This window comes from Desulfatiglans anilini DSM 4660 (assembly GCF_000422285.1).
GTDB classification, from domain to species: domain Bacteria; phylum Desulfobacterota; class DSM-4660; order Desulfatiglandales; family Desulfatiglandaceae; genus Desulfatiglans; species Desulfatiglans anilini.
Genome location: NZ_KE383814.1, coordinates 1 through 115343 on the forward strand (window position 1 = coordinate 1; position 115343 = coordinate 115343).

Annotated in this window: 90 protein-coding genes and 1 riboswitch (1 of these 91 running past the window's edge); of the genes, 35 read left to right on the plus strand and 55 right to left on the minus strand. The window is 61.6% G+C overall.

Translation table 11 applies throughout. The annotated features are described in order from the left end of the window. The first annotated feature begins 561 nt into the window (after positions 1-561). Complete coding sequence (locus H567_RS0121345) at positions 562-2751, plus strand: hypothetical protein (protein WP_028322934.1); 2190 nt, start codon at positions 562-564, stop codon at positions 2749-2751. 243 nt (positions 2752-2994) lie between these two features. Here H567_RS0121345 and H567_RS28915 read toward each other — a convergent pair whose 3' ends face one another. Next, the gene (locus H567_RS28915) at positions 2995-3171 is read right to left on the minus strand and encodes a hypothetical protein (RefSeq protein WP_153306328.1); all 177 of its coding nucleotides are present in this window, start codon (positions 3169-3171) and stop codon (positions 2995-2997) included. An 83-nt stretch (positions 3172-3254) separates the two neighbouring features. Between H567_RS28915 and H567_RS0121355 the strand changes: the two genes are divergently transcribed. From H567_RS0121355 to H567_RS0121365, 3 genes are all read left to right on the plus strand, one after another. After that, entirely contained in the window at positions 3255-5630 is a 2376-nt protein-coding gene (locus H567_RS0121355) for a sensor histidine kinase (protein ID WP_051185193.1), read from the plus strand. A 233-nt stretch (positions 5631-5863) separates the two neighbouring features. Next, positions 5864-7030, plus strand: coding sequence for an iron-containing alcohol dehydrogenase (locus H567_RS0121360; protein ID WP_051185194.1), 1167 nt, complete (start codon positions 5864-5866; stop codon positions 7028-7030). Between the two features lie 155 nt (positions 7031-7185). Beyond that, positions 7186-8388 carry a DegT/DnrJ/EryC1/StrS family aminotransferase gene (locus tag H567_RS0121365; RefSeq protein ID WP_028322938.1) on the plus strand — a complete coding sequence of 401 codons (1203 nt, stop codon included), beginning with the start codon at positions 7186-7188 and terminating at the stop codon, positions 8386-8388. A gap of 118 nt (positions 8389-8506) precedes the next feature. On the opposite strand, the gene glnD (H567_RS0121370) is transcribed toward H567_RS0121365, so the two are convergent. Continuing rightward, positions 8507-11116, minus strand: a complete 2610-nt coding sequence (gene glnD / locus H567_RS0121370; RefSeq protein ID WP_028322939.1) for a [protein-PII] uridylyltransferase — start codon at positions 11114-11116, stop codon at positions 8507-8509. Between the two features lie 152 nt (positions 11117-11268). Next, entirely contained in the window at positions 11269-11607 is a 339-nt protein-coding gene (locus H567_RS0121375; RefSeq protein WP_028322940.1) for a P-II family nitrogen regulator, read from the minus strand. Positions 11608-11971: 364 nt separating this feature from the next. Here H567_RS0121375 and H567_RS0121380 point away from each other — a divergent pair, with 364 nt between their 5' ends. The 4 genes from H567_RS0121380 (at position 11972) to H567_RS26590 (ending at position 17832) form a co-directional block, all read left to right on the plus strand. Beyond that, on the plus strand, positions 11972-13192 hold the full coding sequence (locus tag H567_RS0121380) for an ammonium transporter (RefSeq protein ID WP_028322941.1): 1221 nt from the start codon (positions 11972-11974) through the stop codon (positions 13190-13192). Positions 13193-13221: 29 nt separating this feature from the next. Then, positions 13222-13560, plus strand: coding sequence for a P-II family nitrogen regulator (locus H567_RS0121385; RefSeq protein WP_028322942.1), 339 nt, complete (start codon positions 13222-13224; stop codon positions 13558-13560). Positions 13561-13800: 240 nt separating this feature from the next. Then, positions 13801-16398, plus strand: a complete 2598-nt coding sequence (gene glnD, locus H567_RS26585; protein WP_153306329.1) for a [protein-PII] uridylyltransferase — start codon at positions 13801-13803, stop codon at positions 16396-16398. A gap of 426 nt (positions 16399-16824) precedes the next feature. Continuing rightward, a complete protein-coding gene (locus H567_RS26590) occupies positions 16825-17832 on the plus strand; it encodes an MBL fold metallo-hydrolase (protein WP_153306330.1) in 1008 nt (335 codons plus the stop codon). Positions 17833-18066: 234 nt separating this feature from the next. Here H567_RS26590 and H567_RS0121400 read toward each other — a convergent pair whose 3' ends face one another. From H567_RS0121400 to H567_RS28920, 14 genes are all read right to left on the minus strand, one after another. After that, positions 18067-20307 (minus strand): APC family permease, encoded by a 2241-nt coding sequence (locus H567_RS0121400; RefSeq protein WP_051185196.1) that lies wholly within the window; start codon positions 20305-20307, stop codon positions 18067-18069. A gap of 412 nt (positions 20308-20719) precedes the next feature. Continuing rightward, positions 20720-21466 (minus strand): adenosylcobinamide-GDP ribazoletransferase, encoded by a 747-nt coding sequence (locus H567_RS0121405; RefSeq protein WP_028322944.1) that lies wholly within the window; start codon positions 21464-21466, stop codon positions 20720-20722. Between the two features lies 1 nt (position 21467). Further along, complete coding sequence (gene cobT, locus H567_RS0121410; protein WP_028322945.1) at positions 21468-22520, minus strand: nicotinate-nucleotide--dimethylbenzimidazole phosphoribosyltransferase; 1053 nt, start codon at positions 22518-22520, stop codon at positions 21468-21470. Positions 22521-22702: 182 nt separating this feature from the next. Further along, positions 22703-23497 carry an energy transducer TonB gene (locus tag H567_RS27630; protein WP_028322946.1) on the minus strand — a complete coding sequence of 265 codons (795 nt, stop codon included), beginning with the start codon at positions 23495-23497 and terminating at the stop codon, positions 22703-22705. Continuing rightward, entirely contained in the window at positions 23494-23904 is a 411-nt protein-coding gene (locus H567_RS0121420) for an ExbD/TolR family protein (RefSeq protein ID WP_028322947.1), read from the minus strand. Before H567_RS0121420 ends, H567_RS27630 begins: the two co-directional genes overlap by 4 nt. Positions 23905-23907: 3 nt before the next feature. Beyond that, positions 23908-24573 (minus strand): MotA/TolQ/ExbB proton channel family protein, encoded by a 666-nt coding sequence (locus H567_RS26600; RefSeq protein WP_084517732.1) that lies wholly within the window; start codon positions 24571-24573, stop codon positions 23908-23910. A gap of 204 nt (positions 24574-24777) precedes the next feature. Beyond that, the gene (locus tag H567_RS26605; RefSeq protein WP_051185197.1) at positions 24778-25614 is read right to left on the minus strand and encodes an ABC transporter ATP-binding protein; all 837 of its coding nucleotides are present in this window, start codon (positions 25612-25614) and stop codon (positions 24778-24780) included. Continuing rightward, entirely contained in the window at positions 25599-26621 is a 1023-nt protein-coding gene (locus H567_RS0121435) for a FecCD family ABC transporter permease (protein ID WP_035255729.1), read from the minus strand. The genes H567_RS26605 and H567_RS0121435 overlap by 16 nt, the downstream gene beginning before the upstream one ends. Further along, entirely contained in the window at positions 26618-27517 is a 900-nt protein-coding gene (locus H567_RS26610) for a cobalamin-binding protein (RefSeq protein ID WP_035255732.1), read from the minus strand. The genes H567_RS0121435 and H567_RS26610 overlap by 4 nt, the downstream gene beginning before the upstream one ends. 94 nt (positions 27518-27611) lie before the next feature. Next, positions 27612-27816: riboswitch (cobalamin riboswitch) on the minus strand. Positions 27817-28210: 394 nt separating this feature from the next. Next, positions 28211-29566 carry a C1 family peptidase gene (locus H567_RS0121445; protein WP_028322949.1) on the minus strand — a complete coding sequence of 452 codons (1356 nt, stop codon included), beginning with the start codon at positions 29564-29566 and terminating at the stop codon, positions 28211-28213. Positions 29567-29961: 395 nt separating this feature from the next. Continuing rightward, positions 29962-30414: a hypothetical protein gene (locus H567_RS26615; protein ID WP_153306331.1), complete on the minus strand. Its 453-nt coding sequence runs from the start codon at positions 30412-30414 to the stop codon at positions 29962-29964. Between the two features lie 428 nt (positions 30415-30842). Then, the gene (locus H567_RS0121455) at positions 30843-31268 is read right to left on the minus strand and encodes a CBS domain-containing protein (RefSeq protein ID WP_028322950.1); all 426 of its coding nucleotides are present in this window, start codon (positions 31266-31268) and stop codon (positions 30843-30845) included. Next, positions 31265-32503, minus strand: a complete 1239-nt coding sequence (locus H567_RS0121460) for a cation:proton antiporter (protein WP_035255737.1) — start codon at positions 32501-32503, stop codon at positions 31265-31267. Before H567_RS0121460 ends, H567_RS0121455 begins: the two co-directional genes overlap by 4 nt. Positions 32504-32786: 283 nt before the next feature. After that, positions 32787-32924 (minus strand): hypothetical protein, encoded by a 138-nt coding sequence (locus H567_RS28920; protein WP_153306333.1) that lies wholly within the window; start codon positions 32922-32924, stop codon positions 32787-32789. Positions 32925-33163: 239 nt separating this feature from the next. Here H567_RS28920 and H567_RS27635 point away from each other — a divergent pair, with 239 nt between their 5' ends. Continuing rightward, on the plus strand, positions 33164-35851 hold the full coding sequence (locus tag H567_RS27635) for a PAS domain S-box protein (RefSeq protein ID WP_051185198.1): 2688 nt from the start codon (positions 33164-33166) through the stop codon (positions 35849-35851). A 126-nt stretch (positions 35852-35977) separates the two neighbouring features. Here H567_RS27635 and H567_RS0121475 read toward each other — a convergent pair whose 3' ends face one another. The 4 genes from H567_RS0121475 to H567_RS26630 form a co-directional block, all read right to left on the minus strand. Next, the gene (locus tag H567_RS0121475) at positions 35978-36457 is read right to left on the minus strand and encodes a cache domain-containing protein (RefSeq protein ID WP_028322953.1); all 480 of its coding nucleotides are present in this window, start codon (positions 36455-36457) and stop codon (positions 35978-35980) included. A gap of 147 nt (positions 36458-36604) precedes the next feature. Then, positions 36605-37174, minus strand: coding sequence for an acetate uptake transporter (locus tag H567_RS0121480; RefSeq protein WP_028322954.1), 570 nt, complete (start codon positions 37172-37174; stop codon positions 36605-36607). A gap of 532 nt (positions 37175-37706) precedes the next feature. Beyond that, positions 37707-38420 (minus strand): transcriptional repressor, encoded by a 714-nt coding sequence (locus tag H567_RS27640; RefSeq protein WP_051185199.1) that lies wholly within the window; start codon positions 38418-38420, stop codon positions 37707-37709. Between the two features lie 76 nt (positions 38421-38496). After that, complete coding sequence (locus H567_RS26630; RefSeq protein WP_051185200.1) at positions 38497-39390, minus strand: MBL fold metallo-hydrolase; 894 nt, start codon at positions 39388-39390, stop codon at positions 38497-38499. A gap of 521 nt (positions 39391-39911) precedes the next feature. On the opposite strand from H567_RS26630, the gene H567_RS0121500 reads away from it, so the two are divergent. Beyond that, entirely contained in the window at positions 39912-40892 is a 981-nt protein-coding gene (locus tag H567_RS0121500; RefSeq protein WP_051185201.1) for a diguanylate cyclase, read from the plus strand. 80 nt (positions 40893-40972) lie between these two features. On the opposite strand, the gene H567_RS0121505 is transcribed toward H567_RS0121500, so the two are convergent. Beyond that, entirely contained in the window at positions 40973-42193 is a 1221-nt protein-coding gene (locus tag H567_RS0121505; RefSeq protein ID WP_028322957.1) for an amidohydrolase family protein, read from the minus strand. A 503-nt stretch (positions 42194-42696) separates the two neighbouring features. Between H567_RS0121505 and lysS the strand changes: the two genes are divergently transcribed. From lysS to H567_RS0121565, 12 genes are all read left to right on the plus strand, one after another. Then, on the plus strand, positions 42697-44187 hold the full coding sequence (gene lysS, locus H567_RS0121510) for a lysine--tRNA ligase (protein WP_435051128.1): 1491 nt from the start codon (positions 42697-42699) through the stop codon (positions 44185-44187). Positions 44188-44190: 3 nt separating this feature from the next. Then, entirely contained in the window at positions 44191-45417 is a 1227-nt protein-coding gene (locus H567_RS0121515; protein ID WP_028322959.1) for a lipoprotein-releasing ABC transporter permease subunit, read from the plus strand. A 32-nt stretch (positions 45418-45449) separates the two neighbouring features. Further along, positions 45450-46112, plus strand: coding sequence for an ABC transporter ATP-binding protein (locus H567_RS0121520; RefSeq protein WP_035255740.1), 663 nt, complete (start codon positions 45450-45452; stop codon positions 46110-46112). After that, complete coding sequence (gene bamA / locus H567_RS0121525) at positions 46096-48831, plus strand: outer membrane protein assembly factor BamA (RefSeq protein ID WP_051185202.1); 2736 nt, start codon at positions 46096-46098, stop codon at positions 48829-48831. Before H567_RS0121520 ends, bamA begins: the two co-directional genes overlap by 17 nt. Before the next feature lie 53 nt (positions 48832-48884). Next, on the plus strand, positions 48885-49418 hold the full coding sequence (locus H567_RS0121530; protein WP_084517739.1) for an OmpH/Skp family outer membrane protein: 534 nt from the start codon (positions 48885-48887) through the stop codon (positions 49416-49418). A 142-nt stretch (positions 49419-49560) separates the two neighbouring features. Next, positions 49561-50598, plus strand: a complete 1038-nt coding sequence (lpxD, locus tag H567_RS0121535; RefSeq protein WP_028322963.1) for a UDP-3-O-(3-hydroxymyristoyl)glucosamine N-acyltransferase — start codon at positions 49561-49563, stop codon at positions 50596-50598. Between the two features lie 3 nt (positions 50599-50601). After that, positions 50602-51048: a 3-hydroxyacyl-ACP dehydratase FabZ gene (gene fabZ, locus H567_RS0121540; protein ID WP_028322964.1), complete on the plus strand. Its 447-nt coding sequence runs from the start codon at positions 50602-50604 to the stop codon at positions 51046-51048. A 67-nt stretch (positions 51049-51115) separates the two neighbouring features. Continuing rightward, positions 51116-51889 (plus strand): acyl-ACP--UDP-N-acetylglucosamine O-acyltransferase, encoded by a 774-nt coding sequence (lpxA, locus tag H567_RS0121545; protein WP_028322965.1) that lies wholly within the window; start codon positions 51116-51118, stop codon positions 51887-51889. A 97-nt stretch (positions 51890-51986) separates the two neighbouring features. After that, positions 51987-52826: an LpxI family protein gene (locus tag H567_RS0121550; RefSeq protein WP_028322966.1), complete on the plus strand. Its 840-nt coding sequence runs from the start codon at positions 51987-51989 to the stop codon at positions 52824-52826. An 82-nt stretch (positions 52827-52908) separates the two neighbouring features. Further along, a complete protein-coding gene (locus tag H567_RS26635; RefSeq protein ID WP_035255743.1) occupies positions 52909-53877 on the plus strand; it encodes a Gfo/Idh/MocA family protein in 969 nt (322 codons plus the stop codon). Then, on the plus strand, positions 53852-55036 hold the full coding sequence (gene lpxB / locus H567_RS0121560) for a lipid-A-disaccharide synthase (RefSeq protein ID WP_208598458.1): 1185 nt from the start codon (positions 53852-53854) through the stop codon (positions 55034-55036). Before H567_RS26635 ends, lpxB begins: the two co-directional genes overlap by 26 nt. Positions 55037-55039: 3 nt before the next feature. Then, positions 55040-56419 (plus strand): sigma-54-dependent transcriptional regulator, encoded by a 1380-nt coding sequence (locus H567_RS0121565; protein ID WP_028322968.1) that lies wholly within the window; start codon positions 55040-55042, stop codon positions 56417-56419. On the opposite strand, the gene yihA is transcribed toward H567_RS0121565, so the two are convergent. From yihA to H567_RS0121660, 18 genes are all read right to left on the minus strand, one after another. Further along, positions 56383-57003, minus strand: coding sequence for a ribosome biogenesis GTP-binding protein YihA/YsxC (gene yihA, locus H567_RS0121570; protein WP_028322969.1), 621 nt, complete (start codon positions 57001-57003; stop codon positions 56383-56385). The genes H567_RS0121565 and yihA overlap by 37 nt on opposite strands. A 1-nt stretch (position 57004) precedes the next feature. Beyond that, positions 57005-58150: a pyridoxal phosphate-dependent aminotransferase gene (locus tag H567_RS0121575; RefSeq protein ID WP_028322970.1), complete on the minus strand. Its 1146-nt coding sequence runs from the start codon at positions 58148-58150 to the stop codon at positions 57005-57007. A gap of 192 nt (positions 58151-58342) precedes the next feature. Continuing rightward, positions 58343-59215, minus strand: coding sequence for an ATP phosphoribosyltransferase (gene hisG, locus H567_RS0121580; protein WP_028322971.1), 873 nt, complete (start codon positions 59213-59215; stop codon positions 58343-58345). Continuing rightward, positions 59212-59595: a phosphoribosyl-AMP cyclohydrolase gene (hisI, locus tag H567_RS0121585; protein ID WP_051185203.1), complete on the minus strand. Its 384-nt coding sequence runs from the start codon at positions 59593-59595 to the stop codon at positions 59212-59214. The genes hisG and hisI overlap by 4 nt, the downstream gene beginning before the upstream one ends. A 566-nt stretch (positions 59596-60161) precedes the next feature. Further along, positions 60162-61232: a dual-specificity RNA methyltransferase RlmN gene (gene rlmN / locus H567_RS0121595; RefSeq protein WP_028322974.1), complete on the minus strand. Its 1071-nt coding sequence runs from the start codon at positions 61230-61232 to the stop codon at positions 60162-60164. Beyond that, on the minus strand, positions 61225-61920 hold the full coding sequence (locus H567_RS26640; protein WP_051185204.1) for a thymidylate synthase: 696 nt from the start codon (positions 61918-61920) through the stop codon (positions 61225-61227). Before H567_RS26640 ends, rlmN begins: the two co-directional genes overlap by 8 nt. An 86-nt stretch (positions 61921-62006) precedes the next feature. After that, positions 62007-62930 carry a bile acid:sodium symporter family protein gene (locus tag H567_RS0121605; protein ID WP_028322975.1) on the minus strand — a complete coding sequence of 308 codons (924 nt, stop codon included), beginning with the start codon at positions 62928-62930 and terminating at the stop codon, positions 62007-62009. Positions 62931-62995: 65 nt separating this feature from the next. Continuing rightward, the gene (locus H567_RS0121610) at positions 62996-63826 is read right to left on the minus strand and encodes a hypothetical protein (RefSeq protein WP_028322976.1); all 831 of its coding nucleotides are present in this window, start codon (positions 63824-63826) and stop codon (positions 62996-62998) included. A 739-nt stretch (positions 63827-64565) separates the two neighbouring features. Continuing rightward, positions 64566-65933, minus strand: coding sequence for a magnesium transporter (gene mgtE / locus H567_RS0121615; RefSeq protein ID WP_051185205.1), 1368 nt, complete (start codon positions 65931-65933; stop codon positions 64566-64568). 24 nt (positions 65934-65957) lie between these two features. Further along, positions 65958-66926, minus strand: a complete 969-nt coding sequence (locus H567_RS26645; RefSeq protein WP_035255788.1) for a DHH family phosphoesterase — start codon at positions 66924-66926, stop codon at positions 65958-65960. A 376-nt stretch (positions 66927-67302) separates the two neighbouring features. Next, positions 67303-68166: a sugar phosphate isomerase/epimerase family protein gene (locus H567_RS0121625; protein WP_028322978.1), complete on the minus strand. Its 864-nt coding sequence runs from the start codon at positions 68164-68166 to the stop codon at positions 67303-67305. 77 nt (positions 68167-68243) lie between these two features. Continuing rightward, positions 68244-70709 carry a CoB-CoM heterodisulfide reductase HdrA2 gene (gene hdrA2 / locus H567_RS26650; protein ID WP_084517749.1) on the minus strand — a complete coding sequence of 822 codons (2466 nt, stop codon included), beginning with the start codon at positions 70707-70709 and terminating at the stop codon, positions 68244-68246. 83 nt (positions 70710-70792) lie between these two features. Next, positions 70793-72421 (minus strand): hydrogenase iron-sulfur subunit, encoded by a 1629-nt coding sequence (locus tag H567_RS0121635; protein WP_051185207.1) that lies wholly within the window; start codon positions 72419-72421, stop codon positions 70793-70795. Positions 72422-72461: 40 nt separating this feature from the next. Further along, positions 72462-75863 carry an FAD-dependent oxidoreductase gene (locus H567_RS0121640; protein ID WP_028322980.1) on the minus strand — a complete coding sequence of 1134 codons (3402 nt, stop codon included), beginning with the start codon at positions 75861-75863 and terminating at the stop codon, positions 72462-72464. 7 nt (positions 75864-75870) lie between these two features. Continuing rightward, a complete protein-coding gene (locus H567_RS0121645) occupies positions 75871-76467 on the minus strand; it encodes a 2-oxoacid:acceptor oxidoreductase family protein (protein WP_028322981.1) in 597 nt (198 codons plus the stop codon). Positions 76468-76539: 72 nt separating this feature from the next. Next, positions 76540-77400, minus strand: coding sequence for a 2-oxoacid:ferredoxin oxidoreductase subunit beta (locus H567_RS0121650; RefSeq protein ID WP_028322982.1), 861 nt, complete (start codon positions 77398-77400; stop codon positions 76540-76542). Continuing rightward, on the minus strand, positions 77397-78560 hold the full coding sequence (locus tag H567_RS0121655; RefSeq protein ID WP_028322983.1) for a 2-oxoacid:acceptor oxidoreductase subunit alpha: 1164 nt from the start codon (positions 78558-78560) through the stop codon (positions 77397-77399). Before H567_RS0121655 ends, H567_RS0121650 begins: the two co-directional genes overlap by 4 nt. Before the next feature lie 60 nt (positions 78561-78620). Continuing rightward, positions 78621-78881, minus strand: coding sequence for a 4Fe-4S dicluster domain-containing protein (locus H567_RS0121660; RefSeq protein ID WP_028322984.1), 261 nt, complete (start codon positions 78879-78881; stop codon positions 78621-78623). A 456-nt stretch (positions 78882-79337) separates the two neighbouring features. Here H567_RS0121660 and H567_RS0121665 point away from each other — a divergent pair, with 456 nt between their 5' ends. Both H567_RS0121665 and mnmG read left to right on the plus strand, forming a co-directional pair. After that, complete coding sequence (locus H567_RS0121665) at positions 79338-80627, plus strand: adenylosuccinate synthase (protein WP_028322985.1); 1290 nt, start codon at positions 79338-79340, stop codon at positions 80625-80627. 118 nt (positions 80628-80745) lie between these two features. Then, positions 80746-82626 (plus strand): tRNA uridine-5-carboxymethylaminomethyl(34) synthesis enzyme MnmG, encoded by a 1881-nt coding sequence (gene mnmG, locus H567_RS0121670; protein ID WP_028322986.1) that lies wholly within the window; start codon positions 80746-80748, stop codon positions 82624-82626. On the opposite strand, the gene icd is transcribed toward mnmG, so the two are convergent. Next, on the minus strand, positions 82623-83888 hold the full coding sequence (gene icd / locus H567_RS0121675) for an isocitrate dehydrogenase (NADP(+)) (protein WP_084517751.1): 1266 nt from the start codon (positions 83886-83888) through the stop codon (positions 82623-82625). The genes mnmG and icd overlap by 4 nt on opposite strands. Before the next feature lie 42 nt (positions 83889-83930). After that, positions 83931-84326, minus strand: a complete 396-nt coding sequence (locus H567_RS0121680) for a phage holin family protein (protein WP_028322988.1) — start codon at positions 84324-84326, stop codon at positions 83931-83933. 1037 nt (positions 84327-85363) lie between these two features. Between H567_RS0121680 and H567_RS0121690 the strand changes: the two genes are divergently transcribed. The 3 genes from H567_RS0121690 (at position 85364) to H567_RS0121705 (ending at position 87165) form a co-directional block, all read left to right on the plus strand. Next, on the plus strand, positions 85364-85813 hold the full coding sequence (locus tag H567_RS0121690; protein WP_028322990.1) for a Ros/MucR family transcriptional regulator: 450 nt from the start codon (positions 85364-85366) through the stop codon (positions 85811-85813). Between the two features lie 248 nt (positions 85814-86061). Further along, positions 86062-86376 (plus strand): hypothetical protein, encoded by a 315-nt coding sequence (locus H567_RS0121695; protein WP_028322991.1) that lies wholly within the window; start codon positions 86062-86064, stop codon positions 86374-86376. Positions 86377-86562: 186 nt separating this feature from the next. After that, complete coding sequence (locus tag H567_RS0121705; RefSeq protein ID WP_028322992.1) at positions 86563-87165, plus strand: MarC family protein; 603 nt, start codon at positions 86563-86565, stop codon at positions 87163-87165. Here H567_RS0121705 and rlmKL read toward each other — a convergent pair whose 3' ends face one another. The 3 genes from rlmKL to H567_RS0121720 all read right to left on the minus strand — a co-directional run bounded on the left by rlmKL (position 87166) and on the right by H567_RS0121720 (position 92597). Further along, complete coding sequence (rlmKL, locus tag H567_RS29510; RefSeq protein ID WP_084517753.1) at positions 87166-90522, minus strand: bifunctional 23S rRNA (guanine(2069)-N(7))-methyltransferase RlmK/23S rRNA (guanine(2445)-N(2))-methyltransferase RlmL; 3357 nt, start codon at positions 90520-90522, stop codon at positions 87166-87168. A 408-nt stretch (positions 90523-90930) separates the two neighbouring features. After that, complete coding sequence (locus H567_RS0121715) at positions 90931-91263, minus strand: Hsp20/alpha crystallin family protein (protein ID WP_161626679.1); 333 nt, start codon at positions 91261-91263, stop codon at positions 90931-90933. 572 nt (positions 91264-91835) lie between these two features. Next, positions 91836-92597, minus strand: a complete 762-nt coding sequence (locus H567_RS0121720; RefSeq protein ID WP_028322994.1) for an SIR2 family NAD-dependent protein deacylase — start codon at positions 92595-92597, stop codon at positions 91836-91838. A gap of 283 nt (positions 92598-92880) precedes the next feature. Between H567_RS0121720 and H567_RS0121725 the strand changes: the two genes are divergently transcribed. The 4 genes from H567_RS0121725 to H567_RS27645 all read left to right on the plus strand — a co-directional run bounded on the left by H567_RS0121725 (position 92881) and on the right by H567_RS27645 (position 98715). Further along, a complete protein-coding gene (locus H567_RS0121725; protein WP_028322995.1) occupies positions 92881-93348 on the plus strand; it encodes a hypothetical protein in 468 nt (155 codons plus the stop codon). A 396-nt stretch (positions 93349-93744) separates the two neighbouring features. Then, positions 93745-94179, plus strand: a complete 435-nt coding sequence (locus H567_RS0121730) for a PPC domain-containing DNA-binding protein (RefSeq protein WP_028322996.1) — start codon at positions 93745-93747, stop codon at positions 94177-94179. A 161-nt stretch (positions 94180-94340) separates the two neighbouring features. Continuing rightward, entirely contained in the window at positions 94341-95963 is a 1623-nt protein-coding gene (locus H567_RS0121735; RefSeq protein WP_028322997.1) for an acyl-CoA dehydrogenase family protein, read from the plus strand. A gap of 160 nt (positions 95964-96123) precedes the next feature. After that, positions 96124-98715: a DEAD/DEAH box helicase gene (locus H567_RS27645; protein ID WP_161626680.1), complete on the plus strand. Its 2592-nt coding sequence runs from the start codon at positions 96124-96126 to the stop codon at positions 98713-98715. Between the two features lie 24 nt (positions 98716-98739). On the opposite strand, the gene H567_RS0121745 is transcribed toward H567_RS27645, so the two are convergent. Further along, on the minus strand, positions 98740-100686 hold the full coding sequence (locus H567_RS0121745; protein WP_028322998.1) for a SpoIIE family protein phosphatase: 1947 nt from the start codon (positions 100684-100686) through the stop codon (positions 98740-98742). Beyond that, complete coding sequence (locus H567_RS0121750; protein ID WP_244155542.1) at positions 100673-101668, minus strand: ABC transporter substrate-binding protein; 996 nt, start codon at positions 101666-101668, stop codon at positions 100673-100675. The genes H567_RS0121745 and H567_RS0121750 overlap by 14 nt, the downstream gene beginning before the upstream one ends. Before the next feature lie 470 nt (positions 101669-102138). Here H567_RS0121750 and H567_RS0121755 point away from each other — a divergent pair, with 470 nt between their 5' ends. The 3 genes from H567_RS0121755 to H567_RS0121765 all read left to right on the plus strand — a co-directional run bounded on the left by H567_RS0121755 (position 102139) and on the right by H567_RS0121765 (position 105554). Beyond that, positions 102139-102936 carry a dihydroorotate dehydrogenase electron transfer subunit gene (locus tag H567_RS0121755; protein ID WP_161626681.1) on the plus strand — a complete coding sequence of 266 codons (798 nt, stop codon included), beginning with the start codon at positions 102139-102141 and terminating at the stop codon, positions 102934-102936. After that, on the plus strand, positions 102926-103849 hold the full coding sequence (locus tag H567_RS0121760) for a dihydroorotate dehydrogenase (RefSeq protein WP_028323001.1): 924 nt from the start codon (positions 102926-102928) through the stop codon (positions 103847-103849). The genes H567_RS0121755 and H567_RS0121760 overlap by 11 nt, the downstream gene beginning before the upstream one ends. Before the next feature lie 268 nt (positions 103850-104117). Beyond that, the gene (locus H567_RS0121765) at positions 104118-105554 is read left to right on the plus strand and encodes an aminopeptidase (RefSeq protein WP_028323002.1); all 1437 of its coding nucleotides are present in this window, start codon (positions 104118-104120) and stop codon (positions 105552-105554) included. 134 nt (positions 105555-105688) lie between these two features. On the opposite strand, the gene H567_RS26675 is transcribed toward H567_RS0121765, so the two are convergent. Continuing rightward, positions 105689-106045 (minus strand): hypothetical protein, encoded by a 357-nt coding sequence (locus H567_RS26675; protein WP_051185210.1) that lies wholly within the window; start codon positions 106043-106045, stop codon positions 105689-105691. A 33-nt stretch (positions 106046-106078) separates the two neighbouring features. Then, positions 106079-106654, minus strand: coding sequence for a hypothetical protein (locus tag H567_RS0121775; RefSeq protein ID WP_028323003.1), 576 nt, complete (start codon positions 106652-106654; stop codon positions 106079-106081). A gap of 527 nt (positions 106655-107181) precedes the next feature. Here H567_RS0121775 and H567_RS26680 point away from each other — a divergent pair. Then, positions 107182-108948, plus strand: a complete 1767-nt coding sequence (locus H567_RS26680; RefSeq protein WP_084517759.1) for a DEAD/DEAH box helicase — start codon at positions 107182-107184, stop codon at positions 108946-108948. Positions 108949-109229: 281 nt separating this feature from the next. On the opposite strand, the gene H567_RS0121785 is transcribed toward H567_RS26680, so the two are convergent. The 6 genes from H567_RS0121785 to H567_RS26690 form a co-directional block, all read right to left on the minus strand. Beyond that, positions 109230-109706 (minus strand): (2Fe-2S)-binding protein, encoded by a 477-nt coding sequence (locus H567_RS0121785; protein WP_028323004.1) that lies wholly within the window; start codon positions 109704-109706, stop codon positions 109230-109232. Beyond that, positions 109706-110644, minus strand: coding sequence for an FAD binding domain-containing protein (locus tag H567_RS0121790; RefSeq protein WP_161626682.1), 939 nt, complete (start codon positions 110642-110644; stop codon positions 109706-109708). Before H567_RS0121790 ends, H567_RS0121785 begins: the two co-directional genes overlap by 1 nt. A 2-nt stretch (positions 110645-110646) precedes the next feature. Continuing rightward, entirely contained in the window at positions 110647-112926 is a 2280-nt protein-coding gene (locus H567_RS0121795; RefSeq protein WP_028323006.1) for a xanthine dehydrogenase family protein molybdopterin-binding subunit, read from the minus strand. Positions 112927-113104: 178 nt separating this feature from the next. Further along, positions 113105-113530, minus strand: coding sequence for a VOC family protein (locus H567_RS0121800; RefSeq protein WP_028323007.1), 426 nt, complete (start codon positions 113528-113530; stop codon positions 113105-113107). Positions 113531-114235: 705 nt separating this feature from the next. Beyond that, positions 114236-114955 carry a cytochrome c3 family protein gene (locus tag H567_RS29735; RefSeq protein WP_051185211.1) on the minus strand — a complete coding sequence of 240 codons (720 nt, stop codon included), beginning with the start codon at positions 114953-114955 and terminating at the stop codon, positions 114236-114238. Positions 114956-115144: 189 nt separating this feature from the next. Further along, a protein-coding gene (locus tag H567_RS26690; RefSeq protein ID WP_153306335.1) for a bifunctional acetate--CoA ligase family protein/GNAT family N-acetyltransferase crosses the window boundary here: on the minus strand, positions 115145-115343 show its final stretch. It continues 2552 nt past the right edge of the window; only the last 199 of its 2751 coding nucleotides appear in the window; the start codon falls outside the window, past its right edge — the gene reads right to left on this strand; the stop codon is at positions 115145-115147.

A 115343-nucleotide genomic window follows, 5' to 3' on the forward strand; every position in this document is an offset into this window, starting at 1 on the left:
CAAATAGTAGCCACCTTCAGGTGGCCCCCGATTTTATTTACCGCTTTGAGCGGTTCACAAATTCAAGCCTCCGGCTTTGCCGGAGGTCATGACTGGCGAGGATGTATGTTCGGGGAGGATCGTATTGCATTGAGGAAAATGAGGCGAGCGCGAAGTGCCGGGCACGGGCGGAGGGTTTTAGCGGCAAGGCCTGCGCGCGTTCGGGCGGCCAAACGCGAATCTCTTCAGACTGCATTGCACAGAAGGCGGTACGGAGCGCTGAGAGGTGGACCTGTTCATTGGAATGATGGATGGGGTGTAGAACTCGCACCGGTGCAGAATTTCGATTCGCACATCACCGAACTTGGTGGAGCAGGAGATGCACGGATCGCAGCGGGGGATACGCCTCATTCAGGATCTCAGCGAGGTCGCTCGGAAGACAGGCGACGCCGAGATGGACAAAAAACCGGTTCCGGATCACACGTTTTGTAAAGGCGATTTCGAGGGGATCAGAAAGAGAGAAATGGATCGATCCCCGGGGAAAGGCGAAGAGCCTCGGAGCGAGGCAGGCGGAGGAGTCCGATGGTTGCATGGAAAGCAGCGCTGGGTGTTGTCGACCGTCTGCGGGAGGCTGCAGGCAGGAGCTGGTGGGGCGAGATCGGCCTGGAGGGAAGAGGACAGGAGCGTTGGTTGGGCGTCCATTACAGGGATCTCTTCGGGAGCGGTCGAAAGTGGCGTGCGCGGGCGATACGGAAGAATCGTCCTGATCTCAAGGGGGCCCCGCAGACGGTCGATGTGACGCTGAGGAGCGAAGACATCTACCTGAGGGACAGGCTGCTCCATTCCATCGAGGTCCTCTATGGATCGGATAGCCGCACCATGGCCGAACAAGAACTCGGCGAGAGGCCGCTTACCTGCCGCCGTGTGCGGAGGGTGGTGGATCGCATCCGCTGCAGGAAGGAGGCCTTCCAGCGGAGGTTTTTCCTCTCCGGGAAGCCGGATGACGTGGATCCGCTTCCGGGGACGTTCGACGCCCTTGTGCAGGATCTCAAGCAGGAGACGAATATCCTGCCGGAATTCTGGCAACAGGGTGGCGAGAAGACCCTCAGGTGCCTGGCGCAGAGGATCATCGAGCAGTCCGCTGAAGGCCTTTCCGAGTCCAGGCGCATCGGGGAGATCCGGGACAATATCATGGCGTTTTTCACGCAGCGGCAGATGCTCTGGGATGCAGCGGCACCGCTGCGGGAAGTCGACGACCCGATTATTCGGCAGGACCTCGACACCCTCTTCAATCAATTTTTACTCCATCCGTCTGTCTTGTTGTTGCGCCCCCAAGGTGCGCGGGGACAGGTGATGGAGACGATATGGAGAAGATACCGGCGGTTTCTGGAGTCAAACCCGATGGACGGCGGGGAACAGGTGCAGCAGGCCGGAGAATCAACATACGAAGCGAGGCGGCAATCCCTGACGCAGTTCATCTTCGGGATGCCGGAGATGCCGATGAGCTTCGAAGTGACCGGCAGCGTCAGGCACCGGAGCGAAATGGACTCCTACCGCTATCTGGACGGGGGCGTTCATTACACGATTGTTGCGCACGGGCGGACTTCCCCAGCGCCGCTCTCCCAGCCTGACTCTTCCCTGCGGGTTCTTGAGAAGCCAAGCGTTGGGACCGTGCCCCGGCAAGATTCCTCGATCACTCTGGATCAGCAGCCAGAATTGGTAAATCCTGAAGAGGAAAAAGAGCGTAAATTTCTGGAAAGCAAGGGTTTAGACAATCAGATCCCGATCCCGCAAGATCCTCTGACCGACCCGGAGCTACAGCAAAAAAAGGAACTTCCGCCGAAAGTGGATGAATCGAAATCTCTGGAACAGGCCAGACAGGAGGCCTTGAGCGAGGCCAGAGAAAAATTCCGGGAGAAATATTTCAGCCGGCAGAAGCCGCCGCTCGACGGTGACTACGGCCTGATAAGGATGACCGGGAGATACGTTGGTAATAAACGTGATTCCGGACTTTTCGGCGTGCAGGACAATGAAAGGGGTCGGGTCTGGCCTGCTGAATCCTTCAATGAGACCCTGAGAAATGTCATCGATACAATCATCGATAATACGGATGTTGATGCGCTCTATGATATGGGAAAAGACGGCGTGATAGAAAAATTGTCCAATTTTATGGAAGACTTGAAATGGGGAATGGATTTTTTCGAGGAAAAGCATAAATCAGAGGTAAGCAATGCGTATAGTCATATCCCGTATAACAAACCAGAAGCAGAATATGATATGTACACATATGAAATGACTAGCGATGTATATTCTCATCTTGAGACTATATGCCAAAGGTGGCTGGTGATGCCTGCGTTGGTACGGCACCGTTACATTAGTATCGGTGAACGTAGGCATATTATGAAACATATAATTGAATCATGTTATAAATATATTCGTTCATTGCGTGGTCTTCAAAGGTCGGAAGGGCTGGTTGCCGAGGAGAGAATGTGTCAATATGTCTTCGGAAAAGAGACATTGCCCCAAAAATTCCTGTTTGATGAATCTAGACAGTTGATCGGTTATGATTGGGGATCAGAACAAAAAGGAAAGCCAATCTACAATGAAGATGAGTCGTTGAAAGACAGTGATGCTAATAGAAGAATAATCTTTAAAAAACAGGATTCTAACGAAATTGATATTGTTAGGGAAATAATTTCGGAAGATTCTGATGATGAGATTTCCGATGATGGTCTTGTGCCAGAATTGGACATTGAACAGCAAGATATATAAGTCGAGACGGGGCGAGAATACGGATCATCCAACGGAAGGAAACTTTTTATGTCCAGTTTTTGCTGACAGGAGATCGATGCGCCCCTCCCGCCAAGCAGGTGTCATGATGGCGCAACGTGCTGTTGCGCCATCATGATTTCCTGTATTCGCCTTTTCCCCGCCTTGCTTTGACACGCTCGCCTGGGTTCCGCAGGCAAAACGCGTTTTCCGAACCGGGGATCCCCGTTGAAAGCCCTTGATTGACTAGCGCATATGTTGTACCTCATAATCAGTTTCTATCCGAACATGGTCTTTTTGGCCAATCTCGGCGTCAATCTGCACGTTTGCTTGTGCGGCGACCTGCAGGTCGCCTCCGCGCAATTGCTGCATTTCCTGGATATTGGAAGAACCGGGACCCGCCGCGAAGCGATCGATCAGCATGCCACCCTTGTTCATCGCTGCGCCGTGGATAAGGATCTCGTCGGTTCTGAAGCCCTTACGAGCCTATTTGGAAGATTTTTGACATGCCCCCAGATGCAGACACTATCCAACCGCCCACGGGATCCGAGGGATCCGAAGAGAAGGTACAGCACTGTCAGCATCACCATGCCGAGACCGGACAGCGTGAGCTTATCCTTTCTCTTGCGATAGAACGTCTTGACGTGCCGCTTCTAGTGATCGACGCCGAGCATCTTATCACCCACTGCAGCAAGGCGTATGAAAGGCTTGCCGGAATTCCGGCTGAAGGCATGATCGGGACGAAGGGCCAATGGCGGACCTTTTTCCTGGAGCCCGGGCCGGTGCTGCTGGACCTCGTTGTCGACCGGGCACCGGAGGCGGAGATCATGGCGCGCTTCGGCCCGGGGTGCCGCAAGTCGCCCTTGGCGGAGGATGCCTGGGAGGCGGAGCGTTTTTTGCCGGCCCCCGACGGGGGCGGCAAATGGTTCCTGTTTACGGCGGTGCCCCTGAAGGATGAAAACGGCCGGGTCACCGGGGCCGTGGAGACCTTCAGGGAGGTGACCAAAGGCCACCGGATGCAGGACGCCCTGCGCCGGACCTCGGTCCGCCTCCAGACGCTGGTCGATTTCATCCCCTACCCGATCGGCGTGTTCACCATGGACGGGCACCCGACCTATCTCAACCCCTATTTCACGAAGGTCTTCGGGTGGACCCTCGAAGACTTCCAGGCGGGGAGGGTCCCCTTCGTCCCGTTCGATCAGGTCCAGAGCACCCTGGAAGAGTTGAAGCGCCTTCGCCAGGACAAGATCCTGGTGCACCACGAATCCAAGCGGTTGACTAGGGACGGGCGCCTGCTGGACGTCTCCATCCGCGCGGCGGTCTATGCCGAAAGCCTGGATGATCTGGCCGGCGTCATCGCCATCTACCGTGACATCACCAAGGACAAGCGCATGGCCCGGATCCAGGAGGCCATGCTCCAGATCAGCCTCGCCCTTCCGAAGTATCCGGAGCTCCACGAGCTGCTCCATTTCATCAACACGGAGGTGAAGGACCTCGTCGAATCGGAGGGGTGCGTGGTGATTCTTCCGGACGAGGAAAAGCAAGAGCTCTACATCACGGGGGCGGCCTACGATCAGGACGAGGCCATCCGGCGGGCCGCGGAGGTCAGGTTCCGCTACGACCAGCTCATGGCCGGGGAGGTCATCCGGACCGGCAAGCCGATGATCGTTTCGGATACTTCCCGGAACCGGGAACTCCATGAGGAGCGGGATCGCAAGCTGGGGTACAGCACCCGGAATCTGGCGCTCGTGCCCCTGGTGGGGAGAAACCGGATCAAGGGCGCCATCTGCGCCATCAACAAGCGGGACGGGGATTTCAAGCCGTCGGACATCGAACTGCTGGAGATGGTGGCCGGGACCGTCGCCGTGGTCATCGCCTACGCCCAGGTCTCTGAAAAGCTCAAGTCGGCCTACAATGAGCTCTTGAGCATGAACAAGGCGAAGGACAAGATGATCAACCACCTCTCGCACGAACTGAGGACGCCGCTTGCGGTTCTCATGTCCACGATGACGATCGTCTCCCGGAAGCTGAAGCACCTGCCCGAGGCGGAGTGGGCGCCGACCCTGGAAAGGGCCCGCAGGAACCTCAACCGCCTGGTGGAGATCCAGCGCCAGGCGGAGGATATTCTGATGGGCGGTTCACTCCAGACCCAGGATGTCATGATGCTCCTGCTCGAAGAGTGCACCGACGAACTCGAGGCCCTGACGGCGGAGGAACTGGGGGAGGGGGTGGCCGTCCAGAAGATCCGAAGGCGCATTGACGATCTTTTCGGCCCGAAAACGAGCGAGTCCGAGAAGATCCTGCTGGATGGGTTCGTCGGGGAGCGGATCTCGTTTCTGAAGCCCCTGTTCGCCCACCGGCATGTCGACGTGAGCTTGGCGGCCGAGCCGGGGCCGGCCGTTTGGATCCCCCGGGATGTGCTCGAGAAGCTGGTCGACGGGCTTGTCCGCAACGCCGTGGAGAACACCCCCGACGAAGGGCGGATCGACGTCCTCGTCCACCCGCGGGGAAGCGGAATGGAGCTGGTCGTCCACGACTATGGGGTCGGAATCCCGGAGGAGGCGAAGAAACGCATATTCGAAGGGTTTTTTACGACAGGCGACACCCTTTCCTACTCCTCCAAGAGACCCTACGACTTCAACGCGGGCGGCAAGGGGGCGGATCTCCTCAGGATGAAGATGTTCTCCCAACGCTATGGGTTCGAGATCCGGATGACGTCGACCCGGTGCCGTCATCTTCTCGACGGCGCCAGCGTCTGTCCGGGAGGGATATCCCTCTGTCCGTTCTGCGCCGGCCCTGAAGACTGTTACGGGTCCGGGGAGACCACCTTTTCCCTGTATTTCCCTTCCAAGGGTGACGAACAGGACATCCGGAACCTGTGAGAGACCAGGACCACGATGCGCTCCCCCGGCCCGCTCCGCCGGCGGAGCGGGCCGGGGGAGCGCTTGAACGCTGAGGGGCTCAGGCCTGGTGCCTGCCCGAACGCCTTTCCTCCGAAGATCTTTCCTTGATAAATCCATCGCGTTGGTTTATCTCTGGATGCTGCCGGTGTCTGGACGAAGCCGGACGGGCGCCCCAGGGGCGCCGGGCATCCCTGTACCTCGAGGAGACCGTCATGAAACGTTTGATTACCATCGAAGGGGTCAAAAAGACCCTGTTCGGCAGCGGGGCGGTAGGCAGCCTGCCGGCCGAACTGGAGGCATTGGGGGCCGCCCGCGCCATGCTGGTCATGGACCGGGCCCTCTCCGAAATGGAGCTCGGCAGACGTGTGCAGGAGATCCTGGCGCAAGGGCCGGTCGAGGCGTTGCCCTTCTTCCGGGTCAGCCCGGAGCCCGCCCCCGAACTGGCGGACGAGGGCGCGGAACTGGCCCGGCAGGAACAGGTGGATTGCGTCATCGGCGTGGGCGGCGGGAGCACGCTCGATGTGGCCAAGGCCATCGGGGTCCTGGCGAAGAACGAGGGGAAGGCCCTCGACTACGTGGGGCTCAACCTGGTGAAGGCCCCCGGCCTGCCGACCGTCATGGTTCCGACAACGGCCGGGACCGGCAGCGAGACGACGTTCACGGCGGTTTTCACCATGCGCGGGACCAAGACCAAAGGGGGGATCAACAGCCCCTTCCTGTATCCCGTTCTGGCGATCCTCGATCCGGAATTGACCCTCGGGCTTCCGCCCTATCCGACCGCCTACACGGGGATGGACGCCCTGACCCATGCGATCGAATCCTACACGTCGCTCCAGTCGCATTTCGTCACGGATGCCCTCTCCCTCGAGGCGGTCAAGATGATCGCCGGGAGCCTGCGGGGGGCCGTCTTTCAGGGGGGCAATCTTCATTATCGCATCCGGATGCTGCAGGCGAGCTATCTGGCGGGTCTCGGGTTGGCGATGAGCGGCGTGGGGGCGGTGCACGCATTGGCCTATCCGCTCGGGGCCTTTTTCGATATCCCGCACGGGATCGCCAACGCGCTGATGCTTCCTTATGTGCTCGATTTCAACTTCCCCGGCAGCACGGAAAAGTTCGCCGCGGTGGCCGTCGCCATGGGGGCCCCGGCCAAGGGCAGGAGCGAAAGGGCCCTCGCCGCCGAGGCCGCCGAACGGGTGTGGGAGCTTTCCCAGGACATCGGCGCGCCGCTCAGGCTGCGGGACCTGGGGGTCCCGGAGGACGCCATTCCCCGGATGGCCGAGGCGGCTATGAACGTTACGCGGCCCATCCTGAACAACCCCCGGCCGATGAGTGCCGCCGCGGCTGAAAAGATCTACCGGCGCGCGTTTGAAGGCCGTTAGTCCGAAGGACGGCCGGTTTCGGCCGCAGGGAAAAGCGGCTGTGAAACCGGAAACGAGGCGCCTTCCGAAAAGGCGCAGATATGAGGATGACCCTATGCGGGAGGCCGGAGCCTTCGCGGCCTCGGGGCTGCAAACAGGGAAAAGAGGAGGGCGCCATGCCGGGTTTTGAAGTGCTGGGGGAAGAAGAGCGGAAAGAGGTCCTGGATGTCTTGTCGCGCAAGGTCCTGTTCCGCTACGAGTTCGACAAGGAGCGGCAGGGGATCTACAAGGTGGCGGAGTTCGAGAAGGCCTTCGCGGACTATTGCGGCGCCGGATGGGCCCTGGCGGTCTCCTCCGGGACGGCGGCGCTGCGGGTGGCCCTGGCGGCCCTCGGGATCGGGCCGGGGGACGAGGTGATCACCCAGGGATTCACCTTCGTGGCGACCTGGGAGGCGATCCTGGACATCGGGGCGGTCCCGGTGTTTGCCGAGATCGACGACACCTTCTGCCTCGATCCTGGGGATGTGGCGCGCAGGATCACCCCGCGGACCAGGGCGATCGTCCCGGTGCACATGTGCGGAGGCCAGGCGCGGATCGAGGAGATCATCGCGGAGGCATGCCGCTTCGATCTGCCCGTGATCGAAGACACCGCGCAGTCCTGCGGCGGGCGGATCCGGGGAAAACACGTGGGGACTTACGGCCGCATGGGGACGTTTTCCTTCGATTCGGTCAAGACCATGACGACCGGGGAAGGCGGCATGGTGCTTTTCCAGGACGAGGAGGCCTACATCCGGGCGAGTGAATACCACGACCACGGGCATGATCACGATCCCGCCGTGGGCCGTGGACTCGAGAAACGGAATTTCATCGGGTTCAATTTCCGCATGATGGAACTGCAGGGGGCGCTCGGCCTGGCGCAGCTTCGGAAGCTCGACCGCGCGATCCTGGCCCCTCAGCGCGAGAACAAGCGGCGCATCCAGGTGGCCCTGTCCGAGATCCCGCAGGTGCAGCTGCGCTCATCCCCCGACCCCGATGGGGATATCGGTTCCTTCCTGATGTTTTCGCTTCCGACGGCCGGGCAGGCCCGATCCTTTGCCCAAGTGATGAAGGAGGCCGGGTGTCCGCCCGTCTACTGGTACGACAACACCTGGCATTATTACGGACACTGGGAGCATCTCCTGGGGGGAAAAACGCCCTTCCGGTCGGGGTATCCCTTCAGGACGCCCGAGGGCGCGACGCGCTGCACCTATGACCCCGATGCCCTGCCGCGCACCGCGGAGCGGCTTTCGCGCTGCCTGACCATCCCGATTCAGATCCGGATGGACGACCAGATCCCGAAGATCATCGCGGCTATTGAGAAGGCCGCCAGGGTTCTTTAGTATCGGTCCGGAAATGGTGGTCCGGCACGACCTGTTTCCGGATGGAAGCACGTTAAAAAATCAGGACGATATCTGAGACGGCTTACGGCCCCGGTCCCGCCTGCGTCTGCGGGCGGCGTTACTGGGTGACCTCCCGGATCGCCCTGCGGATCTCTTCGATCGGCAGGGGGTCGAAGAGTTTTTCTCCCTCCGGGGTCTGCACATAGAACACGCCCAGCAGCTTTTCCTGGTCCCGGTTGACGGTGGCGAAGCGGATGTCGAGCCCGTGCGCCGTCAGGACCTTGGCGAGGCGGTACAGAAGCCCCATCCGGGCGTCCGCTGCGACCTCCACGATCGTGAAAAAATCGGAGGCCTCGTTGTCGATTTGGACCGACCTGGGCCAGGTGATCCATGAGACGGTCTGGGAAAGCTGCCCTTCCTCTTTCTTCGCAATCCGCTCATCCAGTGAGAACTCGCCTCGCAGCACCTGTGTGATCTGCTCCCTGACACGCCCCCAGGTCTCGTCCTCCCGCAGGGGATCGAGGGGATTGGTCACCTCGTAAATGTCGAAGGCCAGTCCGTTCTTGAGGGTGAAGATCTGGGCCGAAAGGACCCCGATATTGTTGAGCGTGAAAACCCCGGCCATGTCGCTGAAAAGCCCCCTCCGATCCCGGATGCACTGGAGGATGCGTGTCACCGGCGCATCCGCTCTCTTGCGCACGGACCAGGCGAAGGGGGCTTCACCGAGATCGAGGGCGAGGGCCACTTGCGCCACCACGTCCTCGATGGGCGTGCCGATGAAATAGCGCGAGGAGATCTGTTCGAGGAGCCTTCTCACGTCCCGGGCCGGGAAGCGCCCTTTGAGGGATTTGAGGACCTGTTTTTTCTGTTCGGTGAATCGGCGGGTGGCGTGGGGGGTTGCGAGGGTGTCCTTCTCGAGGATCCGCCGAGTCTTCGCATAGAGCTCCGTGATGAGGTGGAGCTTCCACTCCGTGCGCGCCATCGGGCCCGTGGCGAAGCTGTCCGCCGCGGTGAGGAGGAAGAGCATGTCGAGGAGTTCGGTGGACTGCACGGTCTGTGCCGTCTGAACGGAGGTCTTCTCGTCGCTCAGATCGCGGCGCTGCGAGACGCGGGCAAGCAGGAGGTGGTGCCTGACCAGGGCGGCGACGGCCTCTGCAGACGCGCGATCGATGCCGAAGCGCCGGAGGATCGGCCGAACCAGCGCCGCCCCTTTCACGCTGTGATCGTCCGGATACCCTTTCCCGACATCGTGAAGCACCCCGGACAGAAACAGACGTTCCGGATGGGGGAGGTTCTCGAAGACCGCACGGAAGATGGGCCACCGTTCGTCGTATGCCCCTTCGGACATCTGTTCCAGCACCTCCGCCGTGCGGAGCGAATGGATATCCACCGTGTCGACGTGGTAGAAGCCGAGTTCGGGCAGGTTGCGGATCCGCTTGAACTCGGGGATGAACAGCTCCAGGAGCCCGATTTCGAGCGCGAGACGGATGATTTTCGGGTTGCGCGGGCGGCTGAGGACGCGCAGGAGCGCCGGGCGGGCGTCCTGGAGGCCCAGGAGACGGCGCTTCGATCGGGCGATCATCCGCCGAGCCTCCCAGATCAGGCCGGACCCCCAGAAGAGGCCCTGTTCGTTCGCTTGTTCGAGGGCCTTCAGGATGAGACTGGGGTCGGTCTTGAGCGACACGTCCTGGCGGAGGACGAGATTCCCCTTGGTCACCTGGAAAAACGGGCCGATGGATGGGTTCTCCTCGGCCGGGGATGGGTGGATGATGTCGAGGGCCTTGACCTGGAAGGCTTCGTATCCGTATCGGATGCGGTTCAGGTGCCGATAGAGGTCCTTCATGAACTTGAGCGGTGCGCTCAGGTGCGGATCGTCCGTGTAGCCCAGGCGGTCGGCCAGATCCTTCTGATAGGCGAGCAGGAGGCGGTCCTCCTTGCGTTGCGCGAGGAAGTGCAGCTGGTTGCGGACCTTGAGAAGAAAGCTCTTCGAGTGGGCGAGTGTATAGAGATCGAAGTGCGAGAAGACGGCAAAGCGACGGATCTGGCTGAACCGGACGCAGGAAAAATAGATCCTTGCCATCCAGTTCATGAAATGCAGGTCCCTGAGCCCCCCCGGGCCTTCCTTGATGTCCGGCTCGACGAAAAAGGCCTCGGTGCGAAACTGCTCCTCCTGTTTTCGGCGTGCGGCCATGAAGTGCTTGAGGATCTTTTCGCGTTCACGAAAGAGACGTGAGAGGAACGCATGCTCGAAAAGATCGTAAAAGGGGCGCGACCCGAGGATCGGCCGGGCGTCCAAAAGGGCCGTAAGGACCGTGAAATCCTCCATGGCCAGGCGGATGCAGGCGGGGATCGTCAACGTCGCGTGCCCCACCTCGAGGTGGGCGTCCCAGAGCGGGTAAAGGGCGCGGGGTATGATCTCGTTCAGTTCAGGGTCTTCACGGCCCTCGTGGATGACCATGAAGTCGATGTCCGAGCCGAAACAGAGTTCCCTCCGGCCATAGCTGCCGAGGGCGAGGATGATGAAGGGCTTGTTCCGCGGTTCGCGCGCGCGCTTCTTCAGGCCGGCCTCGAAGAAGAGGCGGCGGGTGAACCGATCCACGAGCTCCGTGTAGGCCTGGCAGAAACGGAATCCGCTCTTCAATGGAATGAATTTACGGACCAGATCCGTCCGGTCGGAGACGAACCGCGAAACGATGCCGGTTTGGGTGCTTAAATCTTTGGAGGTCATGGTCGATCAGGGCAGCGCGGCCTTGGATCTGCAGGCCCCGGCCCTGTCCGGGTGCCGGAGCGATGCGGGCGGGGGAAAACCGCCGGCCGGCGCAGGGGAAAAAGCACCGTTATCCACGGACGGCGAAAGCTCAAACGGCGCGGAAACAGCCCTCAAATGGCATCCGTGTCCTCCTCCCCCGTGCGAATGCGAATGGCCTTTTCGACCGGGAGGACAAAGATCTTGCCGTCTCCAATGCTGCCGGTGTAGGCCTTCTCTTTGATGACCTCGATGACCCGCGGCACCAGATCGGTCGGGACGACGACCTCGATCTTCGTCTTCGGCAGAAAATCGACGACATACTCGGCCCCGCGATAGATCTCCTTGTGACCCTTCTGCCGCCCGAACCCCTTGACTTCGGTGATGGTGATTCCCCCGACTCCCAGCTGCAGAATCGCGTCTTTGACTTCGTCCAGCTTGAACGGTTTGATGATGGCTTTGATCAATTTCATGAAAACGATCCCCTTTGTGATGGCTTGAACGGCCCCGGTCCCGGGTCTCCGGCGAAGGCGACAGGATTTCGCCCAGCAGGAAGAAGGGACCCGCTGGTTTGTCCTCGATGATAGGCCCTGCGGCGGAGGATTGTCAACGAAGGAATCCGGGCAGGAAGGTATGGATCGGAAATAATCATACAAAAATGTATACACAACGCTGTTTTTCTACAAATCAGTATACCGTGTGATGCGGGCCCGCCTTGTTGTTTAGATGCAATATACTGAAATTTTTGCTTTTTGAATGTCTTTTTTAGCCAGATCCAGTCTGGCACGACGCTTGCTTTTGCCTTTTAAAAACATTTGGAAAAGGAGGAGGCAAGTTATGAACGTGGGAGATACGGTGTTTGTTTTGATGTCTGCGGCCCTGGTGATGCTGATGACGCCCGGGCTGGCGCTGTTTTACGGCGGCATGGTGCGCAGCAAGAACATCTTGGGGACCCTGATGCAGAGCTTCATCATCCTGGGGGTGGTGACGCTCGAGTGGGTGCTTTGGGGTTACACCATGGCCTTCGGCCCCGACCATGCCGGGCTTATCGGCGGCCTGGACTGGTTCGGTCTGAAAGGCGTGGGCATGGAGCCGAGCGCGGACTACGGGACCACGGTCCCGCATCTGGCCTTCATGATTTTTCAATGCATGTTCGCCATTATCACGCCGGCGCTGATCACGGGCGCCTTCGCGGAGCGCATGAAATTCAGCGCCTTTCTGCTCTTCATCCTCATCTGGGCGACGGTGGTCTACAACCCGTTGGCACACTGGGTCTGGGGCGTGGGAGGATGGATGGGCAGGATGGGGGCGCTCGATTTTGCCGGGGGGACGGTCGTGCACATCAGCAGCGGCGTGTCGGCGCTCGCTGCGGCGATCATCCTGGGGCGCCGCCTCGGCTGGGGGGAGACAGCCTACATCCCTCACAACGTCCCGATGACCATCACGGGGGCTGCGCTGCTCTGGTTCGGGTGGTTCGGTTTCAATGCCGGGAGCGCCCTCAGCGGCAACGGCCTGGCGGCGAGCGCCTTTGTTGTCACGCATGTCGCTTCAGCGGTCGCGGCCCTCAGCTGGACCTTCATGGAGTGGGTGCATCGCGGCAAGCCGACGACGCTGGGCGCTGCGAGCGGGGCGGTGGCGGGGCTGGTCGCGATTACGCCTGCCTCGGGTTTCGTGGGGCCTCTTTCCGCCATCATCATCGGGGGGTTGGGCGGCGTCATCTGCTACGGGGGGATCCTGCTCAAATCCCGGCTTGGTTATGATGATTCCCTGGACGTGGTGGGCATCCACGGGCTCGGAGGGACCTGGGGGGCCTTGGCTACAGGGCTCTTCGCAAGCACGGCCGTCAATCCGGCCGGGAGGGACGGGCTTTTCTTCGGCAACCCGGGCCAATTGTGGATCCAATTTCTCTCGGTGGCCGCCACCGTCGTCTATGCCTTCGTGCTGACGTGGGTCATCCTCAAGGTCATCGATCTGCTGATGGGTCTGCGGGTCAGCGCCGAAGAAGAGGTGCGCGGGATGGACGTCAGCCTCCACAACGAGACGGGGTATAACCTATAATCAACCTTTTCGGGATTGGAGAATGAACCATGAAAAAGATCGAGGCGATCATCAAACCGTTCAAACTGGATGAGGTGAAAGAGGGATTGGCCGGTCTGGGGGTCAAGGGCTTGACCGTCACAGAGGTCAAGGGGTTCGGCAGGCAGCGGGGCCACAAGGAGGTGTACCGGGGCGCGGAATATCAGGTGGACTTTGTCTCCAAACTCAAGATCGAGATCGTCCTCACCGCCGACCTGGTGCCCGATGCGGTGAAGCTGATCCAGGAAAAGGCGCATACCGGTCAGATCGGCGACGGGAAGATCTTCATCCTCCCCGTCGAGGAGGTGGTCCGGATAAGGACCGGGGAGCGGGGACAGGACGCCATCTAGCTCCCAGCCGGAAATGGTCTTTTTAGCCAATCTCTGCGTCTATCTGCACGTTTGCTTGTGCGGCGACCTGCAGGTCGCCTCCGCGCAAACGCTTGATTTCCTTGATATTGGATAAAAATCCTCCTTTCCGGCTTGGAAACCGGGTTCTACCGGGAAATCATTTTCGGATGGATACCAGATAGCGCCCGGCCGGAAAGGGCCTTTTCGGTCGATCTGCGGCGGCAGCGGCGAGAGGTGGTTATGACACGGGCTTCCGAAGAATTGAAGAGCGGCCGGGAGGCACTGCTTGGCGGCCTGGCTGGGGGGACATGCGGCCGGGATTTTCCGGAGCGTTATACGGAATCGGTGGACCAGTACTTCAGGCGGTCGCTGCAGGACAGTCCAATCGGCCGGTCGCTTTTCAAGGAAAAATGCCCTGTAGCCTTTGTCGCGGTCGGCGGCTATGGCCGGGGGGATTTATGTCTGCATTCGGACATCGATATCCTGATCCTCTTTGGCCGCAAGGTCCCGGCTTCGGCGAAGGATTTGACAGACGAGGTGTTTTTCCCGCTCTGGGACCTCGGTCTGGACCTCGGCTATGGTGTGCGGACGGTCGCGGATTGCGTTGCGCTTGCGAGAGACGATTTTCAGGTGTTGACTTCACTGCTCGATGCGCGGTTTCTCTGCGGGGATTCCCCCCTGTATCTCGTCCTGCTCGCGAAGATGCAGGACAAGGTGCTTCGCAAACGGGCCCCGGCCTTCAGGCACTGGATCGAGGATCAGGCGCGGATCCGTGAGATGACTTACGGCGATGCGAGTTATCTCCTCGAGCCGAATCTGAAGGAGGGCCTGGGCGGGCTGCGGGATTACCATGCCATGCTCTGGCTCGGAAAGGTCTTTTTCGGCCTCCGGGTCCCCCGGGACCTGGAGTATCAGGGAAGGCTTTCAACCGCCGAGTTCCAAGGGCTCGATGCCGACCTGGAACTCATCGGGCGCACGCGCAACCTCCTCCACTTCCTGACCGGCCGAAAGAACGACCGCCTCTCCTTCGAGTATCAGGAGAAGATCGCCGGCATGGAAGGTTTCAGAGATTGGGTCCATTCGGCCGCGGTCGAGCAGTTCATGGGCCGGCTGCACGCGGCGATGGCCTCGATCAAATCGCTGTACAGGGCCTTTCTGAGAACGCATCTGCCAAAGGGAGGACCCTCACCGAAGGAAGCGGTCGTGGACGATCTCGGGCCGGGCTTGCACCTCGAGGGAGAGGCCCTTTGCTTCGATGGGGCGATGGCCGTCTTGACCCGTTCGCTTCTCCTGATGGAGATCTTCGAAGAGAGCTGCCGCCTTGGGTATCCCCTTTCGATGGAGGCGCGGCGGCTGGTGCGCGAATTTTCCTATCTCGTGGACGACGCCTACCGCTGTGCGCCGGAGGCCGTCGAGGGCTTTCTCGGCATAAGCGAATCCCCCCGGGGGCAGCCGGCACTCGATGAGATGTTCGAGACAGGCTTCCTGGACGTCTTCATACCGGAGCTCGGCCGCACGCGGGACAAGGTGCAGTTCGACGCCTACCATATCTACCCGGTGGGCCGGCACGTCCTCCAGACGGTGTCCTGCCTGAAGACGATAGGACAGCAGGGCGATATCCTGCTCACGACGATCTTCGAGGAAATAAAGGACAAGCGCAGTCTTTTTGCGGCGGCGCTGTTCCATGACATCGGGAAGGACGGTCCGGAGCATGCGTTGAGAGGGGCCTGGATCACCCGCACCATCCTCGATCGATTCGATTACCCGATGAAGGCCGGGGAGGATGTCCTTTTCCTGGTGAGAAATCACCTGCTCCTGGCCGAAACCGCCACCCGCAGGGACCTGAACGACGAGAAGATCGTCGTGCAATGCGCCCGCGGGATCGGGAGCATCGAGCGCCTCAAAATGCTCTATCTCCTGACCTGGGCCGATTCCAGGGCGACAGGCCCGCGCGCCTGGACCGACTGGATCGCGAACCTGGTGCGGGAACTCTTCTTCAAGATTCTGCACATCCTCGAAAGAGGCGAGTTGGCCAGCGCCGATGCGTCCAGACGGATGGAGGCGACCCGCCTCGAGCTTCGGCAGCGCCTCTCGAAGGACATGGACCCGGATCGCGTCGAGAGGATCATCGAAAACATGCCGCATCGCTATCTGCTCGAGAGGACGTCGGCCGAGATCCTGCGGGATGTCGAGACGGCCCTCGAGATGCAAAGCGGGGCGGGAGGGGGTGTGATCGATCCTTTTGCGTTGACCTTCCGGAAAGACGAGGCGGAGGATTGCTGGGAGATCACCTTCGCGGCCCGGGACCGCCCAGGCCTGTTTGCCGATATGGCGGGCGTGCTCGCCCTCGAAAACATCAATGTCCTGAGCGCTTATATCTATACCTGGCGGGATGGCACCGCGCTCGACATCTTCAGGGTTACCAACCCGCTCGACCCCCTTCGTACCGGTGAAATCTGGCAGAGGGTCCAAGAGGACCTGCAAAGGGTCTTCAGCGGCCGGTTGCCGCTCGGTCCCCGTCTCGAAGAGAAGGCGAGCCGTTCGGTCCTGGATGTTCAGCGAAAGCCGGCACACCCGCCGGAGGTGGGTGTGGACAATCGCGCGTCGGACTTTTTCACGGTCGTGGAGGTCTTCGCGGACGACCGGATCGGGCTCCTGTATCGCATCACCCATACGCTTTTCAGCCTCGGACTCGACATCCGAATCGCCAAGATCTCGACCAAGGGGGACCAGATCGCCGATGTGTTCTACGTCCGGGATCTGGAGGGCCAAAAGGTGGAAGACCCGGGACGGGTGGAAGAGATCCGGATGGCGCTTCTGCACGTGCTCATGGAATGAATCCCCGGAGAGAGCTCAGCCGAAACGCCCCTGCATGCGCTCGTGAGTCGAACTTCCTGCAGGAGTGCAGCTGAAAGGCCTCCTGGACGAACTTGGGGCTTGAATCCCTGAAGGCACGTGAGCCGAGAGGCGTTCTCGCAGGAGGCGGCAGGTTGAACTTTATGCGGCAGGCCGGCAGGCCGGAGTCGTGCGCCGGCAAGGGTCCAAGGGAAGCAACCCTTGTCATTTGTGAAAAAAGGGCTATCTTGCATGGGGATTGATTTGGAAGGTAACGCGTCCCGGCTGCAGTGTCCGTTGATCGCCGGGATGTGTGCCCGCGGGGGAACCTGTTGACAGGGCGCGGTTTGACGTGGAAGCACCGTTCGGGGCTTTGAAGGTGAAAGAGGTCGGATCGAAGCGGCGGTCGGGGGAGCTGGAGGGCGAAGGATGGCGGGTCGATGGATGATGCTGTGGTTGCTGGGCGCCGTCCTTTGGACCGGCTGCGCCGCAGAGGGGCAGCGTGTGGAAAGCAGCAAGGATGACAAAGGCTTCACCGATTTCATCCAGTGGCGTTGGGAGCGTTTGTTCAAAGACATTCCCTCGGCGGAGGATTACCATTTCGAGCTTGCGCGGAACGATCCGGATTTTCTGCGCGGCAACCGCTCGGTCAACACCGTCACGTGGATCGGGCATGCGACCCTGCTCCTTCAGATCGACGGCCGTAACATCCTGACGGACCCCCACTTCTCCAGGAGGGCCTCTCCGGTGCAGTGGGCGGGTCCGCGGCGGGTGGCGCCCCCGGGTCTCGCCCTCTCGGATCTTCCCCCGATCGATTTTGTCCTGGTGTCGCATGACCACTACGATTCCCTCGATGTCGGGAGCATCGAGGGACTGCTGTCCCGAAAGGGCGGCGAAAGGACCCTTTTCGTTGTCCCCAAAGGGCTCAAACGGTGGTTTGAAAATCTCGGGGTGCAGCGTGTGGTGGAACTCGAGTGGTGGGAAACCCACACCGAAGACGGGGCGGCCCTGACCGCGGTCCCCGTCAAGCACTGGAGCAAACGGAGCTTGTTCTCCAAGAACCAAAGCCTCTGGGCGGGATGGGTGGTCAGATCCCCCGGCTTCGCCTTTTTCTTCGCCGGGGACAGCGGCTACACGGAGCGTTTCAAGGAGATCGGCCGCAGGTTGGGGCCTTTCGATCTGGCGGCCATCCCGATCGGCGCCTATGAGCCGCGCTGGTTCATGCGGGACCACCACATGGATCCTGGAGAAGCGGTGCAGGTGCATCTGGATGTGGCAGCCCGCCGCTCGGTGGCGATCCACTGGGGGACCTTCATCCTGACCGACGAACCGCTGGATGAGCCGCCTGTCCGTTTGGCAGAGGCGCTGGCCGAAAGAGGGCTGGATGGCGATGTGTTCTGGGTACTGCAGCACGGAGAGACGCGGCGGCTGCCCTGAGGAGCATCGGCTCGCCTGCCGCGTGCCGCTCAAACGATTCGCCCCGCCGTCCCCATTTTTTCCCCGGCGTAAAATGGTCCTTTTTTCCTATATCGGCGCCAGCTTGCCTGTCTGCTTGTGTTGCCTCGTCTGCAGGGCCTCCCAGAAAACCGCCTGATTTATTTGCAGAGGGATCCGCTTCTATGGCATTGGAGACCAGTTCGCCGTGGCCTTTGATCTCCGGACAACTGCTTGTCACACGAAGACATCAGCCTCTCCTGAGGAGCAGACGAGTAAGGAGGTGGGAAGTTCGGCGAGCATGCCTTCGAAGTTCGCCTGAAATTCGGTGGCCGCTTTTTCCTCAGGGACATTGAACCCGAGCAGCACAACAGCCGCATCCCCCGAGTGCCGCTTCAAGACATCGGGGAAAGGCGCCTGTGACACGAGCACAACCGGCTCCGCCTCGATTCGGGCGCGGTCGAGCAGGGCCCTCAGGGCGTCGGCCGAAGGCTTCCTGCCCGCCTCGTCCGGTATGAGGCGGAGAAGCCGAATGCGGGCCTCGGACCATTCCCCGTTCAGGTGGATCAGATGGGCGAGCAGGACCATCAGGGAGCCGTTTCTCTGCCCCCTCCACCAGACATCGATCCTGTGAGGACGGTCTTTGCGTGGCAGGCCTTTATCTTTGACAAGGACGAGACTCATATCGAGGGCCAGCGCCGACTGGAGATGACGGACGAAATAGCCGGCCCGCTCCGGATCCGACGACCAGCCCATGAGCAGGATATTCGGGCGCAGCGGGTTGAACGGGTGGCCCTGGATGAGGGTGGAAAGTCCGTCGTCGAGCGTCTTGCTCACTACAACCGTCGAAAGGGCCTCGAACTGGTTTTCACCCAGGAAACGCCTGAGCTGTTCGAGCGCCGTCAGGCGGCGGCTCTTCAATTCCTGCAGGTTTCCAACCAGGACGCGCGCCAGTGTCACCAGTCCCCGTTCCGCCCCGATCCACAAGGCATAGAGGGCGATGGTCCGTCTCTCTTCCGGGTTTCCAATGAGCACCAGGATGGTAGGCCGCCAGTTCTTCGGGTCCGCCGGCATCTTGGCCAGCCGAAGCATGTTCTGACGGATCCGCGAATAGAGGAACCCCCAGCGTGCATCCCCGAAATGAACCCTGAGCACGCGCCGTCGAAGCAAGGTGTAAATCGCGCCGAGCGCAGCGACCGCTACGCCGGCCGCGAAGGGATCGATCAGGAACGCGGCCCCCGCGCAGAGCGCGGCGCCGCAGAGGGCCGGCAGCCAGTGGTAGTATTTGAAGCGGGGTCTGAAGGACGGATTCCCCGAAAAGGATTCGATGAATGCGGCGAGATTCACCATGCCGTAAGTGTAGAGAAAGAACATGGTGACAACCGCCGCCAGGATATCGAAGGCTTTGCCTTTCGAGTCCGTACCGCTCAGGATGATAATCAGGACGGTGACGGCCAGGGTCAGCAGGAGTCCGCGCCGCGGCTCGTCCCGCCGGGCCGAACCGGCAGCGAAGGGTTGGATGGCGGGGATGATTCTGTCGCGGGCGATGGCCTGCAGGACCCGCGGTGCTCCGAGAAATGAGCTGATTGCGCTCGAGAGCGTGGCGGCGAAGACGCCGGCCGAGACCAGGAAGCCGGCCCCGAAAAGGGCCTGTCGCGCCATGGTTTCGTAGGAGGCCGCCACCAGTTCGTCCCTAACCTGCGCCCCTCCGAGCAGCAGGGTCTGGAGGGCATAGATCAGGAGCCCGACGCCGATCGCCGCAAAGGTCCCGATCGGAATCGAGCGGCCGGGCTCCTTCAGATCGCCCGACATGTTGACCCCCGCCATGATCCCTGTAACGGCGGGAAAATAGATGGCGAAGAGGGACCAGAAGGAGAGGCCGGCGGGGATCGGGGCGTGCCAGTTCTCCAGAAAGGTCTCCGTTTTGAAATGGAGGACGGCGCCTCCCATGAAGGCGAGGATGGACAGGGCCAGCACGCTCATGATCAGGTATTGGGTCTTGATGGCCCAGTTCGCTCCGACGTAGGCGATAGTGAAGAGGACCAGGCCGGTCGACAGGGCGATGCTTCTGTAGTAGGGGGCCAGCGCTGGAAGGGTGCGCACCAGGGCCTCCGAAAACCCCAGGATGTAGAACGGCACCGAGACGGCCTGGGCCAGGAAAAGCGCCAGTCCGATGGCCCCTCCGAACTCCGGGCCAAGGGCGCGCGAGATGAGAAAATAGGCGCCGCCGCCTGCGACCGGGGTGTTGGTCGAAACGGCGGAAATGGAAAGCGAAGTGAGGGTGGTGATGCTCTTTGCCAGCAGAAGGATCAGGAGCGCCTGGAAGATGCCTGCCTGGCCGGCGACGAAGCCGGACCGCATGAACATGATCACCCCGAGGATGGTCAAAATCGAGGGGGTGAAGACGCCGCCGAAGGTGCCCAAACGGTTGCCCCCGGGAGCCGGGTCTCGCGCTGAGGACGCTTCTGTCTTGTCCATGAAGAACATCCTGTTCGAGGGTGAGTTTCGGAGGGCGGTTATGGAGAGCCCTGGGCCCCCGGCACGTTCACCGGCTTTTCTGCGGGCGGCTGCGGCAGCGCCCGCTCATTCCCCGCCGGTGCCCCGGTGTGAAGCGCGCCCTGCAAAGGCCGGCCGGTCGACGGCCGCAGCACCCCTGAAAAACGGTTCAGCAAGCCTCTGCTGCAGAATTGTAGGGCATTGTCAAGGCTGAATCAACTGCTCCAGAAGTTTGGGTATCCGAGGGGCCTTTTGCAGGTCCGCACCAGGACCATCTTCCGCGTGGGGAGAAAGCGCAGTGCACGAAGGGAAGAACGGTGGAAGGCCCAGTCGTCCAGCAATCCAGAAGGACATCCTTGAGTCGTCACTGGTTTTAAGACCCTCATCAGGGCCGTCAAGAGGGAAGGCTCACGAACCAGGCGCCGGCCAGAAGAAGGACGATTTCCAGCCCTTCGTTGGCGATGCCGAGCAGGTCGCCGGTGATGCCTCCAAAGCTCCGCCGCCAGCGGAGCCCGAGCAGCACGGCGGTTGCCCAGGCCAGCACGAAAAACCCGATTCCGGCCAGTCCGAACGGGAGGCACGCCGACAGGCAGATCGCCAGGGCCGCGGCACACCGGCCGGGGGTGGCCCCCTGAACGAAGGGACGCCCCATCCCCTCGCCGGCGCGGGCGTAGGGCAGGGTGGTGATCAGCCAGACCAGCATGCCGCGCGAGAGGACCGCAATGGGGATGAGAAACGCGGCTCTGCCGGCGGAGACGAGCCTCTCGCAGGCGATCCATTTCGCCAGGAGGTCGAGCCCGATGGCAGCGACCCCGAAGGCGCCGATATGGACATCCTTCATGATGGCCAGCCGCTTCTCCCGGTCCAGATACCCCCCCAGCGAGTCCGCCCAGTCGCCCAGCCCGTCCAGGTGCAGCCCGCGGGTCAGCACGGTCTGCAGGGCGACGATCAGCAGGGCTGTGCCGGCCGGCCAGGGGGTCAGCGGAAACTGGCGGAAGGCGAGATCGACCGCGTACAAGGCCGAGCCGAGGATCAGGCCCGTGACGGGGAACCACGGCAGGGCGCGGCCCAGGTCCTCGCTGCCGCCGGCCGGCACGGGGATCAGCGTCAGGGTGCGGATCGCCGAGCGGAGTCCTTGCATCTCAGGCCCCCGGGGCGATGCCCGCCTCTTCGAACGTGGCCATTTCGTTGTAAATGCGCACGGCGCTGCCGATGACCTGCATGGCCAGGGCCGCACCCGTTCCCTCCCCGAGGCGCATGTCGAGGTTGAAGAGGGGCGCGAGCCCCTCCTTTTCGTAGAAGATGCGGTGGCCCGCTTCGGAAGAAAGATGGGAGAAGAAAAGGTATTCCCTGACTGCGGGGCAGAGGCGCATGGCCACCAGCGCGCCGGCGCTCGAGATGAAGCCGTCGACGACGACGATGAGGCCTTTGGCGGCGCCGCCTAGGCACAATCCGCAGATTCCGGCGATCTCGAGGCCGCCCAGGGCGGCAAGGGCGCTCAGGGGGTCCGCCAGTGCGAACCGATGCCGCTTCAAGGCTTCTTCGATGATCGCGGCCTTGCGGTGCAGCTGTTCGGTTTCGAGGCCGGTTCCGCGGCCGGTCACCTCGAGGGGCGCCGCCGGCAGGAGCCCGGCAAAGAGGGCCGAAGACGGCGTCGTGTTGCCGATCCCCATCTCCCCGGTGGCGATCATCTGCGCCCCCCGGTCGTAGGCGCCGAACGCCGTCTCGATCCCGACGGACAAGGCGCGCTCGGCCTCTTCAACGGTCATGGCCCGCTCCCGCAGGATGTTTCCGGTGGCGCGCCTGACGTTGCGGCGGATCAAGCCCTGGGCATCGGCGAGGTCCGTTTTCATCCCGATATCGATCACGCTGACGCGGGCCTCGGCGCAGCGCGCAAGCACATTGATCGCCGCGCCGCCGGCAAGGAAATTCCGGACCATCAGGGCGGTTACATCTTGGGGGTACGCGCTGACCCCCTCCTCGACGACCCCGTGGTCTCCCGCGAATACAAAGACCTCGCGGTTCGTCACATCGGGTTTGGCCTCCTCCCGGATGGCCGCGACGCGGGCGGCGATCTCTTCGAGTTTTCCGAGGCTGCGGAGCGGCTTCGTCAGGCTGTCGAGCCGTTCCCAGGCCCGGCTGAGCCACTGCTCGGAGAGCGGTTGTATCTGGGTCATGATTTCCTGCCAATGCATGGATGGTGTTCCTCCGGTTCCTTGAAATTTTCTGTAGGTTTCCAGCCGCCTTGAGGGTCTTCCTCCCGGACGGCTGCGAAAAATGAACCTGAAGCAGTCCCCGCTCAAGTGGAGCACCGGCCCGGTCGTGTGCCAAGGGCGGTTGTTCAGCTACGGGCGGTCTCGGTGCTACAGCCTCGCGGCTAATCTCTGAGCGAAAACATGACGGGTATCGAAACCCGCATCGGGATGGCGCGGCCTTGGAGCGTTGCCGGTTCGAAGATCCATTCCTGCACCGCGGCCATGGCAGAGTCATCCAGGACAGCGTAGCCGCTCGACTCTTCGATCCTGAGATCGGCGGCACGGCCCTCGGGGGTCACCAGGACGTCAATGACCACGGTTCCCTGGCAGCCCCTGCGCCTCGCCAGGCTGGGGTAGAGCGGCGGCGGGTTTTCCCGGTATCTGGGGACGGCCTTGCGGATGCCCTCGATCCGGCCGACGTCGCTCTGCCTGAACACCCTGCCTGCAGCGGCGGAAGACAGGCTGCCGGGCCCGGCTTTCGTCTGCGCCTCCGGTTCCACCGGGTCGGGAGAGTTGGGAGGCGCGGGATGAACGATTTCAGTCTGCATCACTGCTGCGGGGGCTGCCGCAGCCGGGGGCTGCTCCGTCGGTTCGGGGAGGACGGACTCGATCCGCTGAGGCGGTGCGGCGGGTTTTGCGGCAGCGACGGGGTGCGGCGGCGACGATGCCCGGGGTTTCACCGGCTCCGGCGGCCTGGGGGGTGCGGCGATCGGCTTTCGTAAAGGGGGTTTCGGAGCGGGTGGTGCGGGGTCCGGGGCTTTTTCCGGGGCGGGCGGCGGGACCTCGAGCGCCAGCTCGAGCGGCTGAGCCGCTCGCTTTGCGCCCGGAGCGGTTTTCAACCACCTGTCGCCAAGGCCGAAGAAGAGCAGGCCGTGGAGTGCCAGGGCCGCCGCAGCGGAAAAGATCAACCTCTTCATAGGGCCTTCTCCGCCTCCGCCTGCAGGGAGACCCTTGTGATCCCGGCCTCTCTGATCCGGTCGAGGACCTCGAAGAGGTCCTGGTAGGGGACGGTTCGATCCGCAAAGAGGAGGACGCCGGCATCCGGGTCGTTCCTGGTTTTTTCCGCCAGCGCAGGGGCGAGGCCTTCGAGCGTCGCGGGTTCTTCGTCCAGGAAGAGGGCGCCGCCCGGCTGGAGGGTGACGGACAGGGTCAACCTCTTTTCGACGGAGGCGGATTCCGACGAAGGCAGGAGGACGGGAAGCCCGTGGTGGACCGCCATGGAGAGCATCGCATAGATGAAGAATACCAGGAGCAGGAAGACGATGTCGATCAGCGGAATCATCTCCACCCGGACCCTTTTTTGATGATAGAGCGGGATTTTCATATGCTATCCATTCGCTGTCGCCTGCACCCGCGCCTTTTGCTCATTTCCGGGGCCCTCCGAAAGGCAGTGCTGCGTGAGTTTCTCGTAAACGATCTCCAGGCTGGTGGCGTATTTCTCGATCGTCAGAACCGCATTTTCGACGCGGGAGGTGAAGTAGTTGTATGGGAAGACGCTGAAGATCGCGATCCCGAGGCCCGCCGCGGTGGTGATGAGCGCCTGCGCGATGCCGCCGGTCACCGCCTGGGGCTCCTCGATGCCCATGTTCCCGAGGACCTCGAAGGAGGCGATGATGCCGAGGACCGTCCCGAAGATGCCGAGAAGCGGCGTGACGGTGATCATCGTGTCGAGGACACCCAGGTAGCGGCGCATGCGCTTGACCTCGTCGGCCGCGCTGGTTTCCATCGCCTTGGCCATGGAGAATTCCCGGTGGAGGATGCCGCTGATGAGGATTCGTATCACGTAATCCCTCGACCCGGCTGTCTTGATCCGGACGCCCTCCCAATCCCCCGTACGGCAGAGCTCGAGGACTTCGTTGACCAGGCTCTGATCGCGGCGCCGGTCCTCTCTGAGCCAGAAGAGGGCCTTTTCGATGACCACCGTCAAGGAGAGGATGGAGCACAAGAGCAGCGGGTACATAATGGGACCCCCGCTCAAAAAGATGTCGATCATAGAATGAACCTCCCGGCGCGTCTACGGCCCGGGGAGTTTGCTGCGGCCGGAAACGCGGTTTTGACAGGCCGTCGAAAAACGCCCGTCTGCTGCGTTACGCTCATCCCGTGTCACGGCGGAGCCCTGATGCGTGCGCTTCCTTCCACGGGGTTTCGCAAGCCTTGCATCCGGCCGTTTTTCAGCGGCCTGCAAGCAAGGGATTTCTCAATACGCTGTTGATGGAGCCTTCCCGCAGGCCGGGCCTCCAGTGCAGCGCCCCGCCCTGCCGACCAGGCTCACGCGCGGAGCCCCCGTGGCGGGGTTTCTATCCACCAGCACGCGGCAGTCGTACGCGGCGCTGATGCCCTCGGAGGTGACCACCTCGGCCGGCGTGCCCGCGCTGAAAAGACGGCCGTTTTCGAGAATGACCAGGCGGTTGCAGTACAGGGCGGCCAGGTCGATGTCGTGCGTGACCGCCACGACGCTAACTTGTTTGTCCCGCACGAGCGAGGAGATCAGCTCGAAGATCTCCATCTTGTATTTGATGTCCAGGAAGGCCGTCGGTTCGTCCAGCAGGATGATCTCGGGATCCTGGGCGAGCGCCCTGGCAATCAGAACGCGCTGCTTCTCGCCCCCCGACAGCTCGTGGATCGACCGGGCGGCAAGCCGTTCGGCATCCACGGTGCGCAGGGCCTGCAGGGCGATCTCGAGATCCCGTTCGCTCTCGAACTGAAGGCGTTTGAGGTGGGGCGAACGCCCCATCAGCACGACCTCCAGCACACTGAATGAAAAACGGAAGGCATGCTCCTGAGCGACGAAGGCGATCTTTTGCGCGAGTTCCCTGCGTTTGAACGCGGCGACAGGCCGGCCGGCATAGAGCACCGCGCCGCTCTCCGGCTTGAGCAGCCCGCCCATGATCTTCAAGAGGGTGCTCTTGCCGGATCCGTTCGGGCCGAGGATCCCTACGAGTTCACGGGCCCCGACCTCCAGGCGGACCCCCTGGATCGCCCAGGTGTCCTCATAGCGATAGCTCACGGTGTCGAGGGTCAGGATCGGTTCCATTGGCTGCCTCGTGTCCGCAGAAGGATCATGAAAAAAGGGGCGCCCAGGAAGGCCGTCACGACTCCGACGGGCAGCTCGCTCGGCGAGACCACCCACCGCGCGAAGGTGTCGCAGACGATTAGGAGGACGGCTCCTCCGATCGCCGAAACGGGGATGAGAAGCCGGTGGTCGGGGCCGAACGCCATGCGCGCGAGATGGGGTACGATCAAACCGACGAAACCGATCAGACCCGAAAGAGAGACGACCAGCCCGGTCATCAGGGAGACCAGCAGAAAACAGTGTATCTTCGTCCGTTCGACATCCACCCCCATGTGGCAGGCCGCTTCGTCTCCCAGGGTCATGAGGTTCAGATCCCGGCCGAAGCCGTAAAGGACGACCGCCGCCAGGATCACGACCGGGGCGATGAGCGCGGATTGCCCGAAATGGCTCTGCGACAGGTCCCCGTAAAGCCAGAACAGCATGGTGTGCAGCCGGCTGTCCGTGGAGGTGGAGACGAAGAACATGATCACGGCCGTGAAAAAGGCGTTGATGATCACCCCGGTGAGGAGGATGGTCGAGGACTCCATCCCCATCCTGCGGGTTCCGAGGAGGAGCACCAGGAGGATGGTCACCAGCGCCCCTGCAAACGAGAATGCCGGGATGCCGAACTGGAAGCTGAAGCCGAGCATGATCCCGATGATGGCCCCCAGTGCGGCCCCGCTCGACACCCCGAGTATGAAGGGTTCTGCGAGCGGGTTGCGGAGGAGCGCCTGGAAGACGGCGCCTCCCAGAGAGAGGGCGAAACCGACGAGACCGGCGAGCAGGACACGGGGGAGGCGGACCTTGAGGACGATCAGTTCGGTCGTGCCCCCGGTGCTCTCTCCCAGGAGGGTGCGGCACAGCGCCGAAAAGGGGATGTCGGCTGTGCCGAGCCAGAGGGAGAAGAGAATCGCCCCCGCGAGAATGCCGGTCATAACCATGGAGATGAAGACGACTTTGCCGGGGGTCACCCGTCGATGCAGGATCATGGCCGCTCCCAGGGGATTTCCGGATGGATGAACCGGGCCGCCTCTTCGAGGCCGTCTACGATGCGGGGCGACGGCCGGTCGACGAGGTCCGAATCGATGAGGTGCACGCGGCCGTTGCGGGCGGCGGGGATGTCCTCCAGACGAAGCCATTCCCGGCGGGCCTCTTCGAACCGGCCCCCGCGGTCCATGGACGAGACCAGGATGACGTCGGGCCGCTGGCGGATGACCTCTTCGAGGCTGATCCTGGGGTAGGCGAAGGGCTCTTCGCTGAAGGGATTCGAGCCGCCCGCCAGGGTGATGAGGTCGTTCAGGAAAGTGTCCCGGTTGACCGTCATGATGGGGCGCAGATTGATCTGCACAAAGACCTTCGGGCGGGGCAGGCCGCGGACCTTCTCCGCCACATCTTCGGCGCGGACCTTCAGGGCCTCCGCGGCGGCGGCCCCGTCCCGGGTGGCTCCGCAGACCTGCCCGAGGAGCGCGATGGTGTCCAGGGCCTCGAATAGGTTCCTGGGGTTGGTGGTGAAGACCTGGATGCCTGCGGCCTCGAGGGTCTCGATAACGCTCCGGCTGTTCCCGTCCACCGTGGCGATGACGAGGTCCGGGGCGAGGCTGATGATCCGCTCGATGTTCAGGTTCACATAGCTCCCGACCTTGGGTTTGCCGAGGGCAGCCGGCGGGTAGGTGCTGTACTGGGTGACGCCGGCCACCCGTTCGCCCAGACCGAGGAAGTACAGGATCTCCGTGATGCTTGGGGCGAGGGAGACGATCCGCCGGGGCGGTCCATCCAGGGTGACGGTTCTGCCCAGCGCGTCGCGGAACGCGCCAGCGGACGCGGGCCTTGCCATGAAGGCGACCAGGATGAACAAACCGATGAACAGGCTGCGGCTCGATAGCATCTTATGCCAAAAAAAATCCCCGAATCACGTTTCGATCCGGGGATAGCCCTGTTTTTATCCGAGAGATCCAGAGGCAGCCGTCTTTCCGTCGCGGCTTACGCCTCGTGTTCAGGCAGGTCTTCTGACTTCCCCGTCCTTCCAGCGACCTTCCCATTCCGGTTGAGGCGGAACAGTGGTCCATGCATGCTGAAAGGTTTCCCTGCGTTGCAGCGGAGCGGAGTTACAGCGGCGGGCCCATCCCCGATTCGCACGGGGTTCCCTATTAAGCCTCGTAAGGCGCCTGAACATGCTTGAGTGGGTTTCCCGCTCCTAACAAGGATCAGGAACCCGGTCTCGCTTCAAGACCAGAAAGACCGGCGCCGATCTATCCCGGGGAAGAGGGCGGGCACCCGGCTGGACTTCACAGCAGACCTTCCGACTACCGGGTAGTGTGCCACACGACACCGGTGCATCAGCGCGATTTCCAGGTTGAAGCGAGTCTGGCGATTATTTTGAGTAAATAGTGTAAGACGAAGGCGGGGATTCTGTCAAGCGGCAAAACGACCGAGAGGCAGAGAGGGCAATGGGGAGCAGCATGCCCCGGGAAAACCGCTATCCGATTGCACCGATGCGTAAAAGGGTGAAGGCAAGGCCCCATGGAAGGGCGGGCCTTGCCTTCACGCCTGTCTTGCTGCTGCCGGTCAAAAACGATTGCTATTGGAGGAAAAAGCCGAGGAACGGTTCGCCGGCAGCCCGATGACGCTGCATCTGGGTTTCAAGCTGGTTGAGAAAAACCCGGAGGTCGAGGGGTGAACAATCCGCCACGTCACCCATGAACTGCATGACCTCATCCGTGTTTTCGATCGTACCGAAGCCCCCCTGCACGACGCTTTGAACGGCCGCGCGGTTGGCCTTGACGAGCTGCCGGGCCTGGATCAGCAGCCTCGGGTGGGTCAAAAGCACCCGCAGGAGGTTGTCCGCCTGGTTGTAGATCATGCCTGAGCAGAACTGGCCGAAGGCGGTCTCTTCCATCACCTTGTCGCGGTAGGCGCGGAAGAGGGCGAGATCCCCGGGCACAGGGAGCATGGTCCGGTAGGCGGCGTACCAGTCGACGCTGGGGCCGTAGGCGCTGCCGTACTGGTAAGTCCAGTATCCGAACTGCACGTCACCGGCCAACTGGCTGTAGCCGATATTGAAATACCCGCCAAGGCCTCCCCAGGAAGACCCCCAGCTGTTCTTGCAGATAAAGGAATTGTTCGAGTCGTTCCATCCGACGACGAGGACGAAGTGGTTGCCTTCGTAAGTTCCGCTTGTCTTGGTGTAAACCCCGGTGCTGTAACTGTAAAAATCGCTGTAGACCTTGTACCACACGACCACGGGGCCGTTGTTATAGATGGCGTTCTTGATCTCGGTGGAGGTGGCGACTTCACCGCTGTTTGCATAACTCCAACTGGTGAAGTAATAGGTTTCATCCTGCCAGTTGGTGCAGGCATTCGAGCAGGGTCCTTTGCTTACAGTGTAAGGGTAGCAGGATTCGACCGCCGTGCCGGTGTTTTTCAGGAAGTCCGAAGCGGTGCTGGCATAGCCTCCGGTGCAGTCACCCGCGGTGCTGCAGGAAAGGACGATCTGCTCCGAGAGGTCGAGGGTGGAGCCGGGAAGGCTGTTGGTGATCATGTACTTGGACTCGAGGGCGGCCACCGGCGCAAAGCAGAAACAGGAGCCGCAACCCCCCTGATTCTTGACCGAACTGACGTAGTTCGACCCGCCTATGTTTCGCCAATCCAATTGCGTAGGGAGGGCGGCCCCCCGGGGGGCTGCCGCGGACGCCTCGGCCTCGGGGCCGGCCGTATCCTCCATGGCCCCCAGGAGCTTGCGGCGCTCTTCAGGGGACATGCGCGTGACGGGGTTTTCCGCGGCGACCCAGTTGGCGCCGGCCGCCTCGATGGCGGCGTTGATTTCATCGATGGTTTCGTCGCAAAAGGCGGGATTGGGTGAAAGCACCAACAGCACCGCCAGGATGACGAGACCGGTCAGCGAAAAAAGGCCTTGTTTTCTTCTTCGATTGTTCATCGTCGCACCTCCCCATCAAAATAGGATTCAAACGGTTGGAAACACCCTTATCGCTAAGGTCGTCCTGCAGCGGTTTTTACCGGGGATCTGGCGTATGAACATCTCCGGGTGCCAAACGCGCTTAGGCAGGCTGATCGGTTTCCCCAGGGAAACCGATCTTTTCGGACAATCTCGGGATCCATTTGCAGGGTTGCCTGTGCGGCGACCTGTGCGCCGCCTCCGTGCAAACGCCCGCTCCTCTATACAGCGGCAAAAGGTCCGCATTTCCGGATGAATATATCGATTGACAGGTTTGCCGGCCCGCCGTTCTAAAAAAACCCGATCGATGCTCGTTCCATCTGTGAAAATTTTTCGAAAGCCGGTGCAGGCCCAGAAGGGAATGAACTTATGGGCGATCACCGTTGGGTGTTTTCGAAGTAATCACTGCGGTTGATGTCAGGAAACTCGAAAACGACGGGGGTACAGGCCCCTTTTTGGATGATGCCGAGCTTGCAGTCGAAGGTCTTCCCGACTTCGATACCGTATTTCCGGATAAACTCCGGTCCTGGATGCCATGAGTTGGTCAGGGTGAGCCATTGCTCCCGACTGACCATATCCGCATAGGTTTGATCATAGGTTTCATCGGTGGTGAAGAGGAATTTGACTTCATGCTGAGGGTATGAAGGGCCGCCGGTTGCTTTGGGTGCGTGGCTCTGTTCGATGGACACGATCTTGGCTTTGCCGTCATAGTAATGGTAGGAACAAGGCCCGGTCGACATGGATTTTTCCGATTCATGTTGGGGGTTTGCACAGGAAAACTGGGGGATGATCAGGGCCGTGCAGGCCAGAAAACAAAGCATCTTCCACATTTTCGACTTCCTCATCCATTCGGGTTGAAAGCGAGGGCCTCCGAAGGGCTTGAATTCCATGCCCTGCAGCCTACCAGAAGCGTCCTTTGTCATGCGGAATCGAATCATGTGCAATGATCGATTCGGGGTCATAAACAAACAACTCTCTGCAAAACTTGGAATGCGGACGATTCCTCCGTAGCAGGAAAAAAACCAAATGAATAGTTGATAGCGCGAAAGAAGGGTAGCAATAAAATACTTTAGAGTTGCATTCCAGCACAAAAGGTAAATGATTGCAATAAAAATGATTCAACCGAATCCATTCGCATGCCTGGGATCACGTCCATGGTTAATTATAAGTGTTTGAAATTGTTTTGTTTGAGCATATCTACTTGAGCATGTGACTGGTGGAGATTCCCACGCGGGGGTCCTCCGCAGTCCGGGGCGCATCAAGCCGCGGATTCGACCAGGTTCCAAAGGGGGAGGATCCCCACGTTCCCGATGATCCGGCGTTCCCGGTCGACGACGGGGATCTCTTTGATGTTGTGGGCAGCCATTCTTTCGAGGACTTCCTCGATATCGTCGTCTTCCAGGGCATAGATCACGTGCTTGTCGGCAATGTCCGATACGGATTCGGCGGTGATCAGGGAGAGGGTCCGCGTGAACGAATGCGGGCGGCGGATGGCCATGATGCTGCGGATCAGGGCTCCGAGTGACACAGAACCCTTCAGCCGGCCTTCGGGGTCCACGAGGTAGAGGCCTCTGACCTGCTCCAGACCGGCGATCTTCCGCGCCACCTCCTTGAGGGGGCAATCCTCCTCGACTGTCAGATAGGACGTGTTGCCAATGGTTTGGAGCGCCTGGGATACCTTCATGTCTTTCTCCCGTCGTAAGAGGTTTCGCCCGCTTTGAGAAGCGCGAAACGGACCAGGGGCAGGCAGAGGATCATGCTGATGATGACCGATCCGATGATCGCGTTGACCAGGATGGAGCCGATCTCCGAGACGGGAAAGATGTTTTCGGCGGTCAGAACGAGGCCGATGGTCCAGCCCGCCTGTGGAGAAAGGGCAAGCCCGAGGTAGCGCCGCAGCGGGTCGGGCGCCCGCGCGATCGAAGCGCCGCACCACGTCCCGGCCGTCTTGCCGGCCAGGCGAGCGACCACGATCAGGAGCGCCAGGGGACCCGCCGATTGGAGCACCCCAAGCTGCATGTGCGCTCCTCCGAGCCCGAAGAACAGGCTGAAAACCGGTTCCTCGATCTGTTCGGCCGCCCTGAAAAACTCCCTGTTTCCCCCCAGATTGACGATCAGGCAGCCGACCACCATGTTGGCCAGGAGACCGGAGAGGCCGAGTGCGTCCGCCACGCCGCTCGTGCTGAAGATGGTGCCGAAAACGACCATCATGTAAGCCTCGCGCTGCTGGATCAGGCGGCCGATCTGAAGGAGCAGGACGGCGCCTGCTCCGCCGAGCAGCAGGGACTTTGCGATAGGGAGGGCGGCCCTGGAGAGCAGAGCCTGGAGAGAGACGTCTCCCGGCCCGGTGAGGGTCTGAGCGACGGCGACGGAAAGGGTGAACAGGAGGATCGTCAGCCCGTAGCTGAGCGCGATGACACTGAGAAGGGCCGTGGTGAAAGGACCGGCGGCCCGCATTTCGCTCACGACCCCGAGGACGGCCCCCGATGCGGTCGCCACGCAGACGGCCCCGATCAAAAGGGCCATGGCGACCTGCATCCTCGACCAACCCGGATCGGCTTCCGGCGGGGCGAGGAGGAAGGGGAGCACCCCGAGCAGACAGGCGGCCGGCACCAGGAAACCGCCTGCGGCCTGAAAGGCCGTGATCGTGAAAATGCTCTTCCCGAGGCGCCGGATGCGTTCGACAATCAGGCTTCCGCCGATCGAGAAGGCGATCAGGGACATCCCGGCCTTGGTCAGGACGAGCAGTTCGCCGCGGATCAAAGGCTCTGGGAGGATGTTTGTAGCCGATGGGCCCAGCAGGAGCCCGGTCAGAAGGTATCCGCCCACCCTTGGTGCATGGAGCAGATTGGCGAGCCGACCGCCGAGATAGCAGAGGAGGAGAAGAAGCCCGACCGATAGAAGGGGGTTCGTGATCACCTTTGAGCACCTTTGCCGGGGGCGGTGGGCGGATCGCCCTGTGCTCCCGGAGCCTCCCTCTGGAAAGATCGATACCGATCCGCGTCGAGGGGTCGAATGCCGGGTACGCTGCCGATGAAAAACCCGAATGGGATAGATCATACCAGAAACCGCTTCCGCGGACAACCCGCCTCCGTCTTGATCCCGGGGCGGCCTTGCCGTCGTCATGAAGGCATGGTAAGCTGAAATGAAATTGTCGCAGCTGAGATTTTGTCTGCCTCCGATGAGCATGCTCGTGTTGAGGCTACGGCACTGCCATAGCAATGAGTTTCCATCCGGAAATGGTTTTTTGGCCAATCTTGGCGTCAATCTGCGCGTTTGCTTGCGTGGCGACCGTCAGGTCGCCTCCGCGCAACCGATTGATTTCCTTGATATTGGCCAAACCGGGACCCGCCGCGAAGCGGTGGGACTGAGCACCCGAAGGGTGTGAAGAAACCGGGACCCGCCGCGAAGCGGTGGGACTGAGCACGCGCAGCGTGTGAAGAAAATTCCTCATTCCCGGATTGGAAACCGGGTTCTCCGGGAAATCATTTCCGGATGGAAACCAATTAGGTTTAGGTTGAAGGAGCCCGGTTAGAAGTCCCATCGAGCGGTGGGATTGTCCCGGAGGGGGTAGTGGCCATGAAGGACGAAGCGAAGACCAAAGAAGAGTTGCTGCGTGACTTGCGGGAATTGCGGGGCCGTTTGGCGGCCCTGGAATCCGATTCGAGCACGGTCTGCCCCGATGAGGAGCAGCAGCGAAGAATGGAGGCGGCGCTGCGCGAATACGAGCGGAAGTGCCGGGTGATTTTCGATCAGACCTTCCAGTTTATCGGTCTTCTGACCCCGGACGGCACCCTCGTGGAGGCCAACAGGACCGCGCTGCAATTCACTGGCGCCCGGCCTTCGGATGTCATCGGCAAGCCGTTCTGGGATACGCCCTGGTGGCGGCATTCGAAACCTTTGCAGGAGCGGCTCAAAGAGGCCGTAAAGCAAGCGGCTGCCGGAGAGTTTGTGCGGTTCGAAGTAACCCATACGGCGGCTGACGGAGAGCTGCGCTGCATCGATTTTTCGCTGAAGCCGGTCCGGGACGAGCGGGGCGAGGTCGTTTATCTCATCCCGGAAGGGCGCGACATCTCGGAACAGAAACGGATTGAAAAAGAACTCCAGCGTTATCGTGAACACCTCGAGGTGATGGTCAGGGAGAGGACGGCACAGCTGGAGGCGGCGAACGAGGACCTCAAAAAAGAAATGCAGGAGCGCCGCCGGGCGGAAGAGGCGGTCAGGGAGCGCGAAAAGACGCTTGTCGAGATCGTGCAGGGAAGCCCGATTCCCACCTTTGTAATCGACACCGAACATGTCGTCACCCACTGGAACAAGGCCTGTGAAACCCTGACAGGCATTCCTGCGGAGAAGATGATCGGGACGAGGGATCAATGGCGCGCCTTCTATCCGGGCGAACGTCCGGTCATGGCGGATCTGATCGTGGACCAGGCATCGGAGGCCGAGTTGGCCGCCTATTACGGGGACTGCCATCGTCCATCGGTCGTGAGGGAGGGCGCCTGGGAAGCCGAACGGTTCTTTCCATCGCTGGGTAAAAAAGGCAAATGGCTGTTTTTTACCGCGGCGCCTCTGAGACGCTCCGACGGCGTCATCATGGGCGCGATCGAGACGTTGCAGGATCTGACCGAGCGCCATTTGACGGAGGACGCCCTGAGACTTGACGAGGCCCGCCTCGAGGCGCTGCTGAAACTCAATCAGATGGGCGAAGGGTCGATGCAGGAGATCGCCGGATTCGCCCTCGATCAGGCTGTTTCTTTGACGAAGAGCAAAATGGGATATGTGGGCTTTGTCGATGCGGACGGCAGGACGTTGACCATCCACGCCTGGTCGGCGGCGGTGGCCCGTGAGTGCACCATCGAGGCAAAACCCACCGTGTTCGCGCCGGAGACCATGGGCCTCTGGGGAGAGGCGTTGAGGCAGCGAAAACCCGTGATCACCAATGACTACCGCGCCCCCAACCCATGGAAGAAAGGGTATCCGCCGGGGCATCCGCGCTTGATCCGGCACATGAACATCCCGGTGTTCGAAGGCGACCGGATCGTCGCCCTGGCGGGGGTGGCCAACAAGGCGGACGATTACGACGGGTCGGACGTCCGCCAGATCACCCTGCTGATGCAAGGGATGTGGCGGCTTCTCGAGCGACGGCGGGCCGAGGAGGAGCTGCGCAGGCATCGCGATCATCTGGAGGAGTTGGTCAGGGAGCGTACAGCGGACCTGATCGAGTCGGAGGAGAAGTACCGCACCCTGGTCGAGAACGTGCCGCTGGTCGTCTACCGCGTTTCACTGGACGGGAAGGTGTTGTTCGTCAACCATTTCGTCACCGAGATCTTCGGCTACAGCCCGGCCGAGATATTCCGCTGCCCCGCTTTGCTCTTGAAGGACTGCGTGTGCAGCGAGGACCTCGAGATCGTCAAAGAACTCCGTGAAAAAACGCTTCATAAGGGTCAGGAGTTTCTGGCCGAGTACCGCATCCGGCACAAGAAGGGGCATGTGGTCTACGTGATGGATCACGCTATCCCGTTTGAATCGCCGGATGGCCGGATCAAGGGGGCGGACGGGATCATCATGGATGTCACCAGCCGGATCAAGCTGCGGGAAGAGCTGGTGCGCGCCGAAGAGCAGAAGACCATTACGGAGGTCTCCGCCCGGCTGGCGCATGAAATCCGCAATCCGCTGGTGTCGGCCGGCGGGTTTGCGAGGCGGCTTCTGGCCTCGATGGATCAGCACGATCCCAACCGCGCGAAGGTGGAGATCATCGTCAAGGAGGTTCGCCGTCTGGAGACGATCCTCCGCATGATCCTCAACTACCTCCAGCCGGTCAAGCTGTATCTTTCGAAGAACGATCCCAACGGGCTCGTCGAGAACGCCCTGAACGCGGTCGAGTCCGAGCTGAGAGAAAGCGGCGTCGCGGTGCGGCTCGATCTCAGTCCGGATGTGCCCGAGATCACCGTCGACCGCCTGCAGATCGAACTCGTCCTGGAGACCCTGATCAAGCAGGCCATCAACCAGATCAAGGACGGAGGAGAGCTTTTTATCGGCACCACCGCAGCCGAGGGGGTTCTCAAACTGGTGATGAAATACCCCGTCAAACACGTTTCAAGGGATGATGTCGAGCATTTCTTCTACCCGTTCATCTCGTCTGAAAAGGCCTACGACACGGCGGACCTCCCGCTCTCCAAGATCGTCATCAACAAGCACGGGGGCGACATCGATGTCAGGCTCGAGAAGCCGGATACGCTGGTGCTCCGGATCCTGATGCCCCTCTGAGTTTTCCTCCGGAAAGGCCCTTTCTGACCATCCCGGCTTCGATGTGCGCGTTTGCTTGTGCGGCGGACCTGCAGGTCGTCTCCGCACAAGCACTGCTTTTCCCTGATATGGCCAAAAAAATCTCATTCAATAAATCATTCCGGCGACATAGACACCCGCGCCTACGAAGAGATTGGTGTCGGGGACCCTGTAAATGAAGGTCGTCTTTTTTGTCGGCGTGGTCTTGCCGGGTTTGGGCCACATGTAATCGACCCAGCCGCTGCCGCTGGTTCTGGCGATGTTCACGAAATGAACAAAAAGAGCCTTGCCGGTGGGGTCGGTCAGCAGCAGAACATGATCGTATTTGGTCAGTTCGGGCTGCATCGGATGGGCGAGCATCTTCCCGTTGATGTCCATCAGGAAGACGTAGGAGTCCTTCCAGACGAAAGGCCCATTCGGGTCGTTGAGGAGTCTGACGGCCTCATCCTGCCCCTGTGATGTGACGGTGGCCGCAGCTTCGTAGCACTTGACGACGCACTCTTCCTTGGTTGCCGTTTCGTCGGCGCGGAGGGCCGAGGGTGACAGAAACAGGATCCCGAGGATTGCGATGACACGAATCAATGACATGTTACCCCTCCTTGGAAATTGCGGGTTTCTGCTGTCCGGATGCCTTTTCACGGGGCTCCCGGCGGTGCTCCTAGGACTTCTTGCAATGCGCCCCGCTCCGGTCGAGGCGGCTGCGGACGCTGTTCTTCGGCATCTGGGCGCCGGCATCTATCGGATCCAGGGTTTTCCGACCGGCAGGACATCCCTTCCGAAGACCTGGGCGAAGATCACATGGGCCATCATGTACCAAGCCGACAGGGCGCATAACATGAGTTCGTAGCCGGCGATCTTGACCATCCCGGGGTAACCGAAATGGGCGAGGTCCAGCAGGATGAAACCGATCAGGAGCAGAGTGAATGTGATGGCCATGGCGCTGTGGATTTTCATGGCTGGTATCCACATGATGAAGGTATAAAGCGTCCAGCCGATCAGGAACCATCCAGTGTCCGTGGTGCTGGAATGATAGATGTTGAAGTGGTTGAGCAGAAAGATGATCCCGAGGGCGATCCAGAAGGATCCGTAGGCGACGAATGCGCTGTATCCGAAGTTGTTGCCGGACTGGTATTCCTGAAATCCGGCGATCATCTGCGCCAGGCCCCCGAAGATGAAAGCGAGGGCGACGATCGGACCCACTCCGCACCATCCTACGTTGTGGAACTGGAGGATCATCGTTGTCATCCCGAAACCTGCCAGGCCCACGACCCCGGGGTTTCCTTTGGGGCTTTCTCCATTGGACATAGGACACCTCCTCAACGGCTAAGATTGACGCTTGGACTCTTATCCGACAAACCGCACCGCAACGCAGCCGCGGAGATTTTGCCGGGGGGCACCGCGCCTGCGATTCCTTGTTTTGGCTGCAGCATACCGAGGGCCCAGCCTACAGGGCCCTGCCTGGCCTGCGAGGGGCGCCGGCACCAGAGGGGGGTTGAGGCCGGTCCGATTGGATGTCTGGTCGAGATCGATGGTCAACTGTCCAGAGATACGTTCATGAAGCGGCAAGAAATACGGGAAAAGTCGCCTGTTGAGAAATAGGGGGGCTGTTTCAGGCATCCTCGATGCACCGTTGAATCACAAGAGGCCGTTTCCGCCTGAGGGGCTCCAGTATGCGCCGCATCGCTGCGGCCAGGGGGGCTGTAAGGGTCTGAAACCGTTTTTTCCACCATAGCATTTCAGGGAAGATATGCAAGTGTTTCTCGCGCAGGAAGGGGGGGCGCATGGTGAAATCGCACTCGACGGGGATGGTGGGACAAGACCCCCGGAAAAACGGGCCTCAGTCGAGGGGCTGGGTGCAGACCGGCGTCGTCTCGGGCGTGACCGGGGAGACGAGAAGTTTTTGGGCGATGCCCCGCCCGAGGGCCATCCGGCTGCAATTGTGGGCGAAGATGAGATTCCCCTGCCCGGCATTGCTGATGATTTCGATGGTGTCTCCCAGGCGGAGCCCGAGGGCCGCCAGCCTGGCGCGCGAGAATGCGCCGCTCAGGATGTCGCGGATGGCGACGATTTCTCCCGGTTTGGCCATCGAGAGGGGCATAAGCGGTTTTCTCTGGGCCATACAGGCATCGCAGAGGCCGTAGATCTCCAGGCGGTGCTGCAGGATGTGAAAGCCGTGCTGGGCGGCTATCGCTATCTGCAGCTTCTCGAGATCGTCGTTCGCGAATTCGACGATCTTTCCGCATTTGGTGCAGATCAGGTGGTCGTGGTGGATGCCCAGGTGCCGATGTTCGTAGCGGATGGGCTGATCCGCGAACTCCTTCCGCTGCGCAAAGCCGAGGTCCACCATACGGTGGAGGCATTGGCGCACGAATTCGGGCTCGATATCTTCGCCCCTGCTTTCCAGGAGACGGTAGATCTCTTCGAGCGTCATATGCTCTTCGGAACTGAGAAAGGCGTCGACCACCTTCAGCCGGTCTTCGATCCGGTCGGAGCCGTCGGCTTCGATGAGTCTTCGAAAATTTTCCTTCTCCAAAAAATCATTGTTTTTCATGATCAGCGGATTCCGTGCCTTTGTTTCTGGTCCAACTTCAGATCACCCATCCTCCCGGTCGGAGCGCGGTGCCCTTTCATACCTGGATGCCGGCCGAGAAATAGCCGAGGAAGCCTTTGACGGCGTTGGCTATGAAGGTCCTTTCCCGGGCCTGGGTGGGCGGGTCCATGCCCTCGAAGGCGTCGAGATTCGAGTCGTTTGCGAGCAGCGCACGGACGCACCTGTCCAGGACATCTCGATCACCGTGCCGCAGTTCGGCTTGGATGATGTCCGCCCACAGCAGAAGCTGTTCGCGAAAAGCGGTCAGCCAGGGCCGCGAATGCTCGTTCCAGCCGCAATGGGCATAACAGATGGGCTGGTCCTCGAAAGCGAGGAGCGTGTCCACGCTTCGAAGGCAAACGTCGAGGAAGAAACGCGGCGGGGTTGCCGGTCTGAGGTAATCCCGTCCGGAGACCCTGAAGTAGTTGCCGGCGGCTTCCCCCGCGAACAAGCGGCCGCCATAAAGGAAACTGAGGTGATGCAGGGCGTGCCCGGGGGTTTCGGCGATCGTCAGGCCCTCGATGGCGGCCTCCGGATGGGCGATCAGTTTTTCCGGCCGGATCGGGCCGGGCGCACCGTAAGCTTCGGCCAGTTCGCCGAGGACAGCCAGGCTCCCCTTCCATAATTTCTCTGGATTGACGAGGAAGGGAAGACCTGCGGCGTGGCAGATGACCTTCGCAGAGGGATAAGCCTCGAGAAGGGCGGCGAGTGCGCCGCAGTGATCGATATGGACGTGAGTCAGCAGCACGTAATCGATCCGGGCCAAACCACGTGACCGCAGGGAAGCGATCAGCCGGCCTGCCGTTCGCGCAGGGCCGACATCGATAACCAGGTTCAAAGGCCCTTCGCAGAGCCAGGCGCCGAAAAAGGGTGCAAAACCGGGAAGGTCCTGCTCGATGTGGATGAGGTCGAAGGAGACGGGTTCGGTCATGTCATGGGGTCGCTTTCATGGGTGATGCGGACGGGAATGCACCGTCCGTTCGCGTCCCTGAGGACGAACTGGTTCCCATCCGGAAATGGTCTTTTTGGCCAATCTCCGCGTCAATCTGCGCGTTTGCTTGTGCAGCGACCTGCAGGTCGCCTCCGCACAAACGTTTGATTTCCCTGATATCAGCCAGACCGAGACCCGCCCCGAAGGGGGGCCCGGGCACCGGAAGGGCGTATATAAAAATCCTCATTTCCGGATTGGAAACGGGGTTCTAGTGGCAAATTATTTCCGAATGGACACCGAAACATAATAGAGGAATCGAAACCGGCAAGTCAAGCCGGCCTTTCGCCGCCGCGCCGACAGCGTTTCCGGGATGCGAACGGGGTTCACCGGGAGGACGAAAGGTGCTATAGTGTCGCCCCGGAGGCTTCGCAGAGCGCCGGCCGACTGCGGTTTCGGGGCTGGAGGCTTTCGTTTGAAAAAGATTGTCATAAGCCGCGAAAGTGAAAGGGGTGCTTGCAGCCATGCCTGATAAAGCCTGGGAAGGAGATTCCTCGAACCACCCTTTTGCCGTTCTTGTGGCAGAGGACGAGACCGTGTCACGGCGTCTGCTCGAGCGGATGCTGCAGACGGCGGGCTATGACGTCACGGTGGCGCGCAACGGGCATGAAGCCCTCGCCTTGTTTGAAGAACGTTTCCATCCGATCGTGCTGACCGACTGGGTCATGCCCGAGATGGACGGTCTCGAACTTTGCCGGGCCGTCCGGGCCCGGCTGAATGAAGAAGGCTATGTCTACCTGGTCCTTCTGACGGCGAAGGACGGCAAAGAGGATATCATCCGGGGCCTGGAGGCCGGAGCCGACGATTACTTGACCAAGCCGTTCCATCGGGCGGAGCTGATCGCGCGCCTCAAGACCGGTGAGAGGATTCTGCGGCTCGAAAGGTCGCTCAAGGCGGCCAACGAGCGGATCAGGCTGCTTACCATTACGGATGCATTGACGGGCTGCTACAATCGTAAATACCTCGATGAAATGCTCCCGGGGGAAATCGAGCGGGCTTACCGCTACCGGCGGCCGATATCGATCATCCTCTGCGATCTGGATCATTTCAAAGATCTGAACGACGGCTACGGTCACCAGGCGGGCGACAGTGTGCTCAGGCAGTTTGTCGGTCGGGCGAAGGCGGGGCTCAGAAGCCGGATCGACTGGGTTGCCCGCTACGGGGGCGAAGAATTCCTGATCGTATTGCCCGAAACGCCGCTCGATGCGGGCCTGGCGGTGGGGGAACGCCTCTGCGGGCAGGTGGCGGAGACCCCCATGGAGCTTCACGGCGGCCAAGGGGTGAATGTGACCGCCAGTTTCGGGGTTACGGCCTGCGAACCGGGGGCGGGAGAGGCCACGCCGTCTTACGAGGCGGTTTTAAGGTGTGCGGATGAACAGTTGTATGCGGCCAAGCGCGCAGGCAGGGCGAGGGTTGCCGGAGCGCGTTTCGAAGCCGGCCGGTGAAGGGGGCTGCGGGTTCCGGTTCATCCGGGTCTGCCGGGGATTGCAGGGCGGAGGCTGCAAGGTTCCGGGGCCTCTTTCTTTCAAACATGTTTCAGCCGTTTGCCCCGGATGTAGATCTCCAGGGGTCCGTTGAGCGAAAAGGGCAGCGCATCGGGGCTTCCGGCCGCCGCGAGAAAAGTGGCCGGCCTGCCTGGGGCAAGGGTCCCTAGATCGTTTTGCAGACCCAGAAGAGCGGCCGCCTGTGATGTGCCGCATGCGACGGCCGCCTCGACCGGCAGACCGGCCTCCATGAGCAGTGCCAGCTCTTCGATCAGCCCGCGGCCGTGATGGACGCCGAGGCTGCCGGCATCGCTGCCGGCTGCGATCGGGACCCCCAGGGCGTAAGCGCGTTCGATCTGCAGGCTCTGGGCTTCGAGATTCCTGCGGCAGACGGACCGCTCAGGGCTTTGCGGAGGGAGGCTTCGATCGTAGGCCTGCATGGTGACGGCGGTTGGAACCCAGGTGATCCTTTTTTCCGCCAGGGCGCAGAGGTTGGCCTCTCCCATGAAGAAGCCGTGCTCGATGGAATCGCAGCCGGCGGCGATCGCCTCCTTCACGGGGAGGACTCCGTTGGCATGCACCATGATCCGCAGCCCCCGGGATCGGGCGGCGCGGAAGGCCTCCTCGAGCTCCGCCCGGTTGAACTGGGGCGGCGTTTGACGGCCGAATTCCTTGAGGCTGTTCAGGCCCGACTGAACGATTTTGACGTGGTCCGATGGATCCTGATCGATGGTGATGGCTTGCGCCAGGGTTTGCCGCGGTGCGGGGCTTCGGCCGATGAGTTTCCCGTAGCGCCCCGGAGCGTGCCAGGCGCGGCCCGCGGCGCGGAGGTATAGCGGAAAAGAGGGGTCGGTCGACTTGGACTTTTTGTACCTCAAGGCATAGGCCCCGTAGTCACCCCCATCCCGGAGGCCCAAGATCCCGCGGCTCAGGTGTGCGAGGATATGGGCGTCGACTACGGGCTTGGTCTCTGTATAAGATGCTGTGAGCTGCCGATGCCTCGCATCTTCATCCGTCGTGCTGGAGAGCGCGAGATGAACATGGCTGTCTATCAGAGGCGGCAGGATGCTACAGCTGCGCAGATCCGCGGTGGTCCCGGCGGCCTTGCTGGAATCCGGGGCGCCCGCTTCGATCCTTCGGATCAAACCGTTTTCGTCGATGCTCACGAGGACCTGTCTGCGCGCCGGGGCGCCGCTTCCGTCGATGAACCAGCCCGCGATAAAACGTCTTGGATGGTCGAGAGTGGTGGCAGGATGTTGCATGCGAGCGCTTTCTGAAATCAAGATAGCGGCCGTCTGTCCCTCCGGGGCTGGGCCCGCCCCGCCGGCCGGGTTTCAGTTTCCATCCAGGAGACACTTTTTGCAAGGCCTTTTGTAAACGGACAGCCGAATGCGTGGCCGGGTGGCGGATGCGTCCGCCTGGGCCTTGTTCGTCTTTGGCCTTGACTCAGCCCATGGAATCCAATAGAAATAAATGTTTAATTTTCAGGACAGAGTCCTCCGAAGAGATAGCCGGCTGCGGGGGCGGTGCTTCGTGAAGCGGACTGAGGCGGGTCGACGGCCGGGGCAGGCTTGATGGCATGCGGCTCGCGCGATGGGCCGAGTTCGGGGCATGTGGGTCGATCCAGGCGGCTGCATGGGTTCCCCGTCCGGGTTTGGGCCGGGATGAATGCGGCGCCCCTTTGGCCGAGGCGGTGGATGATGGGGAAGGCTGTTCGGTGGAAGCGAGGACAGTCCGGCGATACCGAAATGACAAGGCGGTGAGCGTGGCAAAAGCGGTTGCGAAGAGTGGAACGGTGTTCGAGGAGAGGCTCGAGAAGGCCGAGAAGTTGAAGGCCATGGGCGTGGAGCTTTACCCGGCCGGTTTCCGGCCCTCCATGCGTATCGTGGAGGCTGCGGAGCGGTTCGGACCCATGGACGCGGATGCCCTGGAGGCCTCGGAAGAGGCGCACAGCCTTGCAGGACGCATCGTAGCCTGGCGGGATTTCGGAAAGGCTGCGTTTATCCACATCAAGGACGGCACGGGCCGCATCCAGGCTTATGTCAAGAAAGACCAGGTCAGTGAGCGGGATTTCGAGATCTTCCGTTTGATGGATATCGGGGACTACCTCGGTTTGTGGGGGCGGTTCTTCCGCACGCGGACCGGCGAGCTGACGCTCCTTGCCGACGGCTTGAAGCTCCTGAGCAAATCCCTTCGCCCCCTGCCGGAAAAGTGGCATGGCCTGACGGATGTGGAGACCCGCTACCGCCAACGCTATCTGGACCTGATTGTCAACGACCCGGTTCGGGAGGTCTTCTACCTCCGCAGCCGGATCATCCAATCGATTCGCGCCTATTTTCTGGCCCGTGACTTCCTGGAGGTCGAGACGCCGATGATGCAGCCGATCCCCGGCGGGGCGACGGCGCGGCCGTTCAAGACCTACCACAACGCCCTCGGGATGCACTTTTATCTGCGCGTGGCTCCGGAGTTGTACCTGAAGCGGCTGATCGTCGGCGGCATGGACCGGGTCTTCGAGATCAACCGCAACTTCCGGAACGAGGGGATATCGGTTAAGCACAATCCCGAATTCACCATGCTCGAATTCTACATGGCCCATGCGACGTTCGAGGACCTGATGGCGTTTACGGAAGGGCTGTTCACCCATGTGCTGCAGCAGATCTTCGGGCGGCTCGTCATCGATTACCAGGGCGGACAGATCGATTTCACCCCGCCCTGGAAGAGGGTTTCGCTTTTCGATGCCTTGAAAGACCTCGGCGAGGTTTCCGAGACGGTTCTGCACGATGCGGCGGAGGCCGTCCGCTTTGCCGAGCATCGGGGTATCGCGGTTCAGGAAAAGGAGGGGCACGCCAAGCTGCTGACCAAGCTGTTCGACGTCCTGGTGGAGCCGAAGCTGATCCAGCCGACATTCGTTTCCGGCTATCCAACGGGGGTTTCTCCTCTGTCGCGCCGCAACGACGAGGACCCGGGTTTGACCGACCGCTTCGAGTTGTTCATCGGCGGCAAGGAGATCGCCAATGCCTTCACGGAATTGAACGACCCGGTGGATCAGCGGGGGCGTTTCGAGGAGCAGGTGGCCATGCGGGAGGCCGGTGATGAAGAGGCGCAGTTCATGGATGAGGACTACGTGACCGCTCTTGAATACGGCATGCCGCCTACGGGCGGGGAGGGCATTGGCATCGACCGTGTCGTCATGCTTCTGACCGACTCGCCTTCCATCCGGGACGTGATCCTCTTCCCCCACATGAGAAACCGGTAGACGATGTTTTTCGAGCTTTTCCTCGGGCTCCGCTATCTGCGGACGAAGCGCAAGGAGCGATTCATCTCCGTCATCTCGGTCATTTCCATGGTGGGCGTAATGGTGGGCGTCATGGCGCTCATCGTGGTCCTGTCGGTGATGAACGGTTTCCGCGAGGACCTGCTCGGGAAGATACTCGGGGTCAACTCCCATGTCCTGCTCTTCAGCTACGACGGCCCCTTCGACGGACACGAGGCTGTTCAGAAAGGGGTGGAGGAGGTGCCCGGCGTCATGGCGGCGACGCCGTTCATCTACAGCCAGGTGATGGTGAACCATCGCGGCAACGCCTCGGGCGCCATCCTGCGGGGAATCGACACGGCCACCGCCGGAAGGGTGGTCGCGATCCCCGACATGATCCGCGGAGGATCCGTGGATCAGCTCGATCCCGCGCCCGGCGAACCGCCGGGGATCGTAATCGGGAAGGAACTTGCACGCCAGCTGGGCGCCCTGACTGGCGACGTGGTCTCGGTTCTTTCGCCGGAGGGCAAGCTCACCCCGCTCGGGCGCGCGCCCAACACCCGGGAATACCGTCTGGTCGGCATCTTCGATTCGGGCATGTATGAATACGATGCTTCCATGGTGTATGTGTCTCTTTCCGAGGCGCAGGATCTGCTCGGAATCGGTGCCAAGGTGACGGGCCTGGAATTGAAGGTCGAGGACCCCGATCAATCCGACCGGCTGGCCCGGGAGGTGCAGTCCGCCGTGGGCCCTCCCTATTGGACGAAAGACTGGAAGCAGATGAACAGGAGCCTCTTTGCGGCATTGAAACTCGAAAAACTGACCATGTTCATCATCCTGACCATGATTGTCCTGGTGGGGGCCCTCAATATCATCAGCACCCTCGTAATGGTGGTGATGGAGAAGACCAAGGATGTGGCGATCCTGAGGGCGATGGGCGCCTCGGCACGCAGCATCATGGCGATCTTCATGCTGCAGGGATTGCTTGTCGGTCTGGTAGGAACGGTCGTGGGCCTGGCTGCCGGACTCGGGTTGTGCGAACTCCTCGGGCGATACCAATTCATCGACCTGCCCGCGGATGTCTACTACATATCCAAGCTTCCGGTTCTGGTCCAGCCGGGAGACGTCCTGTTCGTAGCCGGCGCGGCGGTGATGATCTCTTTCCTCGCGACGGTCTACCCATCCTGGCACGCATCACGCCTGAACCCCATCCATGCCATTCGCTATGAATAGGCCGCGTGAGAACCGCCCTCAGGAGTCCCGGTTTGCTTGTTCTAAGAGATATCTACAAATCGTTCGAGCATCACGGTAAACGCATCGCCATTTTGAATGGAGTGGATCTCAGGCTCGAAGCAGGCGAGTCTCTGGCGGTCATGGGGGCATCGGGCGTCGGGAAATCCACTCTGCTCCACATGATGGGAAGCCTCGATCCGCCCACCCGCGGAGAGGTCAGGTTCAATGGGGTGGACGTCTACGGGATGGATGAAGCGTCCCTCTGCAGATTCCGGAACAGGGAAATCGGATTCGTTTTTCAGTTTCACCATCTTTTGCCCGAACTGAACGCACTCGAGAACGTCATGATGCCCGCTCTCATCGCGAGGGTGCCGAGGTCGCGCTCTGTTGGACTGGGCATTGAAGCGCTCGGGAAGGTCGGCTTGACCGAGCGGCTGGACCACCGCGCGGGGGAGCTTTCCGGCGGTGAGCAGCAGCGGGTCGCCATTGCAAGGGCGCTCCTGATGGAGCCCAAGTTGATCCTGGCCGACGAGCCGACCGGGAATTTGGATGTCCAGACCGGCGAGGATGTGTCCGAGCTTTTGGTCCGTTTGAATCGGGAAGAAGGCATGGCCATGGTCATTGTGACCCATAACCGGAGGTTGGCGGATAAGATGTCGAGGCGGATGGAGATCGTCAATGGGAAGATTTGCTGAGGGGATTTTCGGGATGCTGAAGTCGGCCGGGATCTGCAGCAGGAATGCTGGCTTTGTCAAGGTGCTCCGTCTTGTTTTTGTTCTGGCGGCGTTGATGCCGCTGGCCTCGCCGGTGCTGGCGAGCGATGGGGATGGGAAGGTGGCGGTCCTGCCGTTCAGGGTCTATGCCGATGCATCGCTGCAGCATCTTCAGACGGGGCTCCAGAGCATGATCCGTGAACGCATCGCTGTCCGGGGGCTTGAGGTCCTCGGCACGGATGCGGTCAACCGGCATCCGGGGGTCTTCGACATGCCCTTGAGCGCTGAGGCCCTCGCCCGTGCGGGCATGCAGCTGGGCGTCCGATATGTGGTCGCCGGGAGCCTCACCCAGATCGGAGAGCGCATCAGCATCGATGCCAAGATTTTGGATACAGCCAAACCCGATGCCCCCGCGCTGATCTACATGGTCGCCGACAACGTGAACGCTGTGCCGGATACGACGGACGGCCTCGCCAAGAGCATCTACAACCAGATCACAGGCGCCGTGCAGGTGGATTCCTTGGTGGTGAGAGGCAATCAGCGGGTCGAGAGCGCCGCCGTTCTGGCGAATGTGGCGACGCGCAAGGGAAGTACGCTGGACTACGCCGAGCTGGACAAGGACCTGCGCAATATCTACAAGATGGGGTTTTTCACCGATGTCAAGATCGAGACAGAGGACGGCCCCAACGGCAAGATCGTCGTATTCGTGGTGACGGAGAAACCATCGATCGGCAAGATCGTTTTCGAAGGCAATAAAAAGGTGAATTCGGAGGACCTGACCAAGGAGATCGGCATCCGCGCCTTTTCGATCCTCGACGAAACGGCGATCAAACAGAGCATCAACCGGCTTGCGGAATTCTATCGGAAGAAAGGATATTACAACATCGCTCTGGATTACCGGATCGAGTCGCTCCCCGGCAATCAGGTGCAGTTGACCTATCTGGTGGATGAAAAAGAGAAGGTCTACATCAAGAAAATCGCCTTCACCGGAAACACCTACTACAAGGACGGGGATCTGAAGGATCTCATGGAAACAAGCGAAAAGGGCTGGTTTTCATGGGTGACGGATTCCGGTGTCCTGGACGAGAAGAAGCTCGAGTTCGATACGCACAAGCTGACCGCCTCCTACCATAACCAAGGGTTCATCAAGGCGCGCGTCGGGCAGCCAAGGATCGCTTATGACGAGAAGCTGGAGGGGCTTCAGGTGACGATCGACATCTTCGAGGGCGAACGGTACAAGGTCAACGAGGTCGGCGTCGAGGGCGAGATGATCCGGCCCGAGGAGGAATTGTTGAACCGGGTTGCCATCGGCAAAGAGCCTTATTTCAACCGGGAGGTCGTGCGCAAAGACATCCTGAGCCTGGTGGATGTTTACAACGATGAAGGCTTCGCCTATGCGGAGGTTACGCCCCTGACCGCGGAAAACGATGCCGAGCACCTCGTCAATGTGACCTACCGGATCACGAAAGGACCCAAGGTGCGCTTCGAGCGAATCGATATCTCGGGCAACACGATCACGCGCGACAAGGTCATCCGGCGGGAGCTCGAGGTGGTGGAAGGCGAGGTCTTCAGCGGGAGGAATCTGAAGCGGAGCAACGAAAATCTGAACCGTCTCGGCTACTTCGAAAACGTAGAGGTCAAGACCGAAAAGGGGACCGAGGAGGATCAGATGGTCCTGGATATCAAGGTCAAGGAGCGTCCGACCGGGTCTTTCAGCTTTGGAGGCGGCTACAGTTCGGTCGACAGCGCCTTTGTCGCGTTTCAGATCGCGCAGGAAAACTTTATGGGGTACGGCCAGAAACTGTCCGCCTCGGTCAGGCTCGGCGGCATTTCGACCGAGTTCGATGTTCGCTTCGTGGAGCCATGGTTCCTGGACAAACCGCTCTCTCTCGGGGTGGATGCCTATAAATGGGATCGGGAGTGGGACGAATACGACAAGGACAGCCTCGGCGGAAACGTTTCGTTGGGGTTTCCCGTGAAGCTCGACAGTTATACGCGCGGGTTCGTCCAGTATACCTACGATGACGCCAATATCACCGATGTGGCGGAGGACGCGGCTTTTATCATAAAGGACATGGAGGGCAGGAATCTTACGAGCAGTCTTACGTTAGGGCTCAAACGCGACTCCCGCGACAAGCCCTGGGACACGTCCCGGGGTTCGGTGAACAGCCTCTCTGTGGAGTGGGCCGGCCCGCCGCTCGGGGGGGATGTCGCCTTCACGAAATACGTCGCCAGGTCCGCCTGGTACTTCCCGATGCCGTGGTCCACGGTCCTGCTCCTGCAGGGCCGTTGGGGGTATATCCAGGATCGCCCCAGCGACGGAAAGTTGCCCGTCTACCAGAAGTTCTTTCTTGGCGGCATCAATACGATCCGCGGCTTTGACTACGGGGATGTGTCGCCGTGGGATCCTGTGACCTGGGATCGGATCGGCGGTGAAAGGGAGATGGTCTACAATGTGGAATACCGTTTCCCGCTCATCAAGGAGCAGGGCGTCGTAGGGCTTGTCTTTTTCGACGCCGGTAATGTCTGGACGGATTACGAGCCCAGCGAGAACGTGAGCGGTCTCCGGACCTCGGCGGGTGTAGGCGTCAGGTGGTACTCGCCCATGGGGCCGCTCCGTTTGGAGTACGGCAAGAATCTCGACCCGCAGAGGGACGAGGAATCCGGCAAGTGGGAGTTTTCGGTCGGCGGGCTTTTCTAGGGATGGAAAAGACAAATCCGCCGGAGCAGTTCAAATTGTAAGGAGGGTGACGTATGACTGGTCTGAAGAGAAGGTTTGGCTTGGTGGGCGCCTTACTGTGTGTGCTGATGTGGCATGCCGGAGCGATGGCTGCGAATGGCAACAAAATAGGTGTCGTCGATCTCCAGCGGTGTATTCAGGAGACTGATGAAGGAAAGAAGATCTATCAGGAGCTGAAAACGAAGAAGGATGAGATGCAGAGGCGTCTGGACGAGAAGCAGGACGAAATCTTGCGGTTGAAGGAAGAGCTCGAAAAGCAAAGCATGATGCTGAGCGTGGATGCCAAGGAGGACAAGCAGAAGGAATTCGAGCGCAAAGGGCGGGAATTCAAATATATGTATGACGATTTGAGCGAAGAAATGAGGAAGGCCGAAGCCGAGGCCAAGAAGGACATCCTCCAGGATCTGGAAACGGTCGTAACGCGGATAGGGGAGAACGATAAATATCAGATGATCTTCGAGAGGCGCAGCTCCGGCATCATGTTTATCGACAACGCTGTCGATATCACGGACGAAGTCATCAAGGCCTATAACCAGATGAAGAGATAGACGCATCGGATGCCGTGCAGAAAAGGTTTTTTCGGCGTTTGCCGGGGCTGGCTGCGGCGTTCGGGCCGGGGCGATGGTCCGGGGCCGGCCAGGATATACAGTGAAGGGTGTTTCAGGACAGCATGCAGATAGGAGCGGCGATTTGCAGATAGAGGTCAATGAGATTGCGCGCCGGGTAGAAGGGCGCGTCTGCGGGGATGGCGCGCGTGTCGTTACGGGAATCCAGGCTCTCGACGCGGCGAAAGAAAGCGACATCAGCTTCTTCGCCGACGTCCGCTATGCCGATGCGCTTGCCCATACCAGGGCCGGGGCGGTCATCGTGCGCGAAGAGACGGCCGGATTCGAAGGGCCTCAGGTCATCGTCGCGAATCCGCAGGTGGCTTACGCCAAGGTCGCGTCGCTGTTTCAGAGGCCGCTGCCCCGGCATCCCGGCGTCAGCCCGGAGGCTTGCATCCATTCGTCTGCGCAAATCGGACCCGGGGCATCCATCCACCCGCTTGTTTTTGTCGGGGAAGGGGCCGTCGTCGGGGAGGATGCGGTGCTCTTTCCGGGGGTCTACGTCGGGGCGCGGGCGCGCATCGGGGCTCGGACCGTTCTGCATCCGAATGTCAGTGTTCTGCATGACTGCATTGTCGGGAACGATGTGATCGTGCATGCCGGAACGGTGATCGGGAGCGACGGCTTCGGCTATGTGCGGGACGGCGGTCATTCGGTGAAGATCCCGCAGATCGGCATCGTCCAGATCGATGACCAGGTCGAGATCGGAGCCAACAACTGTATCGACCGGGCCGCCCTTGGAAGGACGTGGATCCGGCAGGGGGTCAAAACCGACAATCTGGTGCAGATCGCGCACAACGTGGTGATCGGGGAAGGGAGTCTTGTGGTGGCCCAGGCGGGGATCTCCGGCAGCGTGAAGATCGGGCGGGGCGTTGTCCTCGGCGGACAGGTCGGGATCGCAGACCACCTCGAGATCGGAGACGGCGCCAGGGTGGCTTCCCAGAGCGGTGTCATGCGGTCCATCGAGCCGGGCGAGGCCGTCAACGGATCGCCGGCGATGCCGCACCGGCAGTTCATGCGGATGGCGGCCTTGACGGCGCGGCTGCCTCAACTGAATGAGCGCGTCAAGAAACTCGAAAAAATGATCGAGGCGCTTGCTCCGTTCGTGAAAGAAAGGACATGATCGATGGATTTGCCGCTCGTTTACGAAGACATCATCCAGATTTTACCGCATCGTTACCCGTTCCTGCTCGTGGACCGGATCACCGAACTCGAGCCCGGCAAGCGGATTGTGGGTTACAAGAATGTGACGGCCAACGAGCCGTTTTTTCAAGGGCATTTCCCGGGCAAGCCGATCATGCCGGGGGTGCTGATCGTCGAGGCCATGGCCCAGACCGGCGGTGTGCTCGCCGGATGCTCCGCCGCAGAAGAAGGAGCGGCAAAGGGATTCGATCAAGTCTTCTTTATGGCCCTCGACAAGGTGAAGTTTCGCCGCCCGGTGGTTCCGGGGGATCAACTGCGCTTCGAGGTGGAGGCCCTGCGGGCCGGTTCGCGCGTCTGGAAGCTGGCGGGGAAGGCCTTCGTCGGTGAAGTTCTGGCGGCCGAGGCGGAGATGACGGCGAGCGTCAGCTGAGGCCCAGGGGCCGGACTGGAAAAGGAAGACATCATCGCTTCAGGAGGGGCGGAAGAAAAGAATTCTCATGAACATACATCCTACCGCAGTCATAAGCGCGGGGGCCGAGCTGGGAACCGATGTGTCGGTCGGCCCCTATTCCACGATTGGGCCGCATGTCCTTGTCGGTGACAGGACCGAGATCGGGGCCCACGTGGTCATCGAGGGTCATACGTATATCGGCCGGGACAATCGGATCTATCCCTTTTCCTCCATCGGGACAGCACCCCAGGATATCGGATACCGGGGGGAAGACACCCGCCTCAATATCGGCGACAAGAACGTCATCCGCGAATATGTGACGATCCACCGGGCGACCACCAAGCAGCACTGGGAAACGATCCTCGGGGACCAGAATTATGTGATGGCCTATGCGCATATCGCCCATGACTGCATTCTCGGGAACAATGTGATCATGTCCAACGTCGCCACACTGGCAGGGCATATCACGGTAGGGGATCACGCCATCCTGGGCGGGTTGGTCGCGGTGCACCAGTTCGTGAGGATCGGGGACTACGCGTTTCTGGGCGGCAAATCGGGCATCGACCGGGACGTCCCGCCGTTCATGATCACCGCCGGCGAGCGCGCCCGCCTCTATGGGATCAACCGCAAGGGGCTGGCGCGGATGGGTTTCAGCCGCGAAGTGATCGACGGTCTCAAGAAGGCCTATCAGATCATCTGGCGGGAGAAGCGCAGGTTCGAGGAGGGGATTCGGGCGGTCCGTGAACAGATTCCTTCTTTCCCGGAGCTGGAGATGTTGCTGAATTTCTTCGAGGGCTCGAAGCGGGGTATTTTGCGTTGAGCCTGGATCGGAGGCGTTTCGAGGAAAAGGAAGAAGACCCGGCAACGGGTTTCGGAAAGTTGGGCGCAAGCGGCGTTCGACTGTGGAGAGGATGGTCATGAGCGAAGAACCCGCCTCGGTGATCGGGATCATCGCCGGGGGCGGCCGGTTCCCGATCATGGCCGCCGCAGCCGCCAGAGAAAAGGGGTTGAAGGTGATCGCCGTCGCCCACTTGGGCGAGACGGATCCGGCTCTCGAGGCCGCGGCGGACGAGATTGTCTGGGTGAAGCTCGGTCAGCTCGGGCAGGTGATCAAGGCCCTGAAGGGGCACAACGTGCGGCAGGCCCTGATGGCCGGCACGATCACCAAGCGGCGGATGTTCGAGGGGATCAGGCCCGACCTCCGCGGCCTGGCGCTTGCCTCGAAGCTTGCCCTCTTTCACGACGACGATATCCTGCGGGCGGTGTCGCGCGAGTTTGCGAAGGACGGCATCGAGATCGTGCCCTCGACCGCGTTTCTGCCGGGCCTGGTGGCGCCGGGCGGATGCCTGACGCGCCGGAAACTCTCCCGGGGGGAACTCGAAGACGTGCGCTGCGGATGGCGGATCGCCAAGGAGCTCGGGCGGCTCGACATCGGCCAGTGTGTGGTTGTGAGGGAGAAGGCCGTTCTGGCGGTCGAGGCCATCGACGGGACGGATGCTACGATCCGCCGGGGAGGGGTGATCGCCGGTGAGAAGGCGGTGGTGGTGAAGGTCTCCAAGCCCACGCAGGATCTGCGCTTCGATATGCCGACGGTGGGTCTTCAGACGATCGAGCTGATGGCCGAATTCCGGGCGGCCGTCCTGGCGGTGGAGGCAGGGAAGACCTTGATGTTCGACCGCGAGGCGATGATTGCAAAGGCGGAGAAAGCGGGTATCAAGATCGTTTCGTTCGAGGCCGGGGAGATGGACCAGGCGTGATTCGGCCACGTATAGACGTCTGGTGGCGGTCTCCTCGCGGCCGCGTTGCACATAGGATCGAAGGGAGGTTCGTCTCATCGTGATGCATGAAAGAGTGCGGGTGGGTGTCATCGGCGTGGGGCATCTCGGCGAGTATCACGTGCAGAAGTACACGGCCCTGCCCGAGGCGGAACTGGTCGGCGTGGTCGATAGCGACGCGGGCCGTGCCGAAGAAATCTCCCGCCGCTACGGGACGATGTGTTATGACGACCTGGACGGTCTCCTCGGGCGCGTCGATGCGGTGAGTCTTGCCGTTCCGACGGAGCAACATCATGAGGTCGGACGCCGTATCCTGAAGGCGGGGGTGCACGTCCTGATCGAAAAGCCGATCACCTATGATCTGGCGCATGCCGGCGAACTGATCGCACTGGCGGACAAGGCGGGTCTGGTCCTGCAGGTCGGGCACGTCGAGCGTTTCAACCCGGCGGTCGTTGAAATGAGCGGGATGCTCGATCGGCCCATTTTCATCGAGTCCCACAGGATGAACCTTTTTACGACGCGCGGGACGGATGTGGACGTGGTCCTGGACCTCATGATCCATGACCTCGATATCATTCTGCACATGGTGCGGGCGGAGGTGCGGGAGGTCCATGCCGTCGGGCTTTCCGTCATCACGCCGCAGACGGACATCGCCAATGTCCGGATCATCTTCGACAACGGAACGGTCGGGAACCTGACCGCCAGCCGGGTCTCGAACAATATGCTCCGGAAGATCCGGATCTTTCAGCCTGACGCTTACATCTCGGTAAACTGCGCCAAGCGCGAAATCAGCCGCACGGAGCTTGACCGCGAGCAAAAGGGGGCCGACGGCTTTCCCCAGATCGTCACACGGAAGAAGAGCTTTCCGGGGAGTGATCCGCTCGCCGATCAGATCGCGGCCTTCGTGAAGGCGGTGCGCGAGGGGGCCGCGCCTGTCGTGAGCGGCCGGGATGGGCGCAGAGCGCTTCAGGTGGCCCTTGCCATCATCGATCAGATCAAAGAGGGCTGTGACCATTTCAAGCGCATCCGCTGAGAAGCGCCGTCCGAGGACGGTGATGATCCTTGCCGGAGAGGCATCGGGCGATCTGCATGGCGCGAAGCTTGTCGAGGCGATTGAGCGGCATGAGCCAGGGGTCTCCTTTGTCGGCATCGGCGGGGCGTACATGGAGCAGGCCGGCGTGCGGCTCGTCGAGCAGGCTTCCCGGATGGCCGTTGTCGGTTTGACAGAGGTGTTTCGCAAGGGTCGGGTCCTCTTGAGGGGCCTGCGGGAGGTCAAGCGCATCCTTCGTTGCGAACCCCCTTCCCTGTTGATCCTGATCGACTACCCCGACTTCAATATCCATGTGGCGGGCACCGCCAGGCGGTGCGGCATCCCGGTGCTTTACTACATCAGCCCGCAGGTCTGGGCGTGGCGCAAGGGCCGCATCCGGAAGATCTGGCGGCGCATCGAGCGGATGGCGGTCATCCTTCCATTCGAAGAGGCCTTCTATCGGCGCCATGGTGTGGCGGTCGATTACGTGGGCCATCCCTTGATGGACAGCGTGCCTTCCCAGCTGGTCGAGCACGCGGCGGCGCTCGACTGGCCCCGAACCGGGGATGCCCCCATGGTAGGAATTGTACCCGGCAGCCGCGAGGAAGAGATCCGCCATCTCCTGCCTATCATGATGGAGGCGGCCGGAATGCTGAGGGGGCGGTTTCCGGGGCTGCGCGCTCTTCTGCCGCTTGCATCGTCCGTGAAGGAAGCCACCATCCGGGAGATTGCCGGTGGCAGCCCCGTCCCCCTTGAGATTTCTCCGGAAGGCCTTCCGCGGGTCCTCGGGCGCTGTCACGCTGCGATGGTCACTTCGGGAACGGCAACCCTCGAAACCGCCATCGCGGGAGTGCCCATGGTAGTGGCCTATCAGCTCTCTGCTCTCAGTTACTGGGCGGGGCGCCTCCTGGTCAAGGTGCCGTTTATCAGCCTGGTCAACCTGGTAGCCGGCAGGGCCGTCGTGCGGGAGCTGATTCAGCAAGAGGCGACGGCGGCGAACCTTGCCCGCGAGGTTGGCCGGCTGCTCGAAGATCCGCCTTACAGGCGCGCCATGCTGCAGGGCCTAAACGAGGTCAGGCGTTTGCTCGGTGAAGGAGGCGCCTCCGGGCGCGCTGCGCTGATCGCAATCGACATGCTGCACAAACAAAGCGTTGACGGTTAGGAAATGGCAAGAAGCATTCTGGTGGTGGACGACGAGGAGAGCATCCTTCAATCCGTCGAGGGCATCCTGAGCGACGAGGGGTTGGAGGTCGTCTGGGCGATGAGCGGTTCCGAGGCCTTGGAACGAATCGAGGAAAGCATCCCGGACCTGGTCCTCCTGGATATCTGGATGCCGGGCCTCGACGGGATCGAGACCCTGGTCAAGATCAAGGAGCACTGCCCCACGCTGCAGGTGATCATGATGTCCGGGCACGGCAACATCGAGACCGCCGTCAAGGCGACCCGCCTGGGCGCCTACGATTTCATCGAAAAGCCCCTGTCGCTCGAGAAACTGCTGCTTGCCGTCAACAATGCCCTCGATTACAACCGCCTGGAAGAGGAGATTTCCCTCCTCAGGGAGACGCAGAGAGGACGTTACCGGATCACGGGGGAGAGCAAGGCGATCACGCAGTTGAAGGAGCAGATCCGCATCGTCGCCCCGACCAACGCCTGGGTTCTGATCTCCGGAGAAAACGGCACCGGCAAGGAACTGGTGGCCCACACGATTCATCGGTTGAGCAAGCGCAGCCGGAAGCCTATGGTGGAGGTCAATTGCGCCGCGATCCCCGAGGAGCTGATCGAAAGCGAACTCTTCGGACACGAAAAGGGAGCGTTTACGGGCGCTTCGACCATGCGGAAGGGCAAGTTCGACCTGGCGCACGAAGGGACGCTGTTTCTGGACGAGATCGGGGACATGAGTCTGAAGGCCCAGTCGAAGACCTTGCGCATCCTGCAGGAGCAGAAATTCGAGCGCGTCGGTGGATCGAAGACCATCAGTGTGGATGTCCGTGTGATCGCCGCGACCAACAAGGACCTGGAAGCGGAGATCGAAAAGGGCCGTTTTCGGGAGGACCTCTACTTCCGTTTGAACGTCATCCCCATGCGGGTTCCGCCGCTCAGGGAGCGCCGGGAGGACATCCCGGAACTCATTGGGGAGTTTATCCGGGATTTCGCCGGCGCTATGAACACCGAACCGAAGGAGATCAGCCCGGAGGCGTTGGCGGTTCTCCGGCAGTACGAGTGGCCGGGCAACGTGCGCGAGCTGAAAAACCTCGTAGAACGTCTGATGATCATGACCCAGGAGACCGTCATCGAGGCGAAGGACGTTCCTCCTCCCTACAACAACCGCTCCCGGGCGGGGGCCGAAGAGGTGCCTGAGGCTATACAGGCCGGTACCCTCAAGGAGGCCAGAAGCGCATTCGAAAAGGCCTACATCGAGAGCAAGCTGCGGGAATGCAACTGGAACATCTCCCAGACCGCCGAGGCGATCGGGATCGAGCGAAGCAATCTTCACCGGAAGATCAAGGCTTACGGGTTGGACGACGGCCGGTTCAAGGATGAATAGTCGCGCGGGCCTCCCGCAAGGGAATGGATCGCCTTCCAGATCTCATCGCGGCCTTGGCGGGTTTTGGCCGAAAACAGGATGGGCGGCATGTGGAGGAGCCCTGACAGGCTCGTGGTGATGTCCCGCAGGCGCCCCTGGGCCTGATTCCTGGAGAGTTTGTCGGCCTTGGTCAGAACCGGGAGTGCCGGGATCCCATAGGTGATCAGCCAGTCCAAGAGTTCCTTGTCCCCCGGGGCAGGGTCTCGCCGTATATCCAGAATGACCACCACCGCCGCCAGATTGGTGCGGTTCAGCAGGTATTCCTCCACCATCCGCCGCCAGGATTCCTTGACTGAAAGCGGGACCTTCGCGAAGCCGTAGCCGGGCAGATCCACGAGATAGAAGGCGTCGCCGAGCCGAAAGAAATTGATGGCCTGGGTGCGGCCTGGGCTCGCGCTCGTGCGGGCGAGCCCGCGCCGGTTGACGAGGACGTTGATCAGGGATGACTTGCCGACGTTGGATCGCCCCGCGAACGCGATTTCGGGCCGGTCGGGCGGGGGAAAGTGCTCTTTCCGGTAGGCGGCCTTGACGAAAGCGGCATCCATATCAACGGGTCTCGATGAAGCGTTCGAGCCGATCCAGCCCTTCCTTGATGCGGTCCAGGTGGTTGGCGTAGGAAAAGCGCAAATACCCCTCTACGTTGGCTCCAAAATCGATCCCTGGCGTAACGCCCACTCCCGCCTTCTCTAGGATTTCAAAGGCCAGGTCATAGGATTTCTCTTCGAGGTGCCGCGCGTTGACCAGGAGATAAAAGGCGCCCGCAGGCTCGACGGGGAGGCGGAAGCCCATTTTCTGGATCCGGTCGATCATGTAGCGCCGACGCTCGTCATAGATCTCGACCATCCTCTGGACGTCCGCTGCAGCCTCTTCCAACGCCGCCACCCCTGCCCACTGGGAGATGCTGCCAGCTGAGATGAAGAGGTTCTGCTGAACCTTCTGGAGTGGACGGATGAACTCGGGTGGTGCGATGATGTAGCCGAGGCGCCACCCGGTCATGGCGTAGCGCTTGGAAAAGCCGTTCAGGACGAAGGCGTTGCGGGTGAACTCCAGGATCGAGTGAGCCGGATGGCCATAAACCAGGCCGTGGTAGATCTCATCCGAGACGATGGGCAGTCCGAGACCGGCGATCTCTTTCATCCGGTCCGAGTCGAGAAGGTTGCCGGTTGGATTGGCCGGGGAGTTGATGAGAACGGCGCGGGTCCTTCGGGTGACGGCCTTTTGAATGGCGTCCGCGCGCAGTTGAAAGCCATCCTCCTCGGAGCAGCGCACGAAGACCGGCTCCGCCCCGATGAACCGGGCGAAGTTCGGATAGCAGGGGTAGTGAGGGTCGGACAGGATGATCTCATCGCCTGGTTCGAGGAGCGCCGCAAAGATCATGAAGAGGGCAGGAGAAGTCCCGGATGTGACGAGGATCTGCTCCGGGGTCACCGAAACGCCGTAGGCCTGCAGGTGGTGGCGGCAGATGGCCTCCCGCAGGGCCAGGAGGCCCAGGCTGTGCGTGTAGTGCGTTTCTCCCCGGGCGATGGCCTTGACAGCTGCGTTGCAGATGCACGGAGGCGTCGTGAAGTCGGGTTCGCCGATCTCGAGATGGACGACGTCCCGGCCGGCCTTTTCCATCTGCTGGGCCTTTTCCAGGATGTCCATGACGATGAATGGCGGTATGTCGAGGGTGCGCCTGCTGATGTGCGCCATGTCGTCTCCTTGACGGATCCGTTGGGTGTCTGAGCCCATGGTGGGGCCCTGCGCCGGGGGCGGCGCCTGCTGTCTGTTCACAGTCTGCTCGAGAGCCGCCCTTCGCTGAGCCATGAAGCCTTTCGTCACGGCCTGTTCGCTTTGCTCGGGCAAGAGGCCTCCGCCGTCCTGGGACGGTTCGGTCTGAAGCCGTCAGATGACCTTGTTCAGATTGTATTCGATGATCCCCTGGGCGCCCGCCTGCAAGAGCCGGGGGATGAGATCCCGCACGGCGCGGGTGTCCACCACCGTCTCGACCGAGACCCAGTCGGTGTTGTGCAGCCCGGCGATCGTCGGGGCGTTCAGGCTGGGCAGAAGGGCTATGACGGTCTCCTTCTTGTCCAACGGGAGGTTCATCTTGAGGCCGACCAGGCGTTCGGCTCGCAGCGCGCCTTTGAGAAGCAGGATGATCTGCTCGATCTTGGCGCGTTTCCACGGGTCCGCGTAGGCCTCCCGGTTGGCGATGAACCGCGTGTTGGTCTGCATGAGTTCGTGGATGATCTTCAGCCCGTGGGCGCGGATCGTCGACCCGGTCTCGGTGACCTCCACGATCGCATCGGCGAGGCCCGAGACGACCTTCGCCTCGGTGGCGCCCCAGGAGAAGGAGACCTTGACGTTGATGCCGTGCTGTTCGAAAAAGCGGCGGGTGAAGTTGACCAGTTCAGTGGCGATCTTCTTGCCTTCGAGGTCTTCGAGGCGGCGGATGTCGGAGTCCGCCGGCACGGCCAGGACCCAGCGGGCGGGATTGGCGCTCACCTTCGAATAGACCAGATCATCCACGACCACGACGTCGGATTCGTTTTCCTCGATCCAGTCCTTGCCGGTCAGTCCGGCGTCGATGGTGCCGCTTTCGACGTAGCGGGACATTTCCTGCGCACGGCAGATGCTGCAGGCGATGGTTTCGTCATTAATGTCGGGGAAGTAGCTGCGATCATTCACATTGATCTTCCATCCCGACTTTTCGAACAAATTGATCGTAGCGTTCTGGAGGCTCCCCTTGGGGATGCCGAGTTTGAGCGTGCTCATTTTCCATATACCTTTTCAGGATCGAATATCTTCTTTCCTACGATAGTGACGTTGCCGAATGTATCGACCTGCTGGTGGAAGCAGGTGTCATAGCCGGTGTGGCACGCGGCGCCCCCGACCTGTTCGACGCGGAAGAGGACCGTGTCGTTGTCGCAGTCCGCGTAGATCTCCTTCACCTTCTGCACATGGCCGGAGGTGCCGCCCTTGTGCCAGAGCTCCTGGCGCGAGCGGCTCCAGTAATGCACTTCCCCCGTCTTGAGGGTCATGTCCCAGGCTTCCTGGTTGATGTAGGCGAGCATCAAGACCTTGCCCGAGCGATGATCCTGGGCGATCGCGGGAAGAAGGCCGTTTCCCTTCGAAAAATTCAATTTGATGGTCATAGCGGGTCCTTTGGTATCGGGTTTTCATCCGGCGGGAATCCCGAGGCCTCCCTTTCTATTCCGGGAGGGAAAGAAATGGACGTCCGTCGGTCTGCGGGGATTGCACCAGTGGAAGCGGACTGCTGTGCCGGTCGGCCGGCCTCTGTAGACGCCGATTTCCATCCGGCCGGAGCGTCTGCCGCGGGTAGGCCGGTCCCGTGAAGTACAGCGGGTGTTGTCACTCTCTCCTTGATAAAAGTATCCGTAGGTCCGAAAGGGAAACCGGCCGGATTCCGAACGATCAAAATAACATTGAAGGCGCCGCCGGTGCAACCCGTATTTCGCCTCCTCTGCGAAACAACGGTTTCGCCCCATCAGCAGGGCGGAGCCGCCCGGGGGCTTTCCCATAGGCCTTCATCTTTCCATCACCCTTCAGGTAACTACTATCCTGCCGCAGGGGGTGCCGGGCCAGGCGCATTGCCGAGTCGCCTTCCTTGTCTTGTGAAGCTTGACGGCTCTTTCGGCGCCGAAGGCGTGCGGGAAAAATCAGGTCATAGAGGGAAATATTTTTACGTGGCAAGGGCTTTTCAAGCCTGCAGGACCTGATCCGGCCCGCTGCCTGATCGGGCTTCATGCTCCTCATACTGTCCGCTCAACTGACCGCAGGCGGCGAGGATGTCCTGCCCTTTGCTTTTGCGGATGATGGCCGTGTAATGGCGCTGAATGAGAACTTCTTGAAATTGCAGGATCCTCTCCATGGAGGACGGCTTGAAGGGCGATTCCGGGTGCGGGTTGAGGGGGATCAGGTTGATCTTGGCGCGAATCCCGCGGAGAAGGGACGTCAGACGCTCCGCGTCCCGCTCCGAATCGTTGACGCCCTCCATGAGGATGTACTCGAAGGTGATCATCCGGCGATTCGGCAGGGGGAACTCCCGGCAGGCGGCGAGAAGCTCGGGGAGGGGATAGCGCCGGTTGACAGGCATCAGGAAATCGCGGGTCTCCGGGTCGGCGGCGTTCAAGGACACGGCCAGGTTGACGGTCATCTCCCGCCCGAGTCGGCGCATCACGGGGACGAGGCCGCAGGTCGAGAGCGTCACCTTGCGGTGCGAAAAATTGAGGCCTTCATCCGCCGTCAGGATGCCAACGGCCTTTTTGACGTTTTCATAATTGGCCAAAGGCTCGCCCATCCCCATCAGCACCAGGTTGGTGAGCTGGTCCGGATCGTCCATGGACCGTTTGACCTCGAGGACCTGATCCACGATTTCGGCGGGCGAAAGATTCCGGTGAAACCCCTGCCGGGCTGTGAGGCAAAAGCGGCAGCCCATGGCGCACCCTGCCTGGGAGGAGATGCACAAGGTCCAGTGGTCCCGCTCGGGAATCAGGACCGACTCGATGAAGAAACCGTCGCTGAGCCTGAAGAGGACCTTGCGGGTGGTATCCCGGGAAATCTGAAGATCGGCGGTCTCGAGGCTCGAAAACCGGCATTCGCCGGCGAGGCGTGCGCGCAGGTCCTTCGGCAGACTGGTCATTTCGTCGAATCCGCGGGCGAGGCGCTTGAAGATCCAGTGGCGCACCTGTCTTGCCCGATAGGGCTCGATGCCCAGGACCTCGGCGCAGGCCTCCGTTTCGCGGTTGTCCATTCCGGAGATCTCAATCATCGGTCCGGCATTCTCCTTTGCTGAGGGCCTGAGGGTTGGGGCACATGGTGCGCAGTTTCGCGAGTTCCCATACGTAGTCGTACAGGTGAAGCCCCTTGCTGGCGGCGATGATCTCGCCGTCGCCAACGCCGATCTCCCCGGCCATGTACTCCTTCAGGAGTTGGATGGCTCCGAGGTTGGCCGGAAAGCCGTTCCAGAGATCCCACGACCGGAAATAGACCACGAAGTGGAGTTTTCCGTCCCGGATACGGGTGTCGATGCCTCGCAGACAAGGCGGATCCTTGAGAAAAATGGCCTCCGGGTTTCCCACCGTCATATAGGCCTGATTGGTGCCGAATCCATCCTCCCGGTACATACGGATGACCTCCTGTATCTGCATCTCCAGGTAGGACCCGTAGGTGTAATCCTCTCCGGGCTGCTTTACGGCTGTCATGAGATAGGGGAGGTAGCTTTCGAGATAGCCTTCCGCGACGGGGTTCGGGATGCCCAGGGCCGGCGGGATGTCCGGCAAAAGGGGCCGGGTTTCCGGAAATCGGACATGGACGGTGACATAGTCGAACTCGAGCCGCTTCTGCCCCTCGTAGCTTCCGCGCTCGATAATGTATTCATGCCCCGTTTCGAGCAGGCGGTATACGCATTGGAACCACGCGTCCGGCAGGTCGCGGGCCTGGATGAACTCGGGTTGCATCGCGGATCTCCTTAGAGAAAAATAAACTCATAATGTTATCCGACTTGTGACCGTCCGGCAATGCAAATGAGACCTTGCCGGGAGGTCTATGCATAGGCAGCCCCCTTTTCCCTTATCTGGCGATAGGCCCGCAGGGGAAGGATGAGGCCGAAGAATGGGATCATGTAGACGGCGGCCAGGGTCGGTTCCAGGGGCCCGAAGAACTGGGCGGCGAAGACGATGATCAGGACGTTGTTCATGTTGCCGAAAGAGACAGCGGCCCCCACCTGTTGCGGCAGGGTTCTCCGGAATGCCGTCAGGATGCCGGCCGCGAGAAGGATCAGGGCCAGGATGATCGCGACGAGCGTCGCCTCGAGGAGCGTCCCCGGATTCTGCTGAAAAAAAACGGCGTATTTCGAAAAGACCCCGAAGTTGATCAAGGCGAAGATCACAAGGGATATCGGGAAGCGTCGCTTCATGAGAGCGGCGGTCAGCTTGGGGAGGAGGCGCCGGCTCAATTCCACCGCTGCAATGGGGATGAAAACGGTCAAGACCAGCATGCGGAACATCGGTCCGAACGGAACATGGAATTCCTGGCCCGGCAGGAACCGGACGAGCACGGGCAGCGTGATGGGTACGAGCGGTGAGGTGAGCACCACCATCGCAAGGACGATGGGCATGTCCGCATCGAGCAGTCCGGCAATGAAAGGCGCCACCACGCCCGTCGACACCCCGGCGAGGAGCAGGACGGCGAGGGCGTACTCCGGGTAGATCGCCCGGCAGGCGAGGTAAAGGATGAGCGGCAGGATGAAGAGCTTGGCTGCGCAGAGCCACAAAACGGTGATCTTGATGTTGCGCACAGTTCCCAGAACCGTTTCGACCCGGATGGAGAGAAAGCTCAGGTAGAGCAGAAACATCATCAGGTAGAGCGGGTAGGGTTGAAAGAAGGCGCACGGCCCCGGTGCAAGGATGCCGGCCGCCATGGAAGAGAACACCACCAGCAGAAGGATGAAGTCGTTCAAGCGGAACATGGATAGCCAGTCTCCTCGGACGCAGTTGTTTTGGAGGGTGTTTTCTTCCGGGGTCCGAGCTGCGGCTACCCTTCCCAGTACAAGAGGAGCCGGTGCGACAGGGCATCGAGGAGCGGATGCCCCTGCGCTTCAGCGGCCGGCGGCTGCATTTCGAGAACGGTCACTTTGGCTCTCTGAGGCCCTTCTGTGAGAAAGTCCTGCCGTACAGTCAGGGTGAGCCCGCGCTCTTCGCAAAGGTCCTTCGCCAGGTTCGGCACCTCGGGGTTCAGCGTGAGAAGGGGCGCTTCCGGGGCAACCGCCTTGCTGAAAAGCCAGAGCCAGGCTTCGATGGCGGACGCCGTCTGCTCCCGGGTCAAATAACCGTAACCGCCGCCGGCGCTCAACTGGTTGAAGAAAGGATCGGGCGGGGGCGTCTCTTCCAGGGCATCGGCCAGGAGCGGGCCGCGACCCTTGGCCTCGTCGAGGAGGGTGTCGGCTTCCCTGCCGTTCAATTCGACCTGGGTGGACATATGCAGGATCAGGTGGCGGTGCAGCGTCGCCGCGCGCGGGAATGCAGCGGCTTCGCTCCCGACTTTGATCTCCTGGCGAATCAGCCATGCCGGGGAGTCTTCATCCTGTCGGGCCATATAGGCCTTGATGAAGCCTTGGTATCCCCGCTCCGGATGGTTTCCGATCCAGGTCTGGTACTCGCCCAGGACGGCGCTGAAATCACCCTCGGGCCTGAGGTCTTCAGGGGGGTAAACGCATTTCAACCGTTTCATCAGGGCCTGATCGCCGATCCGGGGTGGTTCCATGTACCAGGGGATTCCCGCCGTCAGGCTCTCGCACGTTCTGAGCACCGCTTCGAGATCACCCTCAGCCAATACGCAATGAGGAAAGAGAACAGCCTGCTTCATATCGAATTCCTTATAAAAGGGGTCGGACCAACCTAATAATTTAATATTATTACAATAGCGCTTCAAAAAACGACCTTTTTTGGCCTTAGAAGAAGGTTTTGGGGCATCAAATCGCCTTTCTGAGCGATATATTTAAATGGGGTCGGACCAAGCTATTTGTTTGATATCACTGCAATAGCACTCCAAAAACCGGCCCTTTTTCCCCTTAGAAGTAAGTTTTGGGGCATCAAATCGCCTTTCTAAGCGATATTGTTTTAATTGAAAATCAGTTTTTATTCTTCGAAAGAACTTGACGGATTTGGATAGAACAGATTCCAACATGAAAATATTTTTATTCTCAGTCTCTCCTCTCTCTGCACGTTTGCTTATGTGGCGAGTTCAAATCGCCTCAAAGCGAACGTTTGATCTCATTGCCAAAATGACGGCGTAGCGGGACTGAGCGTGCGAAGTGTGTGAAAAAACCAGCCTCCCCAAGCGTGTGGAGAAAATCCCTCATTTCCGGATTAGAAGCCGCGCAACACGAGACAATCATCTCCGGATACATCTACCTGCAGCCGTCACGTGGTTCCGGATCTTGACCTTTCGGGCAAACGAAAGCAAGACTCTTATTCCTTTCGCCTTCGAACAAGTTCTTGAGAGGCGTTCACCTCGCTTAGAATGGACTTTTTATGGTCGAAATAGTCCTTTTAAGCCAATAAAAACCACTGTAAAAAGCCAATTTTGTTGTTATTAGAGATTGTTATCTTGGTCCGACCCCTAAGTACAAGCTGACGAGGCCAAGGTAGATCAGAAGGCCGAGGATGTCATTCGATGTGGTGACGAATGGTCCCGTGGCCAGCGCCGGGTCGATATTGAACTTTTTCAAGGCGAACGGCACCGCGGAGCCGATGAACGCGGAGTTCAGAACGATCAGGCAGGCGGCGAGGGCCACGACGGTCCCCAGTTGCATGTCTGCAAGCCAAACGGCGACGATCGAACCAACCAGGGCGCCGCAGATGATCCCATTGATGAGGGCGACGCGCAGCTCCATCAGAAGCCGCCTGTGAATAGCGAACATGGTGATGTCCCCGGTGGCGAGTCCGCGCACCACCACGGTGGCCGCCTGTGTCCCGGTGTTGCCTCCCATGGCCATGATGACCGGAAAAAAGAAGGAAAGGGCGATGATTCGCTCAAGGGATGTTTCGAACTGATGAATGACGGCCGCGGCCAGAATGCCGCCGAAGACGCCGGCGATGAGCCAGGGGAGGCGCGCCCGGGAGATCTTGAGGCTGGATTCTTCGGCGATCTCCTGCGGCATGACGCCGGCCATGCGTGCGATGTCTTCGTCCACCTCATCCTCGATGACGTCGATGATATCGTCATGAGTGATGCGCCCTACCAGACGGTGATAGTCGTCTACGACCGGGATGCTGACCAGGTCGTACTTGGTGACGAGGCGCGCCACCTCTTCCTGATCGGTGCGGACGTGCACGGAAATCACCTCCGTGTTCATGATATCGCTTATTTTGCGGTCAGGCGGTTCAAGCACGAGGTCTTTCAGAGACACGACTCCCACCAGACGATCGAAGTCATCCACCACCCAGATAAAGTAGACGTTCTCGACCTCTTCCCGGCGCTGACGGATGGAATCGATGGCATCCTGCACGGTGAAACCGGCCCGGACGGCAATGAATTCGAGGGCCATGATGCCGCCGGCCGAATCTTCGGGGTAAGGGAGCAGCTTCGCCAGTTCGTCGGATACATCGTTCTCCAAGGCTTCGAGGATGTTTCTGGCGCGGTCCTCCGGCAGGTCGCCGACCAGGTCCGCAGCATCATCCGAATCGAGTTCCTGGACGATCTCCGAGATGGTCTGATCGTCCAGATCGCGAAGCAGCAGGTCCTGGGCCGGCGATTCCATTTCGATCAGGACTTCGCCGGCATCCTGGGGTTCGAGGAGCTTGAAGATAAAAAGCCGCTCCTCAGGGTCCAGGTGCTCGATCAGATCGGCCGCATCGGCCGGGCGCATCTCGTCGATCAGCTTGAGGAGGCTGTCTTCATCCTCAACACGGATGAAATGTTCCACCCGGTCGACAAGATTATGGTCGATGTCCGCGCTATAAGTTGCCAAAGGTTTTCCCTTCAGTCCTCGAATCTACTTCGAGTCCTTTAGAATTTTGAGGATGAATCGCTCTATTTGCGTGATTCCCTTCGCCTCCTTGACGATGTTCTCCAGGGGGATCTCGGCCCGGGCCGCCGAGCGGTGTCCGCCGGCCGATGCGCCCAGAGGGCCGAAAAGCCGCTGTGCGGTCTTCCCTGCATTGGCCCGGAAGCCGGCGTTGCGCAGGATGACGATAAGCTTGTCCTGATAGACGCCTGAGGCGAAGCTCCAGGTGACTTCGGCAAGCCGCATGAAAAAATCGGCGATGATGACCAGGGTATCCGGATTCTTGACGGCTCCCATATGGACGTAGGCCCTGTTTTTGGTGATGACGACGCTGTCCAGGGCCTGTTTGTAGCTCGAGAGGATCTTCTTCGTCATCTCGGAGGACTCGATCTTTTTGACAATGTTCAGATTCGCGAAAGAGTAGAGGTAGCGGAAGGCGTTGAGGTCGTTCGGCAGGGAGTCCCGGATGAAATTGGCCGTGTCGTTTTTGATGCCGAAGAACAGGGCGGTCGCGAGCCGCGGTGATGGTTGGATCTTCGCCGCCCGCAGGTATTCGGTCATCATGGTGGCCGTAGCGCCGTAGGTCTCGCGGATGTCCATGAATTGGGCCCTGCAGCCCTCACAGTGCGGGTGGTGGTCGATGATGATATCGAAATTGCGCGTTCCGAAGGACTCGTGATGATGCGGCTGGGAGTCGACGATCGCCCACCGGGTGAATTCGGAAACCTTGAGACGCCGGATGTGACGCTGGTCGATCTTGAGGAGCTTGACCATCGCCAGATTGTCGGGCCGTTGGATTGCGTTGACGTGGAAAACTTTGACCTTGCGTGCCTTCCGCCAGAAAAAACGCTTGAGGGCCATGGCGGCCGACATCGCATCCGGGTCGGCGTTGATCAGGATGGCGAGGCTGTCTTCAGGGTTTACGACTTCCTGAAGGCGTTTCACTTTTTCAGCCATTGGGGTGGATTTCGGAAAAGGATGATCCATCCAGGCAGCAGTTGCTGTGCTCTCATTTTCCGGCATGTTTCCTTTGTTTCCTCCACATCCGGAACGCCGACGTGTACAACCGGGGAATGAGGTTTCCGGATATTTTGCACGCTTGCCCGATCCCTTTTCGGAGGCGCCCCTGTCGGTCGATGGGTTCAGGAGCCCACGCCTTTCTGCGAGTGAAGGTGAAGGCATGGGGCGAAGCAAGTGGGAGACAAAGCCCACCCGTCGGCCTGTGGTCCAAACTTCGCAGGCTGCTGCTGGAAGAGCGCTTCCGAGCCGGCTCCAGTCTAACAGATGCGCCGCGTCAATTCAACGTCCGCGGAATTTCGGCGGCGGATTCCCCTCACCAGGGCCAAAGGGCGCTAAGCGCTTCAAGGGCTGGTTCGAGATCGTCTTCGCGGTGGGGTTCGAGGGTGATTACCGGAGGAGTCGGGAGCAGACTGGACAACTGTTTGAAAAAGGCCTGAAAGTCAATGGTGCCGGCCCCGATCGCGAGATGCTGATCGGTTCGGCCGTCATTGTCATGAAGGTGAAGCTGCCTGATGAAAGGGGCCATGACGTCCACCCAGTTTTCGAGAGGGGCGCGCCCGAAAGCCGATTGGTGCCCGATATCGAGGCAGAATCCGATCTCGGGGTGATCGATGGCTTCGAAGATGTGCTTCATGTTTTCAGGGGTCCACTCGTAGACGTTTTCGAGCACCAGACGGGTGGGCGATTCTTTCAGCCTGTCGGCCAGAGCCCTCCAGAAGGAGACGCTTCGCTTGAGCCAGCCCCACTTGAAAGGGCCGTAGCGCGTAACGTCGTAGTTTGCGTGCGCGACGAGGGTCTTCGGTTCGAACACCGCTACCCACTCGAGGAGTTGTCTGAATCGGCGGCGGGTGACATCCCGGATCGCTTCGTCGGGCGACCCGGGCGACAGATCGGTAAACGGGGCGTGCAAGGTAATCGTGCGACCGGCCTCATGGAGCTTTCGTACCAGCGCTAGGCAGTCGCGCGGTTGAAAGCGGTCGAGCGCGGGGGCATCGAGGCCGATCTCCGGGTTGAGGCCCCGTTGGATGAAGCTTTCGCCGTACCCGTCGATAAAGAGACGGAACGGGAGATTGACCTGGACGATACGCCGCAAGTTTTCGACGGTGATTCTTTTTACGATCGCCTCACTGACGACGGGGGAGCCGGTTCGGGTTTCCTGGCAAGTGACGTTGATCATGTCGTTGTTGTACCTTTCCGTATAAAACTTACAGCATCCAGGGCTGGAATCAGCATTGGAAACACGAACGGAGCCGGTCATTGCACCGGCAACGGCCCCGACGGCCCCTTGCCCCGTGGTTTGCTCAGGGCCTCGATGGTCGCAAAGATCTCTTCGGCCGTGACGGTCCGCCGCAGGGATTCCATACGCCGCATCACCTCTGCGAACCGGGTCCCTTCGGCGGCGCTGATCCACTCGAGTTGAAGCCTTTCGGGCCGGATACCAAGGCGGGCCATCTTTTTCTGGACCTTCTCGATGCGTTTCAGGGTCCAGTTATTAGCATCAATATAATGACAATCTCCGATATGGCAACCGCTGACGAGGATCACCGGGGCGCCGGCTCGAAACCCCCGCCAGATGAAATCCTCATCCACGCGGCCTGAACACATGGTGCGGATCAGTCTGACGTTCGATGGATACTGGAGCCGCGATACCCCGGCGTAATCCGCTCCGGCATAGGAGCACCAGTTGCAGGCGAAGACCAGGACCTTGCCGGAGGGCTCGGCTTCAAGCAGCGTGTCGATCTGGGCCGTGATCTGCCGGTCGCTGAAGTGGTTCATGTCGATCGCGTCGAAAGGGCATTCCGCCGCGCAGGTGCCGCACCCCGCGCAGGCCGCCGTGTTCACCACGGCCGGGGCCTTCTTCTTCGGGTCCACGGTAATGGCGTTGTAGGGGCAGACCTCGGCGCATCGGCCGCAGGCCTTGCACTGTTCGGCGAGGATGACCGAGGTGATGGGTTCGGTCGTGATCTCACCGCGGTGCAGGAGGCGGATCGCCCGGGCGGCCGCGGCAGACGCCTGTGTGACGCTTTCCTTGATGTCCTTCGGCCCTTCGGCGCACCCCGCGTAAAAGACGCCGCGGGTGGCGGCATCCACCGGTTGAAGCTTCGGGTGGGCCTCCAGGAAGAAGCCGTCCGGCGTCAACTGAAGCCCGAGCATCTCCTGAAGCCGCTGGGTGCTGGAGGCGGGTTTTATCCCCAGGGCCAGGACCAGCATGTCGAGTTCGTGGACCTCGAGCCTGCTCGTCGCGGTGTTCTCGACCGCCACCCGGAGGCTCCGGTCTTCGGTCTCCTCCACGGTCCCGGGGAGTCCGCGGATGTATTGCACGCCCAGTCGCCGGCTGCGGCGGTAGAGATCTTCGAACCCCTTGCCGAATGCGCGGATATCGATATAGAAGACCTTGACCTCCACCTCGGGGTTGTGCTCCTTGATGAGGAGGGTGCTCTTGATCGTGTTCATACAGCAGATGTTGGAGCAGTACTCGGCCCCTTTGTTGAGGGAGCGCGAGCCGACGCACTGGATGAAGCCGATCGTCTTCGGGTGACGCCGGTCCGTAGGGCGGATCAGTTCGCCTCTGCTCGGCCCGCCGGCATTGACCAGCCGCTCGAATTCAAGGCTCGTCAGGACGTTTTCGAAGCGCGTGTAGCCGTATTCGTCCATTTCGGTCGGGTCATAGACCTCGAGTCCGGTGGCCACCACGATAGCCCCGACGCGCTCCACCCGCTCCTCATCCGACATGCGGAAATCGATGCAGTGCTTGGCGCAGGCCTCCACGCACTTGGAGCACACGGCCGGATTGTGCCCCAGGCACTCGTTGACATTGATCATATAGGCGGATGGGACGGCCTGTGGAAAAGGCGAGAAGATGGCCTTGCGGGAGGAGAGGCCGAGGTTGAACTCATCCGGGCGGACCACGGGGCAGACCTTCGCGCAGTCCCCGCAGGCGGTGCACTCCTTCTCGTTGACGTAGCGGGCCTTTTTCAGAATCTTGACGTCGAAGTTTCCGACGGAGCCTTTGACCTCGACGACTTCACTGAGGGTGTGGAGGGTGATCCGGGGATGTCGACCGACATCCGTCATCTTCGGACCGAGGATTCAGATCGAACAATCCATCGTTGGAAAGGTCTTGTCGAGCTGCGCCATGGTCCCGCCGATAGAGCCCCGCTTCTCCACCAGCACCACGTCGAAGTCATTGTCGGCCAGGTCGAGGGCCGTCTGGATGCCGGCGACGCCGCCGCCGATCACGAGCGCGCGCCGGGTCAGCGGCAGCGTTTCGCCCGTCAGCGGCTCGAGTTCGCGCACACGCGAGACAGCCATCCTGACGAGGTCCATTGCCTTGGCCGTGGCCGCCGGCCGGTCTCCCATGTGCACCCAGCTGCACTGCTCGCGGAGATTCGCCATCTCGAGCAGATAAGGGTTGATCCCGATCGACTGGAGCATCTGCCGAAAGGTCGGCTCGTGAAGCCTGGGAGAACAGGATGCCACCACCAGCCGGTCGAGTCCGTTTTCGAGGATGTCGGTTTTGATCTGCTGCTGTCCGGGCTCCGAGCAGGCGTATGCGATGTCCTTGGCGAGGACCACGCCGTCCCATGCCGCCGCTTCCTCGGCCACTTGGCCGCAGTCGACCGTCTGGGCGATGTTGAGGCCGCAGTGGCAGACATAAACGCCGATGCGCGGTTTGGCTCCGGGCGTTTCCTTCGTTCGTGCTTCCAGAGTGTTTTCCATATTCCGGGCAGTCCTTGTGTTGTTTCAGCGTCTGCTGCGTGGATGTTTCACGGGCTTCGGGGCCGGGATTACGCGATTGCTCTTCACTCCCACTGGATCGTCCGTGCCAGGAGCGTTGTCAGATCCACGGTTTCCATCTCGAGGGACTCCCCTATGAAGGGATCCTGCATGGCGCAGCGGAGATGGATCTGGCACTTGGGGCAGGCCGTCACCAGCAGGTCGGCGCCGGTGGCCCGGGCCTGCCTCAGGCGGTGGACCTGAAGGGCCTTGCTGAAGGCGTCGCAGCCGGTCCAGGCGGTGTTGCCGCAGCAGATGGCCCCTCCGCCGCGCTCCTGCATCTCTCCGAAGCCGGCCGAGTCCAGACGTCCGAGCAGCTTGCGAGGCAGGGCGCTCTTCTTCTCGAAGCGGCTCAGACGGCAGGGATCCTGAAAGGTCAGGCTCCGGTTGAGCCGCTTGAACCCCACCGCTCCCTTGTCGATCTCGCGCTCCAGGAAGTCCATCAGCAGGGTGACTTTGAAGGGGGTTTCCACGCCGTTGGCGGGGTAGTCATGGGAGAAGGTCCGGTACCCTTCGGGACAGCATACAATGACTTCTTCAACCCCGGAGGCGCGGATGGCCTCGACATTCAGGCGGGCAAGCTTCAGAAAGTTTTCCTGATCTCCGCTCCAGTACAGGTCGTGCCCGCAGCATCGCTCCGCATCCAGGAGCGCGGGGTGGATGTCGAAGAAGTTCAGGAGCCGGAGGCTGTCCACGAGGATGTCACGGGTCGTGACCCCGAGGTGGGTGCGGAAAAAGATGTCGAAGTAGGGCGCGCATCCCCCGAAAAACAGGACCTTGCTTTGCGGATCGGTCTGGATGTCGTCCGGAAGCCAGCTCCAGTGATGGATCCGGAGATCCGGGCTGGTCATCGTGCGGCTCAGGGATTGAAAGAAGCCCCCGTGGGCCTCGTGTCCCCCGAGCCCGTGTGCGAGGAGGATCCGGCGAACCTCCCGGACGAACCCCGGAAAGTTCACGGCCGAAGGGCAGCGGTCCGAGCACAGTCCGCAGGTCAGGCAGGACCAGATGTCGCGGCGGACACCCTCATCGTCCCATTGGCCTGCAATCAGGGCGTTGGCGGTGGAGCGCGGTGAAAAGGTCTTCCCGGCCAGGGTCAGGGGGCAGGCCGAGGAGCACTTGCCGCAGTCCTGGCAGGCGTAGACGTCGTATTCCCGAAGAACCTGGTTGAGGGCGGGGGTCGGATCGCCCTGCACCGCCGGAAGGGGATAGGGCGCCACCGGGCTCTTGTCGAGGGACTGGATATCGTCTGAAAACTGCCGGAGGAACTGAAGCAAGCCGGCGGAATCGTCGGGCAGAAAGAGCCCCAGGCGGAGCCGGGTGGCCCCGAGGCCGAGGAGATCCAGGATCTCGCAGGTGTCACGGACGTTGGCCCGTGCGGCCTTCGTCCCGCTCCCGTAGCGGCATGTCCCTTCGTGGCACCCGATGAGCGCGACCCCGTCGGCGCCCATCTCGAAGGGTTTGAACAGAAGCGCCTTGGTAATCCGCCCCGTGCAGGGGATCCGGACCATCTTGACCGCTTCGGGAATCGGGGCGCATTCATCCTGAAGACGCTGGAAAGCGGCGTGCGGCCCCCAACTGCAGAGGAAAAGGATGATGCTGCGCGCTGGACCCGGCACGGGTGTGGCGCGCGATTCTATCTGGGGTTTTCCGTTCATCGAAGCTCGCTTTCCCGGCCCTCGGCGGTCGTCGGCCGCCTTAGACCGAGGTGGTTTTTTCCTGTGTCAAGACCTCTTCCAACAACTGGACGAGATAGCCGTGGTCCCGGTACGGGCTGTCGGCGGCCTGGGACGGGCAGACGGAGATGCACAGGCCGCACCCCTTGCACAGGGCCTCATCGACGACAGCGTGCCGGCCTCCGACCAGGTTCGCCTCAAAATGGATGGCCTGGTGCGGGCACACATCGAGGCAGCGCCCGCAGCCGCGGCAGTAATCCTTGTGGACCATGACGGTGTATCCGCGGCTGGCCCGGGGGCCGCGGGGCATGACGGCGGCGGCGAGCACCGCGGCCGCCGCCCCTTTTTTCCGTTCCGAGACGCGGATATCCGGCGGATTGGCCAGGAAGAGGCCTGAAACGGAGGTTGCGCCGGGGTAGAGAAACGGGAGATCCGCGCCGGCTTCGCTCTGCATGGAGGACTGGACCATGCGATGGGGGAGCCCTTTCTGAGGGACATAAGGGATCATGCGCCGCGACTTTTCCCCCAGGATGACGGCCCCGACCTGAAGCGTCTTCTCGAACCCGTCGGTGGCGACAAAAAGCTGGAAGTTCCCGAGGCTGCCGGTCAGTCCGATCACGCGGGAGCCCTTGAACCAGTGGATGTTCGGGTGGATGGCCCGATCCGAGAGCGGGCTCTCCATGCTCCCGAACATGAAGACCTCCAAACCCGAATCGGCGAGGATCCTGGCGCTCTGAAAGGCCGCCTCCGATTCGCCAACGACAGCGGTCGCAAAGTTGTAATGCCTGGCGGGCGCCGGGAGGCCCTTCAGACGCGCCGCGCGGTGGATGGAGCGGTCGAGAAGGCCCTGAAAGCGCTCGAAGGCGGTCTCGCGGTCGTTCTGCTTCAGAAACCGCAGGGCCTCGCCGCGCAGGTTGCAGGTCTCGACCATCGAGCGGCTGATGCCGGTCCCATCGAAAAGGGCCTGCTTGAGGCGGGTGCGCTGATCGGTGCACGCGCTGCAGACGAAGTTGAGCGGGCAGCAGACGCAGGAGGCGAGCACGACCCGGGTGATCCCCTTTTCGCGGATGGTGTGGAGGATCTCCGCGCCCCCCTCCGGCACGCAGGCCGAGTCGATCACCGTGCTGAAGACGACGTTCTCCCGCTCGCGGAGTTCGAGGACGAACCGGTCCATTTCGGGAAGCCATCCGAGGCTCCCGTTGCAGCGGCATACGAAGACCCCGATGCGGACGTCGCGTGCGAGCTCCGGGTCCGGAGGCGAGAAGCTCAAACCCCGCCCCCGGAGCGAGCGGGCCGAGCTGCTCAGCAGGATGACGGCCTGGGCCGCGGCATCGAAGCCCCGGGTCATCATGTCGAAGACGTTCGGGCGCGCCGACTTCGGGCCATAGGCCCGGATGACGTCCAGGCCCTTGACCTCCGGGACCATGTCGGGGTCGGCCAGGATCACCGCGCCGGCCTGTTCGACCACGTCCTCGGCCCTTTGGCCGTGCCGGATCGCGTCGATTCCACGGCAGGCCTCCACGCACAGGAGGCATTCCGAGCAAAGGCCGCACTGAAGACAGCGGCCGGCCTCAGCGGCGGCCTGCTCGGCGCTCAGGCCCAGCGCCACCTCATCGAAGCTCTTGCTGCGAGCGGCCGGCTGCCTCTCCGGCATGGTGGGCCGGGCAAGCGAGGGGATCTCGGGCGGGATCGGCCGGTAGTCCAGGTCTTCCGGCCGAGCGGTCCGATGCGGCGCGGGGTCTTCGCCTTTCAGATCGACATGCAGCGTCCTGGCGGCCGTCTTGCCGGCGGCCATGGCCAGGACGACCGATCCGGGGCTCGCAACGGCATCCCCCGCAGCGTACACAAGGGGGATCGATGTGCGGCCTGACGGGTCCGCCGCGATCAGACCGGCGGAGGTCGTTTCTAGGATGGGGACGCCGGGGCCCTGTTCGCCGGCCGGCGAGTGCTCCGGGAAGCCCCCATTCTGCCCGATCGCGATAAAGGCCCGATCGAAGGGCAGGAGAACGGGCTCGGTGTCCGGGACGATCACCGGCCACGGGATGCCCTGCGGGTCCGGTTTCCCTGGTTCGGTGGGACGGCACCGGAGCACGCGGAGCCTCCCGTCGCTGCCCTCGAACGCCGTCACCTGGAGGCAGTCGAGGATATGCACCCCTTCTTCTAAGGCCGCTTCGACCTCGCGCGAGTCGGCGGGGATGAGTTCTTTCGGGAACCAGGAGAGCAGCGTGACCTCGGCGCCCATCCGCCGGAGCACCCTGGCCAGATCGAAGGCCGCGTTGCCGTCGCCGACAACGGCTGCGCGATCCTTGAAGGCGGTGATCCCGGTCCGGTAAGCCCGCTGGAGGAAGGCAAGGCAGCCTTCGACCCCGTCGAGGTCCTCCCCCGGCACTCCGAGGCTCCGGTCGTTCCAGGAGCCTGCCGCGACGATGACCCCGTCGAAGGCGGACCGGAGTTCGGCGAGTCCGTCGTCGAACGCCACGGGTCGCTCGGTTTCGAAGACGACGCCCATCCGGCGGATGTAGTCCAGTTCATAATCGAGGATGGCGCGCGGCAGGCGATGGGGGCCGATGCCGTAGCGGAGCAGGCCTCCGGGTTCCGGTTCGCGCTCGAAAACGGTGACGTCGTAATCCAGGCGGGCTGCCTCTGCGGCGGCCGCCAGAGCGGCCGGTCCGGACCCGACTACGGCGACCCTCCCGCTGCTCCCGTCGCTCCGGTGCGGGGCGGGCATCGTGCCCGCAGCGATCTCATAGTCGGCGAGAAAACGCTTGATGTCGCGGATGGCGATCGGTTCGTCCAATTCGCCGCGGCGGCAGGCCTCTTCGCAGGGGTGGGTGCACACCCGGCCGCAGATCCCCGGAAGCACGTTTTCATCACGGACGACCTGCAGGGCCTCGGCATAGCGGCCCGCCGCCGCGAGGGCGATGTAGGCCTGGGCGTTGACGCCGAGAGGGCAATGGGTCTGGCAGCGCGGCGCCTGCCGCTTTTCGAGGAGGATGCGGCCCGGGAGCATGTTCCGCCCGGTAAAGCGGATCGGCCTCGCACCGTCGGGGGCGAGCACCGGACAGACCTCGGCGCAGCGCCCGCAGAGGGTGCATCGCGCCGGGTCCGTGCAAGTGGCTTCGAGGCGCAGATGGGCCTTGAATCCCTGCGGGGTGTGTTTGAGGGAGACGACCTCGGCGGGGAGAAGGCACTGGATCGCCTGATTTCGGAGGATGCGGAGCAGGCCGGGCCGGTGCGCGAAGTTCAAAGGCACGCCGCAGGGCAGGCGCCATTGTTCGGAGGAAAGCTTCCCGTCCAGGTCCGCCTCCCGGTCCACCAGGGTGACCGGGATCCCCATTTCGGCCAGTTTGTTGGTCGCCAAGATGCCGGCAGGATTGGCCCCGATCACGATGACTTTGTAAAGACGCTCTTTATTCCTGGTCATGATGCGATCAGGCCCCTGTCCTTCCTTCGGCCTTCTTCTGACGCCCCTTCAACAAGGCGCGGCCGTAATCCCAGCCCTTGGAAAAGGCCTTGAGATTCATGGTTTCCGTTCCTTTGGGCACCGAGGCGGCCACGGCTTCGGAGGCCGCCTCGAAGGAGACGGCTTCGGTGACGGCGGTGAAAAAACCGAGCATGATGATGTTGGCCATCATCTTGCGCCCGAGCTCTTCGGCCAGGCGGGTGGCCGGGATATCGAAGTGCACACGGTCGAGCCCGCGAGGCTGCACCAGATCGGAATCGAGGATCAGGATCCCCTCGGGCGTCAGCACATCGATATACTTTTCGAAGCCGCCCTGGGACATGCAGACGAGGATGTCCGCCTGCCGGACATAAGGGTAGTGGATCGTACGCTCCGAGATGATGACCTGGGCGCTGCAGGCCCCGCCCCGGGCCTCGGGTCCGTAGGATTGCACCAGGGTGCTCTCCTTGTGGTCTCCGAGGGCGACGGCCTCGCCGAGGATCTTGCCCGCGAGGACGATCCCCTGTCCGCCGAAGCCGGTGAAGATGATTTCCGTTTGGCCGCCTGGACCCTGGTCCTTTTTCATGTGAGGCCCCTGTACGTTTCGATGCGGTTCATGGGCGGATGGCTTTTTCGCCTGCCGGGTTGGCGGCGGCGTTCATGCCCCGGCCTCGGCCGAGGCGGTTTCGGCAAGGTCCTTCGGCCGGCAGATCTGATCGTAGTGGTTGCTGCACGTGGGGCGGTGAACATCGACGAACTTGCCGAGGATCACGCCCTTCTCGAAATCGACCTCCAGCTCCGTAGGAGGCGCCTCGTTCCGGACGATCGTCTTTTCCTGGTAGAGGCGCAGGGTTTCGAGCGGCTTTTCGCGGTTCCGCCGTCCGTAGTTGATGGGGCAGGGCGCCAGCACCTCGACGAAGGAAAACCCCGGACGGAGCAGGGCCTCCACGATGGATTCCGTCAGGTCCCTGGTGTGCAGGATGGTCCATCGCGCCACATAGGTCGCGCCGGAGGCGAAGGCCAGGAGCGGGAGGTTGAAGGGCGTCTCCGGGTTGCCGTACGGGGTGGTGGTGGTGCGCGCCTTGAGCGGGGTGGTTGCCGCCACCTGACCGCCGGTCATGCCGTAGTTGAAATTGTTGACGCAAATGACGGTGAGATCCACGTTGCGCCGGGCCGCATGGATGAAGTGGTTGCCCCCGATCGCGAACAGATCGCCGTCCCCGCTGAAGACCACGACGTTCAGCTCTGGATTGGCCAGTTTCATCCCCGTCGCAAAGGGGATCGCGCGTCCATGCGTGGTGTGATAGGAGTCCAGGTTGACGTAGCCCGCTCCGCGCCCGGAACACCCGATCCCGGAGACCATGACGGTCTTCTCGAGATCGATGCCGCTCGTCTTCATGGCGTAGAGGGAGGCTGAAAAGACGGTGCCGATGCCGCACCCCGGACACCAGATGTGCGGGATGCGGTCGGTGCGGATGAGGTCCTCGAGCGGGTGGGGCGGAGGGGCGGCTTTTTTCATGGTCGTTCATTCCCTTTGGCGATGGACTGCATGGCTTCGATGACGTGCTCCGGCGGGATGATGGCGCCTCCGGGGTGGCCCACGAGCAGGGCCGGCGCCTTGCCGGCCGCACAGCGTTCAACCTCGAGGTGGATCTGGCCGAGGTTGATTTCCACGGTCACGAAGGCCTTGACACGCTCTGCGAGCTGCCGGATGCGGCGCTCCGGGAACGGCCAGACGGTGATAAGCCTGAAGAGGCCGGCCTTGATACCCGACCGGCGGGCCTCGTCCACGGCGGCGTAGGCCGTGCGCGCCGAAACCCCGTAGGAGACGACGACGATCTCGGCGTCGTCCAGTCGGTACCCGTCGGTCAGGATGATCTCCTCCTCGTGCCCGCGGATCTTCCCGACGAGCCGCTCCATCATCTCGGTCTGGGCTTCGACGGTCATGGTCGGGTAGCCGCGCTCGTCGTGCGTCAGGCCGGTCACGTGGATGCGATAGCCCTCGCCCGCTGCGGCCATGGGGGCGATGCCGTCCGAGCCCGCCCTGAAGGGCTTGAAACGATCTTTGCGCCCCTTCGGCGCAAGGCGGCTGACGAGGCGGATATCCTTCGGCTCGGGGATGACGACGCGCTCGCTCAGGTGCCCCACGAATTCGTCGGTCATGACGAGGACCGGGATGCGGTATCGCTCGGCCAGGTTGAAGGCGGTGATGGTCTGGTAGAAGATCTCCTGCGGCGAAGAGGGGGCGAGGGCGATGATCTCGTAGTGCCCGTGGGACCCCCAGCGCGCCTGCATCATATCGGCTTGAGCGCCCAGGGTCGGAAGCCCTGTCGAGGGGCCAGCGCGCTGGACGTTGACGACGACGCAGGGGGTCTCGGTGCAGACCGCAAGGCCGATGTTTTCCATCATCAGGCTGAAGCCCGGTCCGGAGGTGGCGGTCATGCTCTTGACACCGGCGCAGCTCGCCCCCACGACGGAGGCCATGGCGGCGATCTCGTCCTCCATCTGGATGAAGGTGCCCCCGACCTCCGGGAGCCGTTCCGACATATGTTCGGCGATCTCGGTCGCCGGTGTGATCGGATACCCACCGAAGAAGAGGCAGCCCGCGGCCAGGGCGCCTTCGGCGCAGGCCACGTCCCCGGTCATAAAGTGCTCACCTGTTAGAACGGCTGTTTTCATGAGGTCGGTTCCCTATTATTTTTCCCCGGACCTTCCTCCGGAATCGAGGTGAAGACGTTTTCAGGACGGGGCTTCCACTGAGTAGATGGCGAATTCGGGGCAGATGATCTCGCAAAAATGGCAATTGACGCACTGCTCCCTGTCGGAAACGACAGGCGGGTGGTATCCTTTCTTGTTGAAGCTCCTGGAGAATTCGAGGATTCCTTTTGGGCAGAACTCGATGCAGTAGCCGCAGCCTTTGCATCGGTCTTCGAGGATGTAAACGATGCCGCGCGTCACTTGGATATCGCCGGCATCGAGAGGGGCCCGCCAAAAAGCCATGGGATTTCCCTGATGAAAGTGTTCCGGGGATGGATGCGGAAATCAATGGGAGCCATTATAGGCTGATGCCTTGCCATGTCAAGGTAATTGGATGCCCCGTTTTCACTTGACGTAGGACACCCCCGCCATTTTGAAGGGGGTGTCCCGGTGTTGTGCTGTGGAGGCCTTTCCAGTCCCCTGCCGCAAGTGAGGCTCAAAGGAAAATGTCCACCCGGTTCGGAGGCTTCAGCGGCTGTTGGGGCGCTGGACCAAAATGGTTGACATGCCGGTAGGTTTCCGCTAGGTTCCCCCGTGGATTGCACCGCCGCCTCTGCATCGGATGGGATGGAGGTCCGGCGGCGCCCCGGGGGGGTTGCCGATAGACCGTGCCCCGCGGCCTTGCAGGGTTTGCCGGATTAGGCTGCAAGACCGTTCCCGGGCCGTAATGATCTGCTGTGACGATTGGAGAAGACGAAGATGTCCAATATAGTGGTTGTCGGAACCCAGTGGGGTGACGAGGGAAAAGGCAAGGTGGTCGATCTTCTGACGGCGAAGTCGGACATGGTCGTACGGTTTCAGGGCGGGAACAACGCCGGACACACCCTTGTGGTGGAGGGGAGGCAGTTCATTTTTCACCTGATTCCGTCAGGCATCCTTTATCCGGACAAAAAGTGTCTGATCGGCAACGGGGTCGTGGTGGACCCGGAGGTTCTCCTCGAGGAGATGGCGAAGCTGGAGGACGCCCGCATCGACGTCACCCCCCACAGGCTTTCCTTGAGTGAAAAGGCGCACCTGATCATGCCGTACCACCGCGAGCTGGATCATGCCCGGGAGGCGCGGAAAGGCAAGGCCATGATCGGCACCACCGGGCGGGGGATCGGCCCGTGCTATGAAGACAAGGCCGCGCGAACCGGCGTCAGGGCCGTCGATTTGACGGAGCCGGACGTCTTCGAGGAAAAGGTCAAGGCCAATCTGGAGGAGAAGAATTTCCTGCTGACGCGGTTCCTGAACGCCAAGGCCCTGGAGGCCGGACCGATCGTGGACGCCTACCTGAAAATGGCCGAGCGGCTGAAGCCTTATATAACGGATGTGTCCCTGGAACTGGACCGGGCCGTCAAGGCCGGGCGGCGGATCCTCTTCGAGGGCGCTCAGGGGACCCATCTCGACGTAGACCACGGGACCTACCCCTTCGTGACATCCTCCAACCCCGTGGCCGGTTCGGCCTGCGCCGGGGTCGGCATCGGGCCGAACCAGCTCACGCATGTCCTCGGAATCGTCAAGGCCTATACCACCCGTGTGGGCGCAGGGCCTTTCGCGACCGAACTCCTGGACGCGACGGGCGACTACATTCAGGAAAAGGGGCACGAGTTCGGGGCTACCACCGGAAGGCGGCGGCGCTGCGGGTGGCTCGACCTCGTGGTGGTGAAGGATTCCGCACGGCTGAACGGGCTTGGAAGCATTGCCATCACGAAGCTCGACGTCCTGGCCGGGCTCGAGACGATCAAGCTCTGCGTGGGGTATCAGGTCCAAGGGGAGGCGGTGGAACAGCGGCCGGCAAGCGTCCGCAAGATGGCCCTTTGTCAGCCGGTTTACCGGGAGATGGCGGGATGGAGGGAGGATATCTCAGGAGTCCGTCGACTCGATCAGCTGCCCTCCGAAGCGCGGGCCTACCTGAATGCGATCGAGGAGATCAGCGGGGTCCCCATCTCGATCGTTTCGGTGGGGCCGGCCCGAGAGGCGACCATTGTCGTGAAAGACGTCTTTTGAAAGGGGTTTTGGGAAGACCGGTCTCCGCCGATTGAAAAATTTCCCGGTTCCGCGTCCATCCGGAGAGGGTATCCCGGTAGGACCTCGTTTCATATGATCTAGTTTCGGTGCGGCCTCGATGTTCCATTCCGATTCAGAACCCTACGACGTCATCGTGGTCGGGGCCGGGCATGCCGGGTGCGAGGCTGCTCTGGCTGCGGCCCGCATGGGCCACCGCGCCCTGCTGCTGACCATCAACCTGGACCACGTCGCCGCCATGAGCTGCAACCCGGCCATCGGCGGCCTGGCCAAGGGCCATCTGGTCAAGGAGATCGACGCCCTCGGCGGGGAGATGGCCCTGAACGCGGATGCCACCGGGATCCAGTTCCGGCGCCTCAACACACGCAAAGGGCTGGCGGTCCAAGGGTCGCGATCTCAGAACGACCGGGATCTCTACCGCAGGCGCATGAAGCAGGTGGTGGAAGGTCAGCGGAACCTGGATGTCCGCCAGGCGATGGTCGACCGCCTGCTCATCAGGGCCGGGCGCGTGGAGGGCATCGAGACCCATCTCCGCGAAGAGATCCGCGGCCGGACCGTGATCCTGACGACGGGGACCTTCCTCGGGGGGCTGATCCACATCGGCCTTAACCGCTTTCCGGCCGGCCGCCTGGGGGATCCGCCGTCGCTGAAGCTCTCGGAGCAGTTGGCTGAGCTCGGCCTCCAGGTCGACCGGCTCAAGACCGGAACGACGCCCCGCTTGAACGCCCGCAGCATTGACTACGAAGGCCTGACGCCGCAGCCGGGGGACCCGGTTCCGAAGCCCTTCTCGTTTCGCACACGCGGGATCACGCTGCCCCAGGTTCCCTGCCACATGACCTACACCACCTCCGAGACCCATGCCGTCATCCGTTCGGGCCTGGACCGCTCGCCGCTCTTTTCGGGCGTCATCAAGGGCGTGGGGGCGCGCTACTGCCCCTCGATCGAGGACAAAGTCGTCCGGTTCGCAGAGAAGGAGCGCCACCAGATCTTCCTCGAGCCCGAGGGGCTCGACACGGTCGAGGTCTACCCGAACGGCCTCGCCACCAGCCTGCCGATCGATATCCAGCTCCGCATGGTCCGTTCCATCCCCGGCCTCGAGCGGGCCGAAATCCTCCGGCCGGGCTATGCCATCGAATACGACTACATCGATCCGATCCAGTTGAAGCCGAGCCTCGAAACCAAGCGCATCGCCGGCCTCTTCCACGCGGGGCAGATCAACGGCACGTCCGGCTACGAGGAGGCCGCGGCCCAGGGGCTGATGGCGGGGGTCAACGCCGTGCTGCAGGTACGGGGGGAGGAGCCTCTGATCCTGGGGCGCGACCAGGCCTACACCGGGGTGTTGATCGACGACCTGGTCACGAAGGGGACCCGGGAGCCCTACCGGATGTTCACATCGCGGGCGGAGTACCGGCTGCTGCTCCGCGAAGACAACGCCGACTTTCGCCTGACGGAGATCGGACGGCGGCTTGGGCTCGTCTCCGACGACGTGTATGCCGCGTTCCGGCGCCGGCGCGAGCGGATCGAAGGAACCCTAGAGCGCTTGAAGCACGTGTTGCTGAAGCCGGAGCCCTCGACCCAAGATCGCCTGAGGGCGATCGGTTCCGCGCCGATCAAGAATCCGATCACCCTGGCGCAGTTGCTCAGGCGGAGCGAGGTCGTCTTCGAGGATCTGAAGGGCTTCGATGCGGAGCTCGACGGGATCGAGGAGCCGATCGCCGCCGAGGTCGAGACGCGCGTCAAGTATGAAGGCTATATCGAACGGCAGGAGCAGCAGGTGGAAAGGCTTCGGAAGATGGAAAACACGCGCCTGCCGGAGGACCTGGATTACCGCGCCCTCCATGGCCTCACGACGGAGGTGCGCGAGAAGCTCAGCCGCGTCCGCCCCTCCTCGATGGGGCAGGCATCCCGGATTTCCGGCGTAACCCCCGCGGCCCTCATGGCCATCCAGGTCCATCTGAAACGGTCCGGCGCGGCCTGCTAGCCCATACGGCTCTGGATCGCAGCACCGAAGGCCGAGCAGGAGACCTCCTTGGCGTTTTCCATCTGGCGCGCCAGGTCATAGGTCACGATGCCGTCCCCGATGGTGTCTCGAAGGCCCTTCAGGATGAGGTCGGCCGCCTCGTCCCAGCCCATGAAGCGCAGCATCTCGACCCCTGAAAGAATCAATGACCCGGGGTTGACCTTGTCCAGACCCGCGTATTTCGGGGCCGATCCGTGGGTCGCCTCGAACACGGCGCACCGGTCTCCGACGTTGGCGCCTGGGGCCATGCCGAGCCCTCCCACCTGCGCCGCCGCCGCGTCCGACAGGTAATCCCCGTTCAGGTTGGGCGTCGCCAGGACGCCGTATTCCTCCGGGCGCAGGAGCAGTTGCTGGAACATCGCGTCCGCGATCCGGTCCTTGATCACGATCCTGCCGGCCGGCGCCTTTCCGCCGAAATCCGCGAAAAGCTCCTCCTCGGTGAGGGTAAGGTCGCCGAACATCTCGCGCGCCGTCTGGTAACCCCAGTCACGGAAGGCCCCCTCCGTGTACTTCATGATGTTTCCCTTGTGCACCAGGGTGACGCTGTCATAGTGGTGATCCGCGGCGTACTGGATCGCCCGCGCCACGAGTCGCTGCGTGTTGCGGCGGCTCATGGGCTTGATGCCGACGGCGCTGTCGATCGGCAGGAGGGGTTTGCCTTCGAATGAAAGTCTGGCATTGATCTGCTCGAGGATCTCGCGGGCGGCCGGCGATTCCGCCTCCCATTCGACCCCGGCGTAGACATCCTCCGTATTCTCGCGGAAGATCACCAGATCGACCTTTTCAGGGTGCCTGACAGGGGCCGGGATCCCCGGCACGTAGCGAACGGGCCGGATGCAGGCATACAGGTCGAGCCTCTGGCGGAGGGTGACGTTCAGAGAGCGGAAGCCGCCCCCGACCGGGGTTGTGAGGGGGCCCTTGATGGCAATGCCGTACCGCGTCAGAGCCTCGAGGGTCTCTTCGGGCAGGAGGCACTCGCAGCCCAGAGCGTCCTGCGCCTTCGCGCCCGCCAGGAGCTCCAGCCAGAGGATTGCCTTCTTGCCGCCGTAGGTCTTCCGGACCGCTGCGTCGATGACCGGGCGCGCCGCGCGCCAGATGTCGGGGCCGGTGCCGTCTCCTTCGATGAAGGGGATGATGGGGGTGTCAGGAACGATGGGGCGGCCATGGGAATCCCACGTGATGGTATTCCCCGTTGTTGGGGTTTCAAGTCGATCCGATGGCATGACAGGTGCTCCTCCTTCGTGCGAGGCAAACCGCTCAATGGGCTACTCCCAACGGTCACCGTCGCGTCTGCGCATTTCGGTGGTGGTGATTTGTCCCCGGTCTGTGATGAAACTGCTCAACGCCCAATTGAAGATGCTGATGACCAGTGAACCGAGCAAGGCATATCCAAAACTTTCCACACTAAAACCGGATACGGCGCCGGAAGCCATCATCAACAGAAAGGCGTTGATGACGAAGGTGAAAAGCCCAAGTGTAAGAACATTGATGGGAAGTGTCAAAAGAATCAGGACGGGCCGCAGAAACGCATTCAGGATGCCCAGGATCGCCGCCGTGAAGAAGGCGCTGAAAAAACCGCTCACATGGATGCCCTCGATCAGATAAGCCGTCACGAGAATCGCGATAGTGAGCACCAGCCACCGCACCAGAATGCCTTTCATGCCTTCCTCCTGCTCTCATGGTTTGATCCATCGCCGCTGATCTCATTCAGTTTCCGTCCGGAAACGATCCTTTTGCCCAATCTCTTCGTCAATCTGCGCGTTTGCTTGTGCGGCGGCCACCAGGCCGCCTCCACCCGCTTGATTTCCCGGAACTTGGCCAAACCGGGACCCGCCCCGAAGGGACGGGGCTGAGCACGCGAAGCATGTGAAGAAGGAGGGAAACCATCTAAAAAAACATGGAGGTCCAGTCCGTATTCACCCGGAAATGCCATGATGCGGCGCAAGCCGGTTTCTGCTCCTGCCGCTGCTTGGAGGCCGGGCTTGACAAGCGGGCCTCCCAGCCGGCCATCGAGCCGTCGCCAAAAGCGCCGCAGCCCTCAGGTCCGATGTCTTTTTCTTTAAGATGCAAATGAACGGCTGAGGCCACCCGAAGGCGTTTTCTTCCCGCTTGTCTTAAGACCGGCGCGACGACTGAATCCGAAGGCCGAAGAATTCCTCTACGCGGATCGGCCGCGGCTGGTCAGAAGAAATGTGTTCAGTCATGTTTGGGCGAACAAGCTGGTTTCTGCAACCCTCAACCCTGCCTTTAATTTATATTATAGCAATCCGGACGTATTCTCACGCATCTTTTTTCGCGCTGTCGCGCTGATTCCCGCCCCCAACAGGGAAAGAAAAGACCGCTGAAGATAAACACCCGCTCTTGTTTGTAGATGGATGAACAGATTTCAACAGTTTTTCAGATGGTCCAGGGAGCAGCTTTGCCGGAGGATATCGGCTGGAAAAATTGATCGATTTTGCATATATTGTTCAAATATAGAACATTAGTTTTGTCGGGATTGAGCTGTGCTCCGGCACCCTAATAAAAGTGAATGGGCGAAGCGCTTTCTGAAATTGGAATGGGATTTTTGATTGGTGCCGAATTTTTTAATCTCAACATGAAATAAATCTATTGACTCATAACTGATTATTGATTATCTTTTTTGGAAATGCCTATTATAAGTTTAACACCAGCGGCTAAATGAAAGGAGGACTATAGTATGTCAAAAACACTCACCGAGATGGCGGTCGATATTGCGACCGCGCAGTCATCCCACGCGACGATGTCCGCGGAGGAGATTCAGGATTTCCTTAGAAAGACGTTCAGTGTCTTGAAAGACATGGAATCCGCGGAGCAGGGTGCTGCCGGCGAAGCGCCCGTGTTCGCCGAGAAAGAGGCGGGAGCGGCATTCGAAGGAATGGATCCCAAGAAGTCCATTCAGCGAAACAAGGTTATTTGCCTTGAGTGCGGGAAGGAATTCAAACAGATCACCAACCGGCATTTGAAGGATCATGGACTGGACGCCAAGGAATACCGCAAGAAATGGGGTTTTCCGGCGCGCCAGGCACTCGCCGCCAAAAGCCTGACCGCGAAGCGCAGAAAAACTGCGAAGGATCTGGGCCTGGGTGAACGGCTGAAGAAGTTCCGCGCCAAGAACAAGAAGGGCTGATCCAGTCCAGCATCATCCGGTAAGCTGGACCTTGAAGCCGATCTCTTCCAGACCGCCGCCTTGGCGGTCTCTTGCTTCCACACGAAAGGGAATCTTTGAGGTCCAAAGGATTGGAGCACGTTGGTCGTGCCCCTGCCGGAAGCCCCACCGGGCCCTTGCCGGACAGGGAAATGGGCGGTCCTTGCATGGAAGGATGATGAGGGTTTTTTCTGTCTGATTATTCAGAAGCCCTGATAAGCCCTGGGCCTATGGGCCATGTGATCCACCGTCGCCTCAGCCTGGTCCGCATCTGTTCCATGTTCGAAGATGGCTTTTTGCCCTTCATGATCCATGGACGGAACGCGTCAGACCGCCCTCTACAGATGATCCACGTGATATGGCGTATCGTCCTGAACGAGAATGGCTGCGCGGCTGAAAGACGGCTCCGCCACAAACGCAAACCGGCGCTGGTTTTTTCGAATCAGCGCCGGTTTGCGTTGGAACAGGGTGCGGAATTTGGCAGCGCAATACGTCTTTGGATCTGCGCCGGCCTGATCCCGCTGAAAGGTTGGTGGATGAAATGATTTTATCCGGGCTCAGAAGACGAAGGTTTCCGACAGCAGGGGTATGATGATAGGATCACCATGATTCCGCGATGAGAGCATGATTGTGTAATCAAGGTCTTCCTGTGCCGTACCCGGCCTCTGAAGGGGGTCGTCGCGGTGTTTTTTCACACGGCACCTCAAGAGCAGCGGAAAGGACGTTCCGACATGAAGGCGTTCTGGCTCAGTTTCGTTCCACTGTTCGTGGCGGTCGACGCTATAGGGCTCTTTCCCATATTCCTAGGGCTTACCGAAGGGATGGGGGGAAAGGAGATCCGCCGCACGATCCGGCAGTCGGTGGTCACCGCCGCCTTGGTTGCGCTGGGTTTTCTTGGCGGCGGGAGCGCGCTCATGCGCCTGCTCGGGATCACCGTGGCGGATTTCATGGTGGCCGGCGGGGTTCTGCTTTTCGTGATTTCCCTGGCCGATCTCTTGGCGACGAAAAAACGGCTGCGCAAGCCGGACGGCGAGAGCCTCGGAGCGGTTCCCCTCGGCGTGCCCCTGATCGCAGGGCCCGCCGTGCTCACCACCACCCTTCTGCTCAGCAATGAATACGGGGCTTTTCCGACGGCCCTGGCGCTTGTGAGCAACATCTGTCTGGCCGGTGCCGTGTTCTGGTTCGCCCCGGCGATCAACCGTCTTCTCGGCCAGACAGGCGCGCGAACGGCCTCGAAGATCTCGAGCCTCCTCCTGGCTGCCATTGCGGTCATGATCGTGCGCAAAGGCATCCTCGCCTTCGTCGCTGCCGGACTCGGACAAGGATCCGGATGATCAGCCCTCCCGCTCTTGCAGGGACTTTTCAACGACGCAATGAAGCCCTTCACCGCTTCGGGTCGCCTTGAGGCAAAGATTGTCCGAAAGGCAGGTGGATGGGCGCCTGTCTCCTTCCATCCAGCGTTTGATCAGATGCGGTTCGCGGATCAGCGGGCGGCAGAGCGAGATGTAGTCGGCGGTGCCTTCCTTTACGAGTTTTTCCGCAGTCTCATAGGATCGAATCCCCCCAACGAGCATCAGCGGCATCTTCATCCGCGCCTTGAAGCGGCGGGCCGCCTGAAGATAATAACCCTCCGCATCGAGGCCTTCTATCCTGCCTTTCCGGATAGGATGGTATTTCCCTGAAAAGCCGGTGCCCCCGCTCAACTCCACCGCATCCATGCCCACGGTCTCGAGTTCGGCGGACACCTGGAGCATGTCGTCCTGCGTCAGGCCCGGCTCGAGAAAGTCCTCGGAGTTCAGCTTGACCATGACGGGAAAATCGCTTCCCACCGCGTCGCGGATGGCCCGATAGACATCGAAGAGGAGGCGCGAGCGGTTTTCGATTGTCCCACCGTAGAGGTCCGTGCGCTGGTTGAAATAGGGGGAGAGGAACTGGCTCAGCAGGTATCCATGGGCGGCATGGATTTGGACGCCGTCGAACCCGGCCTGTTTCGCCCGATTTGCAGCCCTGGCGAATGCGTCGACGACAGCCGCGAGGTCGCCGGCGTCCATTTCCCGGCAGGGTTCGCCTTTGGGCAGGGCGAAGGGGCTCGGTCCGGCCGCCGGGAGACCGCTCAAGGAGGTGGCAGCCTGGTTGCCGGCATGGGCCAGTTGCAGGACGATGACCCCGCCCGCCTTGTGGACGGCCTCGGCCATGCCCCTCAGGCCCGGGAGCAGGTCGTCGCTGCAGACCCCGAGCTGTCTGGGGCCGGCCTGCCCTTCAAGGCTGACGTAGGCGTGCCCCGAGATGATCAGGCCGACGCCGCCCTTGGCCAGATCGGCCATCATTGCATTGAGTTCCGGGGTGCAGCCGCCCGTCTCGGCGGCAAGGCCTTCCCAGGTGGCGGAGCGCACGAAGCGGTTGCGAAGGGTGAGCCCCGCGATGGTCGTGGTTTCGAAGAGATCGGGCATCCGTATCTGCCTCCTGTTGTTCGGGGTTCGAGCCGGCTTCTTCGTCAGGTGCCAGCAGTGGTGGATGTTTTCATGCCTCGCGAAGTCCTTCGGCAGGGTCGCGCGTGTGATGTCCCTGATGCTGCAGGAGCTTAGAACCTGCTCGTTCAGTTTGAAGCTCCGCCGATTGGTGGAAAAGATCAGGTCCCCCTCCGGTGCAAGCAACTCCAGGGCCTGGGCGAGCAGTTCCGGATGGTCGCGCTGGATGTCGAAACTCTGTTTCATCCGCTTGGAATTGGAGAATGTGGGGGCATCGAGAAAGATCAGGTCATACTGACGTGAGGGCGGGTTTTCCGCAGAGGTCTCGGCAAGCCATTGAAGGCAGTCGGCCTGGATCAGTTCCTGTTCCGCTGCATCGAAGCCGTTCAGTTCGATGTTGCGCCGCGCCCAATCGAGATAGGTGGCCGAGAGGTCCACGGTGGTGGTGCTCCGGGCGCCGCCCGCGAGCGCGTGGACCGTGGCGGTTCCGGTGTAGCCGAAGAGGTTCAGGAAACGTTTTCCGCCGGCCAGGGTCCGTATGAGGTCCCGCGTAATGCGGTGGTCCAGGAAAAGCCCCGTATCGATATAGTCCGTCAGGTTCACCCAGAAGCGGCAGGGGCCCTCCTTGACGATGGTGAAGCGGCCGAGGTCGTCCTGTTTCCCATACTGCCCGGCCCCTCTCTGGCGCTGCCGGACCTTGAAGAAAAGGTGGTCCGCCGGGATGTCGAGAACGGAAGGAATGACGGCCAGGGCCTCGGTGCGGCGCTCCTCGGCCCTGCGAGGGCTTACCGTGAGCGGGGCCTCGTATTCCTGCACGTGGGCCCAGAGGGATTCGCCCCGGTACAGATCGATCGCGAAATTGTACTCGGGGAGGTCCGCATCGTAGAGGCGGTAGCAGTCGACCCCTACACTGCGGGCCCAGCGTGAAAGCACCTTCAGGTTTTTTTTGAGGCGGTTGGCGAGCATCTCACCGCCCGGGCCGATCTCCGGGGCGGGCGGTTTGGGCGCCTCCGTCCGCGGCGGCTCGAGGCGCCCGCTGCCGGGTATGCGGCGCACACGCCTCCCGGGCGGGATCTCGAAGGTCAGCAGTTCACAGCGCAGCGGCCCGTTGTAGAACACATGGGTCCTGTCGGGGCGGAGCCCGATTTCCCTCCCGAGGCGTGGGTTGCCCGTGAAGACGGCCGCCTTCCACCCGCCGAAGCGCGCCTTGAGAATGAGCCCGATTTCACCGTAAAGCGGGATCAGGGCGGTTTCCTCCCCGATGCGCTCGCCATAGGGGGGATTGGTCACGAAAAGTCCGGCAGGGACCTCTCTCGGTGGCATCGTATGGGCGATGGCGCGGGCTTCCACCCGAATCCTTCCCTGGAACCCGGCCCGCGCCGCATTGGCAAGACTCACCGAAACCGCCGCAGGGTCCTTGTCCCAGCCCATGATGAGAGGCAGCCTCTGAATCCCGGCCTCGCGCCTTTCCCGGGCCTCTTTGAGGAGTCTTTCCCAGAGGCGCGGGTCGTGGCCCCGCCACCCGAGGAATCCGTAGTAGGGCCTGAGCAGGCCGGGCGCAGCGTCGGCGGCCATGAGGGCCGCTTCGATCAGAAGGGTGCCCGAACCGCACAGAGGGTCGGCGAGCGGCCCGCCCCGGGCGGCGATTTCGGGCCAGCCGGAGAAGGCGAGGACCGCTGCGGCCAGATTCTCCTTCATGGGTGCGAAGACGCGCTCTTCACGGTAGCCCCGGAGGTGGAGGCTCGATCCGGCCAGGTCGAGGCTCACCATGACGCGGTCTTTCTTGATGTAGGCATTGACGCGCACGGAAGGCTGCAGCAGGTCCACCGAGGGGCGGACACCGCCTGCATCCCTGAACTGGTCGACGATGGCATCCTTGATCTTGAGCGCGGCATACCTGGAATGCGTGATGGCGGATTGCTCAATCTTGCAGTCGACGGCGAGGGTGTCCGAAGGCCCAAGATGCTGCGACCAGTCGATCATCCGAATTCCTTCGTAGAGCGCCTCGGGCGAAGCCGCGGGAAAACTCGTAATAGGCATCAGGACGCGGTTTGCCAGGCGGGACCACAAACAGACGCGGTAAGCGCTTTCCAGATGGTCCTCAAAGGCCACCCCGGCGCGCCCGGGTACGATCTTGCGGGCGTTGAGAGCCTTGAGTTCATCCGCGAGAAGGCCGCCCATGCCCTTCGGCGCCGTTGCATAAAATCGGTAAGAAGCCTGCAAAAATGATCTCCTCAGTGTTTCGATCGGCGCGGCTGCCTGGGAAAAGGGCGCGCCGCAGCCTGGAATGGCTGTTTTGGAAGGGGGCCGTCAACCGGATGTAAAGGCAGTAAAGCCTCCACGCCGTGGATCGGTGGGGATGCATCGGCAGGAGGCTTTTATCGGCGAAGGAAACAGCACTTAACCAATAAATGATAACGGAACGGCATCCGGATTGCAAGACCTGTTTCGGTGCGCTCTTCCCGTCCACCCATGGGATGGGGGCACCGGATGGCGCCGGCCACTTCATGCGTTGCCGGTGGGGGCTCTGAGATCTGCATCTCTGAGCATCTCTCAGAAATAAAAGGGCCAAGCCTCTTGGAGGCCCGGCCCTGGCGCGTTAATCATGAATTGACGATTGAATGGGTTAGGCTATTTGATGTCGATCTTCCTGGATTTCTCGCCTTCTTTCTTAGGCATTGCCACCGTCAGGACGCCGTCCTTGAACTGGGCGTCCACCTTGGATTCATCGATTCCCGTGGGGAGGCGGAAACTCCTGGTGAAGGAACCATAACGGGATTCCCTCACGTAGTAATCAGCGCCTTCCTCTTCCTTTTTGGATTCCTTTTTTCCGGTGATCGTCACAACGCCGTCTTCGTAGGTTACGCTGATGTCGTCCTTGGTCATCCCGGGAAGTTCTGCCTTCAGCAAGTACTTCCCCTCCTTTTCACTGAGGTCAACACTTGGAGTCCACTCTTCACCCATGTCCCTCATCCACTCGGGCCACAAACGATCGGAGAATACATCTCCCCAACCTTCGCGCCCGAAGGGCGTCATCCATGACGGCCTTCGCGTCCTTTTAACCAGTTCCGTTGTCATTGCGACACCCCCTTTCTTTGGCAGGCAGGTTCAAGTTTTATTTATTATACACCTGTCGCCTGCTCAGATTTTGTTTATTTAATAACCACCTTTCTGCGGTTGTCAACCTGTTCACAACATTTCTTCTTCGCGCGATGGGTCCTTGGCACGAGCGAGACCGTGGGACGGCCATGGGCTCAAAAGGGTGCAAAAAGGGCTTTCCGCTGCACCCTGGGCTCAAATCCGGAAAGCGGGCTTTTTCCCTTCACACGCTTCGCGTGCCCAGTCCCACCGCTTCGCGGCGGGTTCCCGGGTTTCTTCACACCCTTCAGGTCCTATGTCCCACCGCTTGGCGGCGGCTTCCCGGTCTGTCCATATCGAGGAAAGCGATCGCTTGTGCGCAGGCGGCCTGAACCCGCTGCACGAAAGGGGCGGATTGGCACCGAAACAGGCGGGAAAGGCCGTTTCCAGGTTGAAAACTACCGGGCTTCTGAAGCGATCATGGTATGCAGCACCCCGCCGATGGATTCATGGATGAGCAGGTCGGCGCTTTGGTCCAAATGAGTGGGGTCCCGATTGATAATGATGAGCCTGGCGCCGTTGCGCAGGGCTTCTTCCGGGACGGACGCGGCCGGGTAGACGACCAGCGAAGAGCCGAGGACTATGCATAAGTCGCAGACCGCTGCGGTGTGCATGGCCCGTTCCATTTTGTCCATGGGCATGCTCTGGCCGAAGGAAATGGTGTCCGGTTTGAGGATGCCGCCGCACGCCTCGCAATAGGGGGCCTTGACGCCGCTGCGCAGGACGGCCTCGATGGCTTCCCGGTCATACGGCTTGCCGCAGGTAAGGCAGGAGACTGTGAAGGCGGTCCCGTGGATCTCGATGATCCTCTCCGGGGAATTCCCGGCCTTGTGGTGCAGTCGATCGATGTTTTGCGTGACGACCGCCTCGAGCTTTCCCGCGTCTTCGAGCCGCTTCACCGCCAGATGGGCGGGGTTGGGAAGGGCATCCCGCATGGTGACCCAGTACTCCGAACTCATGCGCCAGTAGGCTTCCCGTGCGCCTTCGTCCGAGATGATCTTGTGGAAATAGAAATCGGACGGGTCGTAGCGGCTCCAGATGCCGCCCGGACTCCTGAAGTCCGGGATGCCGGATTCGGTGCTGAGACCCGCGCCGCTGAAGACCAGGATCCTTTGGGCCTGCTCGATGAGGGTTCTGCCTTTGCTCAAGAGCGCATCCATGGTGTCGCCTCCCGGGGATGGGATTGAAAGGCCGTTTGGGAACAGGTGCGGGGTGACGGGTTTCCCGCGCGGTGCATCCGCCAATCTCATGGCCTTTTTCCGAAGCATAGGGTAGGCTGAAAAGGAAATCAAGCCCGGATGGTCCGATCGGCCGCTGAAAAACCAGCGGCTTAGAAGCGGCGCGCTTCATGCGGAGGCGGCTGGGGACGAGGGTGCTGCGGGCCCGGCAGGCGCCTTGAAGAGCGAAGAGGTCCCTTGAAGGGTGACAGGAGAGGGGAGTTTCATGAGAATCTGTGACGGGATCGTGATCGATGTTCCCAGGGAGGGCAAGGTCAAAGTGGCGGTTCGGCCTCAATTCATGGAAGGGAACCCTGTTGGGGCGCGAGACCCGGACCTTGCCGCTCGGGACGATCCCGCCGTTTTCGAGATCGCGAACACGGTCGGGGCCGAGGTCGGCGACACCGTGCTGCTCGTGGCCCCCGACAGGGCCCGCACCCATCATTTCCTGCCGTTTGTGGGGCTGATTGCGATCGGCGGCCTGTTCGGGTTGCTGATCTTCCGCCTGGTGGACAATCAGTGGGCCTTGAGCGCCTATGCCGGGGCGCTGGTGTGGTGGTTGGCCCTCGTCCCGGGGGCGGCCGTCGCGGCCTTCTTCCTGCGTCGAAGCGGCCGGGGCGGCGGTTTTGCCATCGACAGGGTGCTTAAAAAGGCGCCACGGGAGGAATCAGGCCCGGACGGGACCCTTCGTTGATGAAAGACGGTGGCCGGGGCGCCCCGAGGAAATTTTTCGGGGGTGAGCGGCGGCAGCACGAGGCAAGGTCCGCGGCGGATGACGGGAGCGCCTCCCTGAGGCGCGCTTTGGGGAGATCAGCTTTTCGTGAGCCCTGTTCAGCCATCTGGTTATTTGACGGCTTCTGTGCTATATCTTCCCCGTCGCTGAACGTCGACTTCCCTGGCCGCCTTTCGCGGACGGCTCAAAGACGGCGCGCTTCGGGCGGATGCCGGTCGATCGGTGTTGGATAGCCGCCCGCTCACGGGGAAGCAGCCCTCGCGCTCGAAGGTGCGTTTCGCGGACCATGCCGGCCAGGCGCATTTCGGGGGCGCTTTTGTCTGAGCATCCGGCTGTAGGCCGGTAGAGGAGGGAATCATGGCGACGTCCAAAGAGGTTCGGCACGCCGGTTACTATATGGGCCGGCTTTCGAAAGACTGCGACCTCCTCGAGGCGCTCGAGCGGTTCTGCATCGAAAAGGGGATTACGCTCGGGCGCGTGGAGGCCCTCGGGGCGCTTCAAAAGGCGAGGCTCGGCTATTATGATCAGAAAAAGCGGATCTATCGCTATGTGGAACTGGATCGAAACCTGGAGGTGACCTCCCTCATGGGGAACATCTCCCTGAGGGACGGGCGTCCGATGGTGCACGCCCACATGACCCTGGCGGACAGGGAAGGCAAGGCCTTCGGGGGGCATCTCACGACGGGGAACGTTGTTTTCGCCTGCGAGTTCGTCATCCAGGCCTTCGAAGGGGCGGTGATGGAACGGACATTCGATCCGGAGACGGACCTCTTTTTGTGGGATCTGAGATGATTCTCAGGCGGTTTCAGGGGCGGACCCGTGATCGGATGATCTGAATCCGTGACGCGGAACCGCCCGGGGACGGATGAGATTCCGATATTCACCTTTGCCCGGCAGGTGGTGTGGATAAGGACCCAAGCATTGATATCGAATTCCTTGAAGGAGGCTGTTGCATGACAGGACAATCGAAAATGGACCCCGAAACGCTGTCCATGGTGATGGAGACCATCGCGAAACTGGAGCGGGAGCGTATCCCCCTCGAAACGAGACTGGCCCTGGACCAGGCCGGGGAGTTTCCCATGGACCTCATCCGGTTCATGTTGGGGCCGGACGTAGCGCTCCACCTGATCTTCATCCCCGAGGAATATGGGGGCCTGGGGGCCGGCGCCACCGAGATCGCCCTCGTGAGCGAGCGGATGGCCAGGATGGATCTGGCCATTGCGACCTCCTTCCTGGCCATCTGCCTCGGCATGGACCCGATCCGGGTGGGAGGGACGCCCGAGCAGAAGGCCAAGTACATCACGAGGATCGCCGAGGAAGGCCTGATCGTCGCCTACGGGGTGACCGAGCCCGATGCGGGGTCCAATGTCCAGGCGTTGAAGACGAAGGCCGAACGGGTGCTGGACGATGGTGGCCAGATCACCGGCTACCGGCTGAACGGCCAGAAGCAGTTCATCACGAACGGCGGGGTGGCCGACCTCTACACGATTCTCGCCGACACGCCCGAGGGGCCGTCGTTCTTCGTCGTGGAGGGCGGGGCGAAGGGGCTCGTCCCCGGCAAGCACGAAGACAAGCACGGCATCCGGGCCTCCGACACCTGCCCCCTGACCCTGGAAGACCTGTTCGTCCCGGTGGAGAATCTTCTCGGCGGCGTCGAGGGACAGGGGCTGAAGCAGGCCAACCAGGTCTTCGGGTACACGCGCCTCATGGTGGCGACCTTCGGCCTTGGCGGCGGGATGGCCTCCCTCGAGCGTGCGATCCGTTATTCGAAGGAGCGCATCCAGTTCGGCGGGCCGCTCTGTGAAAAGCAGGGGTACACCCATCGACTCCTCGTTCCGCATGCCGTGCAGCTCGAGGCGGCTCGGGCCTATATCGAGTGGGTCGGCCGGCGCCTGGACACGGTCGATGAGGACCTGCAGGTCGAGGGTTCCATCGCGAAGTATTTCGCTACGGAAGCCGGCGACGCCATGGCCAACGACGGCATCCAGGCCTTCGGGGGGTACGGCTACATCCGGGAGTACGAGGTCGAGAAGATCAAGCGCGATGTGAAGATCCTGACGATTTATGAGGGGACGAGCGAGATCCAGCGCAGCATCATCTCCATGTTTCGCATGCGGGAGACGGTGCGCTCGAAGGGCGGCTTCTACGAGCGGATGGCCGCCCGGGCGCTCGAGCTGCCTGTTTCGACCGGCGGCCCCCAGCTCTCCGATGCCTTGAAGGTCCTGAACGAGCTGATCCTCGGGGCCCGGAAGGCGAAGCTCACGCGCCACCAGATCGTCATGTTCCTGCTGGCGGACATGATCACCTGGTGCGAGGTGGCCTTCGCCCTCTGCCGGAAGGCCGCCGAGGATTCGGGGGATCGGCGGTACTCGAAGGATTACCTGGAGGCGGCGGCGAGGCTCTTCGTGTGCGAGGCCCTCGAAACCGTTTACACCAAAGGGCTGCGGCTCTCGCAGGGCGCGGGCGACGAGCCTCTGCCCGCGCTGATGGGGGCGCTTTCGGCCCTGCCGCTGGCCGAGTGTCTGCAGGGGATGCTGAGGGACATGGATCTGGTGGCCGCGGAGCTGGTGGCTTGAGATCCGGGTGAATGAGAAAACGGGTGCGGCGCAGGTGATGGAAAGGAAAAGACCATATCGTAGACGTCCTCCTCGCAAGGGACGGCCTCCCGCGCGGACGGTCCGGGAGAAGAGGACCCCGCCCGCGCTCCGCACCCGTTTGGACAAGAGCCTGAGGCCTGTGTTCGCGAAGATCGGTGTGCCCGAGCCGGCCCCGTTCCAGCCGGACCCCTTCCAGTTGGAGGCCCTCGCGCTGATCCGGGATTATGATGTTTTGGTGAGCGCGCCCACGGGCGCCGGCAAGACCTGGATCGCCGTCCAGGCGATTCACGCCGCCCTGGCCGAGGGCCGCCGCACCTGGTATGCCTCTCCCTTGAAGGCCCTTTCGAATGCCATCTACCAGGAGTTCATCCAGGAGTTCGGGGCCTCGAGCTGCGGCATCCTGACGGGAGACCGCAAGGAGAACGCCGATGCCCCCGTGATCGTCGGGACGACGGAGATCCTCCGCAACCAGCTCTACGACGCCATGCACGAAGGCACCCAGGTGCGGGCCGACCTGGTCGTCCTGGACGAGGCCCACTACCTGAGCGACCCCGACCGGGGCGTCGTTTGGGAGGAGGTCCTGATCTACCTCCCCTCCCGGGTGCGGCTCCTGCTCCTCTCGGCCACCGTGTCGAACGCCCGCGAGGTCTGCGCCTGGCTGAAAGAGGTGCGGCAGTCGGAGAACCGGGTCGTGCGGGCCGCCGACCGGCCCGTGCCTCTCGAAATGCTCTTTCTCTTCCCGGATTCCTTCATCGGGCCGCTCGGCGGGGCCAAGGGGCTGAGCCCGCGGATCCGGAAGTTCATGCAGTCGCCGGGGGCCAAAGGACGCAGGGACAGCGGCCGAATGGATTTTGGCGCCGTCATCGCTGCGCTGCGCGAATACAATCTGCTGCCGGCCATTTTTTTCCTGAAGTCGCGTGCTGACTGCGACCGGGCCATCCTGACCTGCCCGCCGGTCGAGCACGCGGAGGACACACGTCCCGAGATGGAGGCCGAGATCGAGGCCTTTCTCGCGCAATACCCCCACCTGCGCGGGCACCGTCAGATGGGCCCTCTCGTGGAGTCGCGCGTCGCTTCGCACCACGGAGGGCAGCTGCCCTATTGGAAGCTGCTCGTCGAAAAGATGATGAACCGGGGCTGGCTCGAGGCCATCTTTTCGACCTCGACCGTGGCGGCGGGGGTCAATTTCCCCGCGCGGACGGTGGTTCTGCTCCAGAGCGACCGGTACAACGGCCGCGAGTTCATCGATCTGACCTCGACCGATCTCCACCAGATGATCGGCCGGGCCGGCCGGCGCGGGAAGGACTTCATCGGCTTCGCCCTCCTCGTCCCGGGAAGACACCTGGACCCCCAGCTGATCTATGACCTCCAGGACGCCCTGCCGGAGCCGCTTGTCAGCCAGATCCACATCAACTTCTCGATGACCTTGAACCTGCTCCTCTCCTATGGCCCGGAGGAGATCAAAACCCTCCTCGAGCGCTCCTTCGCGGCGTTCCAGGAATCCCGCTTCGGATCGAGCGTCCAGCAGCGCTGGGATGCGATGGTCGCGCGCCTCAGGCGGGTGCTGCCGGAGGGGCGCTGCGACACATCGGACCCCTTCGCTGTCATCGAGAACATCCAGAAGACGGCGGAGCTTCAGAAGGATGTCCGCAAACTCGACCGCTTGGTGCGGAACGAAGCGCTGGCGGCCCTGTACCAGGCCTATTTGAAGCCGGGGCGTCTGTTCCTGCACAAGAACGGAGCGGTCTACGCCGTTTTCCGGACCCAGCGGGAGCACCGGCAGCTCGTCTGCGCCGCCTACAACCTCAAGCGCCTGCCGCGGGCGCGCAAAGGGCGGATCCCCCTGCGCAAGGTGCCGATCCACCAGATCCAGGTGCTGTACGACTACCGTGTGGAGCTGCCCGAGGCCTTCGACCCGGAAGAGGTTGCGCGCTTCTTTGCGGAGGTCCCTACGGAGGGTCTCCCCGTCCTGAACGTGGAGGTCTCGGACGCGGACCTGGGAGGGGAGGAGCTCGATCGGATCCGGGAGAAGCTGCGCGCCCTGCCTTGCGAGCGCTGCGAACACCGCAAGGTCTGCCACCGCGAGAAAAAGGGCCCTATCCGGCAGCTTTTGAGGGAGCTCGAGGCTTTGGCGGTGCACATGGAAGAGATGGAAGGGGGACTCTGGCTCAGCTTCAACCGCCATCTGCGGTTTCTCAAGGAGACAGGCTTCGTGGATGCCGCAAACCGGCTTACGCCGGATGGGGAATGGGCCTCCAAGCTGCGTCTCGACCAACCCCTGCTCATTGCCGAACTGATCCGCAGAAGAGGGCTCGAAGAGGCGACACCGGAGCTGCTGGCCGGCGCGCTCGCGCCGTTTGTGTGGGACCGGGTGCAGGAGGTGGAGCTTCGGCTGGGCGGTGGCATCGGGCTGGACCGGGTGGAAGTGCTCTTCGACCGGATCCTCGACCTCATCGCTCCCATCCGGGAGCTGAAGGCCCGGCGGGGCTTCGCGAATCCCCCGATCCTCTTCTGGCCGGCCGCGGCTCTCTATCTCTGGGCGCGCGGGGTCCCGTGGGAGGATCTCCTGCGGTGGGTGGCGATCGATGAAGGGGACATGGCCTCCCTGATCATGCGGACAGCGGACCACCTGCGCCAGGTGGCCAATCTGCGGGAAACCCACCTCGAACTGGCTCTGAGGGCCGAAGCGGCCATCGAGCGGATTTTGCGGGAGCCGGTTTTTATCGAATAGCCGGATGAATTTTCGGCCGCCGGCTCAGGCCTCGCCGTCTGCCCCCTTTTGCCCCAATCCCTTGAAGCGCAGGACGAGGATGGTAATATCGTCGGCCTGGGGGGCCTTCCCGGCGAAGGCGTGCACGCTCGCCATGATCGTCCGGACCATCTGATCGATCGGCATTTCTTCCACTTCCTTCAGTTTCTTTTCGAGGCGCGCCTCCGAATACAGCGTCTCGTTCACGTCCATCGCCTCCGTCACGCCGTCCGTGTAAAGGAACAACATCTCTCCGGGACCCAGCCGGACGCTTTTCGAGCGGAAAACGAAGTCTTCCATGACCCCGAGGGCCATGCCGTTCGTCCCCGGCAACTGCTTGACGGAGCCGTCGCTGCGCAGGACATAGGGCGGGTTATGGCCGCCGTTCGAGTAGGTGACCTCTCCCGTCTCGATGTCCAGGATGCCGAGAAAGAGGGTGACGAACATGAGGGAGGGGTTGTCGAGCGACAGGTCGCGGTTGACCCGTTCCAGCACCACATGGGGGGCGAGCCCCTGGGTGGCCTTCGTTTTGACCAGGGTCTGCGTGATGGCCATGAAGAGGGAAGCCGGCACGCCCTTGCCGCTGACGTCGCCGACGGTGAAACAGAGATGGCGCTCGTCCAGGAAAAAGAAGTCGTACAGATCGCCGCCGACCTCCTTGGCAGGTTCCAGCGCGGCGCAGATCTCGAACTCGCTGTGGTCCGGGAAGGGCGGGAAGACCTTGGGAAGAATGCCCATCTGGATCTCATGGGCGATGCGGAGTTCGCTTTCGATCTTTTCCTTGGCCGCCGTTGTCTCGGTGAGATCCTGGATGTACTGTTTGAGCGCCTGCTGCATGTAGGCGAAGGAGTCGGCCAGATGCCCGACCTCATCGCCTGACCGTTTTTCAGGCAGGGGGGCGTCCAGGTTGCCGCCGGCGATGTCCCGGGCCGCAGATGTGAGGGACCGGAGCGGGCGCGTAATCGAACGGGCGATCCCCGCGATGACGAAAAGGAGCAGCAGAAAGCCCGCCAGGACCAGCGTCCACACCGTGCGGTTCAAGGAAACGATGTCGGCCATCAATTCGTTCTGGGGAAAGAGGACCGCCAGCGACCAGCCGCTGGATGCGAGCGGCGAGTAGCCCATCCAGCAGGCCTTGTTCGTCATGGTGCAGAAGAACGGCGTGTAGCCGGACTGTTCATCGATCATCGACCGTCCGACCTCCCTCAGCGCCGGATCGCTGCGCGCCTCGGCCAGGCTGAAGATGGTTTCGTTCATGATCAGATCGCGGCGCGGGTGGGTCACGAACGTCCCGTTCTTCGAGAGCAGGAAGGCGTAGCCGGTTTCGGCGATCTGGATGCCCCCCACGATCTTCTGCAGCCAGTCGAGGGAGATGTCGGCGGTGACGATGCCCATGATCCGGCGCTTTCCCAGCGCCTCGCGGTAGAAGGGCACGGAGTAGGTGGCCATGATGATGTCCCCCCCCCCCTCGTCGTAGTACGGTTCGCTCCAGATGGGGCGTTGCAGTTCGTGCGGGATCTGATACCAGTCGCTGTGAAAATAATCGGAAGACAGGTATCGGAACACGACTCCGTCGGAGCTTTTGAAGTAGTAGGGGGCGAAGGCGAGGGTGTTCCGGTTGTAGCTGTAAGGTTCGAAGGCGATGGCGGCGCCGTAGATCTCGGGGTTGTTTTCGACCAGGGCCTTCAGGATGTCCATCATCTGGCCGCCGTCGCACGGGGCGCTTTCCAGGAAAAACGCAAGGTTCTGAGGGACTTTTTCCACGGCCGCGAGGACGCGGTCGAGCTGGTTGGTCGTGGCGATCATGAGTTCCGCCGCGTTTTTCTCGATGTTCTTCGCGATCAGCCGGCGGGAGACGCCATAGTTGTACCAGAAGGTCAGGCCGAAGATCACGCAGCAACTGAGCAGGATAAGACAGGCCAGCTTGAAGGCGATTCCTTTATGGCGCGGCATCGGGGGTGCAATCCTTGTGGAAGGAGGTGAATTCGGGGACGGCGTCGATGAAGCCCTCTTTCTGCATCATTTCGGCTACACGCAGATAATCGGCCCTGAGGAGGAGGCCCGTTTCGGACCAGGCGCCGGAGGCGGGCCGCATGAGGTCGCGCATCCGCTCCAGCATCCATTTCTGGTGCACCCGGGTGGCAGGAATGTGGGCTTCCTTCAGGTTCTTCATGACCAGGTCGAGGGTCTCTTCCACGTGGTCGAAGGCATAGAGCCAGCCCTTGATCGACGCCTTCATGAACGCGCAGCAGAGCGCCGGATCCTCCTGCAGGGTGGGCTCCAGGACGTAGATGCCGTCCTCCGGGAAATTCAGTCCGTATTCATGGAAGAAGAAGGGCACGAGTTCGTCGGGATTGAGGCCGGCGTTGATGATCGTGTGGTATTCGTTGTACCACATGGCCGAGGCTGCATCCACGCCATCCCGCAGGAACAGATTCACGGAGTAGGACTGGCGGGTGAATTGGACGTCCAGACCGAGCTTCTTGAAGAGCGCCCGCGGCTGAAGCTGGAAGATCGGCCCCCAGACCCCGACCTTTTTGCCCTGCAGGTCCTGGATAGTCCGGATGCCGCTCGACTTTTTGGCGACCAGCATGAGGGCGGAGCGTTGGACCATCTGGGCGATGTTGACGACGGGGATGCCGCGGTCGCGCATCTCGAGCCCGGTGCAGAGCCAGAGAGTGGCGAACTGCGCCTGCCCGCTGGTGAGGCAATCGGCCGGCGGGTTTGCGGGTCCGCCGGAGATGATGGTGAGATCGATGCCGTGCGCCTGGTAGAAGCCTTTTTCGAGTGCCATGTAGTAGCCGGCGAACTGGGCTTGAGGCACCCACTGCGGGATGAAGGCGGCCTTCTTGAGGGGAGCCGGTTTCCCTGCCCATGCCGGCAGGGCCCAGAGGAGGGCTGCAAGGAGGAGAAACGGCATTTTTCTTCTTCCCATCGGCATCTCGTGCTATGGTGGTTTCCATCGGGAAAGGGGCTTGTCCAGCTGATCCGGGCGTCAATCAGCACGTTCGCTTGCGCGTTGACCTCGTGGTCGCCTGCGCGCAAGCGCTGGATTTCCTTGATATGGGCAACCCGGGACCCACCGCGAAGCAGTGGGGCTGAGCACGCGAAGCATACCAGAATAGGGTTTGATTTCCAAGCAGGTTCCGCTTGTTTCCCTGAAAGGTTCGCCTCGCTGGGGCTGCGGAAAGGATCCTTCCCGGATGACAACCGATGGAAAGAGGGGCTGAAAGGGTCGATGCGAGCGGTTAACCTTGATTTCGGACTACGGCTTTCCCGGCGCGGCATCGAAGCGGTGAAGCAAGGATCGTGATGAGAGGCGAGCGGTGATTCCGACATATCGGCCACAGAAGGGGGGGCTTGCCTTTGAGGCGGGACATGCGGCAGGGCTCTGGGGATGACAAGATGATCGATATGCGGGCGGCCGTTCGTTTCAACGAAGCGGTTGCGAAAGACCTCTTCCTGATGGGCCTCGAGGCCCCGGCGATCCTCCACTCGGCGCGCCCCGGGCAGTTCGTCATGCTCGGCCTCGGTGAGGGGGCTGATCCGCTTCTGCGACGGCCCTTTTCCATCTGCGGGCGTAAGGGTGAGGATACGCTCCTGATCCTCTACCGGATCGTCGGACGCGGGACGGCCCTGCTCGCCCGTCTGGGAGAAGGGGTCGACCTCCCGTGCCTCGGCCCTCTGGGCCGCGGGTTCGACCTGCCGGAGGACGGCGGAACGGTCCTCGCCGTGGCGGGCGGGATCGGGATCGCGCCGCTCGTGAGCCTGATGCAGTCCCGGAGCGGCCGCCCGTGCGAATGTCTGATCGGGTGCAGGACGGCCGCGGAGCTTGTGCCTCTGGATGCCCTTGTGCCGCCCGACAGGGTGATCCGTGTCATCACGGATGACGGGAGCTCCGGCCGAAGGGGGCTGGTCACAGATCTGCTCGAGGAGCGCCTCGGCCGAAAAGAGAAGCCCCCCGGCCTGATCTGCGCCTGCGGGCCGCAGCCGATGCTCCGGGAGGTTGCGCGTCTGGCCGCGCAGGCGCATGTCTCCTGCCAGGTCTCCCTCGAGGCCCGGATGGCCTGCGGTGTGGGCGCCTGCCAGGGGTGCGTCGTAGCGGCGTCCACCGGCGCCGGCGGTGGATATCTGCGGGTTTGCCGGGAGGGGCCTGTTTTCGACGCGGAAGAAGTGGACTGGGGGCGATCGCATGGGCGCTGAACCTGTCGACATGCGGGTTTCGCTGGGCCCGCTGCAGCTCAAGAATCCTGTGGTGGCGGCCTCCGGGACCTATGGCTATGGCGAGGAATACGCGGAACTGGTCGATCCGTCGCTCCTTGGAGGCATCGTGGTCAAGGGGTTGTCTTTGAAGCCGAGGGAGGGCAATCCGCCGCCCCGGATCGTCGAGACGCCCTGCGGCATGCTCAACGCCATCGGGCTCGCGAATTGCGGGCTCGACCGGTTCCTGGCCGAGAAGGTCCCCCTGCTGGACAACCTCGACACGGCGGTCATCGTCAACATCTACGGGCACAGTACGGCGGAATACGGCGACCTGGCGGAGGCCTTGCGGGGGGTTGACGCGGTCGATGCCCTGGAGGTGAACATCAGCTGCCCGAACGTCGAATGCGGCGGCCTGGCCTTCGGCACGGACCCGCTCGCCGCTGCGAGGGTGACCGAGAGCGTTGTGCGCCATGCGGACAAGCCCGTCATCGTCAAGCTTTCACCGAATGTCACCGACATCCGGGTCATCGCCAGGGCGGTCGAGGCAGCGGGGGCCGATGCGCTTTCCCTCATCAACACCCTGACCGGAATGGCGGTGGATGTCGCAAGCCGGCGGCCGCTGCTGGGGAATGTCTCCGGCGGCCTTTCCGGCCCGGCGATCAAGCCTGTCGCGCTGTATATGCTTTATCAGACGGTTCGGGCGGTACATATCCCGGTGATGGGGATGGGCGGCATCATGGGGGCGAGGGATGCACTCGAGTTCTTGATCACTGGGGCAACAGCGCTGCAGGTCGGGACCGCCCATTTCGTCGATCCGAGGGCATCGATCGAGATTGTGGCAGGGATCGAACTCTACTGCCGCGATCACGGGATTCGGAGGGTGGCGGACCTTTCGGGAACCTTGGTTGTCTAAAGCCGTTGATGGTTGCCCTCACGCTGCGCTTCCCGCCTCCTGCAGCGCCTCGAGATGGGGATGGCGGCCAGGTCGCGAGCCTGGAGGGCCATTGGGCAGAGACGATGCGCCCCGCACGCACTTCCCCGCCGGTTGTCCGCGCGGCGGCGGACGGTAAAATTTTAATGCAGTGATGGGGATATATCATGTAAGTCTTTGTTCTGTATAGATATTGTTTAGGGTATGCTTGGGGTGGCCCCCCGGATGACACAGTGAAAGGATAAGAGACATGGAAGAGAAACGGCCTGACAAGGAAGAGATGGCCAGGCTTCAGGACAAGCTTTTCTATAAACCCGCGCTGGTCTGGGACGCCATCGGCTTTGAAGAGCGGGAGGCTGTTTTTCGGTTTGCCGATGCCTACAAGCCCTTTCTGGACGCGTCCAAGACGGAGCGTGAGGCGGTTGAAACCATCCGGCGGCTGGCCCTCGAGAAAGGATTCGCCGAAGCGCCCGGGTCCGGCGGTGGAAAGGCCCCCTTTTTCCGCTCTCACCGAGGGAAGTGGGCGGCGGTTGTGCGGCCTGGAAGCGCTCCTTTGTCGGAGGGCCTGCGTGTGCTCGTCTCGCACATGGATTCGCCGCGGCTGGATCTCAAGCAGCGGCCGGTTTACGAAGAGGCGGACCTGGCCTTCCTGAAGACCCATTACTACGGTGGAATCAAGAAGTACCAGTGGCTGGCGCGGCCCTTGGCGATCCACGGCCGGGTCCTGCGTGCGGACGGTTCCTGGCTTGACCTTGCCGTGGGTGAGAAGCCCGGCGATCCGGTCTTCTCCGTGCTGGATCTTCTGCCGCATCTGGCCGCGAAATCCCAGTACGAGAAGAAGCTCGGCGAGGCGATCGAGGGGGAGAAGCTCAATGTGATGGCGGGTGCTCTGCCGTTGGGGGATGACGAGACGAAGGACCGGTTCAAACTGGCCCTCCTGGCGCATCTCAACGAAACGCTCGGAGTCCTGGAGGAGGATTTTATCAGCGCTGAGATCGAGGTCGTTCCGGCGGGTCCGGCGCGGGATGTCGGCTGGGACCGCGCCATGGTGGGCGCCTATGGACAGGACGACCGGGCCTGCGTCTATACGAGCCTCAGGGCTGTTCTGGACATGGCCCCGAGTGAAAAGAGCGTCCTTGTCCTCTTCGTCGACAAGGAAGAGATCGGCAGCGAGGGCGCGACGAGCGCCAGGTCGAAATTTCTCGAGGCGGTGGTCGGGGACTGCCTCGAGGCGGCCGGGGAAGATGCGACCGCCAGGGCGGTCGGGCGGGTGCTCGCCGCCTCGGAGGCGCTTTCGGCGGATGTAGCGGGCGCATTCGACCCGGACTATCAGGACGTGCACGAGAAGCGAAACGCCGCCCGGCTGGGCTATGGACCCTGTTTCGTCAAATTCACCGGCCACCGGGGGAAGATCGGTGCAAACGATGCCGATGCGGAATACCTGGGCTGGCTGCGGCGCGTCTTCAAACGTGAACGGATCGTGTGGCAGACCGGTGAGTTGGGAAAGGTGGACGAGGGCGGCGGTGGAACGGCCGCCAAATACCTTGCCGTCCATGGCGTAAAAATTGTGGATTGCGGGCCGCCGATCCTGTCGATGCACTCGCCCTTCGAGATCACCCACAAAGGCGACGTGTACATGACCTACCGTGCCTACAGGGCCTTTCTCGAGTGCGGGACAGGGGTCTGAAGGTCATGCGGGCTGGAGGCGTCCGCGCGTGTGCCTGCCTCTGCCGGGAAACGCGGATACACCGCGATTCCGGCAAGGGCCTCTTTCGCACGTCCGTTCAGGCCGTATGGGAGGCAGTCTGGCGGGTGAGGGGATCAGTCACCCCTTTTGTAAAGGGGATCCTGCTCTTCAGCCAGATCCTTTTCAAAATGCCCCAGCGGTCTCCGAAACGTGTATATGGCCGGATCGGCCACGAGATACTGATACGTTTCGTCCGTGTTGCCCCCCCAGGCTGCGAACGGATAGGAAACCACGTAGGCGACGCTTCCGAGGACCGTCCCGACGATGCCGAGCGGTCTGATCAACGCCAGATCGAGCAGCATCTTTTCCGCGGTCTGGGGCTCTACGTAGAACTCGTCCGATTGGGCTGAAAATGCAGTCCCGAGAGTCGTCAGGGTGAGAAAAAAAAGGAGAACGGTCAGGAGAACCCAACGTGTCTTCTTGTGTTTCATGCGACTATCTCCATGTGGATGCCATATCGGCGTTTAGTCTCGATCGCCGCCGGCAAAAAGCCGGCGGAATAGATCCCTGAGCGTGTGAGCGCCCTCCATCCCACGCCTTTCCTCCTTGCCTTTCAATCCAGCGGGCGGCGCAGCATCGGATGCCCACCACTCGACGGCCGCGAAGGCGCAGGAGAGGATCGATTCCAGCGCGGGCATGAGATGCCTTTCAATCAGGAACCTTTCGCGGCCCTTGAGGACCTTGAAATAGAGGTTCACCTCCTCGACATACCAGTCCTCCAGAGGGGCCATGAAATCGAGGGGGACCTTGACGAACAGGTCTATCAGACCGTTGAGCCGCGCCGAAACCGCCTGTTCCGACAGCTGCCCGAACAGGTCTTTGACGGCGCTTCGATCAGCAGGGTTGCTTTCGGTGTCCACGAGAAAGGTGAGCGTCAGGTAACCGCTGCCGTTTTCACGGCAGGAAGCGGATATCTTCAAAATCCCTTGCTTTGGGGCCGGCAGGCGGCCGGAGGAAAGGCTGAAGCCGGCGAAAGCGATCATCCGCTCGTCGGCCTTCAGGGCAAGCGCGCTCTCCCTCAGATCCAAGATGTTCTGCATCCGCTCGTGCCTCTTGTCGTCCAAGTTGCTGCATCGGGCCGGGATGAAAGGCCCTCGACCCCTTCTTGCCCCGCAGTTCGAGGCCTCACGGATTCAGGCGAAGGGGCGGTGTGCATCGTCTCCGGCCGGGGGGCAGAAAAAAGAAGACCATTCAACGATAGACAAAGGGTGGTATCGTGTCAACTGATATCTCCCTCGGAATGCCGTCTGCCTTCGGGTCTTTGACCGCTCCGCAGACCGTGTGCAGTGCGGCGGGAAAAGGAGAGTTCTGTGGGCCCTCCCAAAGCCCTGGAGTCCGCGTGAGTCTGTTCGGCTCAAGAATTCCATCTCCAGGGCCGGGCTCAGCCGGAAACAAAATTGACAAAGGCAGGTAAAGAGGTCTAAACTGCCTTCTGTAATGGGAAAACGAACCAGGGATGTCCGGCTCCTGTAAACGATCCTCATCATCTGTGTGAACCTGCCGGACGGTGCTTCGAATCAGCGTAGGATAAATCCTCAACAACGGCAAGAAAGAGAAAAAGACCTTTATGACCGACGAATTCCTGTCAGATCAGACAATCGCCAGTTCAGAGCCTCAGCGTTTTTTGACCCAGAAGACCTTCGAATCCTTCAATCTGCCGGAAAAGGTATTGGCCGGCATCCGGGATGCCGGCTTCACGCACTGCACGCCCATTCAGGCCCGCGTCCTTCCGGTGGCGCTGGAAGGACGCGACGTGGCCGGCCAGGCCCAGACCGGGACCGGCAAGACGGCTGCTTTCCTGGTGACGATCTTTTCCCGTCTCGATGAGAGCCGCTTTTTGCCGGGCCTGCCATCCGCGCTCATCGTCGCACCCACGCGGGAACTGGCGCTGCAAATCTACAACGAAGCCAAGATGGTCGGAGGTCATACGGGCCTCAAGTTGGCGCTGGTTGTAGGGGGGATCGATTACCAGAAACAGGCCCAGACGCTGAAGGCGGGTGTGGATATCGTGATCTGCACGCCCGGCCGGCTGATCGATTACATGAAGCAGGGCATCTTCAAGCCCGACGCCATCCAGATCGTCGTGGTCGACGAGGCGGACCGGCTGCTCGACCTCGGATTCGCCAAAGACATGCGGTTCATTCTCAAGAAACTCCCCAGCTACGAGAAGCGCCAGTCGCTGCTCTTCTCCGCGACCCTGAGCTTCCGGGTCCTCGAGTTGACTTACGAGTACATGAACCTGCCCGAGTTCATCGACGTCTCGCCGGACGAGGTGACCGTCAAGGGCATCGAACAGGCGTTGATCCACGTCGGCATGGAGGAAAAACTCAAACTTCTTCTGGGGATTCTCAAGCGGGAGGAATGGGAGCGGCTCCTGATCTTCGTCAACACGAAGGCGGAGGTGGAGCGTCTGACCCGCAAGCTCAAGGGCAACGGCTGGCCCGCCCAGGGGATCACGGGGGACGTTCCGCAGAGAACGCGCCTGGCTTTGATGGAGGCCTTCAAGAGCGGCAAGACGAAGATCCTGGTGGCGACGGATGTCGCTTCCCGGGGCATCCATGTCGAGGATATCAGCCACGTGATCAACTACGATCTCCCACAGGATGCCGAAAATTACGTCCATCGGATCGGACGCACCGCACGGGCGGGGAAGACCGGCAAGGCCATCTCCCTGGCCTGCGAGAAGTTCGTCTACCACCTCGAGCCCATCGAAGAGATCCTCGGATACAAGATCCCCGTGCTCTGGCCGGAGGACGACTGGTTTGTCAAAGACGAGGCCGGCCCGGTAAGGATCGAGGGCGGACGGCCCAAACGCCCCCGGAAGGAGAGGCCGAAGCCGGAGAAGCATTCTGAGCCGAAGCCGGAGAAGCGTTCTGAGGCGAAGGCGGAGAAGCGTTCTGAGCCGAAGCCCGAGAAGCGTTCTGAGGCGAAGCCGGAGAAGCGTTCTGAGCCGAAGCCCGAGAAGCGTTCTGAGGCGAAGCCGGAGAAGCGTTCTGAACCGAAGCCAGCCGCCCAGGAGCTGCCCGAAGCAGCGCTGGAAGAGGCTGTCGAGCAGCCTGCGATTCAAGAACCCGCCAAGAAGCCGAGGGCCGCGGCGAAGACCGCGGAAAAACGCAAACCGGCGGCGCGCGGAAAAGGCATTGCCATGTCATCGCAGCCCGGCGGCATCTTCGGACTGGCGCCGTTGTCGTTTCCCGCCTCTGAAGAAGAGGGGGCGAAGCCGGCGGCGGCGAAGAAGCCCAGAAAGAAATCGCGGCGCAAGAGAAAGCCCGCAGCGGAGGGTGAGTCCAAAGCGGAGACCCCCACGACCGCGCCGGCCGAACCCGCGGAATAGGCATCGGGGAAATTTCTAAACGGTGGCGGGTTTCCAGAAGCCCAGGGGACGCACTTCAGCGGATTAAGTTGGGGGATGAGTTCCAGCTTTGGAAGGTTCAGGACGTGCGGGGCATGTTCCTCGCGAGGTTGTCTGCAGGGTGTTTTTGCAGGGCACCCAATAGCGGTAGGTTTCGGAACGCGCAGGCGATGCTCTTTGTGCGGTCTCCACTCGGCCGGAATGCGACCGTACAAAAAACATCCCCTGCGTTTAGGAAGGCTTCAGGACCCGAGAAAGGGGTTTTATGACTCTCCTGACGCCTTTGCGGCCGCCTGGACGGCTTCGACGATCTTCTTGTAGCCGGTGCAGCGGCAGATGTTCGAGGAAACGGTGCGGATCACGTCCTGCCTGGTCGGGGCCTGATTCCGGTCCAGGAGCCCTTTGGCGTTCATGATCATGCCGGAGGTGCAGAAGCCGCACTGGACCGCGCCCTTTTCCATGAAGGCTTCCTGCAGCGGATGGAGTTCTTCTCCCTTTGCAAGCCCTTCGACCGTGGCAACGGATGCGCCCTCGACCTCCGGGGTCAGCACCAGGCAGCTCCGGGTGGGCACACCGTCCATCATGACGGTGCAGGCCCCGCACGATCCCATCCCGCAGGCCTCTTTCGCTCCGGTCAGATCGAGGCGCTCCCTGAGCGTTTCGAGCAGCGTTTCATAAGGCCTCACCTGTGATGTGCAGGTCTCGCCGTTGATCTCGAAGGTTACTTTCCTGGTTTTCATCACTTTCCCTCCTGCACGGTCTTGCTGATGGCCCTTTGCGCAAGGACCCGCACCATTTTCTTGCGATAGGCGGGCGTGAGCACGGCGTTCGCCACCGGTTTCGCGTCCTGGGAGGCCTTGTCCGCAGCCTCTTTGAGGGTTGCCTCCGTGAGGTCTTTCAGGTCGTAGACGAGGGGTTCGAGGCCGATGCCCCCGACCGCGATCTTCCCTTTGCCGCCGAGGACCGAGCACGCCGCCCCGACCAGGGGATAATCGATGGAGCCGCGGACGCGCAGCTTTTCGTAGGCCCCCTGCGACTTCTTGAGCGGGATGTGGACCCCCGTCAGGATCTCCCCGGGCAGCAGGGTGAACGGGTTTTTCCCCTTGCTGCTGAAAAGCTTCTCCAGTTTGATCTTGCGCTCTCCCTGCGGGCCGGTGAGGGCGAGAGCGGCCGAAAGGGTGAGGAGCGGCAGGGCGTTGTCGCTGCAGTAGTTGGAGAAGCACCGCTTTGCCCCGGGGGCGGCGTTGCAGATTTCACCCCCCATCTTGAAGCACAGGCCCCGCGCCGTTCTCCAGGCAAGGGACTGGTTGTAGAAAAGACAGCGCGTGTTCTGCAGGATGTTGCCGCCGATGGTCCCCCGCATCTGAAGGGCCTCGCAGGAGGTCGCCTCGAGCGAGGCCTGGAGCGCCGGGAAGTACTCCTTGACGGTCGCGTCGTTCTTGAGTTCGAAAAGCGTGGTGTTGGCGCCGATCACGAGGGCCCCTCCCTGGCGGGAAATGGTCCTCAGGGCCTCTATGCCCTTCAGATCGATGACGGCCGCCGGCATGGCGAGCCTCGATTTCACCCGCGGGATCAGGTCCGTCCCGCCGGCGAGGTAAGAGGCCTGGCCTTTGAAGCCCTCGAAGAGGGCGATCGCCGCGGTCACGCTGTCCGCCTTCCGGTATTCAAACTTGGGCATGATCATTTCTTTCCCCCCTTTTTGCCTTCGAGGGCGCTCAAGACCCTGTCAGGGGTGAGTGGAAGTTCGCTGAACAGAGCGCCCGTGGCGTTTGCCACGGCCGAGGCGACGGCGCTGTAGGCGTTCATCCGGACAGTGAGGCCGCCCTCCTTGGCGCCGAACGGCCCCTCGGGATCGACGGAGCTGACGATGATCGTCTCGATCTCGGGCATGTCACAGGCGAGGGGGACCTTGTATTCAAGCAGGTCCGGGTTCAGCAGGAACCCCTTGTCGAAAAGGTTTTCTTCCATGATGGCGGCGACTCCCGCCTGCTGGATCGAGCCCTCCATCTGCCCCTCCACGGCCATGGGGTTGATCGGCCGGCCGCAGTCATGCGCGGCCGTGAAGTGCGGGATCGTGATCCGGCCGGTCTCGCGATCGATGCTGACCTCGGCGATCGAGGTGCCGAAGGAGAAGGTCCCCGCCATCTGGCCGCGGGGGCGCGACACCCATTCGCGCTCGAAATCGATCTTCGGGAAATACGTGCCCGTGGCTGCGATCGGGTCTCCGCGGAAGAAGGCCTCCCGCACGACCCAGGAGATGGGCATCTTCGTGGACGGGGTCTTCTTCGAATAGGCCAGGCGGTCTTTGAGGTCGACGTCGTCCTCGGGGATGCCGAGCTTCTCCGCGGCGATGGCGACAAGGCGCCTGCGGGCGTTCTCGCAGGCCACGCGGACGGCATTGGCCCCCACGAAGGCCGCCGCCTGCGAGTAGGCGCCGGGGTCGAGATTGGTCACCTCCGTATCGGCGTTGACGAGGTTGATGTCCTGCATGGGGACTCCGAGGACCTCGGAGGCGACCTGGATGACCATCGACTCGTTCCCCTGCCCGTTGTCGACCAGGCCCGTCACGAGCGTCACCTGCCCGTCATCGTTCAGCTTGACATAACAGGAAGACCCGGATCGGAAGCCCATCGGGAATCCGCACATAATGGCCACGCTGCCCATGCCGATCCCGTTCAGGGCCTTCGGCTTCGCCCACCGCCGCTTGAAGTCGGTGGCCTTGGCTGAAGCCTCGATCGTCTCCTTCAGGCCGCAGCTCGAGATCCGGGATTCGGTGGCGGTCATCTCCCCGGGTTTCAGCCCGTTTTTCAGGCGGATCTCCACGGGGTCCAGGCCGAGCTCCTTCGCCATCAGGTCCATCTGGGCCTCGTTCCCGGCAAGGAACGCCCTCCCGTGGCACCCGTACATGCCCCGGATGCCCTTGTTGGTGAGGACCCGGTAGCCGTTGTAGCGGACGTTCGGGAGGCGGTAGCATTCCTCGTAGACGTAGAAGGGGATCGAGGTGGCGATCGGGCCGGTGGAGCTGTACGCCCCGCCGTCGTATACGACCCGGTAATCCTTCGCCAGGATCGTACCGTCCTTTTTCATGGCGGTCTTGATCGTGGCCTTCATCTCGTGCACCTGGCGGGTGCTGGTGGCGTTTTCCTCGCGCGAGAGGACCAGTTTCACCGGTTTGCCCGTCTTGATGGAGAGGAGGGAAGCGACGAGGTCGCCCGGAGAGACTTCGGACCGGCCGCCGAACGCGCCCCCGGAGTTGATGGGGCGCACCCGCACGCGGTTGAGTGGCATTTTGAGGAGATTCGAGAGGGCCTTGGCCCGTACGTGGGGCCCGGCATTCGGCATCCACAGGTCAAGGAAGCCGTTGCTGTAAGAGGCGACCACCGCATACGGTTCCATCATCGCGTAGGCCTCGCCGCCTGCCCGGAAGGTGTCTTCCCTGACGAGGAAGGCCTCTTCCATAGCCTTGTCTACCTCGCCTACGTCGATGTGGACGTGGATGTTGATGTTGTTCTGGTACGCATCGTGTATTTGGGGCGCACCTTCCTGCATGGCCTCTTCGGGTTCGAAAACGGCCGGGAGTGGCTCGAAGTCGACCTCGATGCGGGAGATGGCCTCGAGGGCGGCCTCTTCATCGACCGCCGCGACCGCCGCGATGTCTTCGCCGATGTACCGCGCCTTGTCCCTTGGCAGCATCGCGTGGTCCTGGGTGTAGCGGAAGACCCCCCACTTGATCCCGTGGGTGTCGAAGCCGCTGACGGCGGCCTTGACCCCTTTGACTTTCAGGGCCCGCGTCAGGTCGATGCCGCGGATCAGGGCATGGGGATAGGGGCTCCGGAGGACCTTGGCGACGAGCATGTTGGGAAACTTCAGGTCCGCGGTGTAGTGCGCCGCTCCGGTGACCTTGGCCAGGGAGTCGCTTCTGACGACCCTTTTGCCGACGACATTCAAATCATTCTTCATAACGTTCCCCTGATGGCTGATGGGTTGATGATGTCAGAGGGTCAGTACAGGCCTGGGCCCGCCGATCGCCGCGCGCGGGGCGGGTGTCCGCATTCATCTCATTCATGTGCTGACAAAAACATCCTTCCTTTCCAAAGAATCTCAGACGGGAGCGAAACAGGGCGCAAACGTCTTCAAGTCACTTGTCGGCTTCCATATCGAAGTCTCCATCCAGCAGCTCTGTCAGGACCCCGTGGAGCTTATTCGGGTGGTGGACAAAGGCATACCGGTTGCCGAGCAGCTCCCGCGGTTTGTCGTCGATCAGCCTCACGTTTTTCTCCTTCAACTCCGCCATGGCCTTCGGCAGGTCATCGACCTTGTAGGATATCAGGAAGAAACCCTCCCCCTGCCGGTCGATGAATTTCGCCACCTCGCCGTCCGGTGCAGTCGATTCCATGAACTCCACCGCAACCTCGCCGATGTAATACCGCGCAACCTTGATCTTTTCGGACTCCGCAACGTACTCGCAGGCGGGCGTCAACCCGAAATCATCCTGGTAAATCCTCTTTACATCATCCAGATCCTTCACGGCAAAACAGATGTGGTCGATCTTCTCAATTTTCATAAACGCCTCGTGGGTGTAAATGTTGTCATCAGCTGACGCTTTGCTGCGAAATAGAAGCGGCGCACGTTGAAAGACTGCAAGCTTGCGGTCTGCTCTCAAGCGGTCTGGATATGCAGCCGCAACTGCAGTCGACCAATAGGAGCCTGATTAGCAGTGCACATCCATCCTGAAAGGGTTTCCCGGTGCAACCCCGTTTCCAATCCGGAAATGCGGATGGCCCGTCAACACGTTTTGCTGCCTACAAGCCGCCGGGAGGTTGAGTCTTGTTCGAGTCATGATAAGAGCCAGCCATCATAACGGCGTGTCGAGCGAGCATCGGTGTGTGCTTTGCGTCGAACAAAGGAGCCGTGGATAACTGTACATCCCATGTTATCCCGTTGGTTTAGAAACGCTTGAACGGGCGACAGTATACCAGATGCATCGAAAAATAAAAGATGAAAATACACGTCTTGAAAAGCTTTTTCTACTGGTTTCTTCCTTGATATGTTTGTTTTATACAGACAATAAACGGCCCTTTGCCTCTTTTCGATTATTCATGCGGTGAATTCTTGCGTGTCGTAGATGAATAGAGGATGCGATTTGCCTGTTCGCTCAGTGCAGACGACATTACAGCGGCATGCTTCCGGTCTTTATCGTGCAGGAGATGCTTCTGAATCCCGGGCCGCCGCTCCTCATTCGGAGGGCCGGCCCGGGCGATCAGCCGGGCTAGTTTTTCTGATGGCACTGGTTGCACAGCACGGGAGCGTCTTTCGTGCCGGTCTCCTTGTTGTGCGCGGCGTGGCAGGTGCGGCAGTTCTTGTGCATAGCGCGCTGGTATTCGTCCTCGTCTTCCGGGGCGGCGGGGACGGGGTGGCATTCGGCGCATTTCTGAACCGGGTCGCCAACGGCGAGATTCGCCAACGGTTCTCCGTTTTCATCGTGATGGCATTCACCGCATCCGATCTGGTACTCGTTGACGTGAACCCCGTGCGAAAAGGGCACAGGCCCTTTCTTGTGCTCTGGGTAGGATGCATGGTAGATCGTGATCATCTTCAGATCTTCCGGGAAGTCCGCGGCGGGGGGTGCCGCTTTTTCCCCGGGGGCTTCACTGTCTGGAGCTTTGCCTCTCACGGTCGCATCTTCGGCGGCTCGCTCCTCCGCTTCCTCCGGGGCGCCAGGCTGAGCAGAGGGCGCCTCGTCCTCCGCTGTCCGCGCAGGACCTTCCTCGGGCGCCGCCTCGGTCGACGGGGCCGTTTCTTCGGGCTCCCCTGTCTCCTCGGCCGGGGAGGCGTCAGGCCTTCCGCCCGTCACGGCCGCCGGGGGCGCTTCCTGCGCTTTTTCAGATGGTTTCGGTTCCTGAGAATCCTGGCCGCATGCCCCTGCAGAGAGAGCAAAAACGATGCTTACGAGAAGCCTTGCGGCGATCTGCGACAATGACCATTTCATCTTGAAACTCCTTTTCGGCTGAGGGTTTTCGAAAACGTTCCGGCCGGTCCGCCGATGGCCCGCCGGGTTTTTAGACCAGGGGGTGTTCCCCCCTCGTCTTTACGACAATCATGACCAAGACGGTTTTGCAGACCCGGGGGTTTCCCCATCCGGGGCGGCAGAATCGAGGCGCAGGGGAGGAGCCAGGTCTCAAGCCTTGGCGGGGGCCGTGTCCCCGCCCTGCAGGTTCTGCATCCCTTCCGCCGTGTTGGCGCCGGCTTCACGGCTCAAATCCAGGGTGATGATGTACTGCCCGTTTTCGGCTGTCCTGCTGGTCTCGAAACCGAACCGACGCGCGAGCCCCAGCATCTGGCGATTTTCCGCGAGCACCTCGCCGGTGATCTTCTTG

Coding starts and splice junctions, on each gene's coding strand:
- H567_RS0121345 (WP_028322934.1), top strand. CDS start 562: ATGGTTGCATGGAAAGCAGCGCTGGGTGTTGTCGACCGTCTGCGGGAG.
- H567_RS28915 (WP_153306328.1), bottom strand. CDS start 3,171: ATGCTGATCGATCGCTTCGCGGCGGGTCCCGGTTCTTCCAATATCCAG.
- H567_RS0121355 (WP_051185193.1), top strand. CDS start 3,255: ATGCCCCCAGATGCAGACACTATCCAACCGCCCACGGGATCCGAGGGA.
- H567_RS0121360 (WP_051185194.1), top strand. CDS start 5,864: ATGAAACGTTTGATTACCATCGAAGGGGTCAAAAAGACCCTGTTCGGC.
- H567_RS0121365 (WP_028322938.1), top strand. CDS start 7,186: ATGCCGGGTTTTGAAGTGCTGGGGGAAGAAGAGCGGAAAGAGGTCCTG.
- glnD (WP_028322939.1), bottom strand. CDS start 11,116: ATGACCTCCAAAGATTTAAGCACCCAAACCGGCATCGTTTCGCGGTTC.
- H567_RS0121375 (WP_028322940.1), bottom strand. CDS start 11,607: ATGAAATTGATCAAAGCCATCATCAAACCGTTCAAGCTGGACGAAGTC.
- H567_RS0121380 (WP_028322941.1), top strand. CDS start 11,972: ATGAACGTGGGAGATACGGTGTTTGTTTTGATGTCTGCGGCCCTGGTG.
- H567_RS0121385 (WP_028322942.1), top strand. CDS start 13,222: ATGAAAAAGATCGAGGCGATCATCAAACCGTTCAAACTGGATGAGGTG.
- glnD (WP_153306329.1), top strand. CDS start 13,801: ATGACACGGGCTTCCGAAGAATTGAAGAGCGGCCGGGAGGCACTGCTT.
- H567_RS26590 (WP_153306330.1), top strand. CDS start 16,825: ATGGCGGGTCGATGGATGATGCTGTGGTTGCTGGGCGCCGTCCTTTGG.
- H567_RS0121400 (WP_051185196.1), bottom strand. CDS start 20,307: ATGGACAAGACAGAAGCGTCCTCAGCGCGAGACCCGGCTCCCGGGGGC.
- H567_RS0121405 (WP_028322944.1), bottom strand. CDS start 21,466: ATGCAAGGACTCCGCTCGGCGATCCGCACCCTGACGCTGATCCCCGTG.
- cobT (WP_028322945.1), bottom strand. CDS start 22,520: ATGCATTGGCAGGAAATCATGACCCAGATACAACCGCTCTCCGAGCAG.
- H567_RS27630 (WP_028322946.1), bottom strand. CDS start 23,497: ATGAAGAGGTTGATCTTTTCCGCTGCGGCGGCCCTGGCACTCCACGGC.
- H567_RS0121420 (WP_028322947.1), bottom strand. CDS start 23,904: ATGAAAATCCCGCTCTATCATCAAAAAAGGGTCCGGGTGGAGATGATT.
- H567_RS26600 (WP_084517732.1), bottom strand. CDS start 24,573: ATGATCGACATCTTTTTGAGCGGGGGTCCCATTATGTACCCGCTGCTC.
- H567_RS26605 (WP_051185197.1), bottom strand. CDS start 25,614: ATGGAACCGATCCTGACCCTCGACACCGTGAGCTATCGCTATGAGGAC.
- H567_RS0121435 (WP_035255729.1), bottom strand. CDS start 26,621: ATGATCCTGCATCGACGGGTGACCCCCGGCAAAGTCGTCTTCATCTCC.
- H567_RS26610 (WP_035255732.1), bottom strand. CDS start 27,517: ATGCTATCGAGCCGCAGCCTGTTCATCGGTTTGTTCATCCTGGTCGCC.
- H567_RS0121445 (WP_028322949.1), bottom strand. CDS start 29,566: ATGAACAATCGAAGAAGAAAACAAGGCCTTTTTTCGCTGACCGGTCTC.
- H567_RS26615 (WP_153306331.1), bottom strand. CDS start 30,414: ATGTGGAAGATGCTTTGTTTTCTGGCCTGCACGGCCCTGATCATCCCC.
- H567_RS0121455 (WP_028322950.1), bottom strand. CDS start 31,268: ATGAAGGTATCCCAGGCGCTCCAAACCATTGGCAACACGTCCTATCTG.
- H567_RS27635 (WP_051185198.1), top strand. CDS start 33,164: ATGAAGGACGAAGCGAAGACCAAAGAAGAGTTGCTGCGTGACTTGCGG.
- H567_RS0121475 (WP_028322953.1), bottom strand. CDS start 36,457: ATGTCATTGATTCGTGTCATCGCAATCCTCGGGATCCTGTTTCTGTCA.
- H567_RS0121480 (WP_028322954.1), bottom strand. CDS start 37,174: ATGTCCAATGGAGAAAGCCCCAAAGGAAACCCCGGGGTCGTGGGCCTG.
- H567_RS27640 (WP_051185199.1), bottom strand. CDS start 38,420: ATGAAAAACAATGATTTTTTGGAGAAGGAAAATTTTCGAAGACTCATC.
- H567_RS26630 (WP_051185200.1), bottom strand. CDS start 39,390: ATGACCGAACCCGTCTCCTTCGACCTCATCCACATCGAGCAGGACCTT.
- H567_RS0121500 (WP_051185201.1), top strand. CDS start 39,912: ATGCCTGATAAAGCCTGGGAAGGAGATTCCTCGAACCACCCTTTTGCC.
- H567_RS0121505 (WP_028322957.1), bottom strand. CDS start 42,193: ATGCAACATCCTGCCACCACTCTCGACCATCCAAGACGTTTTATCGCG.
- H567_RS0121515 (WP_028322959.1), top strand. CDS start 44,191: ATGTTTTTCGAGCTTTTCCTCGGGCTCCGCTATCTGCGGACGAAGCGC.
- bamA (WP_051185202.1), top strand. CDS start 46,096: ATGGGAAGATTTGCTGAGGGGATTTTCGGGATGCTGAAGTCGGCCGGG.
- H567_RS0121530 (WP_084517739.1), top strand. CDS start 48,885: ATGACTGGTCTGAAGAGAAGGTTTGGCTTGGTGGGCGCCTTACTGTGT.
- fabZ (WP_028322964.1), top strand. CDS start 50,602: ATGGATTTGCCGCTCGTTTACGAAGACATCATCCAGATTTTACCGCAT.
- lpxA (WP_028322965.1), top strand. CDS start 51,116: ATGAACATACATCCTACCGCAGTCATAAGCGCGGGGGCCGAGCTGGGA.
- H567_RS0121550 (WP_028322966.1), top strand. CDS start 51,987: ATGAGCGAAGAACCCGCCTCGGTGATCGGGATCATCGCCGGGGGCGGC.
- H567_RS26635 (WP_035255743.1), top strand. CDS start 52,909: ATGCATGAAAGAGTGCGGGTGGGTGTCATCGGCGTGGGGCATCTCGGC.
- H567_RS0121565 (WP_028322968.1), top strand. CDS start 55,040: ATGGCAAGAAGCATTCTGGTGGTGGACGACGAGGAGAGCATCCTTCAA.
- yihA (WP_028322969.1), bottom strand. CDS start 57,003: ATGGATGCCGCTTTCGTCAAGGCCGCCTACCGGAAAGAGCACTTTCCC.
- H567_RS0121575 (WP_028322970.1), bottom strand. CDS start 58,150: ATGGCGCACATCAGCAGGCGCACCCTCGACATACCGCCATTCATCGTC.
- hisG (WP_028322971.1), bottom strand. CDS start 59,215: ATGAGCACGCTCAAACTCGGCATCCCCAAGGGGAGCCTCCAGAACGCT.
- hisI (WP_051185203.1), bottom strand. CDS start 59,595: ATGACCATCAAATTGAATTTTTCGAAGGGAAACGGCCTTCTTCCCGCG.
- rlmN (WP_028322974.1), bottom strand. CDS start 61,232: ATGATTGAGATCTCCGGAATGGACAACCGCGAAACGGAGGCCTGCGCC.
- H567_RS26640 (WP_051185204.1), bottom strand. CDS start 61,920: ATGCAACCCGAGTTCATCCAGGCCCGCGACCTGCCGGACGCGTGGTTC.
- H567_RS0121605 (WP_028322975.1), bottom strand. CDS start 62,930: ATGTTCCGCTTGAACGACTTCATCCTTCTGCTGGTGGTGTTCTCTTCC.
- H567_RS0121610 (WP_028322976.1), bottom strand. CDS start 63,826: ATGAAGCAGGCTGTTCTCTTTCCTCATTGCGTATTGGCTGAGGGTGAT.
- H567_RS26645 (WP_035255788.1), bottom strand. CDS start 66,926: ATGGCTGAAAAAGTGAAACGCCTTCAGGAAGTCGTAAACCCTGAAGAC.
- H567_RS0121625 (WP_028322978.1), bottom strand. CDS start 68,166: ATGATCAACGTCACTTGCCAGGAAACCCGAACCGGCTCCCCCGTCGTC.
- H567_RS0121635 (WP_051185207.1), bottom strand. CDS start 72,421: ATGAACGGAAAACCCCAGATAGAATCGCGCGCCACACCCGTGCCGGGT.
- H567_RS0121640 (WP_028322980.1), bottom strand. CDS start 75,863: ATGACCAGGAATAAAGAGCGTCTTTACAAAGTCATCGTGATCGGGGCC.
- H567_RS0121645 (WP_028322981.1), bottom strand. CDS start 76,467: ATGAAAAAGGACCAGGGTCCAGGCGGCCAAACGGAAATCATCTTCACC.
- H567_RS0121650 (WP_028322982.1), bottom strand. CDS start 77,400: ATGAAAAAAGCCGCCCCTCCGCCCCACCCGCTCGAGGACCTCATCCGC.
- H567_RS0121655 (WP_028322983.1), bottom strand. CDS start 78,560: ATGAAAACAGCCGTTCTAACAGGTGAGCACTTTATGACCGGGGACGTG.
- H567_RS0121660 (WP_028322984.1), bottom strand. CDS start 78,881: ATGGCTTTTTGGCGGGCCCCTCTCGATGCCGGCGATATCCAAGTGACG.
- H567_RS0121665 (WP_028322985.1), top strand. CDS start 79,338: ATGTCCAATATAGTGGTTGTCGGAACCCAGTGGGGTGACGAGGGAAAA.
- mnmG (WP_028322986.1), top strand. CDS start 80,746: ATGTTCCATTCCGATTCAGAACCCTACGACGTCATCGTGGTCGGGGCC.
- icd (WP_084517751.1), bottom strand. CDS start 83,888: ATGCCATCGGATCGACTTGAAACCCCAACAACGGGGAATACCATCACG.
- H567_RS0121680 (WP_028322988.1), bottom strand. CDS start 84,326: ATGAAAGGCATTCTGGTGCGGTGGCTGGTGCTCACTATCGCGATTCTC.
- H567_RS0121690 (WP_028322990.1), top strand. CDS start 85,364: ATGTCAAAAACACTCACCGAGATGGCGGTCGATATTGCGACCGCGCAG.
- H567_RS0121695 (WP_028322991.1), top strand. CDS start 86,062: ATGGGCCATGTGATCCACCGTCGCCTCAGCCTGGTCCGCATCTGTTCC.
- H567_RS0121705 (WP_028322992.1), top strand. CDS start 86,563: ATGAAGGCGTTCTGGCTCAGTTTCGTTCCACTGTTCGTGGCGGTCGAC.
- H567_RS0121715 (WP_161626679.1), bottom strand. CDS start 91,263: ATGGGTGAAGAGTGGACTCCAAGTGTTGACCTCAGTGAAAAGGAGGGG.
- H567_RS0121720 (WP_028322994.1), bottom strand. CDS start 92,597: ATGGATGCGCTCTTGAGCAAAGGCAGAACCCTCATCGAGCAGGCCCAA.
- H567_RS0121725 (WP_028322995.1), top strand. CDS start 92,881: ATGAGAATCTGTGACGGGATCGTGATCGATGTTCCCAGGGAGGGCAAG.
- H567_RS0121730 (WP_028322996.1), top strand. CDS start 93,745: ATGGCGACGTCCAAAGAGGTTCGGCACGCCGGTTACTATATGGGCCGG.
- H567_RS0121735 (WP_028322997.1), top strand. CDS start 94,341: ATGACAGGACAATCGAAAATGGACCCCGAAACGCTGTCCATGGTGATG.
- H567_RS0121745 (WP_028322998.1), bottom strand. CDS start 100,686: ATGCCGCGCCATAAAGGAATCGCCTTCAAGCTGGCCTGTCTTATCCTG.
- H567_RS0121750 (WP_244155542.1), bottom strand. CDS start 101,668: ATGGGAAGAAGAAAAATGCCGTTTCTCCTCCTTGCAGCCCTCCTCTGG.
- H567_RS0121755 (WP_161626681.1), top strand. CDS start 102,139: ATGATCGATATGCGGGCGGCCGTTCGTTTCAACGAAGCGGTTGCGAAA.
- H567_RS0121760 (WP_028323001.1), top strand. CDS start 102,926: ATGGGCGCTGAACCTGTCGACATGCGGGTTTCGCTGGGCCCGCTGCAG.
- H567_RS0121765 (WP_028323002.1), top strand. CDS start 104,118: ATGGAAGAGAAACGGCCTGACAAGGAAGAGATGGCCAGGCTTCAGGAC.
- H567_RS26675 (WP_051185210.1), bottom strand. CDS start 106,045: ATGAAACACAAGAAGACACGTTGGGTTCTCCTGACCGTTCTCCTTTTT.
- H567_RS0121775 (WP_028323003.1), bottom strand. CDS start 106,654: ATGCAGAACATCTTGGATCTGAGGGAGAGCGCGCTTGCCCTGAAGGCC.
- H567_RS26680 (WP_084517759.1), top strand. CDS start 107,182: ATGACCGACGAATTCCTGTCAGATCAGACAATCGCCAGTTCAGAGCCT.
- H567_RS0121785 (WP_028323004.1), bottom strand. CDS start 109,706: ATGAAAACCAGGAAAGTAACCTTCGAGATCAACGGCGAGACCTGCACA.
- H567_RS0121790 (WP_161626682.1), bottom strand. CDS start 110,644: ATGCCCAAGTTTGAATACCGGAAGGCGGACAGCGTGACCGCGGCGATC.
- H567_RS0121795 (WP_028323006.1), bottom strand. CDS start 112,926: ATGAAGAATGATTTGAATGTCGTCGGCAAAAGGGTCGTCAGAAGCGAC.
- H567_RS0121800 (WP_028323007.1), bottom strand. CDS start 113,530: ATGAAAATTGAGAAGATCGACCACATCTGTTTTGCCGTGAAGGATCTG.
- H567_RS29735 (WP_051185211.1), bottom strand. CDS start 114,955: ATGAAATGGTCATTGTCGCAGATCGCCGCAAGGCTTCTCGTAAGCATC.